The sequence below is a fragment of the Deltaproteobacteria bacterium genome, assembly GCA_029210625.1.
In the GTDB taxonomy this organism is placed as follows: Bacteria; Myxococcota; Myxococcia; order SLRQ01; family SLRQ01; genus JARGFU01.
This window is the reverse complement of the sequence record JARGFU010000012.1, coordinates 1-113,692: the sequence shown is the minus strand read 5'-3', so window position 1 is coordinate 113,692 and position 113,692 is coordinate 1. Positions and strand designations below refer to the sequence as shown.

98 protein-coding genes and 1 pseudogene (1 of these 99 cut by a window edge) are annotated in these 113,692 nt (G+C 71.2%); 60 read left to right on the top strand and 39 right to left on the bottom strand.

The window, feature by feature from the left end; genetic code table 11:
* The 4 genes in view from P1V51_13010 to P1V51_12995 are tightly spaced (at most 12 nt apart) and all read left to right on the top strand, a layout consistent with a single transcriptional unit that may run on beyond the window.
* Positions 1-445, top strand: the 3' portion of a protein-coding gene (locus P1V51_13010) for an LEA type 2 family protein (GenBank protein MDF1563961.1). Its footprint begins 404 nt before the window's first position; the window shows 445 of its 849 coding nt (coding positions 405-849); its start codon lies off the left edge, out of view; the stop codon is at positions 443-445.
* Positions 381-1,007, top strand: a complete 627-nt coding sequence (locus P1V51_13005; GenBank protein MDF1563960.1) for a hypothetical protein — start codon at positions 381-383, stop codon at positions 1,005-1,007. The genes P1V51_13010 and P1V51_13005 overlap by 65 nt, the downstream gene beginning before the upstream one ends.
* A 12-nt stretch (positions 1,008-1,019) precedes the next feature.
* On the top strand, positions 1,020-1,592 hold the full coding sequence (locus P1V51_13000; GenBank protein ID MDF1563959.1) for an EcsC family protein: 573 nt from the start codon (positions 1,020-1,022) through the stop codon (positions 1,590-1,592).
* A complete protein-coding gene (locus tag P1V51_12995; protein ID MDF1563958.1) occupies positions 1,589-3,061 on the top strand; it encodes a hypothetical protein in 1,473 nt (490 codons plus the stop codon). Before P1V51_13000 ends, P1V51_12995 begins: the two co-directional genes overlap by 4 nt.
* A gap of 4 nt (positions 3,062-3,065) precedes the next feature.
* On the opposite strand, the gene queC is transcribed toward P1V51_12995, so the two are convergent.
* Positions 3,066-3,758, bottom strand: coding sequence for a 7-cyano-7-deazaguanine synthase QueC (gene queC / locus P1V51_12990; protein MDF1563957.1), 693 nt, complete (start codon positions 3,756-3,758; stop codon positions 3,066-3,068).
* A 129-nt stretch (positions 3,759-3,887) separates the two neighbouring features.
* On the opposite strand from queC, the gene P1V51_12985 reads away from it, so the two are divergent.
* Positions 3,888-4,667: a PhnD/SsuA/transferrin family substrate-binding protein gene (locus P1V51_12985; GenBank protein MDF1563956.1), complete on the top strand. Its 780-nt coding sequence runs from the start codon at positions 3,888-3,890 to the stop codon at positions 4,665-4,667.
* On the opposite strand, the gene P1V51_12980 is transcribed toward P1V51_12985, so the two are convergent.
* The gene (locus P1V51_12980; protein ID MDF1563955.1) at positions 4,640-5,425 is read right to left on the bottom strand and encodes an alpha/beta fold hydrolase; all 786 of its coding nucleotides are present in this window, start codon (positions 5,423-5,425) and stop codon (positions 4,640-4,642) included. The genes P1V51_12985 and P1V51_12980 overlap by 28 nt on opposite strands.
* A 110-nt stretch (positions 5,426-5,535) precedes the next feature.
* Between P1V51_12980 and P1V51_12975 the strand changes: the two genes are divergently transcribed.
* Positions 5,536-5,817, top strand: a complete 282-nt coding sequence (locus P1V51_12975; GenBank protein ID MDF1563954.1) for a DUF1232 domain-containing protein — start codon at positions 5,536-5,538, stop codon at positions 5,815-5,817.
* On the opposite strand, the gene dapE is transcribed toward P1V51_12975, so the two are convergent.
* Genes dapE through P1V51_12945 form a run of 6 tightly spaced genes read right to left on the bottom strand, consistent with a single transcriptional unit; the run spans position 5,784 to position 12,993 of the window.
* Positions 5,784-6,854 (bottom strand): succinyl-diaminopimelate desuccinylase, encoded by a 1,071-nt coding sequence (dapE, locus tag P1V51_12970; protein ID MDF1563953.1) that lies wholly within the window; start codon positions 6,852-6,854, stop codon positions 5,784-5,786. The genes P1V51_12975 and dapE overlap by 34 nt on opposite strands.
* A 7-nt stretch (positions 6,855-6,861) precedes the next feature.
* Complete coding sequence (locus P1V51_12965; protein ID MDF1563952.1) at positions 6,862-7,479, bottom strand: phospholipid scramblase-related protein; 618 nt, start codon at positions 7,477-7,479, stop codon at positions 6,862-6,864.
* Positions 7,480-7,502: 23 nt separating this feature from the next.
* Positions 7,503-8,594: a hypothetical protein gene (locus P1V51_12960; protein MDF1563951.1), complete on the bottom strand. Its 1,092-nt coding sequence runs from the start codon at positions 8,592-8,594 to the stop codon at positions 7,503-7,505.
* Positions 8,594-9,442, bottom strand: coding sequence for a hypothetical protein (locus P1V51_12955; GenBank protein ID MDF1563950.1), 849 nt, complete (start codon positions 9,440-9,442; stop codon positions 8,594-8,596). The genes P1V51_12960 and P1V51_12955 overlap by 1 nt, the downstream gene beginning before the upstream one ends.
* Positions 9,439-10,392 carry an ABC transporter ATP-binding protein gene (locus tag P1V51_12950; GenBank protein MDF1563949.1) on the bottom strand — a complete coding sequence of 318 codons (954 nt, stop codon included), beginning with the start codon at positions 10,390-10,392 and terminating at the stop codon, positions 9,439-9,441. Before P1V51_12950 ends, P1V51_12955 begins: the two co-directional genes overlap by 4 nt.
* A gap of 3 nt (positions 10,393-10,395) precedes the next feature.
* A complete protein-coding gene (locus tag P1V51_12945) occupies positions 10,396-12,993 on the bottom strand; it encodes a response regulator (protein ID MDF1563948.1) in 2,598 nt (865 codons plus the stop codon).
* Positions 12,994-13,253: 260 nt separating this feature from the next.
* On the opposite strand from P1V51_12945, the gene P1V51_12940 reads away from it, so the two are divergent.
* The 4 genes from P1V51_12940 (at position 13,254) to P1V51_12925 (ending at position 18,328) form a co-directional block, all read left to right on the top strand.
* The gene (locus P1V51_12940) at positions 13,254-14,900 is read left to right on the top strand and encodes a phosphoenolpyruvate carboxykinase (ATP) (protein MDF1563947.1); all 1,647 of its coding nucleotides are present in this window, start codon (positions 13,254-13,256) and stop codon (positions 14,898-14,900) included.
* Between the two features lie 80 nt (positions 14,901-14,980).
* Positions 14,981-17,545: a pitrilysin family protein gene (locus P1V51_12935; protein ID MDF1563946.1), complete on the top strand. Its 2,565-nt coding sequence runs from the start codon at positions 14,981-14,983 to the stop codon at positions 17,543-17,545.
* Positions 17,542-17,922 carry a fluoride efflux transporter CrcB gene (gene crcB, locus P1V51_12930; protein MDF1563945.1) on the top strand — a complete coding sequence of 127 codons (381 nt, stop codon included), beginning with the start codon at positions 17,542-17,544 and terminating at the stop codon, positions 17,920-17,922. Before P1V51_12935 ends, crcB begins: the two co-directional genes overlap by 4 nt.
* A gap of 31 nt (positions 17,923-17,953) precedes the next feature.
* Positions 17,954-18,328, top strand: coding sequence for a DUF190 domain-containing protein (locus tag P1V51_12925; protein ID MDF1563944.1), 375 nt, complete (start codon positions 17,954-17,956; stop codon positions 18,326-18,328).
* On the opposite strand, the gene P1V51_12920 is transcribed toward P1V51_12925, so the two are convergent.
* Positions 18,300-19,160 carry a hypothetical protein gene (locus P1V51_12920; GenBank protein ID MDF1563943.1) on the bottom strand — a complete coding sequence of 287 codons (861 nt, stop codon included), beginning with the start codon at positions 19,158-19,160 and terminating at the stop codon, positions 18,300-18,302. The genes P1V51_12925 and P1V51_12920 overlap by 29 nt on opposite strands.
* 93 nt (positions 19,161-19,253) lie before the next feature.
* Between P1V51_12920 and P1V51_12915 the strand changes: the two genes are divergently transcribed.
* The 4 genes from P1V51_12915 (at position 19,254) to P1V51_12900 (ending at position 24,163) form a co-directional block, all read left to right on the top strand.
* Positions 19,254-20,294, top strand: coding sequence for a M20/M25/M40 family metallo-hydrolase (locus P1V51_12915; GenBank protein MDF1563942.1), 1,041 nt, complete (start codon positions 19,254-19,256; stop codon positions 20,292-20,294).
* A gap of 56 nt (positions 20,295-20,350) precedes the next feature.
* Positions 20,351-21,697, top strand: a complete 1,347-nt coding sequence (locus P1V51_12910; GenBank protein ID MDF1563941.1) for an SLC13 family permease — start codon at positions 20,351-20,353, stop codon at positions 21,695-21,697.
* A gap of 176 nt (positions 21,698-21,873) precedes the next feature.
* A complete protein-coding gene (locus P1V51_12905; protein ID MDF1563940.1) occupies positions 21,874-22,803 on the top strand; it encodes a hypothetical protein in 930 nt (309 codons plus the stop codon).
* Between the two features lie 13 nt (positions 22,804-22,816).
* Positions 22,817-24,163 carry a TonB family protein gene (locus P1V51_12900; protein MDF1563939.1) on the top strand — a complete coding sequence of 449 codons (1,347 nt, stop codon included), beginning with the start codon at positions 22,817-22,819 and terminating at the stop codon, positions 24,161-24,163.
* Here P1V51_12900 and P1V51_12895 read toward each other — a convergent pair.
* Genes P1V51_12895 through P1V51_12885 form a run of 3 tightly spaced genes read right to left on the bottom strand, consistent with a single transcriptional unit; the run spans position 24,115 to position 27,666 of the window.
* Entirely contained in the window at positions 24,115-25,851 is a 1,737-nt protein-coding gene (locus P1V51_12895) for a sulfatase (protein ID MDF1563938.1), read from the bottom strand. The genes P1V51_12900 and P1V51_12895 overlap by 49 nt on opposite strands.
* 12 nt (positions 25,852-25,863) lie before the next feature.
* On the bottom strand, positions 25,864-26,985 hold the full coding sequence (locus P1V51_12890; GenBank protein MDF1563937.1) for a glycosyltransferase family 4 protein: 1,122 nt from the start codon (positions 26,983-26,985) through the stop codon (positions 25,864-25,866).
* 9 nt (positions 26,986-26,994) lie between these two features.
* The gene (locus P1V51_12885; GenBank protein ID MDF1563936.1) at positions 26,995-27,666 is read right to left on the bottom strand and encodes an acetyltransferase; all 672 of its coding nucleotides are present in this window, start codon (positions 27,664-27,666) and stop codon (positions 26,995-26,997) included.
* Between the two features lie 59 nt (positions 27,667-27,725).
* Between P1V51_12885 and P1V51_12880 the strand changes: the two genes are divergently transcribed.
* The gene (locus P1V51_12880; GenBank protein ID MDF1563935.1) at positions 27,726-29,198 is read left to right on the top strand and encodes an O-antigen ligase; all 1,473 of its coding nucleotides are present in this window, start codon (positions 27,726-27,728) and stop codon (positions 29,196-29,198) included.
* Here P1V51_12880 and P1V51_12875 read toward each other — a convergent pair.
* The 6 genes from P1V51_12875 to P1V51_12850 all read right to left on the bottom strand — a co-directional run bounded on the left by P1V51_12875 (position 29,173) and on the right by P1V51_12850 (position 35,618).
* A complete protein-coding gene (locus P1V51_12875; GenBank protein MDF1563934.1) occupies positions 29,173-30,711 on the bottom strand; it encodes a hypothetical protein in 1,539 nt (512 codons plus the stop codon). The genes P1V51_12880 and P1V51_12875 overlap by 26 nt on opposite strands.
* Entirely contained in the window at positions 30,708-31,502 is a 795-nt protein-coding gene (locus P1V51_12870) for a sulfotransferase domain-containing protein (protein MDF1563933.1), read from the bottom strand. The genes P1V51_12875 and P1V51_12870 overlap by 4 nt, the downstream gene beginning before the upstream one ends.
* An 81-nt stretch (positions 31,503-31,583) precedes the next feature.
* A complete protein-coding gene (locus tag P1V51_12865) occupies positions 31,584-32,777 on the bottom strand; it encodes an aminotransferase class I/II-fold pyridoxal phosphate-dependent enzyme (protein ID MDF1563932.1) in 1,194 nt (397 codons plus the stop codon).
* Positions 32,774-33,667 (bottom strand): glucose-1-phosphate thymidylyltransferase RfbA, encoded by an 894-nt coding sequence (gene rfbA / locus P1V51_12860; GenBank protein ID MDF1563931.1) that lies wholly within the window; start codon positions 33,665-33,667, stop codon positions 32,774-32,776. The genes P1V51_12865 and rfbA overlap by 4 nt, the downstream gene beginning before the upstream one ends.
* A gap of 7 nt (positions 33,668-33,674) precedes the next feature.
* Positions 33,675-34,748, bottom strand: a complete 1,074-nt coding sequence (gene rfbB / locus P1V51_12855) for a dTDP-glucose 4,6-dehydratase (protein ID MDF1563930.1) — start codon at positions 34,746-34,748, stop codon at positions 33,675-33,677.
* A gap of 3 nt (positions 34,749-34,751) precedes the next feature.
* Positions 34,752-35,618: a sulfotransferase gene (locus P1V51_12850; GenBank protein ID MDF1563929.1), complete on the bottom strand. Its 867-nt coding sequence runs from the start codon at positions 35,616-35,618 to the stop codon at positions 34,752-34,754.
* A 165-nt stretch (positions 35,619-35,783) separates the two neighbouring features.
* On the opposite strand from P1V51_12850, the gene P1V51_12845 reads away from it, so the two are divergent.
* The 9 genes from P1V51_12845 (at position 35,784) to P1V51_12805 (ending at position 46,526) form a co-directional block, all read left to right on the top strand.
* Positions 35,784-36,515: an FkbM family methyltransferase gene (locus P1V51_12845; protein ID MDF1563928.1), complete on the top strand. Its 732-nt coding sequence runs from the start codon at positions 35,784-35,786 to the stop codon at positions 36,513-36,515.
* A 25-nt stretch (positions 36,516-36,540) separates the two neighbouring features.
* Positions 36,541-37,716 (top strand): glycosyltransferase family 4 protein, encoded by a 1,176-nt coding sequence (locus P1V51_12840; protein ID MDF1563927.1) that lies wholly within the window; start codon positions 36,541-36,543, stop codon positions 37,714-37,716.
* Positions 37,713-38,573: a sulfotransferase gene (locus P1V51_12835; GenBank protein ID MDF1563926.1), complete on the top strand. Its 861-nt coding sequence runs from the start codon at positions 37,713-37,715 to the stop codon at positions 38,571-38,573. Before P1V51_12840 ends, P1V51_12835 begins: the two co-directional genes overlap by 4 nt.
* Positions 38,574-38,579: 6 nt before the next feature.
* A complete protein-coding gene (locus P1V51_12830) occupies positions 38,580-39,191 on the top strand; it encodes a sugar transferase (protein ID MDF1563925.1) in 612 nt (203 codons plus the stop codon).
* Positions 39,188-40,345: a DegT/DnrJ/EryC1/StrS family aminotransferase gene (locus P1V51_12825; GenBank protein ID MDF1563924.1), complete on the top strand. Its 1,158-nt coding sequence runs from the start codon at positions 39,188-39,190 to the stop codon at positions 40,343-40,345. The genes P1V51_12830 and P1V51_12825 overlap by 4 nt, the downstream gene beginning before the upstream one ends.
* Before the next feature lie 10 nt (positions 40,346-40,355).
* Complete coding sequence (locus P1V51_12820; GenBank protein ID MDF1563923.1) at positions 40,356-42,260, top strand: nucleoside-diphosphate sugar epimerase/dehydratase; 1,905 nt, start codon at positions 40,356-40,358, stop codon at positions 42,258-42,260.
* Positions 42,261-42,403: 143 nt separating this feature from the next.
* Positions 42,404-44,536 carry a polysaccharide biosynthesis tyrosine autokinase gene (locus tag P1V51_12815; protein MDF1563922.1) on the top strand — a complete coding sequence of 711 codons (2,133 nt, stop codon included), beginning with the start codon at positions 42,404-42,406 and terminating at the stop codon, positions 44,534-44,536.
* Entirely contained in the window at positions 44,533-45,585 is a 1,053-nt protein-coding gene (gene gmd / locus P1V51_12810) for a GDP-mannose 4,6-dehydratase (protein ID MDF1563921.1), read from the top strand. The genes P1V51_12815 and gmd overlap by 4 nt, the downstream gene beginning before the upstream one ends.
* Entirely contained in the window at positions 45,582-46,526 is a 945-nt protein-coding gene (locus tag P1V51_12805; protein ID MDF1563920.1) for a GDP-L-fucose synthase, read from the top strand. The genes gmd and P1V51_12805 overlap by 4 nt, the downstream gene beginning before the upstream one ends.
* Here P1V51_12805 and P1V51_12800 read toward each other — a convergent pair.
* On the bottom strand, positions 46,481-47,539 hold the full coding sequence (locus P1V51_12800) for a nucleotidyltransferase family protein (protein ID MDF1563919.1): 1,059 nt from the start codon (positions 47,537-47,539) through the stop codon (positions 46,481-46,483). The two genes, P1V51_12805 and P1V51_12800, sit on opposite strands and share 46 nt — an antisense overlap.
* Before the next feature lie 25 nt (positions 47,540-47,564).
* Between P1V51_12800 and P1V51_12795 the strand changes: the two genes are divergently transcribed.
* Positions 47,565-48,890, top strand: a complete 1,326-nt coding sequence (locus P1V51_12795) for an alkaline phosphatase family protein (GenBank protein MDF1563918.1) — start codon at positions 47,565-47,567, stop codon at positions 48,888-48,890.
* A gap of 10 nt (positions 48,891-48,900) precedes the next feature.
* Positions 48,901-49,845, top strand: coding sequence for an SDR family oxidoreductase (locus tag P1V51_12790; protein ID MDF1563917.1), 945 nt, complete (start codon positions 48,901-48,903; stop codon positions 49,843-49,845).
* On the opposite strand, the gene P1V51_12785 is transcribed toward P1V51_12790, so the two are convergent.
* From P1V51_12785 to P1V51_12775, 3 genes are read right to left on the bottom strand one after another with little or no spacing between them, the layout of a single operon-like run.
* Positions 49,815-50,549 (bottom strand): glycosyltransferase family 2 protein, encoded by a 735-nt coding sequence (locus P1V51_12785; GenBank protein ID MDF1563916.1) that lies wholly within the window; start codon positions 50,547-50,549, stop codon positions 49,815-49,817. The two genes, P1V51_12790 and P1V51_12785, sit on opposite strands and share 31 nt — an antisense overlap.
* Complete coding sequence (locus P1V51_12780) at positions 50,546-50,842, bottom strand: hypothetical protein (protein MDF1563915.1); 297 nt, start codon at positions 50,840-50,842, stop codon at positions 50,546-50,548. Before P1V51_12780 ends, P1V51_12785 begins: the two co-directional genes overlap by 4 nt.
* A gap of 1 nt (position 50,843) precedes the next feature.
* Positions 50,844-52,151 (bottom strand): UDP-glucose/GDP-mannose dehydrogenase family protein, encoded by a 1,308-nt coding sequence (locus tag P1V51_12775; GenBank protein ID MDF1563914.1) that lies wholly within the window; start codon positions 52,149-52,151, stop codon positions 50,844-50,846.
* A 59-nt stretch (positions 52,152-52,210) separates the two neighbouring features.
* Between P1V51_12775 and P1V51_12770 the strand changes: the two genes are divergently transcribed.
* The 3 genes from P1V51_12770 to yhbY are packed head-to-tail and all read left to right on the top strand — an operon-like array spanning position 52,211 to position 57,008.
* Positions 52,211-54,820, top strand: coding sequence for an O-antigen ligase family protein (locus P1V51_12770; GenBank protein MDF1563913.1), 2,610 nt, complete (start codon positions 52,211-52,213; stop codon positions 54,818-54,820).
* A gap of 35 nt (positions 54,821-54,855) precedes the next feature.
* Positions 54,856-56,724, top strand: coding sequence for a J domain-containing protein (locus P1V51_12765; protein ID MDF1563912.1), 1,869 nt, complete (start codon positions 54,856-54,858; stop codon positions 56,722-56,724).
* Entirely contained in the window at positions 56,721-57,008 is a 288-nt protein-coding gene (yhbY, locus tag P1V51_12760) for a ribosome assembly RNA-binding protein YhbY (protein ID MDF1563911.1), read from the top strand. Before P1V51_12765 ends, yhbY begins: the two co-directional genes overlap by 4 nt.
* A gap of 3 nt (positions 57,009-57,011) precedes the next feature.
* Here yhbY and P1V51_12755 read toward each other — a convergent pair whose 3' ends face one another.
* Positions 57,012-57,377, bottom strand: a complete 366-nt coding sequence (locus P1V51_12755; GenBank protein MDF1563910.1) for a hypothetical protein — start codon at positions 57,375-57,377, stop codon at positions 57,012-57,014.
* 13 nt (positions 57,378-57,390) lie between these two features.
* Complete coding sequence (hflX, locus tag P1V51_12750) at positions 57,391-59,061, bottom strand: GTPase HflX (GenBank protein ID MDF1563909.1); 1,671 nt, start codon at positions 59,059-59,061, stop codon at positions 57,391-57,393.
* A gap of 116 nt (positions 59,062-59,177) precedes the next feature.
* Between hflX and proB the strand changes: the two genes are divergently transcribed.
* The 13 genes and pseudogenes from proB (at position 59,178) to P1V51_12685 (ending at position 74,375) form a co-directional block, all read left to right on the top strand.
* Entirely contained in the window at positions 59,178-60,320 is a 1,143-nt protein-coding gene (gene proB, locus P1V51_12745; protein MDF1563908.1) for a glutamate 5-kinase, read from the top strand.
* A gap of 12 nt (positions 60,321-60,332) precedes the next feature.
* Positions 60,333-61,619 carry a glutamate-5-semialdehyde dehydrogenase gene (locus P1V51_12740; GenBank protein ID MDF1563907.1) on the top strand — a complete coding sequence of 429 codons (1,287 nt, stop codon included), beginning with the start codon at positions 60,333-60,335 and terminating at the stop codon, positions 61,617-61,619.
* Between the two features lie 55 nt (positions 61,620-61,674).
* A complete protein-coding gene (rsfS, locus tag P1V51_12735; GenBank protein ID MDF1563906.1) occupies positions 61,675-62,079 on the top strand; it encodes a ribosome silencing factor in 405 nt (134 codons plus the stop codon).
* The gene (rlmH, locus tag P1V51_12730) at positions 62,076-62,531 is read left to right on the top strand and encodes a 23S rRNA (pseudouridine(1915)-N(3))-methyltransferase RlmH (GenBank protein ID MDF1563905.1); all 456 of its coding nucleotides are present in this window, start codon (positions 62,076-62,078) and stop codon (positions 62,529-62,531) included. The genes rsfS and rlmH overlap by 4 nt, the downstream gene beginning before the upstream one ends.
* Before the next feature lie 180 nt (positions 62,532-62,711).
* Positions 62,712-63,431 carry a phosphoribosyltransferase family protein gene (locus P1V51_12725; GenBank protein ID MDF1563904.1) on the top strand — a complete coding sequence of 240 codons (720 nt, stop codon included), beginning with the start codon at positions 62,712-62,714 and terminating at the stop codon, positions 63,429-63,431.
* Positions 63,432-63,541: 110 nt separating this feature from the next.
* The gene (locus tag P1V51_12720) at positions 63,542-64,828 is read left to right on the top strand and encodes a hypothetical protein (GenBank protein MDF1563903.1); all 1,287 of its coding nucleotides are present in this window, start codon (positions 63,542-63,544) and stop codon (positions 64,826-64,828) included.
* Between the two features lie 501 nt (positions 64,829-65,329).
* Positions 65,330-65,407, top strand: a pseudogene (locus P1V51_12715) (histone H1).
* A gap of 90 nt (positions 65,408-65,497) precedes the next feature.
* Positions 65,498-65,971 (top strand): hypothetical protein, encoded by a 474-nt coding sequence (locus tag P1V51_12710; GenBank protein MDF1563902.1) that lies wholly within the window; start codon positions 65,498-65,500, stop codon positions 65,969-65,971.
* 13 nt (positions 65,972-65,984) lie between these two features.
* Positions 65,985-67,451 (top strand): NFACT RNA binding domain-containing protein, encoded by a 1,467-nt coding sequence (locus tag P1V51_12705; GenBank protein MDF1563901.1) that lies wholly within the window; start codon positions 65,985-65,987, stop codon positions 67,449-67,451.
* 264 nt (positions 67,452-67,715) lie between these two features.
* Positions 67,716-69,056, top strand: coding sequence for a hypothetical protein (locus P1V51_12700; protein MDF1563900.1), 1,341 nt, complete (start codon positions 67,716-67,718; stop codon positions 69,054-69,056).
* 61 nt (positions 69,057-69,117) lie between these two features.
* The gene (locus P1V51_12695; GenBank protein MDF1563899.1) at positions 69,118-72,873 is read left to right on the top strand and encodes a zinc-dependent metalloprotease; all 3,756 of its coding nucleotides are present in this window, start codon (positions 69,118-69,120) and stop codon (positions 72,871-72,873) included.
* Positions 72,874-72,953: 80 nt separating this feature from the next.
* Complete coding sequence (locus P1V51_12690; protein MDF1563898.1) at positions 72,954-73,721, top strand: hypothetical protein; 768 nt, start codon at positions 72,954-72,956, stop codon at positions 73,719-73,721.
* Positions 73,722-73,727: 6 nt separating this feature from the next.
* A complete protein-coding gene (locus P1V51_12685; protein MDF1563897.1) occupies positions 73,728-74,375 on the top strand; it encodes a VTT domain-containing protein in 648 nt (215 codons plus the stop codon).
* 409 nt (positions 74,376-74,784) lie between these two features.
* Here P1V51_12685 and P1V51_12680 read toward each other — a convergent pair whose 3' ends face one another.
* On the bottom strand, positions 74,785-77,895 hold the full coding sequence (locus P1V51_12680) for an ABC transporter substrate-binding protein (protein ID MDF1563896.1): 3,111 nt from the start codon (positions 77,893-77,895) through the stop codon (positions 74,785-74,787).
* Between the two features lie 43 nt (positions 77,896-77,938).
* Here P1V51_12680 and P1V51_12675 point away from each other — a divergent pair, with 43 nt between their 5' ends.
* The gene (locus P1V51_12675) at positions 77,939-79,267 is read left to right on the top strand and encodes a transglutaminase domain-containing protein (GenBank protein MDF1563895.1); all 1,329 of its coding nucleotides are present in this window, start codon (positions 77,939-77,941) and stop codon (positions 79,265-79,267) included.
* Between the two features lie 4 nt (positions 79,268-79,271).
* Here the strand turns inward: P1V51_12675 and P1V51_12670 are convergent, their stop codons facing one another.
* The 3 genes from P1V51_12670 to P1V51_12660 are packed head-to-tail and all read right to left on the bottom strand — an operon-like array spanning position 79,272 to position 83,104.
* Complete coding sequence (locus P1V51_12670; GenBank protein MDF1563894.1) at positions 79,272-80,771, bottom strand: aldehyde dehydrogenase family protein; 1,500 nt, start codon at positions 80,769-80,771, stop codon at positions 79,272-79,274.
* Between the two features lie 4 nt (positions 80,772-80,775).
* Positions 80,776-82,215, bottom strand: coding sequence for a M20/M25/M40 family metallo-hydrolase (locus P1V51_12665; protein MDF1563893.1), 1,440 nt, complete (start codon positions 82,213-82,215; stop codon positions 80,776-80,778).
* A gap of 37 nt (positions 82,216-82,252) precedes the next feature.
* Positions 82,253-83,104: a PHP domain-containing protein gene (locus P1V51_12660; GenBank protein MDF1563892.1), complete on the bottom strand. Its 852-nt coding sequence runs from the start codon at positions 83,102-83,104 to the stop codon at positions 82,253-82,255.
* A gap of 234 nt (positions 83,105-83,338) precedes the next feature.
* Here P1V51_12660 and pcnB point away from each other — a divergent pair, with 234 nt between their 5' ends.
* The gene (gene pcnB, locus P1V51_12655) at positions 83,339-85,129 is read left to right on the top strand and encodes a polynucleotide adenylyltransferase PcnB (GenBank protein MDF1563891.1); all 1,791 of its coding nucleotides are present in this window, start codon (positions 83,339-83,341) and stop codon (positions 85,127-85,129) included.
* Positions 85,130-85,139: 10 nt separating this feature from the next.
* Positions 85,140-85,580: a GNAT family N-acetyltransferase gene (locus tag P1V51_12650; GenBank protein MDF1563890.1), complete on the top strand. Its 441-nt coding sequence runs from the start codon at positions 85,140-85,142 to the stop codon at positions 85,578-85,580.
* 66 nt (positions 85,581-85,646) lie between these two features.
* On the opposite strand, the gene arcC is transcribed toward P1V51_12650, so the two are convergent.
* Positions 85,647-86,618 (bottom strand): carbamate kinase, encoded by a 972-nt coding sequence (arcC, locus tag P1V51_12645; protein ID MDF1563889.1) that lies wholly within the window; start codon positions 86,616-86,618, stop codon positions 85,647-85,649.
* 94 nt (positions 86,619-86,712) lie between these two features.
* Between arcC and P1V51_12640 the strand changes: the two genes are divergently transcribed.
* The 3 genes from P1V51_12640 to P1V51_12630 are packed head-to-tail and all read left to right on the top strand — an operon-like array spanning position 86,713 to position 90,071.
* A complete protein-coding gene (locus P1V51_12640; protein ID MDF1563888.1) occupies positions 86,713-88,032 on the top strand; it encodes a cyclic 2,3-diphosphoglycerate synthase in 1,320 nt (439 codons plus the stop codon).
* A complete protein-coding gene (gene argF / locus P1V51_12635) occupies positions 88,032-88,940 on the top strand; it encodes an ornithine carbamoyltransferase (protein ID MDF1563887.1) in 909 nt (302 codons plus the stop codon). The genes P1V51_12640 and argF overlap by 1 nt, the downstream gene beginning before the upstream one ends.
* 12 nt (positions 88,941-88,952) lie before the next feature.
* Positions 88,953-90,071, top strand: coding sequence for a hypothetical protein (locus tag P1V51_12630; protein MDF1563886.1), 1,119 nt, complete (start codon positions 88,953-88,955; stop codon positions 90,069-90,071).
* Here P1V51_12630 and P1V51_12625 read toward each other — a convergent pair whose 3' ends face one another.
* The 8 genes from P1V51_12625 to P1V51_12590 all read right to left on the bottom strand — a co-directional run bounded on the left by P1V51_12625 (position 90,072) and on the right by P1V51_12590 (position 99,624).
* On the bottom strand, positions 90,072-90,755 hold the full coding sequence (locus tag P1V51_12625) for a hypothetical protein (GenBank protein MDF1563885.1): 684 nt from the start codon (positions 90,753-90,755) through the stop codon (positions 90,072-90,074). It lies immediately after the preceding gene.
* A 193-nt stretch (positions 90,756-90,948) separates the two neighbouring features.
* Positions 90,949-91,641 (bottom strand): hypothetical protein, encoded by a 693-nt coding sequence (locus P1V51_12620; GenBank protein MDF1563884.1) that lies wholly within the window; start codon positions 91,639-91,641, stop codon positions 90,949-90,951.
* 180 nt (positions 91,642-91,821) lie between these two features.
* Positions 91,822-92,862 carry a DUF933 domain-containing protein gene (locus P1V51_12615; GenBank protein ID MDF1563883.1) on the bottom strand — a complete coding sequence of 347 codons (1,041 nt, stop codon included), beginning with the start codon at positions 92,860-92,862 and terminating at the stop codon, positions 91,822-91,824.
* A gap of 14 nt (positions 92,863-92,876) precedes the next feature.
* Positions 92,877-93,710, bottom strand: coding sequence for a hypothetical protein (locus P1V51_12610; GenBank protein MDF1563882.1), 834 nt, complete (start codon positions 93,708-93,710; stop codon positions 92,877-92,879).
* Positions 93,707-94,558, bottom strand: a complete 852-nt coding sequence (locus P1V51_12605) for a hypothetical protein (protein ID MDF1563881.1) — start codon at positions 94,556-94,558, stop codon at positions 93,707-93,709. The genes P1V51_12610 and P1V51_12605 overlap by 4 nt, the downstream gene beginning before the upstream one ends.
* A 36-nt stretch (positions 94,559-94,594) precedes the next feature.
* Positions 94,595-95,548: an aldo/keto reductase gene (locus P1V51_12600; GenBank protein ID MDF1563880.1), complete on the bottom strand. Its 954-nt coding sequence runs from the start codon at positions 95,546-95,548 to the stop codon at positions 94,595-94,597.
* 3 nt (positions 95,549-95,551) lie between these two features.
* Positions 95,552-97,402, bottom strand: a complete 1,851-nt coding sequence (locus P1V51_12595) for a hypothetical protein (GenBank protein MDF1563879.1) — start codon at positions 97,400-97,402, stop codon at positions 95,552-95,554.
* Positions 97,403-97,422: 20 nt separating this feature from the next.
* Positions 97,423-99,624, bottom strand: a complete 2,202-nt coding sequence (locus tag P1V51_12590) for a lamin tail domain-containing protein (GenBank protein ID MDF1563878.1) — start codon at positions 99,622-99,624, stop codon at positions 97,423-97,425.
* Positions 99,625-99,964: 340 nt separating this feature from the next.
* On the opposite strand from P1V51_12590, the gene P1V51_12585 reads away from it, so the two are divergent.
* Positions 99,965-100,807 carry a hypothetical protein gene (locus tag P1V51_12585; protein MDF1563877.1) on the top strand — a complete coding sequence of 281 codons (843 nt, stop codon included), beginning with the start codon at positions 99,965-99,967 and terminating at the stop codon, positions 100,805-100,807.
* A 12-nt stretch (positions 100,808-100,819) separates the two neighbouring features.
* Positions 100,820-102,628, top strand: a complete 1,809-nt coding sequence (locus tag P1V51_12580) for a proprotein convertase P-domain-containing protein (GenBank protein MDF1563876.1) — start codon at positions 100,820-100,822, stop codon at positions 102,626-102,628.
* 70 nt (positions 102,629-102,698) lie between these two features.
* Here P1V51_12580 and P1V51_12575 read toward each other — a convergent pair whose 3' ends face one another.
* Positions 102,699-103,517, bottom strand: coding sequence for a hypothetical protein (locus P1V51_12575; GenBank protein ID MDF1563875.1), 819 nt, complete (start codon positions 103,515-103,517; stop codon positions 102,699-102,701).
* 11 nt (positions 103,518-103,528) lie between these two features.
* Entirely contained in the window at positions 103,529-104,671 is a 1,143-nt protein-coding gene (locus P1V51_12570) for an N-acetyltransferase (GenBank protein ID MDF1563874.1), read from the bottom strand.
* A 124-nt stretch (positions 104,672-104,795) separates the two neighbouring features.
* Between P1V51_12570 and P1V51_12565 the strand changes: the two genes are divergently transcribed.
* From P1V51_12565 to P1V51_12520, 10 genes are all read left to right on the top strand, one after another.
* Positions 104,796-105,725: a cation diffusion facilitator family transporter gene (locus P1V51_12565; protein MDF1563873.1), complete on the top strand. Its 930-nt coding sequence runs from the start codon at positions 104,796-104,798 to the stop codon at positions 105,723-105,725.
* A 15-nt stretch (positions 105,726-105,740) separates the two neighbouring features.
* A complete protein-coding gene (locus P1V51_12560) occupies positions 105,741-106,772 on the top strand; it encodes a beta-eliminating lyase-related protein (GenBank protein MDF1563872.1) in 1,032 nt (343 codons plus the stop codon).
* A 37-nt stretch (positions 106,773-106,809) separates the two neighbouring features.
* A complete protein-coding gene (locus P1V51_12555; protein ID MDF1563871.1) occupies positions 106,810-107,592 on the top strand; it encodes a hypothetical protein in 783 nt (260 codons plus the stop codon).
* 11 nt (positions 107,593-107,603) lie between these two features.
* Positions 107,604-107,807, top strand: coding sequence for a SlyX family protein (locus P1V51_12550; GenBank protein ID MDF1563870.1), 204 nt, complete (start codon positions 107,604-107,606; stop codon positions 107,805-107,807).
* Positions 107,808-107,972: 165 nt separating this feature from the next.
* The gene (locus P1V51_12545) at positions 107,973-108,512 is read left to right on the top strand and encodes a YfiR/HmsC family protein (protein MDF1563869.1); all 540 of its coding nucleotides are present in this window, start codon (positions 107,973-107,975) and stop codon (positions 108,510-108,512) included.
* 9 nt (positions 108,513-108,521) lie between these two features.
* Positions 108,522-110,615 (top strand): TonB-dependent receptor, encoded by a 2,094-nt coding sequence (locus P1V51_12540; protein MDF1563868.1) that lies wholly within the window; start codon positions 108,522-108,524, stop codon positions 110,613-110,615.
* 50 nt (positions 110,616-110,665) lie between these two features.
* Complete coding sequence (locus P1V51_12535) at positions 110,666-111,556, top strand: 1,4-dihydroxy-2-naphthoyl-CoA synthase (protein MDF1563867.1); 891 nt, start codon at positions 110,666-110,668, stop codon at positions 111,554-111,556.
* A gap of 41 nt (positions 111,557-111,597) precedes the next feature.
* Positions 111,598-111,858, top strand: coding sequence for a hypothetical protein (locus tag P1V51_12530; protein MDF1563866.1), 261 nt, complete (start codon positions 111,598-111,600; stop codon positions 111,856-111,858).
* A complete protein-coding gene (locus P1V51_12525; GenBank protein MDF1563865.1) occupies positions 111,852-112,196 on the top strand; it encodes a type II toxin-antitoxin system PemK/MazF family toxin in 345 nt (114 codons plus the stop codon). The genes P1V51_12530 and P1V51_12525 overlap by 7 nt, the downstream gene beginning before the upstream one ends.
* A 134-nt stretch (positions 112,197-112,330) precedes the next feature.
* Complete coding sequence (locus P1V51_12520) at positions 112,331-113,683, top strand: transposase (GenBank protein MDF1563864.1); 1,353 nt, start codon at positions 112,331-112,333, stop codon at positions 113,681-113,683.
* Positions 113,684-113,692 lie beyond the last annotated feature (9 nt).

Genomic DNA, 113,692 nt, shown 5'->3' with positions numbered 1-113,692 from the left:
GGGCGCCGACGGCCACTTCGGCTTCGGCACCCCCGCCGGCGTGATCAAGGTGCCCTTCCAGACCCAGGGGCAGCTGCCCGTGCCCCGCCTGCCGCGGGTGCAGATCGCCGGCGCCCGGGTCTCGAACCTGAGCCTCGCCGGGGCAACCCTCAACGTGGACCTCGACGTGGCCAACCAGAACGCCTTCCCGCTCCCCCTGGGGATGCTCGACTACCGCCTCCAGGCGGCTGGCCGGCAGGTGGCGGAGGGGCAGAGCCGGCCGCCCTCGGTGGCGGCCTCCCAGACCGGCCGGATCTCCCTGCCGGTGAGGGTGGACTTCGCGCGAGCGGGGCGCGCACTCTACGACGCGCTTCGCGCGGGGGAGGTGGATCTTGCGCTCGATGGAACTCTCGGCACCGGTCCGATCCAGATGCCCGTCCAGCTTCGCAGGCGCGTGCGCCTCTAGCGTCCTGGCCCTGCTCCTGCTCCTCCCCGCCGCGGCGGCGGCCGAGGAGAACCTGGCCCCCGATCTGGGGAACCTCTTCGGTCCGCCCAAGCTCGAGCTGGACAAGCCCGACACCGAGTCCCTGGGCGACATCGAGATGGAGGGCAAGGCCGCGCCGAAGACCCCCGGCATGGCGGCGCCCACCAAGGTCACCTACGCCGTCGAGAGCGCGGCCCTGGGCCGCGGCTTCAAGATCAAGAACAAGAAGACCGGCTGCGTCGCGAAGGCGGCGCTGAAGGGCTTCACCCTGGAGAAGATCCCCGGGCCCACCGGACCCTTCCAGACCTGCCTGCGCCTCTCCGCCAGCGACGGGGTGGTGGCGGCCATCGAGGCGAGGATCGTCGGCCCCGGTGGCATCGAGCTCGCCGACGCCTCGGGCGAGGTCTCCTTCGCCCGCAGCGGGAAGACCATGGACTTCGTCATCGACTGGACGGGCTTCGTCGCCCGCGCCCCCGGGGTCCACAAGCTGGAGGTGGTGCTCGCCTCCACCGCAAGGAAGACCGTCGAGTTCGAGGTGAAGTAGACTGGTCAGCTGGTGGCCGACTTCCCCCCCATCTCCGAGATCGCCCGGACCCGCCTCGATCGCCTGATCATCCAGGAGATCGAGATCGCGCGGCCGAAGACGAAGCGCCTGAAGAAGCGCTACCCCCTCCTGCCCGAGGCCGATCTGGCCCAGCAGCTGATCGACGAGAAGAAGGCCTACGCCGGCACCGGCGGGATGGTCAGCGGCTTCTTCGGGCTGCTCGCCCTGCCGGCGGACCTCCTCCTGGTCACCTTCCTGCAGCTTCGGCTGATCGTCGAGCTGGGGCAGCTCTTCCGGGTGAACCTGAAGTCCGAGCGCGGACAGAGCGAGCTCCTCGAGATCCTGGGCCGCGGCAACGGCGTCGGCCCGCTCTACCGCACCGGCCCCACGGTCTTCGCCCGCCTCGCCCTACGCATCCTCCAGAAGAAGGGCCTCAGCTCCGTCGGACGGGCCGTGCCCCTGGTCGCCGCCCCGGTCTCCGCCTGGCTGAACAACCGGGACATCCAGCGGGTGGGGGACGAGGCGCTGCGCCAGTGGGGGCGGCGGCGGCAGCTGGCCGAGAAGCGATGGGCGAGCGAGGAATGAGTCGCGCGCGCTGGCGGTGGCCCTCCCTCCTCGGGGGTCTCCTGCTCCTCCTCGGGGCGAGCTTCGGCGGCTGCACCTGCGGCACGCCCTGCGAGAACGGGACCTGCCCCGAGGGGCAGGCCTGCTCCCTGGCCTGGGACCAGTGCCTCGACGTCGATCGGGTCTTCGGCACCAACTGCTTCGACGCCGGCGACTGCCACCGCGGGATCTGCCTCACCGTGGGCTCCAACCTGGCGGTCTGCACCGGCACCTGCGAGGCGAGTGATCCTCCCTGCCCCGAGGACTGGGCCTGCATCCCGGTGGACGACGGCGCCGGCGGCGCGCTCCCGGTCTGCTCCCCCGCCGGGCCGGGGGCCATCGGCGAGCCCTGCACCACGGGCAACGACTGCCAGGGGGCCTTGTGTCTCCCGCTGGAGTCGGGCTCGGTCTGCTCGGCCACCTGCGAGGCCAGCGACCTGACGAGCTGCGGCGAGGGGAACGTGGGCTGCGTGACCTTCGCCGACGGCGCGGGCAACACCTACGACTTCTGCGTCGCCGGGGGCAGCGCCCCGCCGGGCACGCCCTGCTCGGGGGGGATCACCGACTGCGACCTCTCGCGCAGCGCGACCTGCCTCGAGGACAACAACGGCGCGACCTTCTGCTCGCCGGCCTGCCCCGGAGGAGACGAGGACTGCGGCGAGCTCCCCGGCGGCTGCTGTGTGGACCTCGGGAGCGAGGCCCCGGCGCCCTTCTGCCTGACCGCCCCCTACTGCGGCTGCGTGCCCAGCTGCCTGGGCGCCCAGTGCGGGGACGACGGCTGCGGCGGCAGCTGCGGCACCTGCGAGACCGGTGAGATCTGCAGCGGCGGCGTCTGCACCACCTGCACCCCCCAGTGCGACGGCCTCGAGTGCGGGGACGACGGCTGCGGCGGCGTCTGCGGCACCTGCTCGAGCGGCGAGCGCTGCGTGAGCGGGCTCTGCGAGGCGACCTGCACGCCCGACTGCACCGACCGCACCTGCGGGGACGACGGCTGCGGCGGGGTCTGCGGCACCTGCACCAGCCCGCAGCGCTGCCACGAAGGCGGCTGCGTGGAGCCGGCGCTCCTCCTGGTCGACCTGCTGGTCGAGAACCTCTCGGCCTCACCCGCGGCGATCTGGGGCCTGGGCGAGTACCAGGCCAGCCCCTCGCTGGGGCCGCCGGTCACCTACGGGCAGGGGCCTCAGCCCGGCACCACCCAGGTGCTGCTCTGCGGCAACACGGTGCTCTGCTCCGACGAGCCGATCCTCTCGGTGGAGACCGGCTACGGCCTGAAGCTCGGCTACGATCTCGGCGCCGGCCGGGTGCAGTGCAGCGCCGCCTTCACCCTCCACGCCGCTGGCGCGCCCACCGTGGTCGGCGGTGACTGCCTCGTGGCGGGTGGCGGCCCCTTCGCGACCCTGGAGGTCGGCGGAACGACCGGCACGCCCACCTTCACCTGGACCCTGCCCTGAGGCCTCAGGCGTAGCGCGTGGGATCCGGGAGGCCGGCCTCCTCGAAGCCCCGGCGCCGCAGGGTGCAGGCGTCGCAGCGGCCGCAGGCCCGCCCCTCGGCGTCGGCCTGGTAGCAGGTGACGGTCTCCTCGTAGGGGACGCCCAGATCGGTGCCGGTGCGGACGATCTGGGCCTTGGTCATCTTGAGGAGCGGGGCCTGCACCCGGAAGCGGGTGCCCTCGAGCCCGGCGCGGGTGGCGAGGTTGGCCAGATCCTCGAAGGCCCGGGCGAAGGCCGGGCGGCAGTCGGGGTAGCCCGAGTAGTCCACGGCGTTGATGCCGACGAAGAGATCCCGGGCGCCGATCACCTCGGCGTTGGCCAGGGCGATCCCGAGGAGGACGGTGTTGCGCGCCGGCACGTAGGTCGAGGGGATGACCCCCGCCTCCCGGGCCTCGGGGTCCTCGCCCTCGGGCACCGGGAGGGACGGATCGGTGAGGGCCGAGCCGCCGAAGGCCGAGAGGTCCACCCTCACCACCTTGTGATCCACCGCGCCGAGCCGCGCGGCCAGCCGGCGGGCGGCCTCGAGCTCGGTGCGATGCTGCTGGCCGTAGTCGACCGAGAGGGCGTGGCAGGTGTGCCCCGTGGCCCGGGCCATGGCCAGGACCGTCGCCGAATCGAGCCCCCCGGAGAGGAGGACCACCGCGAGTCGCGCATCCATGGAGAGGGAGTCTAACCCACCGGGCAGGTGGGGCCAGAAGGCGACGGCAGCGTGCAACCCGGACTTTCGGGTATTCTCCGGGAGACCACCGTGATCGTCGCCGGGGAGGATGCCTCGAGCAGGGAAGGGATGAAGGTGAAGCTCAAGCTGCTGATTCCACCGGCGTTGGGCCGGAATCGTGCGTCGGCGAGGGCGGAGCTGCTCGGCTCCGAGCTCGGACGCTGGCTGGACCGCGAGGTGACCGTCGAGATCGCCCGGGACTACGACGAGCTCGAGCGGCAGGTCCTGGGCGGCACGACGGATCTGGCCTGGGCGCCGCCCTCGCTCTGCGCCCGGCTCTCCGGGCAGCACCACGGCATCTTCAAGGCGGTGCGCAACGGCCGCTCGACCTACCGCTCGGCGATCCTCGCGCGGACCGGTGAGGCCCGGGACCTCGAGAGCCTGCGGGGCAAGCGGGCGATCTGGGTCGATCCCCTCTCCACCGGCGGCTACCTGCTGCCGGACGCCTACCTGCGCTCCTCGGGCATCGATCCCGAGAGCTTCTTCGCCGAGGAGAGCTTCGCCGGGAGCTACCAGGCCGCCCTGCTGGCGGTGGCGGACGGGAAGGCCGACGTGACGGCGGTTCACGTGCACACCGACCGCGGGGCCGACCTCCACGACTCGATCGCCCAGCACGCCGAGCGCGCGGTGCCGCGCCTCTCGGTGGTCGCGGTCACCGGCGAGGTCGGCGCGGACGGGCTGGTGGTCTGCTCCGGTCTGCCCCTGGCCGAGGCCACCGAGATCGTGAAGAAGATCGAGGCGATGCAGGACCTGCCCGGCGGGCCGCCGCTGATCGTCTCGATCTTCGACGCCGAGGCCCTCGAGCTGGCCAAGGCCGGCGCCTACCGGGCGCTGCTCACCCGCCGCTGAAGCCAGCGCGCGGTCGCCTCCGGGGCGTCGACGTGGAGGAAGTGACCGCTGGCCTCCAGGGTCTCGACCTCGATGCCCAGCGCCGCGAGGCGCTCGAGGTCGCCGCTCGAGACCAGGGGTGAGCGGCCGCCCCGGAGGAGGGCGATCCGCTCGGGGTGTCGCTCGACCACCGGCCACAGGTCGACCGTGCGGGTCGCGGCGTGCACCGCGGCGAGGTAGTCGCGGTCGATCCGCCAGCCCACCGCGCCGTCACCCTTGCGCTCGAGGTTCATCGAGAGCCAGGCGATCAGCTGCTCGTCGCCGGTGTGCGCCCGGAAGTACGCCTCGGCCTCGGCGCGGCTCGGGAAGCGGTCGGGCGCCGCCTGCAGGTCCGCCACCATGCGATCCGCGGCCGGGGCGTGGAGGCTTCCCGGGGTCATGTCGAGGATCGCCACCCGGGCCACGCGCTGCGGGGCGAGGTCGAGGGTGGCCAGCGCCACCCGCGCGCCGAAGGAGTGCCCCGCCAGGTCCACGGGCTCCGCCTGGCCCAGGTCCGCGAGGAAGCGCTCCATCTCCGCGGCCATCGCCGGGAAGCCCGCGCCGCGCGGGGAGGGCGCCGAGGCGCCGTGCCCGGGCAGGTCGGGGAGGTGGAGGAGCAGGTCGGGCTGCCGCTGCAGGAGCAGGCGGGCGAGGGAGGAGAGGTTGCGCCCGGCCCCCAGGAAGCCGTGGAGGAGCACCAACGGACGCGCGCCGCTGCCCTGTCGTCTGCTGGCCAGCATGTCCCCTGTATCGGGGCCGCTCCCCCGAAAGGTCAACGCCCCTGAAATGCCCCGGGGCTCCCGGGCGTAGGAGAGGGTGAACCCCCCGCGGTCCCAAGGAGGTCCACGCGATGCGTCTCGTCAAAGGTCTGATCCTGCTCCTCGGCGGTCTCCTCGGCGCGGTCTACCTGCTCAACCCCGGAGCCGGCGTCATCGAGCTGATCCCCGACGCCCTCCCGGTGGTGGGCAACCTCGACGAGGCGGCGGCCATCGGCCTCCTCATCAGCTGCGTGAAGGGCCTGCGGTCGCTGCGGCGCGAGCGGCGGGAGCGCTCCCTCCCGGAGGGCGCCGATCGGCGCCTCGAGCCGGGGGTGAGGCCTCAGGACTTCAGGAAGGCCGAGAGCACCTCGTAGGCCCGGGCCAGGGGGGCGATCTCGCAGTACTCGCCCACCTGGTGCGCCTGGTCGCTCCGGCCGGGCCCGAAGTTCACCGCGTCGATCCCGGCCTCGGTGAACCGGGCGACGTCGGTCCAGGCGATCTTGGGCGCGACCTGCAGGCCGCCCTCGCTCACCAGCCGCTCGAGCAGCGCGTTGTGATCGGGCACCGCGCCGGAGGGCGCGAGGTCGGTGAACTCGATCGCGGCCGAGGCGGGCACCAGCTCGCGCACCCGCTGCTGCGCCTCCTCGAGGGGCGTGCCCGGGACGAAGCGGTAGTTGAGGTTCAGCACGAAGGTGTCGGGCACCACGTTGCGGTAGCGGCCGCCCTGGGCGGTGGTGATCGTCGCCACCGACGTGAAGACGTGGCCGCCGACCTCGACCTCGATCGGCTTCATCTCGTGGAGCCGGGCCAGGAAGGCGCCGGCGGCGGTGATCGCGTTCTCGCCCTGCCAGGGGCGGGCGCTGTGGGCGGCCTTGCCAGAGAAGGTCAGGGTCGCGTGGATGGACCCCAGGCAGCCCACCTGCACCACCCCGTCGGTGGGCTCCATCACCAGGGCGAGCTCCAGCTTCGCCAGATCGGGGCGCTGCGCGAGGACCGTCTTCAGCCCGCTGTCCTCGTGGGGGCCCTCCTCCCTGTCGTAGAAGATCGCCATCACCTCCACGCCCGTGTCCTCCGGGCGCAGGTCCTCCAGCAGGCACTGGATGACCGCCAGGGCGCCCTTCATGTCGCTGGCGCCGAGGCCCACCACCCGGTCCTCCTCGAGCCGCGGCAGGGCCTCGTCCTCGTGGGGCGGCACGGTGTCGAGGTGGCCGACGAGGGCCACGGTGGGTCGCGTCTCCGAGACCTCTCCGACGACGACGCTGTTCCTGATGCGCTCGACGCGCCTTCGCATCCCCGGGCTCCGCGCCCAGGCCTCGACCAGCCGGGCGATCGCCTCCTCCTCCCCGTAGGGGGAGGCGGTCTGGCAGAGCGAGAGGGTGCGCTCGGCGAGGCGGCGGGCGAGGTCACTCATGGCCGGATCACTCGCGGTTCTCGAAGTAGAGGAAGTCGATGAGGAAGGTCGCGCCGAGGAGGACCAGGCGCAGGTCCTGATCCATCTGCGGGCCGAAGTGCACCATGAAGTTGTCGGAGTCGGTGAAGGCCTCCTTGAGGAGGCCGCTCCACTTCTTGGTGATCTTGCCGACCTCCTGCTCGCCGACCTTCAGCTGGAAGGTCCAGGGGTGGAAGAGGGGGCCGAAGATCTCCGCCACCTCGACGCCTCGCCGGTCGTAGACCGTGAAGCGGCGGTTGAACCAGGCCCAGCGCTGATCCACCTTGCCGAGCACGCTGCCGTCGGGGGCGACGATCTCGCACTCGGAGAAGAACCAGGTCCAGGGGCGGACGACCTTGAAGGCGGGCGCCCCCGCGGCGTCCCGCATCTCCATGGTGAAGGGGCGCTTGTTCTTGAGGAAGCCGCGGGTGAGGACCGCCAGGGCCCCCGAGCCGACCTCGCCGGCGTGATAGAGGGCCACCCCGTCGGGGGAGGTGATCTGGTAGCGGTTCCGGGTCTCCCAGCCGGAGAGGATCTCGCCCCACTCCTTCTTCTGCTGGACGACGAGGCTCTCGGACTGCTGCAGGCGCATCAGGCTCTCGGACATGGTCTCCTCCTCCTGCCTCCCTGTTACTCCATCTCGCCCTGCAGGGGATCCTCCGGCCGGGCGTCCGGGTCGGGGCGCACCCACTTGCAGGAGCCGAGGTGCTCGGCGAGGTAGCTCTCGGGGAGGGCGAGCTCGAGGGTGAAGCTCTCGCCCTTGGGGACCACCCGGGCGAAGTCGAGGAGGTCGGCGAGGGCCTCCTCCCCCTGCTCCTGCGCTGCGATCCGGCCGGCGGAGATGGCGCCGGCCAGGCTGCGGGCCAGCTCGTCGACCGACTCCCGGTCGCTGCCCTCGAGGTCGAGCACCATGGCCACGTCCTTCGAGGCGTCGAGGTGGAAGGAGACCTGCTTCGCGACCTCCCGGATCCGCCGCGAGATCTCGTCCTGATCCCTCTCCAGGAGCCGGGCGATGGCCTCGGCGCCGACGACGCCGTAGACGTCACCGTAGGTCTGGTGCTCGGCGATGGTGGGGGCGCCCGCCTCGGCGCGGCCCTCCAGGCGATCGATGGCCGCCTGCACCTCGGCGCGGTCGCGGCCGAGGACGACCAGCTGATCGTCCCAGACGCCGAGGACCTCCGAGCCCCGCTCGTAGATCTCGCCCTTCTCTCCCCAGTGGATGGGGCTGTCGCCCTTCATCAGCTTGTCCCAGTCCACGCTGGCGAAGTCGCCGGTGAGGTAGGCGGTCTCCCCCGAGAAGCCGAAGCGGTCGAGATCCTCGAGGGGGTCGATGCCGATCTCGTCCTTGAACTTCTCGATCTCGCCCCAGGCCTTGTCGCCCAGACACGAGAGGACCATCTCGCCGACCGGGGAGTGGCGCAGGGCGTTGAGCTCGCCCACCACCGCCATGCCGCCCTCGCCCCCGGGGAAGGCGGCGAGGAGGGGATCGCGGGGGCGCGGCGGGGGAGGCGGCTGCTGCTCGTCGGCCGGCGCCGGCGGGGTCCGCTCGGGCAGCACCTGGCGGCGCACCATGCGCTGCCGCTCCGCGTCGTCCAGCCCCCGGGGGAAGTCCATCTTCTCGGCGCGGTGGGCGCGAGGCATCTCCTCCACGTCCATCAGCCAGGCCGCGACCCCCAGGAGGATCGCCAGCAGGCCGAGCCAGATCAGCTGTCCACGCTTCATCAGTAGTCCTTTCCGCCGAAGCGCCAGGCCGCCAGCGCGAAGCCGGCCGCGGCGAAGACCAGGGCGCCCAGGCCCAACCGCAGGAGGGTCCCCTGCTCGACCGGGCCCTCCGCGGCGATGGCGCCGGCCAGGTTGGCCAGGCCGGCGATCCGGGGCAGGGGAGCGGTGAGCCAGGTGAAGAGCTGCCGGGAGAGGCCGGCCTCGAAGAGGCGGGCGATGTCCGCGCGGTAGGTGGCGATGATGCCCAGCACGAAGAGGAGGAAGCCGGCGCCGGCCGAGAGGGCAGCCGAGCGAACGAAGACCGCCGAGGCGAGCATCAGGGCGTAGACCGCCGCGAAGGCCAGGATGGCCAGGAGGGAGGCGAGGATCAGGTGGAGGCCCCAGACCCCGGCCTTCACGCCGAGGATCAGGGTGAGGCCCACCGAGCCGTAGAGGGCGCCGAAGCTCACCAGCAGGAGCACGCCCAGGTAGGTGCCGGCCAGCAGCTCGGTCCGCCGCAGGGGCAGCGAGAGGAGGTGCTCGATCCTCCCTGGCGCCAGCAGGCTGGGGGCGAAGTCGGCGCAGGCGATGATCCCGAAGATCATCCCGCCGTAGAAGACGACGTAGGCCGAGGCCTCGAAGAGGGGGCGGAGGAAGACCTCCACCGGCTGGTAGACGCCCCGCCCGATCGAGTCACCGAAGAAGCGGGAGGCGGCCAGGGCGCCATCGACCACGTCGAGGCGCAGGGCGAAGGCCACCGTCAGCAGGGCCGCGGTCACCGCCAGCGCCAGGGCCCAGACCCACTTGCGGGCGCGGGCCTCGCGCAGGAGATCGAGGGCGAGGGTGCCGATGACGCCCAGGCTCCTCATCCGCGCCGCCCCTCCTGGCCCACCGCCTCGGAGAGGATGCCCTCCAGGTCCTTGAGGTCCCGGCAGACCTCGAGGATCAGGGCCCCCCGGGCCCGGGCCGCGTCGAGGTGGGCGTTGAGGGTCGCGGCGTCCCCGGCCTCGACCAGGAAGCTCCCGGGCGCCCCGTCGGGGGCGAAGCCCTGCCCGGCGAGGCCCGCGAGGAGCTCGGGGGTCGTGGCGTCGCCGACCTCTCCGGTCGAGAAGCGTACCCGCCAGCGCGGCGCGCCGCCGGCCAGCTCCGAGAGGGGCCCCTCCCGCAGCAGGCGCCCCTCCGAGAGGATGCCGATCCGGTCGCAGACCCGCTCGGTCTCGGCCAGGAGGTGCGAGTTCAGGAAGAGGGTGGCGCCCCGCTGGCGCTCCTCCTCGAGGATGTGGCGCACCTCGATCCGGCCCAGGGGATCGATGCCGTCGGTGGGCTCGTCGAGGATCAGCAGCTCGGGGGCGCCGACCAGCGCCGCCGCCAGGGCGGTGCGCTGGCGCATCCCCTTGGAGAAGGTCTTCAGCTTGCGGCCCAGGGCGTCCTGCAGGCCGACCCGGGCGAGCTGGCGCTCGGCCTCCGCCGCAGGATCGCGCAGGCGCTTGAGGCGGCCCACGCTGGTGAGGAACTCGCGGGGGGTGAAGGCGGGGGGGAGGTGGAGGCGCTCGGGCAGGTAGCCGATCCGCTGCCGGATCTCCCGGTCGCTCGGCGGGCCCCCGAGGAGCTGGATCCGCCCGGCGGTGGCGTGCACCACGCCCAGCAGGATCTTGATGAGGGTGGTCTTGCCGGCGCCGTTCAGGCCGATCAGGCCGAAGGCGCTGCCCGCCGGGACCTCCAGGCTCACTCCGTCGAGGGCCCGGACGCCGCTCCGGCGGCCGAAGCCCCGGAAGACCTTGGTGAGGTCGGCGACCGCGATGGCGGGGGTGGGCGGCACGGCCTACCCCTCCAGCTGCTCGATCTTCGCCTTCGCGTTCTGGAGCGCCTTCTGCAGCTGCAGGACGCGCTTCTTCAGGGCGAGGGTCTCCTCACTGTTGCCCCCGTCGCCGGCGCCGGCGCCGGCCGCGTCCAGCTTCGCCTTCGCGGCCTTGGCGATCTTGGTGGCCTTCACCGCGTGCGCCTTGAGCTCGGCGATCTCGTTCTTGTGGGCAGCCTGCAGCTTCTCGAGCTCCTTGGCCATGCGGTCGAGGCGCTGCTCGCGCTCCATGACCGCCTTCTTGAGCCTGGCCATCTCCTGGGCGTCGCCCCCCCCCTTGGCCGCCGCCTTGAGCGCTTTGATCTCGTCGCGGAAGACCTGCATCTTGTCGATGGCCTCGCGCCGCGCCTTCCGCTCCTCCTCGAGGTCGGCCGAGAAGCGGCGCGCCTGATCCTGGGCGTCGGCGACGTCGTCCTTCAGGCCGCTGCTGGCGCCGCGGATCTCCTCGAGCTGCGCCCGGGCGGACTGCGTGGCCTGCTGGGCGGCCTCGACCTGGCGCTCGCGTGAGGCGAGCTCCTCGCGCAGGCGGGTGAGCTCCATCTCCCGGGCGTCGGCCTCGCCCTTCACCTCGGCGAGATCGGTCTCCTTGCTGGAGATGACGTTCTGGAGCTCGTCGCTCCTCGCCTCGAGGGAGGAGAGCTGCTCGCGCACCACCACCGTGTGCTCGCGCTCCTCGGCGAGGGACCGCTCGCGCTCCTGGAGATCGAGCTGGAGGGTCTGCAGCTGCTGCTCGAGATCGAGGATGCGGGCGTCGCGCTGCTCCACCTGCTCCGCCGCGGCGTGGCCGGAGGACTCGGCCTCCTGCTGGAGGCGGGCGAGCTCGGCGCGGAGCTGCTCGGCCTCTCCCTGAGTGGTCTGGAGGGCCTCCTGGACGGCGCCGAGCTGGGCCTCGGCCTCCTCGAGGTTCTGGGCCTGCTCCTGGGCGGCCTGCTGGGCGGAGGCTTGCTGGGCGGCGAGCTGGGCCTCCAGCTCGGCGAGCCTCGCCGCGAGCTCGTTCTTCTCCGCGGTGAGCTTGCCGCCGCCCTCGATCGCCTCGGCGAGCCGGGCCTCCAGGGTCTCGAGCTCGGCGAGGCGGCTCTCCAGCTCACTCTCCCGCTCGTCGAGCACACTCTCGATGGCGGCCTTCTCCCCCTCGAGGTCGGCCTGGATGGTGCCGAGGCGCTCCTCGGCCTGGCGGCGAGCCTCCTCGATGGCCTCCTCGCTGGCGGCCTTCTGCGCGTCGAGCGCCCCCTGGTGCTCCAGCGCGAGGGCGGCCTTCTGCTCCTCGAGCTCCTGCTTGAGGGCGGCGATCTCCGCGAGGTGGCTCTGCTCGAGCTGATCGAGCGCGGCGGCGCTGTCGATGCTCGCCTGCTCCAGGGCGGCCCGGTGGCTCTCCTCGAGGGCGGCCACCTTGGCCTCGGCGTCGGCGATGCGGGCGGCGGCCGACCTGGCGTCCTCCTCCCGCTCGCGCATCATCTCGTTGAGGACCTCGGAGATGTCCTGCTTGGCCTGCTCGGCGGCCTCCATCGCCTCGGCGTGGGCGCGACCCTTCTCGACGATCTCCTCCTCGAGCTCGGCGATGGAGGCGAGGTGCTGGTTCACCTCGTCCTGGAGGAGCGAGGCCTCGCCCCGCGCCTCCATGTACTGCTCCTCGATGGAGTCCCGGGAGACGTCTCCGTCGGAGAGCTGGGCGTCGCGCTCGGCGATGGCCTCGTCGCGCTCGCTCAGGTCCTGCTCGAGCAGGGCGATGTGATCCTGGTAGGCCTCGGCGTCGCCCCGCAGCTCGGCGAAGCGGCTGGTCAGCTCGGTCCAACCATCGCGGCCCTTCTGGATCGTCGCCTCGAGGAGCTTGATGCGCTCCCGGAAGAAGGCCAGCTTCTCGTCCGGGCTGGCCCCCGCGGGCATCCGGGCCTCGGCGGCCAGGCCCTCGAAGGGGTTGGGCAGGTCGTCGACCGTGGGGGAGGCCTTCCGCTTCATGGCGGGCGGTCCGCCGCCCCCCTTCGGCAGGGGAGGGGGCGCGCCGCCGCCGAGGGGCGGTGGAGCCGGGGAGGAGAGGGGCTCTCCCGCGGGCCGGAAGTCGAGGTCGAGATCGTCGGCGATGTCCTCGAGAGACATCACGGGCGCGCCCGCGGCCGGGCCCCCCACCGGGCCGGTCGGCGCGGGCTGGGGTGCGGCCGCCGCCGGCCGGGGCGGGGCCGCCGCCCGGGCCGCGCCTCCGCCCATCAGGGACTGGAGCTGCTGGACGAGGGTGCCCGGATCGAAGGGCTTGAGGAGGTAGGCGTCGGCGGCCGCCCGGTTCTGCTTGTGGGCCTCGATGGCCTCGGGCGTCGCCTCGGAGGAGGTGAGGATGAGGGGGATGCTCGCCAGCTCCGCGGCCCGGCGCAGGCGCGAGCAGACCGCGAAACCCGAGCCGTCGGGCAGCTCGGCGGCCAGCACGATGGCGTCGGGCGGCGCGCTCCTGGCCTGCTCGACGCCGGAGGCGCCGTCGGCCGCGGTGATTGTGCCGTACCCCGCCAGCTCGAGGGCGGCCGCGAGGTGCTGGGCAAAGACGGTATCGCTCTCGATGAGAAGTACGCTGGGCATCCCTGAAGTCCCCGCCGAAGGCTCCCCCTGCTCGAGACGCCGCGGCCCCTCATCGTACGTCGGCCCCGAGATGGCCTCAAGAAGCCTCCCCCGGGAGGGGGAAGGATGGGCCACGGAAGGCAGGGGAAAAGCACCCCGGAGGAGCGGACGCCCGGGGGGGGCGATGTTAGGTTTCGGGTTCTTTCAGGCTGGCCCCCAGCTGGATGGGGGCCGATCCAGCGGGAACGCTGCATTCTCTTCCCTCAGATAGGACGCCACTCATGACCCAGTTCAAGGACGCCCTCGAAGCCGTTCTCTCCAAGCACGCCAACGTCGCCATGAACCCCTCGCGGGCCGACCTCGTGAGGCACGCCATCGACAAGCGGGAGGCCCTCGTCACCGCGAACGGCGCGCTCGCGACCTGGACGCCCCCGGAGTCCACCGGCCGCAGCCCCAAGGACACCCTGGTGGTGCGCCGCCCCGAGACCGAGTCCACCGTCGATTGGGACGCCCCCAACAACATCGCCGTCGATGCCGAGACCTTCGAGATGCTCTGGGCGGACGCGATGGCCGTGCTGGCGAAGAAGGACAAGCTCTTCGTCACCGAGCGGGCGGTGGGCGCCGATCCGGCCTACGCCCTCCCCCTGAAGATGGTCACCGACCGGGCCACCCACTCCCTCTTCGGCCTCAACATGTTCCGGGAGCTCCCCGAGGGCATCGAGGAGAGCTGCTTCGCCGACGAGCCCTTCACCCTCGTCTCCCTGCCCTACGATCGGATCGACTCGAAGAAGTACGAGGGCCGGCTGCGCAAGCTCCCCAACGGGGAGACCAGCCACATGGTCATCATCCACGACTTCCAGAACCGCCTCGGGCTGGTCTACGGCTCGGCCTACTGCGGCAGCAACAAGAAGCTGATGTTCACCGTGATGAACTACCTGCTCCCCGAGCAGGGCATCCTGCCCCTCCACTGCTCGGCGAACGAGGGGGAGCGCGGGGACTCGGCGCTGCTCCTGGGCCTCTCCGGCACCGGCAAGACCACGCTCTCGGCCGATCCGCGGCGCTTCCTGCTGGGGGACGACGAGCACGGCTGGGGGGACGAGGGCATCGCCAACTTCGAGAACGGCTGCTACGCGAAGCTGATCAACCTCCGGAAGGACAAGGAGCCGGAGATCTGGCACGCCACCTTCCGGAACGCGCCCCCGGAGGAGCACGGCGCCCTCATCGAGAACTGCATGATGTGGCCCGACGGCACCTTCGACGTGGACGACGAGAGGCTCACGCCGAACTCCCGGGTCTCCTATCCGCTGACCTCCCTGGCGAACATCAAGACCCCGCCGGTCTCCGGTCACCCGAAGACCATCCTCTTCCTCACGGCCGACGCCAACGGCGTCCTGCCGCCGGTGGCGAAGCTCGACGAGGCCCAGGCCATGCTCTGGTTCCTCATGGGCTACACCTCCAAGCTCGCCGGCACCGAGACGGGCGTCACCGAGCCGGTCTCGACCTTCTCCCGCTTCTTCGGCGCGCCCTTCATGCCGCGCAACCCGAGCGACTACGCCGAGCTGCTCGGTCGGAAGCTGAAGGAGCACGACACCAAGGTCTTCCTGGTGAACACCGGCTGGAGCGGTGGCCCCTACGGCGTCGGGAGCCGGATGGACATCGACCTGACCCGGGCCCTCTGCCACGCCGCCAAGTGGGGTGAGCTCGAGAAGGTCGAGTACGAGATGGACCCGCTCTTCCACATCGCGGTCCCCAAGACCTGCCCGGGCGTGGACTCGAAGGTCCTCTCCCCGAGGAACACCTGGGAGGACGGCGCGGCCTACGACGCGCGGGCCAAGAAGCTCGCCGCCGAGTTCGCCGCGGCCTTCGACAAGAACTACGGCAACAAGGGCCTCGATCCGGCCATCGTGGCCGCTTGCCCGGGAAAGTAGCGCCGCAGGTCTTCGGACGTGGCGTCCGGGACGACAGTCCTATATTGCATGGCTCCCCACTATCGAACCTGTGAGGCGCCGTGCAATTCACGCTCGACAATGGACTGACCGTCCTTCTCCACCAGAACCGGGCCGCGCCCGTGGTGGCCTTCCAGGCCTGGGTCGCCGCGGGTAGCGCCGACGAGACCGACGCCGAGGCCGGCCTGGCCCACGTGCACGAGCACATGCTCTTCAAGGGCACGGCGCGGCGCGGGGTGGGAGAGATCGCCCAGGCCGTGGAGGCCGCCGGCGGCGACATCAACGCCTGGACCAGCTTCGACGAGACGGTCTACCACCTGGTGCTGGCGAGCCGGCACTTCGGGGTCGGCCTCGACATCCTCTCCGACGCCCTGCGCCACTCGGCCTTCGATCCGGAGGAGCTGGCCCGGGAGCGGGAGGTCATCCTCGAGGAGATGCGCCGGGCCTACGACATGCCCAGCCGCCGGGCCTCCCGGGAGACCTTCGGCCTCGCCTTCGAGCGGCACCCCTACCGGCGGCCGGTGATCGGCTTCGAGGAGACCGTCAGCAACTTCTCCCGCGACGACATCCTCGCCTTCTACCGGAAGCACTACCGCCCCGAGCAGGTGGCCCTGCTCCTGGTGGGCGACTTCGAGCTCGACGCGGCCCGCGGCGAGGTCGAGCGCTACTTCGGGGACTGGGCGGGCAGCGAGCGAGGGGAGCAGCCCGGCCGCCCCGCCGAGCCCCCGCAGAGCGGCCTGCGCAGCTCGGTGGTGCACGACAAGGTGCAGGAGGCCTACCTCGACCTGGCCTGGCACATCCCCGCGGCCGTCGAGGACGACGTGGCGGCCCTCGATCTGCTCTCGGTGATCCTCGGGCAGGGGGAGTCCTCCCGCCTGGTGAAGCGCCTGGTGCGCGACCTCCAGGTGGCCAACGACGCCGGCGCCTACGCCTACACCCCCCGGGATCCGGGCCTGCTCTTCGCCCGCGCCCAGGCGCCCTCCGAGCGGCCCCGGGAGGCGCTGGCCGAGATGCTGGCCTGCTGCTACGCCCTCCACGAGGCCCCGCCCTCGGACGCCGAGCTGGCCAAGGCCAAGCGCATCGTGCTCGCCGAGTCCGTCTACCAGCAGGAGACCGTGCAGGGGCAGGCCCGCCGGATGGGCTTCTTCCACACCGTCTGCGGTAGCACCGCCTTCGAGGCCCGCTACCACCAGCGCATCGCCGACGTCAGCCCGGCCGAGGTGCAGCGGGTGGCGCAGGCCTACCTGCGGCCCGAGGGGCTGACCTCGGTGGCCCTGGTCGACGAGGAGAGCGACTTCGACGCGGCGGCGCTGCAGGAGATCTGTCACGAGGCGGCCCGGAAGGCCCGCCCCGCCCCCCGGCCCCGCAAGCGCGGCGGCGAGATGGAGCGGATCGAGCTCGCCTCCGGCCTGACCCTGCTGGTGCAGGAGGATCCGGCCGTGCCCCTGGCGGCGGTCCGCGGCGTCTTCGTCGGCGGCCTTCGCTACGAGACCCCCGAGAACAACGGCATCGAGACCCTCATGGCCCGGACCCTCACCTCCGGGACCGCGGACCTCGACGCCGAGGCGATCGCCGAGCAGGTGGACAGCTGGGCGGCGACCCTCACCGGGGTCAGCGGCCGCAACTCCTTCGGCCTGGTGGGCGAATTCCTCCGCCCCGACCTCGAGGCCGGCCTCGCGCTCTACGCCCGGTGCCTGCAGGGGGCGACCTTCCCGCAGGAGGAGGTCGACAAGGAGCGCACGCTGCAGCTCGAGGAGATCCGCGCCCGGGAGGACAACCCGGCCGGGGTGGCCTTCGACCTCTTCCAGGAGACCCTCTACCAGGAGCACCCCTACCGGATGGACGTGCGGGGCAGCGCCGAGACTCTGGCGAAGCTCGACTCCGCCGCCCTGCGCGGGCGCCTCACCGAGCTCTATCCGACCTCCCGCCTCACCCTGGCGGTGGTGGGGGACGTGCAGCGCGACGAGATCGTCGAGCGCTGCGAGGCGCTCTTCCAGGGCGGGCAGGCCGCCGTGGCCCTGCCCACCGTGGCCGTCGAGCCCGAGCCCGAGGCGCCGCGGGTGGTCACCCGGGCCCTCGACAAGGCGCAGGCCCACGTGGTCATCGGCTACCCCGGGCTCAAGCTCGACGACGACGATCGCTTCGCCCTCGACGTGCTCAACTCGGTGCTCTCGGGGCAGGGCGGCCGCCTCTTCATGGAGCTGCGCGACAAGCGCTCGCTGGCCTACTCGGTGACCTCGATGGGCGTCGAGGGGATCGACCCGGGCTTCTTCGCGGTCTACATCGGCACCTCCCCGGACAAGGTCGAGGAGGCGGTGAGCGGGATCCGGGCCGAGCTCGAGAAGGTCTGCCAGCAGGCTCCCGAGGCCTCGGAGCTCGAGCGCGCCCGGCGCTACCTCGTCGGCTCCCACGACATCGGCCTGCAGCGGGCCTCGGCCCGGGCCGCCCTGGCGGCCTTCGACGAGGCCTACGGCCTGGGCTTCGACGCGCACCAGCGCTACGCCGCCGGCATCGAGGCCGTGGACGCCGACAAGGTGGTGGCCGTGGCCCGCCGCCTGATCGTCCCGGGTCGCGAGGTGCTCACCGTGGTGGGGCCCGAGGGCTGCGCCGCGCCTTTCCTCGGGTGAAGCTCCTGTGGATCAGCCTGGGCGGGGCCCTCGGGGCCGCCGCCCGCTACGGGCTCTCCGGCTGGCTCGCCGCCGGGCTGGGGCCGGCCTTCCCCTGGGGGACCCTCGCGGTGAACGCCCTGGGCTCCTTCGGCCTGGCCTTCCTGATGCATCTGGGGCTGACCACCGAGCTGCTCCCCCCGAACCTGCGCATCGCGGTGGGCACCGGCTTCTTCGGGGCCCTGACCACCTACTCGACCTTCAACTACGAGGCGACGCTCTATCTCCAGGAGCGGGCCTACGGCCTGGCGGCCCTCTACTTCGGCGGGATGGTCGTGACCTGCCTCCTCTGCGGCTTCGCCGGGCTCCTCCTCGCTCGCCAGATCTTCGGCTCCTGATCCCCTAGGTTGTCCTCGAAGGAGGACGGCCATGGTGCGGGCGCTCTCGGGCGAGGCGATGCTGGTGCGGATCTTCATCGGTGAGGACGATCGCTTCCGCGGTCAGCCTCTCTCCACCGCGCTGGTCGAGCGGCTGCGCCGGGAGGGCTTCGCCGGCGCGACGGTCTTCCACGGCGTCGCGGGCTTCGGGGCGCGCAGCGTGCTGCACACCACCAGCCTGCTGCGCCTCTCGGAGGACCTGCCGGTGGTGATCGAGATCGTCGAGGAGGAGGCGCGGGTGCCGGCGCTCGAGGCCATCCTCTCCGAGATGATGCGGGAGGGGCTGGTGACCCTGGAGCGGGTCCGGGTCATCCGCTACGCGCCCGAGGAGGCTGGCCTCAGGGAAGCTCGGCGAGGTCGACGATGACCCTGCCGCCGTCGACGAGGTCGACCGCGGCGAGGCAGGCCCGGGCCAGGGCGCTCCCCCTGCCCTGGTAGTCGTCGTAGACCGTCAGCACGACCGTGAGCGCGGGCTCGTGGGGCAGGCCCCGGATGTTGGCGTCGTAGAGGTCGTTGCCGGTGCCGGCCTGGTAGTCGAGGTAGCGGGAGTGGACGACGTTGAGGGTGGGGTCCTGCGCGTCGTGGGCGCCGCCCTCGATCAGGGCGCAGTCCACGCTCCGGCCGTCGGAGCTCTCCGCGCGGTAGAGGGTCATCACGCCCGAGCGCACCGCCAGGCGGGTGGCGGGGAGCAGGTCCCGGGCGCTGGCCCGCAGGGTGAGGTCGACGGTGGTGAGGGTGCGGGCCGCGCAGAGGCCCGAGAGGCAGTCCGCCTCCGCGTCCACCGGCCGGCACTCGGCGCAGGTGAAGCGCCACTCGAGGAGGCCGCAGTCCTCCGGCAGGGCGCAGCAGGCCGGCTGCTCGGCCTCGCAGGTGCTCACCGCCACGCAGGTGTCCTGGCGGCAGAGGCCTCCGGCGCAGGTCTCGGCCGGGAGCCAGCGGCCGAGGGTGTCGCAGGTCGCCAGGCGCGGCCCCTCGCAGCGCGTGGCCTCGGGGGTGCACTCCCCGCAGCCCGGGCAGCCGCCGTCCTCGCCGCCATCCACCCCGCCGTCCTCCCCGCCCCCGTCGAGGCCGCCGTCGGCCGGGGGGCCGCCGTCGCTGGTGGCGTCGGGCGAGCCGCCGTCACCCCCCGGGGCGGGGCCGGGGCAGGCGGTGATCAGGAGAGCCAGGGCGAGGAGCGCGAGCGAGCTGAGGCGAGGCATGGAGGGGTCAGCATAGCCCGAAGCGCCGCCCCGGCGACCTGCGGGCTCGCGGGCCCCGCGACAGGAGGGGCCGGGACATGCGAAGTTCGCGCCATGAGGAACGAGCCTGCTGCCCTCTCCGTCGTCCTGCTCTCGTCGCTCCTGCTGCTGACCGCCTGCCCGGGCGAGGACTCCGACGGCGCCGATGGAGGCGTCGACGGAGGGGCGCCGGTCTGCGGGACGGCGACGGCCGGTGAGCTCGTGCGCTGCGTGGAGGAGGCCCGCTACAGCGCCGACCTCGCCTTCATCGCCGAGGAGCGGGTGCCCGGCTCGACCCACTGGCAGGCGGTGCAGGATCGGATCGCCGGCCGGCTCGAGGAGCTGGGCTTCACCGTCGAGCTGCACGACTACGGCACGGGCATCAACGTGATCGGCACCCTGCCGGGGACCACCACCCCCACCGAGGAGGTGCTGGTCGGCGCGCACTACGATCACATCCCCGGCTGCCCGGGCGCCAACGACAACGCCACCGGCGTCGCCGGCGCCCTGGAGATCGCCCGGGTGCTCTCCCAGGCCGCCTTCGAGCGCACCCTGGTCGTGGCCTTCTGGGACGAGGAGGAGCGGGGGCTGCTGGGCTCGATCGAGTACGTCACCCGGGCCGACGCCAACGGCCAGGACATCGTCGCCAGCTTCAACTACGACATGATCGGCTTCAAGGACGACACGCCGGACAGCCAGACCATCCCCGACGGACTGGACCTGCTCTTCCCCGACGAGATCGGCCGCCTGGCCGATCGGGGCTACCGGGGCGACTTCATCGCCGCCATCCGCGACTTCCAGTCCGAGGCCGTCGCCTTCGACTTCTTCGACTTCGCCGACGCCCTCGGCCTCGAGTACGCCGACCTGCCCCTCTCGGACGCCCTGAAGAACTCGCCCATGGTCTCGGACCTGCGGCGCTCGGACCACGCGCCCTTCTGGATGGCCGAGTACCCGGCGATCTTCCTCTCCGACAGCGGCGAGTTCCGCTCGGACACCTACCACTGCCGGGGCTCCATCGACGACACCGCCACCCTCGACGACGCCTTCGCCGCGCAGGTCGTGGGGGCGACCCTCGGGGCGATGGCCGAGGCCCTGGTGATCGACCCGACGCCCTAGAGGCGGTTCGGATTGCGGCTTTCTCGGCCCGGGGTTCCAGGCTAGGGTCCCGCTCGATGCTCGCCGGCCTGACCCTCGACGCCTGGATCACCCTGGGCACGCTCGTCCCCGTGCTCCTGGGCCTGATGCGCAACGTCGCCGGCCCCGACATGCTCCTCGGCGGAGGGCTGCTCGTCATCCTCCTCACCGGGGTGCTGCCGACCGAGGAGGCCTTCGCCGGCTTCTCCAACCCCGGGGTGCTCACGGTGGCCGCCCTCTTCATCGTCGCGGCGGGCGTGAAGGAGACGGGCGCCATCGACTCCATCGCCGAGCGCCTGCTCGGGCGGCCGCAGAGCATGGTGATGGCCCGGCTGCGGCTGATCGCGCCGGTCGCCTTCCTCTCCGCCTTCACCGGCAACACGGCGGTGGTGGCGATGGGCATCCCGGTGGTCCAGGGCTGGGCCAAGCGCATGGGGGCCTCGGCCTCCCGCCTGCTGATGCCCCTCTCCTTCGCCGCCACCCTCGGCGGGATGTGCACCCTCATCGGGACCAGCACCAACCTGGTGGTGCTCGGCCTCTACCAGGAGGCCGTCCCCGGGGTGCAGGTCGGCATCTTCGAGGTGGGCAAGCTGGGGATCCCGGCCTCGATCGCCGGCCTGATCTACATGCTGGCGGTCAGCCGCTGGCTGCCGGCCGCCCGGGAGGGCATCCTGCCCACCGCGGCGAACGCCCGTGAGTACAGCGTGGTGATGCGGGTCGAGCCCGGCTCGACGGTGGCCGGCAAGAGCGTGGAGGAGGCCGGGCTGCGGCACCTGCCCCAGCTCTTCCTGGCGGAGGTGCAGCGCGAGGGCGTGACCCTGCCGGCGCCCGGCCCCCAGACCCAGCTGCGCGAGGGGGACCACCTGGTCTTCGTCGGCATCGTCGAGTCGGTGAAGGACCTCGCCCGCTTCCCCGGGCTGGCGCCCGCCGAGGACCAGGTCGCCCGCCTCTCGGCCGACCGCCCCGAGCGGGTGCTGGTCGAGGCGGTGATCTCGGGCTCCTCCCGGCTGGTGGGCCAGAGCGTGCGCGACGCGGGCTTCCGCACCCACTTCAACGCGGCGATCATCGCCGTCCACCGTCACGGCGCGCGGATCGACAAGAAGATCGGCGACATCGTCCTCGAGGCGGGCGACGCGCTGCTGATGGAGGCCCAGCCCACCTGGGAGCGCCTCCACCGCAACGACGGCAACTTCCTCCTCGTCGCCGAGGTCGAGGGCAGCCAGCGGCCCCGCCGGGAGCGCGCCGGCGTGGCGCTCTTCTTCCTGCTCCTGATGGTCTACTCGGCGGGAGGCTACCGCTTCTGGGACTTCGCCCGCTTCGGCGTGCCCCTGCAGCTGGTGGTGGCCACCGTGACCATCACCATGGCCTGGGCGTTCTTCCTCTAAGAAGTGTCGGGTATTCCCGTCACCCCCGGGAAGCCGTTTGCGCGGTCGCGCTGCCGATCCCAAGCTAGGGGCTGGTTGCGAGTTCGGTCTCCGTCTCGCTAGGCTTGCTCCTACGGGGGGCCGGTCCGTGAAGGCCCCCCTTGATCGATCCCGGATCGTCGAACGAGGTAGTCCCCATGCACCGTGCCGCCCTTGCCCTGCTCGCCCTCCTGCTCCTCCCCGCCGCCGTGAGCGCGGAGCCCCTCGAACGGGCCACCGCGCAGCTCGCCAGCGCGCAACGGGACGCCGGTGACCTGGAGGCCACCTGGACCTGGAAGCGGGACGGCAAGACCCTCGCCCCCAACTCGGCCGGGCTGGTGGCGCTCTCCCTGGTGCGCGCCTGGGAGCGCAGCGGCAGCGACGCGGCCCGGGAGGCCGCGTTGCGCTGGGGTGACGCCCGGGTCGCCGACCTGGCCGAATGGCGGCGGCTCTTCGACCCCGACGTGGAGGCCCTCGCCGAGCTCGGGCGGGTCTCGGGCAACCACGTCTACACCGACGCCGCGCGCCAGCTCTTCGAGCGGCGCTGGTCCGGCGCCACCGCCGAGGAGGTGGTGGGCCGGCTGGTGCACGTCCGCGAGCGGCAGCAGGCCCTCATCGGCTACGACCTCGCCCTGGTGATCCGGGCGGCCCGGGCCGTCGGGGAGAAGGACTTCGCCGGCGAGCTCGCCCGCCAGATCCTCGCCCGCCCCGTGGTCTGGGAGGCCGAGGCCGAGGGCCGCGGCTGGGCGACCACCTCCCGGGCCGCGCTCCTCGGCGCCCTCAACGGGCTGCCGGGCAAGGACCTCTCGCGGGCCCGCGGCCGCCTGGCCGCGGACCTCGTGAAGGCACAGGAGGCCGACGGCTCCTGGGCCCACCGCAACACCCAGGCCACCGCCTACGCCGTGGAGGCGCTCACCCCCCGCAAGGAGGCCCGCAGCGCCGTGAAGAAGGGCCGCGCCTGGCTGACCCGCACCCAGCTCACGGACGGCAGCTGGGCCGCCTACCACGACGGCCTCCCCGAGCCCTTCGTCGGCGACGTCGTCCACGAGGTCACCGCCGAGGTCGTCCTCGCGCTCGCCGCGAGATAGAACCCGTAGCGCCGTGAGCCGCACGATCCCCCAGCCCCGCGCGCGAGTGGCCCAGAGCCCCTGGCGGCTCTCCGCGGCCCAGGGGATCTCCTTGCTGGTCCACCTCGCGGTGATCCTGCCGCTGGGCCTCACGTGGAGTCCGCTGGAGGGGGAGGACGAGGAGGAGCTGCCCGTCGCCGTGGTCGCCCTGAGCCCGGAGGCCTGGGAGGAGAACCTCCGGACCGAGGCCGAGCGCCTCTCGGACCTCGACCGCCGGGTCGAGGAGGAGACCCGGGCCCGGCGCCGCTCCTCGAGGGAGGAGACCACGGTCGTCGCGGGGCAGGCTGAAGTGCGCGAGGCGCTGCGCCGGGGTACCTCGGAGCGGCCGGCCCGGAGGGCGCCCGAGGCTCACCAGGCGGCGCGGCTCGAGACGCTGGAGGCCGAGGCCGCCACCCGGGCCTCCGAGGCCGCGCCCACCCTGGCGCTCGCCGAGTCGGGTTCGACGGCGCGGGAGGATCTCGGCACCGTCTTGCCCACGGCCGAGGCCCAGGTGATCGAGCGGCCGGCCGAGCTGGCCGAGGCGCTCCAGCGCCAGCCCCACTATTCGCCGGTGGCGGCCCGCGCCCTGCCGGAGCTCGCACCGCTGGAGGAGACGGCCCCCGCGCCCCTGCCCAGGGAGCGGATCGAGGATCTGCCCACCTTCGACGCCCTGGCCGAGGCCAGCGGACAGATGCAGCTCGAGGAGACGCTGCCGCCGGTCTTCGTGATCGACGAGGTCCTTCCCGCCGGCGATCAGCCGCGGGTGGTCCTCCCCGAGAGCCTCCCCGAGCCGGGCCGGGCGGCCGCGCTGGCTCGCGCCGCGGCGCTGCCTCGAAGGGGCAACCCGGTCGCGGCCCGGCTGGCGACCTACTCCGGTGCCACCCCGAGCACCGGCGCGAGCGCGGGCAGCGAGGCGGCCACGGAGATGCAGCTCGGGGGTGGGGATCGGATCGACGCCGAGAAGGAGGGTGAGGAGGACGCCGCCTCGACCGATCGCAACCTCCTCTACGCCTACCTGCTCCGCGTCCGGGAGGCCGTCGAGCCGCTCTGGATGCCCATCCCGATCGTTCAGGCCGCGCTCGAGGGAAGAGCCGAGCTCTTCCGGAGCGACCACATCGAGCTGCGGGTGCACCTGCGCCTCGACGGGGAGGGTGCGGTGATGGCGGCCAGGCTGATCCGCCCCTCGGGCATCCCCGCGCTGGATCGTCACGCGCTCGAGGCGGTCGCCCGCGCCGCGCCCTTCATGCCGCCCCCCGAGCGCCTCCTCGACGAGGCCGGCACCATCGGCTTCACCTACGGGGCTCGCACCTTCCTCTCCCCCGGCGGCGCCGGGGGACCCTGAAGGTAGGGCGCCGCCACGAAGGGGGCGTCCTCGAGGGCGGCGCAGGCCGCGGCCCCCTTGCAGCTGCGTAGCGCCTGTAGCCGGGCCTCGAGCTCCTCGAGGAAGGCGGGGTTCACCTTCTTCGGTGGCTGGTAGGGCCGGTCGCGGGGCCGGCGAGCGGGCCGGCTCACGAGGCTCTCGACCTGGAAGGGATCTGCCTCGTTGTCGTAGAGCTCGATCTCGCCCTCGCACCAGCGCACGTAGGTGAAGCGCCGGGTCCTGAGGCCCAGGTGATCCCTGCGGGCGTCGGCGTGGTCTCGCCGTGACTTGTAGGTGTAGGGCGGATGGACGGCGCACTCACCGTTCGTGGAGTTGGGAAAGCCGGGAGGGACGGCCGTCTCCGTGCGCTCCAGGATCAGGGCCTGCCGGGAGGCGAGCGCCGAGCCCCGGCCGAGGAGGTCCCTCTCGAAGGAGCGCCCCTCCATGAAGGGGGCCGGCTCGAGGTCGGCCAGGTCCAGGAGGGTCCGGGCGATGTCGCCGTTGCTGGCCAGGCCCGGCAGGGAGGTGCCGGCCGCGATGCCCGGCCCTCGCGCGATGAAGGGGACCCGGATGTCCTCCTCGTAGGGCATCCGCTTGCCGGTGCGGAAGCGGTGGTTGCCCAGGTGGAAGCCGTTGTCGGAGTTGAAGATGAAGTAGGTGTTCGCCAGCTGGCCGCTGGCCTCCAGCTTGGCGATCAAGGTGGCGATGCCGTCGTCGATGGCCTTCATCGAGCACAGCCGCTTCGCGAACTCCTCGTCCGTGGCCAGGATCGTCGAGGCCTTCATCCGGGGGACCTGCTGCGGCGAGGCCTTGTCCCGCAGGTCGGGCTCGTCGAAGTTCGGCGTCCGCGGCGCCTTCCAGCCCTGCTTCAGGCAGTCGGCGTGGCGAGGGGCCACCGGCGAGGGGTGGTGGGGGGCGAGCACCGAGAGGTGGAGGAAGAAGGGCTTCTTCCGGGCCAGGGCGAGCTCCAGCGCCTCGACCGACTTCCTGAAGAGGACGTCCTCTACGAAGTTGGAGTGGCTCGGGGGGTTCTTCGGGAAGGTGCCGGGGGGGTCGTAGACGGTCTCACCGTCCTCGATCTTCGAGATGAAGCGCTGGTCGAAGCCCTCGGGGCTCATCCCGGCGGCCATCACCGACCAGTAGGACCAGCCGGGAGGGACGTAGGCGTTGTCGCGGACCCGCTCGCCGTTCGGGCCGTCGGGGAGCACGAAGGGGTACTGGTTGAGGTACTTGGTCCCGACGAAGGCCGTGAAGTAGCCGCCGTCCTGGAAGCGGGTGCCGAGGGTGTCCTTCTCCAGCCCCTGGAAGGCGAAGAAGGGGAAGCCGCCGTAGTAGCTGCGCCCCTGCCGCCCGCCCGCGTCGTTGATCCCGTTGTGGTAGATCTTCGTCTCGTGGTTCGGCAGCCCGGTGAGGATGGTCGCCCGGGAGGGACAGCACTCGGAGAGCTGGACGTAGAAGTCCTCGAGCTCGGCCCCCTGCTTGCGGACGAGCCGGTCGAGGTTCGGCATCACCTCGGGTCCCGCGATGGCCATGTCCTGGTCGTCGGTGAGCAGGAAGATGATGTTGGGGCGTGGGCTCCCCGGGGTCGGCTTCGTGTCGGCGCGCGCCGCCGGAGAGGGCAGGGTGGCTATCGCCAGGAGCAGGGAGAGGGGGCGGATGGAGTGTCGCAAGGTCGGTCCACGTCAATGGCGGAGTAGGTTTCGATACTGATCGACCATCCACTTCGAGTTGGTCTTCATGTCGTACTGGCTCGCGATGAGCTCGACGTTGTAGTCGCCCATTCGCTGCCGATGCCCCGGCAGATCGTCGAGGACGCGACCCACCTGCCGGGCGATCGTGGCACCGGAGACCTCGGGCAGGATGTAGCCGTTGACGCCGTCCCGGATCACCTCCTCGTAGGCCGGCAGGTCGGAGAGGACGGGAACCATCCGCGTGGCCATCGCCTCCAGGACCGAGGCGGCCAGGAGGTCACCCGTCCCCACGCAGACATAGACATCGGAGGCGTGCATCAAGGAGATGATCCGCTCGTAGGACTGAGGTCCGAGGAAGCGAACGGAGTCGGTGATCCCGAGCTCCAGGCAGCGGGACTGGAGGGACTCCAGCAGTCTGGCGCCCTCCTCCGTGGGGGGAGGGTACGCAAACCAGAGGACGCACTCGGGCCTCTGCTCGAGCAATCGAATGTAGCCGTCGAGGACATCCGTCACTCGCCAGAGGGGAGCGATGTGGCGGCTGTGGAGCAGGACCGGCGTGGTCGGCTCGACCCCCAGCTCGCGGCGGAGCGCATCGCGACGCGCCTCGGGCTCTTCGAAGATGGACTCCGTCGGGATGCCCCACGAGCGGGTGACGAGCTTGTGGGAGACGTCCATCCCCAGGTGTTGTCTGAAGTACCCATCGATGGCCGCGGTCGAGGCGTAGATCAGGTTCGCCCGCCGGGCCGCCAGCTGAGCGACGGTGCGCAGCGCCCGCGAGCCCGCGGCGTGGAAGTAGAGGTCGGGGCCATAGGCGGTCGTGACGACGGGCCGTCGCGTGGGGATGAGCGCAAAGAGGCCGTAGGCGCTCATGCCGTGGACGTCGACGACATCGGGATCGATGTCCCGCACGAGCTTCGCCACGGCAGGGAGCATCGAGGCGTAGCGCAGGTGCGGGGGGAGCCAGGCGGGGGGCTCGAGGGAGTGTACGGTGAAGCCCTCACTCTCACCGCCGTGGAGGGAGATGATGTGGACCTCGTGCCCGAGCTCGGTGAGGAAGCTCGAGCGGAGCCTGACGGGGGCGTAGTAGCCGCGCGCGATGTAGCAGATCTTCATGGTGGAGGGTCAGCGGAGCTTCGCTGGCACCCCGATGGCCGTCGCACCGGGGGGGACCTCCTTCACGACCACCGCGCCGGCGCCGATCGTGGCTCCCTCTCCGACCTTCACGTACTGGAGGATCTGGGCGCCCGTGCCGACGAGCACGCTCGGGCCGAGCTCGACACCGCCCGAGATGTTGACGTCCGGGTTCATCACGCAGCCTTCTCCGATGATCGCCTCGTGGCCGACCGTGCAGGAGAGGTTGATCATCGCGAAGTCGTGGACCTCGATGTTCACGGTCAGCACGTTGTTGGCGCAGACGATGACCCCCTCCCCGAGCTCGACCGAGGTCTTGTCGTAGATGACCGAGGGGTGGACCACCGAGGGAAAGCGCAGGTGGGGAAAGCGGGCTCGCAGCTCGGCCCCGAGCTTCCTTCTGAGCGCCGGGTTTCCGATGCCGAGGTAGATCTCGTCGACCTCGTTCTCCTCGAGCCAGTCGAAGTCACCGAGGAGTTCGTTCTTGCTGTCCCGCTCCGAGGCGGCGGCCATGTCGCTGAGCAGGTAGCCGAAGAACTCGAGGTCGGCGCGGCCCGCGTCGGCCTCATGCAGCAGCCACTTCAACTCTCGCGCGAATCCTCCCGCGCCCACGATGCATGCTCTCCGTGCCACTGGTGGCCTCCTGGATTGGACTGCCGACATCATACGGGATGCCGACCTCCCGTTCGATGTGAACGGGATGGTTGCGGTAGGATCTCCGGATGGCCACGGCTTCCAGGGTCTCCATCATCCGCGGGGAGAAGAGGAGGCGCCACCGGTCCTCCGGGGCGGTGGTCGCGCCTCTCTATGCGACCGCGGCCCTGATGGCGGCGCTCCACCTGGCCGCCTGGCAGAGCCCGGAGCTGCTCCAGTTGACCTTCTCGATGCTGCCCACGGCCCTGGTAGGGCTCTACATCCTCATCACCCGCGAGCGGGATCCGCTCTCTCCTCCCTTCGTCCTGCTGGCGCTCTGTTTCTTCGGTGTGAACCTCCGGACCTTCAGCCTCATCATGGATGAGTCGGCCCACATCGAGCACATGTTGTTGCCGGGGGTGGGGATCGACGCGCTGCCGACCGGCGTTGTGGCCATCTCGGTCGGGCTGCTGGCGTGGTTCGCCGGCTATTCGATCCCCCTGCGGAACCGCACGCTCTCGAGCTGGGGCTCGCGCAAGAGGCAGTGGTCCTGGTCTCGATTCAAGCTGGTGGTCGCGGCGCTCCTCCTGATCGGCCTGGTGAGCCTCTTCTTCTATGCGAGGGAGATGAACCTCGGAGAGGCGATCCTCTCTGGCCGGATCTCGATGAAGCGGCGGCTGGAAGTCGAGGGTTCGGAGTTCCAGGCCACCCATGGCTACCTGATCTGGGGCGCCAAGTTCTTCGACGTGGCCTACTTCCTGGCCCTGGGGCTCGCGTTCACGTTCCGGGAGAAGATCCGGCCGAAGGCCCTGCTCGTGATCTTGGCGCTCTTCGGACTCGCGACCATCGTCCCCTTCGTGGCGAGCGCGCGCACCGTCATCTTCAACATGCTCCTGCTGACGATGATGATGCGGCACTACCTCCGGCAGAGGGTCAGGAGCAGACAGGTCGCGGTCTTCGCCCTGCTCGCCCTGGCCCTGCTCGCGGTGCTCGCGAACCTGCGAGAGACCTCGAACGCCAGGGAGGAGCTGAGCGTGAGCGCCTCGGGCTACCTCGAGGACCTCCAGTACACGCTGAACCGTCCCTACTTCATGGGCGTGGCGAAGACGGCGCTCATCGTGGAGTCCGTCCCCGAGCGCATCGACTTCCTCTACGGGGAGTCGTTTCTGCTCTGGATCCTGGCCCCCATCCCGCGGGTGCTCTGGCCGGCGAAGCCCGGGGTGCGCATCGGGCGCTATGTCGCCACGGAGATCTACCGGCGGGAGAACCAGTCCGGGGTGCCGCCCGGGATCATCGCCGAGTTCTACTTGAACTTCGGGTGGTTCGGGATCGTGGCGGGCCTCTTGCTCCTGGGGATGCTGGTCCAGGCCTTCTACCGGGCGCTCGTTCTCGTTCCGGAGCCGACCCCTCATGGGGTCCTGCTCTACTCGATCGTGGCCCTGGCGCTCACGCTCACGGCCATGGCCTCCGACTTCACCGGGACCATCTCCAGCCTGGGGCAATACCTCGTACCGCTCGGACTGGCGCACTGGTTCGTCACGCGCCCGCGCCCCGTCTCCTGAGGAAGCGCCAGAGGGCGGCGCGCTCCGCCGCACTCAGGAAGATCCGGTAGGAGAGGCCCGCGTAGGTGAGGCCGGTCAACGACGCGACCGCGAGGAGGTGGAGCATGCTCCAGCGCTCGACCAGCAGCGTGGCGCCGTAGGGGATCGGCAGGCAGACCAGGGTGAGGGCCAGGGGGACGAAGAGGGGCTTCAAGAGGTGGCCGATGCTGCTGTCCAGTCCCCGCCCTCCGACGAGCGCCAGGGGGAAGGCGTGGAAGACCAGCATCGCCCAGGCGTAGCCCCAGCCGATGGCGGAGAAGGCGAGCTCCTCGGGCAGGACGACGATGAGCAGGACGGCGATGGCGGGGTTGGTGAGGGCGCCCAGCACCGAGTAGATGGCGTAGTTCCTGGCGAACCCCGCCCCGTAGAGGACCCGCTGCCAGCCGTCCCCCACCGCGCGCAGCGCCATGCCCACCGCCAGGATCCGGATGAGCAGCGAGGCGTCCCCGAGGAAGGCCTCGTCACCGCTCCCGAGCCCCAGCCAGGCGGTGAGGAGCTGGGGCGTCACCACCAGGACGAACATGGCCGCCGGAAAGACGACCACGCCGTGGAGACGGGAGCTGTGGGCGAGGAGGTCGCGGACCGCCTCGCGCCCGGAGAGCGACTGCACGCGCGCCGAGACGACGTCGAGGCCGTCGGTCATTCCGATGGCCAGCCGCCGGATGTAGCCGGTGAGCAGCACCGCGATGCCCAGCTCGTCGTTGTAGGCGAAGCCCACGCCGATGTTCATGATGAGGCCCGAGAACTTCATCTGGATGTTGGTCGCGATGAGGGCCGCCACGTTGTGGCGCACCTGGGAGAGCAGGTCCCGGATCTCCGCGAAGGCCGGCCGGTAGGCGGGCCAGCGGATGCGTGGATCGGCCCGGCCCAGCGCGATCACCGCGACGACCAGGAAGAGGGTGGCGAGGCCGCTGGAGAGGAAGCCGAACCAGATCACGGAGAGCTCCGGCTGGTCGGCCGGGACCAGGGTCACCGCGGCGATGGCGGCCACGAAGTAGGCGACCCGGAAGCTCAGGGTCCAGGCGTTGAAGGCCACCATCCGCTCGGCGACCAGGTACATGTTGAAGGGGGCCACCAGGAGCACCAGGCAGGCCGCCTCGACCCCCTTGGCCAGGACCAGCAGGCGCGCCGCGTCGAGGAAGGCCGGCGGGATGTCGATGCTGGTCAGGAAGAAGAGGAGCACGAGGAAGCCCGCGGCCAGCAGCAGCGCCGCGCCCAGGGAGATGCGCAGGGCGGCGGCGTAGACCCTCTCGAACTCCCCCTCGGTCTCGGAGTGGTGGGCCGCGGCGAGCTCCCGGTTCAGGCTGCCGCTCACCACCCCCTGGATCAGGCCGATGATGCCGGAGGCCGAGCCGATGAGGGCGATGAGGGCGTAGGCCTCGCTCCCCAGCCCGCGAAGCAGCAGCCGGGCGATGATCAGCCCCATCGCCACCGAGGCGAAGAGGCGCAGGTAGTTGGAGACGATGCGGATCAAGCGGGGCTCTCGAGCACCTCCGGGCAGCGCTCGACCCACGAGGCGTCCGGCTCGTAGCCGGCCCGGATCAGGCCCTCGCCGTGCAGGGCGTGGAATAGCTCGGCGGTGGCCCGGTCGAAGTGGTTGCGCCAGTCACCCGCGCGGCCCTGCCGCAGGAAGGAGGCGGTGTCCGTCTGGCCGGGCTTGCGCCCGCTCTGCTTCTCGAAGGTGAACTTGGCCACGGTGGAGGAGGCGCGCTCCAGGTCGGCCTCTTCTCCCAGGAGCGCCTCGCAGGAAGCGGCGAGGAGAGCAGCCGCGTCAGTCAGGAGATCCTCGTAGCGCATCACGACCATCGCCTCGCCCTCGAGGTCGAGGGAGCGCAGCACGTGCCCACCCCAGGGCACGGGTGCGGCCACGGGGCGGCGCGCCTGGGCCTGCAGGAAGCGGGGGAGGTTGGCCCGGTGATCCTCACGGTCGCGGAGCTCCGGGAAGAGGCGACGCTGGCGACGATCGAGGCCCCGGGGGGCGCCCTCGGGCAGGGCCCGCCAGTGGTGGAAGTACTCGGAGACCACCACGTCGCGGCCGTCCCGCATCAGGTAGAAGGACTTGCGAGCGGGGTGGGGTAGCTCGTGCCCGTGGACGACGGCCCGGAAGGCGATGGGCAGGAGGTAGAACTGGGGGAAGGGGAGCTGCAGGTAGTCCGCGACGAGCTGACAGGCCCAGGAGGTCCCGCTCTTCGGGTAGCCCGTCACGAAGATGAGGGGCGAGATCTTCGGCAGGTGGGTGCCCATCGCCACCGTGAGGTGGTGCATCACGGTTCGCAGGCCTGCGGTGCCGGGAGGCGGTCGGGGTCGAACTCTGGGGGGCATCGCCGTGCTCTCTCTTCGGGGAGGCTAGGGTTGGCGCAGGTGCACTTGCACCGCCTCGGCGCGGGCGCTGGCCTCGATGATACAGCGAGCGATGGAGCGTGCGTCCGTCGGCGTCACGGCGAGGCCGCTGGGCAGGAGCAGGCAGCGCTCGGAGAGCTGCTCGGTGACGGGCAGGGGAACGGGGCGCGTGGAGGGATCGTCCCGGTAGGGCGGAACCTGGTGGAGGCCGGGGACGAAGTAGCGGCGGGTACCCACGTTCTCCGCGGCCAGCACCTCGACCAGCTCGTCGGCCGTCAGCCCGAAGTCGGCCCCGTCCACCTCGACCACCACGTACTGGTGATTGTTCTCCTCTCCCGGATCGTAGGTCCGCAGCGCGATCCCCGGGACGGAGGCCAGCTCCTCCCGGTAGGCGTCGTGGTTCTCGCGGTTGCGGGCCACGATCTCGGGCAGGATCTCCAGCGAGGTCAGCCCCATCGCCGCCGAGGCCTCGCTCATCTTGGCGTTGGTGCCCGGGAAGCCCCAGCCCGCGGCACCCCGGCCGCCGAAGTTGCGCATGGCGCGGAGGCGATCGGCCAGGTCGTCGTCCTCGGTGGTGACGGCGCCGCCCTCGAAGGCGTTGAAGAACTTGGTGGCGTGGAAGGAGAAGACCTCGAGATCGCCGAAGCGACCGATCGTGCGCCCCTGGGCAGTGCAGGCGAAGGCGTGGGCGGCGTCGAAGATCAGCCGCAGTCCCCGCTCCTCGCAGAAGGACTCCAGGGCATCGACCGGCGCGGCCGCGCCCCAGAGGTGGACCGGGACCACGGCGCTCGTCCGCTCGCTCACGGCCTGCTCCAGGGAGTCCAGGTCGATCAGGTGGGTGGCGGGATCCACATCACAGAAGCGGACGTCCAGGCCGACCCAGGAGGCGGCGTGGGCGGTGGCGATGAAGGTGAAGGCGGGGACTACCACCTCGCCCTCGAGCTCGAGGGCCTTCAGGCCCAGCTCGAGCCCGATCGTCGCGTTGCAGACCGTGATGCAGTGCCGGACCGCGAGGCGCTCGGCGAGCTTCTCCTCCAGCTCCTGGACCAGGGGCCCGCCGTTGGTCAGCCAGCCTCGCTCGAGCGCCCCGGAGAGGCGCCGGAAGAGGGCCTCCCGGTCGCCGAGGTTCGGGCGCCCCATGACCCTGGGCTCGGCGAAGGCGGGTTCGCCCCCGAGGAGGGCGAGCTGGTCGATGCTCATCGGGGAGGGCCTCCGGTTCCGGGCTCCTCGGCCAGCAGGCCGGCCAGGTAGGCGCCATAGTCGTTGCCCTTCATCAGCTCGGCCTGCTCGCGCAGCTGAGCCTTCGAGATGAAGCCCTGCCGGAAGGCGATCTCCTCGGGGCAGGCGATCATCAGGCCCTGGCGGGCCTGCAGCACCTGGACGAACTGCGCCGACTCGAGGAGGGACTCGTGGGTGCCGGCGTCCAGCCAGGCGATGCCCCGGCCGAGGATCGAGACCTTCAGATCCCCTCGCTCGAGGTAGACGCGGTTCAGGTCGGTGATCTCGAGCTCGCCCCGGGCCGAGGGCTCCAGGCTCTCGGCGATGGAGACCACGTCGTCGTCGTAGAAGTAGAGGCCGGGCACGGCGAAGCGCGACTTCGGCTTCGCCGGCTTCTCCTCGAGGGCGGTGGCCCGGAGGTCCGCGTCGAAGGTCACCACCCCGTAGCGCTCGGGATCGTTGACGGCGTAGGCGAAGATGGTCGCCCCCTTCTCCTGCCGGGCGGCGGCCTGCACGGCCGTGCGCAGGCCGGTGCCGTAGAACATGTTGTCGCCCAGGATCAGGCAGACCGGCTCGCCGCCGATGAAGTCCCGGCCGATGAGGAAGGCCTCCGCGAGCCCCTTGGGTTCGGCCTGCTCGGCGTAGCTGATGTCGAGGCCCCACTGCTTCCCGTCGAGCAGGAGGCGCCGGAAGGCCGGCAGGTCCTGCGGGGTCGAGATGAGCAGGATCTCCCGGATGCCCGCCAGCATCAGCACCGAGAGGGGGTAGTAGATCATCGGCTTGTCGTAGACCGGCAGGAGCTGCTTGCTGACCGCGTGAGTCAGGGGGTAGAGGCGCGTGCCGTGGCCGCCAGCCAGGATGATGCCCTTCATCGTCTGCTCACTTCCTGTCCTGGTAGTTCTCGTCCATCCACTGCTGGAACTCGGGTGCGGTGTGGATGGCCCGCAGCCAGTCGGTGTGGTCGAGGTACCACTGCACGGTCTTCTCCAACCCCGTGTCGAGGGACTCCCGGGGCGCCCAGCCGAGCTCGGCCTCGATCTTCTCGATGTTCATGGCGTACCGGCGATCGTGCCCCGGCCGGTCCTTCACGAAGGTGATCAGCTGCTGGTGGGGCGCGTGCGGAGAGTCCGGCACCTTCTCGTCGAGGATCGCACAGATCCGGCGCACGAGATCGATGTTCGCGACCTCTGCCTTGCCGCCGACGTTGTAGGTGCTGCCGGGCGCGCCCTCCTCGACCACCCTCCAGATGGCCTCGCAGTGATCGGTGACGTGGAGCCAGTCCCGCACCTGGAGGCCGTCCCCGTAGATCGGTAGCGGCTTGCCCTGCAGGGAGTTCAGGATGATCACCGGGATCAGCTTCTCGGGGAACTGATAGGGACCGTAGTTGTTCGAGCAGTTGGTGAGGCTCGTGGGGAGGCCGTAGGTCTCGGTGTAGGCGCGGACCAGGTGGTCGCTGCCGGCCTTCGAGGCGGCGTAGGGGGAGTTCGGTGCGTAGGGGGTGGTCTCCTGGAAGGCGGGATCGTCCGGTCCCAGGGTTCCGTAGACCTCGTCGGTGGAGACGTGGTGGAAGCGCACGTTCTCCGGGAAGGTCCCTTCCGGTGCCCAGACGGCCCGGCAGGCCTCCAGGAGGGTGAAGGTGCCCACCAGGTTGGTCTCGATGAACTGCCCCGGCCCGAGGATCGAGCGGTCCACGTGGGACTCGGCCGCCAGGTGGATGACCGTGCGGATCTCGTGCTCCTCCAGGAGGCGGACCACCAGGTCTCGATCGTTGATCGACCCCTCGACGAAGAGGTGGCGGGCGGGATCCGGCAGGTCCGCGAGGTTCTCCAGGCTGCCGGCGTAGGTGAGCGCGTCCAGGTTCACCACCTTCAGCGCCTCGGGGAGCCCGAGGAGATGGTGGACCAGGTTGGAGCCGATGAAGCCGGCGCCGCCGGTGGTCAGGATCGTTCGCATGGTCTAGCTCTCGCTCCTCGCTTGCCGCCACCGCTCCCAGGGCGCGGCGCCCGCGCTCCCCATCAGGTGTCCGAGGGCCTCCATGTCCTCATGAAGCTCGTCCACGATCCAGTCGACGGTCTCCGGGCGCGGGGGAGGGGGCCGGGCGGGGGCCTTCGGGAGCAGCCGGAGCCGCAGCCGCTCCCGCACCTGCCAGGGCAGCAGGCGCCGCAGGCCCCGTCGATAGAGAGGGTGGCCCACGAGCCGGCGCCAGAGGGCGGTGGTCGGGCGCCGGTTGTCTCCCGGGTTGAAGGTCTTCCCGGCGTCGATGAGGTGACCACAGGGCTGGAGGCCCAGGAAGCGGCAGACCTCGTCGACCACCTCCCGCCGCCGGGCGGTGAAGTCCTCGAAGCGAAGGATGAGCAGGTGGTCCCGGCCGAAGGTCTCGATCCAGGGCTCGAGCTGATACGCGTAGCGGGAGATGTCGAGGTAGCGCGGCTGGCGGCGCACCTCCGCGTCGATGTCGGGGCTGGCCACGCCCCGGGCGACGTCGTGGTGGTGGTGGCTGATGATGCGCTCGACGGGGTCCCGCACCAGGTAGATCAGCTTCAGCTCCGGTCCGAGGAGCGCGTGAGCCCGCCCGGCCACGCCATCGATCTCCGGCCGCTTGGTGTAGGCGGTCGAGGCCTCACCGCAGAGCTGTCCGGCCGTGGCGCCGGAGAAGAGGGCCTCGTAGGCCCGCCTCCCCTCCCCGGAGAGGACGGCCTCGGAGGTCAGGCTGTTCGGCTCCTTGTCCTCGGGGAGGAAGACCGCCGGGCTGTAGCCCAGATCCCGGAAGAGCGAGGTCGTCGCGGACTTCATGGCGCCGATGATCAGGAAGCTGGGTAGCATGGAGAGGGGCCCCTCGTGGGGTCACCGATGTTCGTAGCCGATAGGCGTGCGGGAGTCGATGCGCCAGCGTGGGCCCCGGGGGCCGCCGGGGAACGACTTCCGTGCTTCCCGAAGCGGACATAGGATGGCCGGCGTGCGAGCGCGACCCGAGAGCGAGGACCCACGATGAGCCAGCGAATCTGGTTGCGCCACCTCTGGTCCCATGAGGCGCTGCCGCACCGGGTCTTCACCCGGGTGGTGAACGCCGGGCTGCGCCGGGTCCCCTTCGAGCTCAAGTACGGCGTGGGTCAGCGCCTGCGCCGGCGGCACCCCCCCTACTCCCTGCTCCGGGAGGGGAGCGTGGTGGTGCAGATCGGCGCCCCCGCCGACACCCTCCACTCGGGCCGCTCCCGGGCGATGCACTTCGCCCTGCTCGTGGGCTCCACCGGCCGCGTGGTGGTCATCGAGCCCGATCCCCGCAGCGCCCAGGAGCTCGAGCGGGTGGCCCGGGCGCAGGGGATCGAGAGCCTGCGGGTGAGCAACTGCGGGGCGTGGAAGGAGGCGACGAAGATCGTCCTCTTCGTCGATGATGCCCACCCGGCGACCAACTTCACCGAGGGCTCGAAGGACTACGACGAGGCCCGGATGCGGGACTACCGGCGAGTCGAGATGGACGTCGACACGGTCGACAACATCGTGGCGAGTCACGGGCTCCAGCGCATCGATGGGGTCAGCATCACGACCAACGGCGCCGAGCGGGAGATCCTCGAGGGGATGAAGGAGTCCATGCGGAGCCTGTCCTTCATCTCCCTGGCCCGGACCGGAGAGGGCTACGACGAGCTGATGGCCGAGTACGGCTTCGAGCGGATCGCCTTCGACGATCGGGGCTTCACCTACCGACCCGTACGGCCCGCCTGACCCGGCCCGCGAAGGGCCGAAGCCCATGCGCCTACGCTTCTTCAACACCTACGAGCCGGTCGCGCCGCTCTACCGAGACCTGCTCCCGGTGCTGGCGGATCGAGGGCACTCGGTGGAGGTCGTCATCGCCGGCCGGGCCTATCGCCCCGGGGAGGTGAGGGAGGACCGGGAGGGGCTGAGCTTCCGTACGGTCCCGACCCCCGCCCTCGGGCAGGGCCGCCTGGCCAAGGCGATGACCCACGCCGGCTACGTCCTCGGGGCGAGCACCCTCTCCGGCCTCGGCCGCGGCGTCGACCTCAACGTCTTCATGACCCAGCCACCGCTCTTCGGCGCCTGGGGTGGGGCGCTCGGCCTGACCCGAGGGCAGCCCTACGCCTGCATCGTGATGGACCTCTATCCGCACGTGGCCACCGAGGCCGGGGTGCTCCCCCGTCGGAGCGTCCTCACCCGCGGCCTCGAGGCCCTCGCGGGTCGGACGCTCCGGGGCGCTCGAGCGGTCATCGTCATCGGCCGCTGCATGGCCGACCGGATGGCCGCGATGGGCGTCGATCCCGGGCGGGTGCACGTCATTCACAACTGGTCCGACACCGAGGCGGTGAGGCCCGTCGCGGTGGGTGACAACGGGCTTCGGGCCTCCCTCGGGCTGCAGGACGAGTTCGTCGTCATGTACTCGGGCAACCTGGGCGTGGCGCACTCCTTCGAGGAGGTGCTCGGCGCCGCCGAGCGCATCGGGCCGGAGGCCGGGGTCTCCTTCGTCTTCGCCGGGGAGGGCGCCCGAAAGCGCGAGGTCGAGGCCGCCGCCCGGCGACTGCCCCACCTGCGGGTCATGGGCTACCAGCCGATCGAGCGCCTCTCGGAGAGCCTCTCGATGGGCGACGTCCACTACATCAGCCTGCGGCCCGGCTTCGAGGGCCTGGTCGTGCCGAGCAAGGCCTACGGGGTCTTCGCGGCCGGGCGGCCGGTCCTCTACCAGGGAGCGGCCTCGGGGGAGATAGCGCGCGTCGTCGAGGAGGAGGAGGTCGGGGTGGTGCTCGCGCCGGGTGACACCGAGGGGCTGGTCGAGGCCATCCTCGGCCAGCGGGACGACTCCGCGGGGCGCGCGGCGGCCGGGCAGCGTGCACGGGAGCTCGCGGTGGGGACCTACAGCCGGGAGGCCGCCCTCGAGCGCTACCTGGAGGTCCTGGTGGGGGGTGCGTCTTGAGGCGGCTGGAGAGGCCCATCATCATCCTGGGCGCGGCCCGCTCCGGCACCAAGATGGTCCGTGGCATCCTCGCCGCGCACCCGCGGGTCTCGATGGTGCCCTGGGACGTGAACTTCATCTGGAAGTTCGGCCACTACGGGATCCCCCACGACCAGCTGCGCCCGGACCAGGCGGACCCTCGCACCCGGGCCTTCATCCAGCGCGCCCTCGGGCGCTTCCTCGAGCCGGGCCACGACCGCCTGGTCGAGAAGACCGTAGGCAACACGCTGCGGCCCGAGTTCGTCCGGGCGGTCTTCCCGGACTGCCAGATCATCCACCTCGTGCGCGACGGGCGGGCGGTGGCCGAGTCGTCGCGGCGCATGTGGCAGGCGCCGATGGACCTGCGGGCGGTGACCGAGAAGCTGCGGGCCTTCCCCTTGCGGGCGGTCCCCACCTACGGGCTGCAGTACGTCCGGGCCTACGCGGAGCGGAAGCTCGGGCTGCGGGAGGGGGCCGTGGGGACCTGGGGGCCGCGCTGGGAGGGGATCGACGACGACGTCCGCCGGCTCCCCCTCCTGGAGGTCTGCGCCCGCCAGTGGGTGCGCTCCGTGGAGGAGGCCCGCGCGGGCCTGGCGCGGCTGCCCCCCGACTGCTTCACCGAGCTGCGCTACGAGGCCCTGATCGCCGATCCGGCCGGGGAGGCGGCGCGGCTCCTCGCCTTCCTCGACCTGCCGCCCTCGCTGGCCGTCGAGGCGCACCTCGAGCGCACGGTGACCTCCTCGAACCTGGAGAAGTGGCAGGAGCGGCTCGCGCCCGAGGAGGTGGAGGCGGTGCTGGGTCACGAAGGTTCGCTCCTCCGGGAATTGGGGTACATCTAGCCGCAGATGAACCAGCAGGAGGAGAAGGCCAAGCGGCTCCTGGACCTGGCCCTCGCGGGCGGCGGTCTGGCTGCGCTCTGGCCGCTGCTCCTCCTCCTCTCGGTGGCGGTGAAGCTGGACTCACCCGGGCCGGCCTTCTACGGTCACGAGCGCGTCGGGCGGGGCTGGTCGCGCTTCAAGGTGTGGAAGTTCCGGACCATGGTCACCGGCGCCGACCGGGCCGGCGCGGCGGTCACCGCCGGGGGGGATCCCCGGATCACGCGCCTGGGCCGCCTGCTGCGGAAGACCAAGCTCGACGAGCTGCCGCAGCTCTGGAACGTGCTCGTCGGGGAGATGAGCATGGTCGGGCCTCGCCCCGAGGCGCCCCGCTATGCCGAGGCCTACCGGGAGGCCTACGACGAGATCCTCTCCCTGCGGCCCGGCATCACGGACGAGGCGGCGATCACCTACCGCAACGAGGAGGAGGTGCTCGCTGCGGCCGAGGACCCCGAGGCGGCCTACCTCGAGGAGGTGCTGCCGAAGAAGATCGAGCTCTACCGCGAGTACCTGGAGGAGCACTCCCTCGCCGGTGACCTGGAGCTGATCCTGCGAACCCTGAGGGCGGTGGTGAACAAGTGAGCCAGCGGATCCCTTTCCATCTTCCGGACATCGGCGAGGAGGAGATCGCCGAGGTCGTCGACACCCTGCGCTCCGGGTGGATCACCACCGGGCCGAAGGCCCACGCCTTCGAGGCGGCCTTCGGCGAGGCGGTCGACGCGAAGCAGGCCGTGGCGGTGAACTCCTGCACCGCCGCCATGCACCTGGCCCTCGAGGCCATCGGGGTCGGCGAAGGGGACGAGGTCATCGTCCCGACCCTCACCTTCGCCGCCACGGCGGAGGTGGTGCGCTACCTGGGGGCGAAGCCCGTGCTGGTGGACGTCCTGGCGGGAGACCAGCAGATCGACCCCGAGGCGGTCGCGGCGGCGGTCACGGCGCGGACGAAGGCCATCATCCCGGTGCACTTCGCCGGGCAGGCGGCCGACCTCGATCCCATCCTGGCCACGGCCCGGGAGCACGGCCTCAAGGTCATCGAGGATGCGGCTCACGCCTACCCGGCGGCCTACAAGGGGCGGAAGATCGGCAGCATCGGCGACGTCACCTGCTTCTCCTTCTACGCCACCAAGACCCTCACGACCGGCGAGGGTGGCATGGCGACCTGCGCCGACGAGGCCCTGGCAGACCGGATGCGGGTGATGCGCCTCCACGGGATCTCCAAGGACGCCTGGAAGCGCTACCGGGCCGACGGCAACTGGTACTACGAGATCGTCGCGCCGGGCTTCAAGTACAACCTGGGGGACATCGCCGCGGCGCTGGGGCTCGTGCAGCTGAAGCGCGCGGACGAGCTCCTCGAGCGCCGCCAGCAGATCGCCGCCGCCTACCACACCGCCTTCGAGGCCGAGCCGGCCCTGGAGCTCCTCGCCACCCACGAGGATCGCCCCCACCCCTGGCACCTCTATGTGATCCGGCTCATGGACGGCGCCCTCTCGATCGGGCGTGATCAGTTCATCAAGGAGCTCGAGGCACGCGGCATCGGTGTGTCGGTGCACTTCATCCCCTTGCACCTGCACCCCTACTATCGAGAGACCTACGGTCTCGCACCCGAGGACCTCCCGGTGGCCCTCGACTGCTACCGGCGCTCCCTCTCGCTGCCGATCTACTCCCGGATGAGCGACGAGGACGTCGAGCGGGTCATCGAGGGTGTCCGGGACGTGATCGCGAAGCACCCGGCCTGAAGCTAGGACGATGAACAAGTTCGCCATGCGAGGAATGCAGGTCGCCGTGGACTTCGCGGTGCTCTCCCTCGCCTACTGGCTGGCCTTCTACTTCCGCTTCGAGTTCGAGCCGCGCTTCGAGATGGTGAAGCTGCTCTTCTTCACCTGGCCCTACGTGGTGCTCCTCCAGTACCTCGTGCTCGTCTCCTTCGGCGTGCCGCGCTTCGCCTGGCGCTACATCGGCATCCGGGAGGCGACGCGGATCCTCTGGGCCGTCACTCTCTCGGTGGGGATCCTCGTGGCCCTGCGCCTGGTCCTGGGGCCCTTCGCCGGCTACGCGAAGTTCGTCCGGATCCCCCTGGGGGTGCTGGCCATGGACTTCGTGATGGCCTTCCTGGGCGTCGTCGGTGCTCGGGTGATCCGCCGGATCTTCTCCGAGCGAGGTGAGCGCTCGCGGCGGCAGCGCAGCGATCGCCCGAGGGTGAGGACCCTCCTCATCGGGGCAGGCCGGGCCGGGGTGATGGTGATCCGGGAGATCGCCGCCCGGCCGGACCTGGGCATCGAGGCCGTGGCCTTCCTCGACGACGATCCGGTGAAGGTGGGCACCGTGGTCCACGGGGTCCCGGTCCTCGGTCCGACCTCGGACATCGCCGAGGTCGCCGCCGATCTGGAGGCGACCGAAGCTCTCATCGCCATCGCCAACGCCTCCGGTGAGGACATCCGGCGCCTGACCATGGTCTGCCGGGAGGCGGGGCTGGAGACCAAGATCATCCCCGGCATCTACGAGATCGTCGGCGGGAAGGTGAACCTCTCCCGGATCCGGGAGGTGGCCATCGAGGACCTCCTCGGCCGGGAGCCGGTCGATCTGGACCTCTCCTCGATCTCCGCCGTCATCGAGGGCCGGGTGGTGATGGTCACCGGGGCGGGCGGCAGCATCGGCTCCGAGCTCTGCCGGCAGGTCGCTCGCTTCGCGCCGTCCCGGCTGCTCCTCGTCGAGCAGGCCGAGAACGCGCTCTTCAACATCCACCGGGAGCTGATCGCCGAGAGCGCGGTGGAGGTCGTCCCGATCATCGCCGACGTCATCGACGCCGCCCGGATGAAGCGGGTCTTCGAGGAGCACTCCCCGGGGCTGGTCTTCCACGCCGCCGCTCACAAGCACGTGCCGATGATGGAGTGGAACCCCGGAGAGGCGGTGAAGAACAACCTCGGGGGGACCCGCTGCGTCGCCGACCTGGCCGACGCGTACGGGGTCGGCACCTTCGTGCTCGTCTCCACCGACAAGGCCGTGAACCCCACCTCGGTGATGGGGGCGACCAAGCGCGCGGCGGAGCTCTACGTCCAGTGCCTCGCCCGGCGCAGCTCGACCCACTTCGTGGCGGTGCGCTTCGGGAACGTCCTCGGGTCGGCGGGGAGCGTCATCCCGATCTTCAAGGAGCAGATCGCGGCCGGGGGGCCGGTCACGGTGACCCACCCCGAGATGATGCGCTACTTCATGACCATCCCCGAGGCCTGTCAGCTGATCCTCCAGGCCGGGGCGATGGGGGAGGGAGGAGAGATCTTCATCCTCGACATGGGCGAGCCGGTGAAGATCGTCGATGTGGCCCGTGACCTGATCACCCTCTCTGGCCTCACCCCGGGTGAGGACATCGAGATCGCCTTCACCGGGATGCGCCCGGGAGAGAAGCTCTTCGAGGAGCTCTCGGTGGACGAAGAGCAGGCGGAGAAGACCCGGCACCCGAAGATCTTCATCGGGCGGACCCGGGAGCGGACCTGGGACGACCTCGGCGCTCGCCTCGCCGAGCTGATCGCGGTGGCCATCGAGAAGGAGGGGGAGGGTGTCCGGGAGGGGCTCAAGCGCCTGATTCCGGAGTACGTGGTGCCTCCTTCGGAGGCGGAGGACGTGCCGAAGCCAGAGGCCGCGGCAGAGGCTACCTGAGGTGCGGGCGATTCCTTGCCGGGGGCCGGTGGGGGCCATAGCATGACCCGAGCCGTTCCCAGGAGTTCCCCTTGAGTGCCCCACCCAGCGAGGTTCACGTCGCACCCCCGGAGTTTGCTCCGGAGCCGCACTTCGATCCCCGGGTGTACCTCTCGGTCCTCCGGAAGCGCTTCTGGTGGATCCTGGCCGCCTTCGTGGTGGTCGTGGGGCTCACCGCCCTCTGGCTGGTGCGGCAACCGCGGATCTACCGGGCCTCGACCTCGATCGTGATCAACCCCCGGGCTCCCCAGGTGCTCGAGGGGGTGCGGGACGTGGTGGACATCGGTTCGACCAGCTACTGGTCGATGCAGTACTTCTACGGCACCCAGAACACGATCATCTCCAGCCGGGCGATCTTGAGTCAGGTCGTCGAGCGCCTCGGTCTGGACCAAGACGACGACTTCCTGGGGCTAACCTCCATCACGGACGAGGCGAAGCGGGCCGAGGCTCGGGCTGCCTCGGACGCGGTGGGCATCCTGCGCAGCGTGGTCACGGTCTCCCCCGAGAAGGAGACCTGGATGGTCTGGATCAACGTCGAGGACCGTGATCCCGAGCGGGCAGCGCGGATCTCGACGGCGGTCGCCGAGACCTACCGGGACGCGAACCTCCAGCGCAGGACGACGGGCACCGAGGACGCCCTCAGCTGGCTCGACGAGCAGATGGAGAAGATCAAGCCCCGGCTGGAAGAGAGCGAGAACGCGCTCTTCGAGTTCCGGAAGCAGAACGACATGCTCTCCTCCTCCCTCGAGGACCGGCAGAACATGGTCTCCAAGGAGCTGGCCGATCTCTCCGAGGCGGTCACCCAGCTGCGCACCCGCCGGATCGAGCTCGAGGCCCGGGCCCAGCGGATCGAGACGATCCGCAAGGAGGGCGGGGAGCTCGGGGCGCTGCCCGAGGTGGCGCGCTCCACCACCATGGAGCTGCTCAAGCGGGATCTCTTCGCGCTGCTCAAGGACAAGGCGGGGCTGGAGGAGCGCTACGGGGCCAAGCACCCCAAGCTCATCGAGGCCCAGCGATCCGTGGATTCCACCCGGCGGGAGCTCGATCTGGAGGTGCAGAAGCTCGTCGGGGCCACGCTCAACGAGTACCAGACCGTGCGCGATGCCGAGCAGAGGACGGCAAAGGAGCTGGCTCGCAAGAAGAGCGAGGCGTTCGCGCTCAACGAGAAGGAGATCGGCTACAACCGCCTGCTGCGCCAGAAGGAGAACCTCGAGCGCATCTACGGCATGATCGTGAACCGCTCCAAGGAGGCGGGGCTCTCCGGGGAGCAGACGACCAACAACGTGCAGGTCGTCGACCGGGCCACCGTGCCCTGGCGGCCGGTCAAGCCGCGGCTCACCTTCTCCCTCACGATCGCGGCGCTCTTCGGACTGCTGCTGGGGGTCGCCCTGGCCTTCCTCCTCGAGTTCCTCGACAACACGGTGAAGACCAAGGAGGACATCGAGGCCGACACGGGCCAGACCTTCCTGGGCATCATCCCCCTCATCGCCGAGCGGGCCGCGGCCGCGAAGGACGACGCCGTCGAGCTCTACCTCCTCGCCAACCCCCGCGGCCACGTGGCCGAGGCCTGCCGGGCCATCCGGACCAACCTCCTCTTCATGTCGCCCGAGCAGCCGCTGCGCCGCATCGTCGTCACCTCGGCCGGGCCGCGCGAGGGGAAGACCACGACGGTCGTCGACCTCGGGGTGGTGATGGCGCAGGGGGGGAGCACGGTCTGCCTGATCGACACGGACATGCGCCGGCCAAGGCTGCACCGGGTCTTCGGCATCGAGGCCAAGCAGGGGCTCTCCAACCTCATCCTGGGCGACGTCGAGCTCGACGACGTGCTGCAGAAGACCCAGGTCGAGGGCCTCGAGGTGCTGCCCTGCGGGCCCATCCCGCCCAACCCGGCGGAGCTGCTGCACACGGAGCGCTTCGCCAGGATCCTCGAGCAGCTCGGGGAGCGCTTCGATCGCGTCATCCTCGACACCCCGCCGCTGACCGCGGTGGCCGACGCCAAGGTGCTGGCGGTCGCCTCCGACGGTGTCATCGTCATCGCCAAGGCGCACGCCACGACCCGGGAGATGCTCGCCAGCACCACCGAGAGCCTCCTCGACGTGAACGCCCGCATCCTCGGCGTCGTGCTCAACCAGGTCGACGTCGAGCGGCGCGAGTACGGCGGCTACTACTACCGCTACTACCGCAACTACGGCGCCTACTACGGCGAGGACGCCGAGACCTCCACCGAGGCGAGCTGACCTTGAGCAAGCGCGCACTGATCACCGGGATCACCGGGCAGGACGGCTCCTATCTGGCCGAGCTCCTGCTGGCCAAGGGCTACGAGGTCCACGGGCTCATCCGCCGGGCGTCGACCTTCAACACCGAGCGGATCGACCACCTCTACCAGGACCCGCACGATCCGGACGTCCGCCTGGTGCTCCACTTCGGTGACCTCACCGACGGCACGAACCTCCGGCGGGTGATCGAGAAGTCGCAGCCCGAGGAGATCTACAACCTGGGCGCCCAGTCCCACGTGAAGGTCTCCTTCGATCAGCCCGAGTACACCGCGGACGTGGACGCCACCGGCACCCTGCGCCTGCTGGAGGCCGCCCGGGACTACCGCGACCACTCCGGGAAGGAGCTCCGCTTCTATCAGGCGGGCTCCTCCGAGATGTTCGGCGCCACGCCGCCCCCCCAGAGCGAGGCGACCCCCTTCCATCCCCGCAGCCCCTACGCGGTGAGCAAGGTCGCGGGCTTCTGGTACGGCGTGAACTACCGCGAGGCCTACGGCCTCTTCGTCGCCAACGGGATCCTCTTCAACCACGAGAGCCCCCGCCGCGGCGAGACCTTCGTCACCCGCAAGATCACCCGGGCGGCCACCCGCATCAGCCTGGGTCTGCAGGAGAAGCTCTACCTGGGCAACCTCGACGCGAAGCGCGACTGGGGCTTCGCCGGGGACTACGTCGAGGCCATGTGGCGGATGCTCCAGCACGACACGGCCGGCGACTTCGTGGTGGCGACGGGGCGCTCCTACAGCGTCCGGGAGTTTGCGGCCAAGGTCTTTGCGCGCCTTGGGCTCTCCTTCGACGACCACGTGGAGTTCGACGCGCGCTACCTGCGCCCCACGGAGGTCGACGCCCTCCAGGGCGACCCGCGGAAGGCCCGGGAGGCGCTGGGCTGGGAGCCGCAGGTCGATCTCGAGGGGCTCGTGGCGATGATGGTCGATCACGACCTCGAGCTCGCGCGGCAGGAGAAGACCCTCCGGGACGCCGGCCACATCGTCACGGCGAGGAGCGGCGCAGAGTGAGGCGCGACGCCCGGGTCTTCGTGGCCGGCCACCGGGGGCTGGTCGGCTCCGCCATCGTGCGGCGGCTGGAGGCGGCGGGCTTCGAGCGGCTCCTCCTGCGGGGCCGCGACGCGCTCGACCTCAGCGAGGCCGCCGCGGTGGAGCGCTTCTTCGCCGAGGAGCAGCCCGAGTACGTCTTCCTCGCTGCGGCGAAGGTCGGCGGGATCGTCGCCAACGCCACCTACCCGGCCGACTTCATCCGGGAGAACCTCCTCGTCCAGACCCACGTCATCGACGCGGCCTGGCGGCACGGCGCGAAGAAGCTCCTCTTCCTGGGCTCCTCCTGCATCTACCCCAAGCTCTCGCCGCAGCCGATCAAGGAGGAATACCTGCTCACCGGTCCGCTGGAGCCGACGAACTCGGCCTACGCGCTGGCCAAGATCGCCGGCATCGAGATGGTGCAGGCCTATCGCCGGCAGCACGGCCTCGCCGGGATCTGCCTGATGCCCACCAACCTCTACGGTCCCGGGGACAACTTCGACCTGGAGACCTCCCACGTCCTGCCGGCGCTGATCCGCAAGTTCCACGAGGCGAAGGAGCGGGGAGCCGAGGCCGTGACTCTCTGGGGTACGGGCAAGCCTCGGCGCGAGTTCCTCCACGTGGACGACCTGGCGGACGCCTGCCTCTTTGCGATGGAGCACTACGACGCCCCCGAGATCCTCAACGTCGGGGTCGGCCGGGACATCTCCATCGCGGAGCTCGCCGCGCTCGTCGCCGAGGTCGTCGGCTTCGGGGGGGCGCTGGAGTACGACACCTCGCGACCCGACGGGACACCCCGCAAGCTGCTGGACGTCTCGCGCCTGAGCGGGCTGGGGTGGGAGGCCCGGATCGGGCTGCGGGAGGGGGTCGCCTCGGCCTATGCGTGGTTCCGGGAGAACCACCCCGCCGGAGAGCCCGCGTAGCTCCCCAGCGCCCGCATGACGTCCAGGGGGCTGTCGTGGAGCGCGAGGCTGAAGCCAGCCCTCACCAGGTGACGGTGCTCGGGGTACTGCGCCGCCGGATCGCGGTTGAGCCAGGTCCGCAGGTAGCGGGCCTGCCAGCCGGGCGGCTCCAGGGTGCGCTCGACCTCGAGGGGGAGCGGGGAGGCGAAGAAGCTCCGGGTCCAGGTCAGCTGGGCCCAGGCGGCCGTTCGCAGGCCCAGGCGCCCGAGGGTCTCGAGGGTCTCCCCCCAGGCGGGGGCGAGGAGGCGCAGGGCGAGATCCAGGTCCACGGCCTTGAGGAGGCGGGCCGTCACGTGCTCGGTGATCGCCGGGTGGATCAGGGCCAGGAGGAGGAGGTCGGCGTCGCGCGGCACCCAGAGGGCCCCGCGCCGGACCCTCTTCGTGAGGACGCGGGCAGCCAGATCGAAGCGGAGCCGGCCCGGCCGTAAGAGATCCCAGTGCAGATCGATGGCGCCGGCGGGGCCGAGGACGTCACACTCGTGGCTGTCGCGCTCGGCCGCGCGGTGGATGGTGTAGCCCCGGGAAGCGAAGCCCCGGAGGACCTCGTCGCGACGGTCGCGCGGGACGAGCAGATCGAGATCGGTGGCCTGCCGGGTCGCCGGCTCGGGGTAGAGGCGGTGGGCCAGCGAGGGGCCCTTGAAGACGACGTGCGGGACGTCCGCAGCGTCGAGCCACTCGCCCACCTCCTGGAGCATCCGGGCCTGCTGCAGATGGTGGCCGCGGGCCAGGCGCAGGCTCTGCTCCAGCCTCTCCCGGAGGGCCGGAGGGAGCCCATCCCCGGGCTCGGCGAGCAGGTCCTTCGCCAGCAGCGGCTTCACCCCCTCCCGCCGCGCGAAGTCCAGCACGTGCTCGAGGCCGGCGGAGGAGGCGCGCTCGATCCACGCCTCGGCCGGCGCGCGGCGCTCCTCCTCGGGCTGCAGCCGCTCGGCCAGCAGGGTCCGCAGCGCGAAGGCGTTTCTCCCGGGGTCGCTCATCGCGATTCCAACCTATAACAGCAGGGTGGCGAGCGTCCCGTCCCCAGCGCGTCTCCTGATCGTCGGCCTGGACTGCCTGGCGCCGGGCCTGGTCTTCGAGCGCTGGCGCGAGCGCCTGCCCACCTTCGCGAGGCTGATGGAGGAGGGCTCCTTCGGCCCCCTGCGCAGCTGCGATCCACCGATCACCATCCCGGCCTGGTCCTGCATGTTCTCGGGCCGCGATCCCGGAGAGCTCGGCCTCTACGGCTTCGGGCACCGGCAGGGCTGGGGCCCCGGTGAGGTGGGCCTGCCCGACGCCGGCACCGTGCGGGCGCCCCGCCTCTGGGAGCTGGCCTCGCAGGCCGGGCGCGAGTCGATCGTGGTGGGCGTCCCCCAGACCTGGCCGCCGCCGGCGCCGGGGAGGCACCGGGGCCGGCTGGTCAGCGGGATCCTCTGCCCGGGGAGGGACGTGCCCTGCACCAGCCCTCCCGCGCTCGTGGACGAGCTGCCGGAGGACTACGCCTTCGATCTCGAGGGCTTCCGCGCCCGCGCTCCCGACGAGGTCGAGCGCGCCGTGCACGCGATGACCGACGCGCGCTTCGGGCTCTTCACCCGCTGGCTGCGGGAGCCGGCCTGGGCGCTGGCGGTGATCGTCGAGATCGGGGTGGACCGGATGCACCACGTCTTCTGGGGAGAGGGCGAGGCGCGGATCGAGCGCTACTACCGCCGGCTGGACGAGCACCTCGCCGCCTGCCTGGACGCGGCCGGCCCCCGGAGCGCGGTGATGGTGGTCAGCGATCACGGGGCCCAGCGCCTCGAGGGCGCCGTGCGGATCAACGAGTGGCTGCGCCGGGAGGGCCTGCTCTCCTTCGACGAGGCGGGGAGGCCCGACTGGCGCCGGAGCCGGGCGGTCGGCCAGGGCGGCTACTGCGGCCGGATCCTCCTCAATCTCCGGGGCCGGCAGCCCGGGGGCCTCGTCGCCCCCGAGGAGGCCGACGCCCTCCTGGAGCGGATCGAGGTGGGCCTGAAGGCGATCACCGGACCCTCCGGCGAGCCCGCCCGGACCCGCGTCCTCCGGCCGCGCGAGCTCTATCGGGCCCTCGAGGGGCACCCGCCGGATCTGCTGGTCTACTTCGACGACCTGCGCTGGCGGGCCCTGGGCACGCCGGGTGACTCGGTCTGGACGGCCGGGAACGACGCAGGCCCCGACGGGGCGAACCACCACCCGGACGGGGTCTACCTGGCCCGGCACCCCTCCCTCCCCGGCCGCGGTCGCCTGGAGGGGCTCGTGATCCAGGATGTCTTCGCGACCGCGATGGCGGCGCTGGGCCTCGACCCCCCCGGGGGGACCCTGGGCACCTCCCGGTGGTAGAAGGACAGCCATGCCTCGCACCGTCATCCTCGGAGCCGCCGGATTCATCGGATCCCACCTGGTCGATCGCTTCCTCGAGCGGGGCCACGAGGTCATCGGGGTCGACAACTTCATCACCGGCAGCCCGGACAACCTCGCCCACCACGAGGGCAACGAGCGCTTCACCTTCCTCGAGCACGACATCACGCGCTTCATCGAGATCGACGGACCGGTGGACTTCATCCTCAACTTCGCCTCGCCGGCCAGCCCCATCGACTACCTGGAGCTGCCCATCCAGACCCTGAAGGTCGGCGCCCTGGGGACCCACAACGCCCTGGGGCTCGCGGTCGCGAAGAAGGCGCGCTTCCTCCAGGCCTCCACCTCCGAGGTCTACGGCGATCCGCTGGAGCATCCGCAGAAGGAGAGCTACCTCGGCAACGTCGACACCATCGGACCGCGGGGGGTCTACGACGAGGGCAAGCGCTTCGGCGAGGCGCTGGTGATGGCCTACCACCGCACCCACGGCCTGGAGACGCGCATCGATCGCATCTTCAACACCTACGGCCCCCGCATGCGCCTGGGCGACGGCCGGGTGGTGCCGGCCTTCATCTCCCAGGTGCTCGCCGACAAGCCCCTGACCGTCTTCGGCGACGGCCGCCAGACCCGCTCCTTCTGCTACATCGAGGATCAGGTCGACGGCATCGAGCGCCTCCTCTACTCCAGCGAGGTGCTGCCGGTGAACATCGGCAACCCGGAGGAGCACTCCATGCTCTCCCTCGCCGAGACCCTCCAGTCGATCGCCAGCACCCGGCTGCCCCTGGTCTACAGCGAGCTGCCCACCGGCGATCCGAAGGTGCGCTGCCCGGACATCACCCGCGCGAAGCAGGTGCTCGGCTGGGAGCCGAAGGTGCCCCTCATCGAGGGGCTCTCCCGCACCCTGGACTACTACCGGGAGCGCAGCCGGTCGAACGCCTGAGTGAGCATCACCCGGTAGGCCTCGACGCCGTCCTTCCAGCCGATCTTCTTGCCCTCGTCCCAGCCCCGGCTCTCGTAGGCGATCCCGACCTCCATCGGGCGCACGCCGCGGCGGGCGAGCTGGGCGGTGACCTCCGGCTCGAAGCCGAAGCGATCCTCGCGCAGGTCGAGGGACTGGAGCAGCTCGGTGCGGAACGCCTTGTAGCAGGTCTCCATGTCGGAGAGGCGCAGCCCGGTGAGCAGGTTGCTCGACCAGGTGAGGAGCTGGTTGCCGAAGGTGTGCCAGTCCAGGAGGTCGCGCGGGCCGATGTCGGCGTAGCGGCTGCCGTAGACCACCTCCGCCCGGCCCTCGAGGATCGGGCCGACCACCTTCGGGTAGTCGTCCGGGTCGTACTCGAGGTCGGCGTCCTGGACGATGGTCACCTCGCCGCGGGCGTGGGCGAAGCCGGTTCGCAAGGCCTTGCCCTTGCCGCCGTTCTGCGGCTGCAGGAAGACCCGGAGGGTGGCGTGGGGGTGCTCCTCGCCGGACCAGCGCTCCTCGAGCTCCTTCAGGTGGTCCCGGGTGCCGTCGGTGGAGCCGTCGTCGACGACGATGATCTCCTTCTCGATGGGCACCGCGGCGACGCGCTCGAGGATCTCGTCGATGGTGGCCAGCTCGTTGTAGGCCGGCATGACCACGGAGAGCTTGGGGCGGTGCGCGCTCATGGCGTCCGGGCGAGGCCGCAGGCCTGGCGCCCCTCCTCGGTGTCCAGCCGGGTGCAGTCGCAGGTGTCGAGGAGCTCGGTGCAGGTGTCGGCCTGCGCCTTCAGCTCGTTCACCCGGGCGCTGTCGTAGGCCGACTTCATCTCGCGCTCGCAGGCCTCCTTCTCGATCTCCCCCGGCTCGCACTCGCAGATCTGCTCGGCCAGCTTCAGGCAGGGGTGAGTGCAGCCCGCGGCGGCGAGGCCGAGGGCCGTGAGGGCGAGGATCGAAAGGAGGAAGGAAAGACGTCGCATCATGTCAGCGCCCCACGCCGTGGTAGACGAAGCCCTGCTCGAGCAGCCGCTCGCGGTTGTAGATGTTCCGACCGTCGAAGACCACCGGGGTGGCCATCAGCGACCGGATGCGCTCGAAGTCGGGCCGGCGGAAGGCGTTCCACTCGGTCATGAGGAAGAGGGCCTCGGCGCCCTCGAGGCAGTCGTAGTTGCGCTCGTGGTAGGTCACGGCCTCGCCGAGATCGGCGAGCGCCCGCTTCGCGTTCACGGTGCCCGCCGGATCGAAGGCCTCGACCTTCGCGCCCGCCTCGACCAGCGCCCGGATCAGGTAGAGGGCCGGCGCCTCGCGGACGTCGTCGGTCTTGGGCTTGAAGGCCAGGCCCCAGACCGCGACCTTGCGGCCCTTCAGCTCCCCGAAGTGCTGCTTCGCCTTCCGGAGGAGGAGCAGCCGCATCCGGACGTTCACGTCCTCGGCGGCCTGCAGGATCGGCAGCTCGACGCCGTGGACCTTGGAGGTGTGGAGGAGGGCCTGCACGTCCTTGGGGAAGCAGCTGCCCCCGTAGCCCACCCCGGGGAAGAGGAAGGGGTAGCCGATGCGGGAGTCGGCGCCCACGGCCTTGCGGACCAGATCCACGTCGGCGCCGGTGGCCTCGCAGAGGAGGGCCACGCCGTTCATGAAGGAGATCCGGGTGGCCAGCATCGCGTTCGAGGCGTACTTGGTCAGCTCGGCGCTGCGGTGGTCCATGAAGAGGATCGGGTTCTCGGTGCGGACGAAGGGGGCGTAGAGGTCGCCCATCACCTGCCGGGTCCGCTCGGTCCGGTGGCCGATGACCACCCGATCCGGCCGCTGGAAGTCGTCGACCGCCGCGCCCTCCTTGAGGAACTCGGGGTTGCTGGCGACCTCGACCTTCGTGTCGGGGCCCCGCAGCTCGTGCACCAGCTCCCAGACCCGGTCGGCGCTGCCCACCGGCACCGTGCTCTTGAGCACCAGGATGGCGTCGTCCCGGCAGCGGCCGAGGATGTCGCGGACGGCCTCGAGCATGTGGGTGAGGTCGGCCGAGCCGTCCTCGTCCTGGGGGGTCTGCACGGCGACGAAGATCACCTCGGCGCCCCGCACGGCGTCCGGATCGGTGGAGAAGGTCAGGCGCTCGGCCTTCGCGTTGCGGCGGACCAGCTCCTCGAGGCCGGGCTCGTAGATGGGGATCTGACCCTGCTCGAGCAGGGCGATGCGGGCGGCATCGATGTCGATGCAGACCACGTCATGACCCGTCTCCGAGAGACAGGTGCCAGCGACGAGGCCCACGTATCCGGTTCCGACGACGGCGAGTTTCATGGCCGGTCAGCCCTATCATCGATCGACCCAAAAGCCAGCGCCCGGTAGGCTGGGCCGCGATGAGCGAGTCGACCTCGAGCCGCAGGGATCCCGCCGCCGAGACCGGGCGTCGTCAGCGCCGGTCGCGGGCGCGAGGACCCCGGGGTCCCTTCGCCCGCGTCTCCGAGGGCGCCGTCGTCCTGACCCTCTTCCTCGCCCCCCTCGCCCTCGGCTCGGTGCACCTCTGGGCGACGGCGCTGGAGCTGCTCGGGGTCGGGCTCGCGGCCGCTGGCCTGCTCCTCGCGCTGCGCGGGGGAGGGCGCCTCGTCCTGCCGCGCTGGGCGACCCTCGGGCTGGGCCTGCTCCTGGGGCTGGAGGCCCTGCAGCTCCTGCCGCTGCCGCCAGCCCTGCTGGAGCTGCTGGCGCCGCGCTCGGCCGAGCTCCTGGCCTACTCCCTGGGCGACCTCGGCGCCTGGCCCGCCTGGCGCCCGGTCTCCCTCGACCCGGCCGCGACGGCGCTGGAGGTCGCGCGCCACGCGACCTTCTTCCTCCTCTTCCTCGTGGTGACCCAGCTCGCGCGCTCGCGCCACGGCCGCCGGCGGATCGCGCTCTACCTGGGTGCGCTCGCCGCGCTGCTGGTGGTGCTGGCCTTCGGTCAGAAGCTCGCCCGCCTCGAGCTCATCTACGGTGTCTTCCCGGTGCCGCCCCGGGGCTTCCTCTTCGCGAGCTTCGTCAACCCCAACCACCTGGCGGCGCTGCTGGGGCTGCTGGCCCCCCTGTGCCTGGGGCTCGCCTTCGGCGCCCGCACCCGGCCCCTCGCCCTGCTCTGGGGTGCGGTCTTCGTGGGGGTCTCCATCACCTGCGTGCTGACCCTCTCGCGCGGCGGGATGGTGGGGTGGGCCGTGGGGCTGGCGGTCTTCGCCCTCCTGCAGGCCCGGCTCCGGGGGCGCGAGGCTCTCGTCGCGGAGGACCGGCGGCCGCTGCGGGCGCGGGGGTGGCCGCTGGGGCTCGCCCTCGTCGGGGTGGTCGCGGTGCTCTCGGGCGTCGCCTACCTCGCCCTCGAGCCGGTCCTCGCCGAGCTGCAGACCCTCGGCGGGGAGGAGGCGCTCTCGGGGGAGATGCGCCTGGCGATCTGGCGGGACGGCCGGGAGCTCATCCAGGGCCACTGGCTCACCGGGGTGGGGCGGGGCGCCTGGGCGCTGACCTTCCCCGTCTACCGGACCATCGCCCGGGTCGGCACCTTCTCCCACGCCGAGAGCCAGCCGGTGCAGGCCCTCGCCGAGCTCGGCCTGATCGGTGGGACGCTCTTCGTCCTCGTCTTCGCCTTCCTCCTGGTGCAGGGCGCCCGGGTGGTCGCCTCGCCCCGCGGCGCGGGCGTGGTGGCGGGCCTCGCGGCGCTGGGGGTCCACGAGCTCGCGGACTTCTCCACGGTCTTCGGCGGGGTGGCCATCCCGGCGACCCTGGCCCTGACCCTGGCCTGTCGCGGCCGCCAGCGGGGGGAGGGCGAGGAGGCGACGAAGCGGGAGCTCGGCCTCGGCCGGCTGCCGGCCCTCGCCCTCCTGGGCGGCGTCGCCCTCCTCGGGGCCGCGGGCCTGGGCCTGGCCTCCCGCGGGCTCGCCGACGCGGACCTCGCCGCGCTCCAGGAGGGGGAGCTCGAGACGCCGGTCTTCCTCGAGCGGGCCCGGGAGGCGCAGCGGCGCCACCCCACCGATCACATGGTCGCGCTCGTGGCCGCCCGCACCCTCGCCGAGCGAGGCGAGGAGGTCGCCGCGATGCGCTGGGTCAGCCGGGCAATGTACCTCTCGCCCACCGAGCCCCTCGCCCACCTCCTGGCGGCGATCCTCCTGACCCGGGCCGGCCAGCGGGAGCAGGCGCTGCTCGAGTACCGCCTCGCGGCGCGCTGGGGTCACCCGATCCCCTCGGTGCTCGCCAGCGCCGAGCGCAGCTTCCCGGCCCTCGAGGACCTGGCGCGGGCGCTGCCCGAGGAGGAGCGCGCCCGGACCGAGCTGGCGAACTACCTCGCCCGGCGCGAGCGGTGGGCCGATCTCCTGGAGATCGCGACCCGCTCCCTGGAGGTTTGGCCCGACTCGGCGGATCTGCTGGCGCTGGCGGCCACCGCGGCGCGGAGCGAGGGCGAAGCGGAGCGGGCCCTCGAGCTCGCCACCCGGCTCCAGGCCCTCGCGCCCCTCGATCCCCGCGGACCCCTCCTGCTGGCCCGGATCCATCGAGGCCAGAACGATCTGGCCGCCGCGGGCGCCGTGCTGCAGCAGGGCCTCGCCCGGCTCCCCGGCGACCCGACCCTCTCCCTCGAGCTGACCCGCCTGCTGCTGACCACCGGGGACCTCGAGGGCGCCGACGAGGCGCTCGCCCGGGCCTCCGGCCTGCGCGGACGCGGCCAGCGGGCGACCTACCACCTGCTCCGGGGCCAGCTCCTCGCCCGGCAGGGGGAGCCCGAGCGGGCGCTGGAGGCCTATCGCCTCGCCGCCCGGCAGAACGAGGAGAGCGCGGCGGCGCCGATCGCCATGGGCGATCTCCTGCGAGAGCTCGGGCGCCCGGCGGAGGCCGCGGAGGCCTACGAGCAGGCGCTGGAGCGGACCCGGGGGGCCCAGCGGCAGCGGATCCAGCGCCGGCTCGAGTCCCTCGACGCGCCGCGAGAGCCGCCGCCGCCCGCGGCCGGCGATGGCCGCTGATTCGGGTTGCGTGCTACCTTTTCGCCACGAGAGCCATGGACGAGGTCACCCCGCAGCAATACTGGATCCGCAACGACGAGGGTAAGCGCTGGGGGCCGCTGCAGGCCTCCACCCTGGAGCTCCTGATCCCGCAGAAGCTCTTCAAGGGGCAGCTCCAGGCCTCGGCGGACGGCGAGAACTTCGTCCAGATCGGCCGCTTCCCCGAGCTGCGCGAGGTCCTCGACACCGAGTGGTGGGGGGTCGATCCCGCCGACGTCGATCGGCTCCCGCCGCCCCCCGGGCTGACCATCCAGGTCACCGACGTCGAGCAGCAGGTCGCCGCGGCCGCGGTGGCTCTGGATCCCTCCTCCCTCGCGCCCTCCCCGGGGGCCGCCCTGGATCCCTCCGCCCTCGCGCCGGATCCCTCGCCGGGGGCCGTCTTCGATCCCTCCGCCCTCGCCCCGGACGCCCCACCCCCGGCGGCCTTCGACCCCTCGGTCCTCGCCCCCGAGCCGATCTCCGAGCTCGAGCTGCCCGATCAGGGCGACCTCTCGCAGACCTCGGCCCTGCGCCTCGCCTTCACCATCGCCGCGACGGAGCTCACGGCCCGGGTGGAGTTCGTCGGCCCCGGGGGCGTCTCGGTGGTCCACTACAAGAAGGGCAAGCCCGAGCACGTCGACAGCGAGCTCACCGCGCTGGGGGAGTGGCTGGTGGAGAAGGGGCACCTGGCCGAGGCCCAGAAGCAGCAGGCCGAGGCGGGGGCGTCGAACTTCGGGGGCAGCTTCACCGCCGCGCTCTTCGCCCAGGGCTTGATGGATCCCGGGACCGGCTTCCAGCACCTCGCGGCCTGGGCCAGTGAGGTCTACCTCGAGATCCTCCAGCTCTGTGAGGGGAGCTTTCTGGTCCAGCGCGACGTGCCGCCCCCGCCGGACGCCTTCCCGCTCGGCAGCAACCCCTACCAGTTCCTGGTGAAGGCCGCCCGGCTGATCACCGAGGCCGAGGTGCGTGAGCGCCTCGGTCCGAGGCTCGAGGCGCCGGCGATGAAGACCAACGTCGCCGGCTGCAAGGTGGAGGATCTTCGCCTCGGCCCCGCCGAGACCCGGCTCTATCCCCTCTTCGACGGAGTCCACTCTCCCGCCCAGCTCGCCCAGACCGAGGGTGACTCTGGCGGGACCCTCCTGCGCCTGGCCCTGCTCCTGGCCGAGTGCCGCTTCCTCTCCTTCGCGGGGGTGGTCGAGGTCCAGCCCGAGGCCGCCGCGCCGGCGCCGCCGCCCGAGCCGGCGAAGGACTGGAGCGAGCAGGAGGAGCGGGCCGCCAAGATGATGGCCCGGGTGGAGAAGGGCGATCACTTCACGGTCCTCGGCCTGAAGCAGAGCTGCACCGACGAGGAGGTGAAGGCCGCCTTCAACAAGCGGATCCGCATCTTCCACCCCGACCGGGTGCCCGACGCGCCCGAGGCGCTGCAGCAGGACTACCGCACGATCTTCGACCGCCTCACCGCCGCCTACAAGGCCCTCGACTCCGAGGCCAAGCGCAAGGAGTACCTCGGCGCGAAGGCCGAGGAGGAGAGCGCCCAGCAGGAGGCGGCGCAGTGGGATCCCTTCGAGGAGATGCTCTCGCAGAAGGACTACGCGAAGGCGCGGGACGCCCTCAACCAGCGGATCGGTCAGGACCCGGGGGACGCGGGGGCCTATGCCTACCTCGCCTGGGTGACGGTGGTGAGCGCTGAGAACCGGGAGGCGGTGAAGCCCAAGGCCCTGGAGCTCATCACCCGGGCGATGAAGTTCGGCCCGGAGTGCGGCGTGGCCTTCCTCAACGCGGCGCGGATCGCCAAGGCCTACGGTGACAAGGACTCGATGAAGCAGTATCTGGCCAGGGCCAAGGCCCTCGGGGCCAAGATCCCCTCCAAGAAGAAGAAGGCATGAACGGCAAGGCCAGAAGACATCTGCGTGGGTTGGGACACCACCTCGAGCCCGTGGTCCGGGTCGGGCAGGCCGGGGTCACCGAGGGCGTGATCCGGGCGGCCGAGGTTGCGCTCCTCGATCACGAGCTGATCAAGGTGCGGGTGCGCGAGGCGCCCGAGAACCAGAAGGTGGTCGGCGCGAAGCTGGCCGAGGCCTGCGACGCCGAGCTGGTGCAGGTCCTGGGCAAGACCTTCCTGCTCTATCGGGCGCACCCCGAGGAGCCGAAGATCAAGCTCCCCGACTGAGCTTCAGATCCCGCGCAGGCGGTAGTTCACCAGGTTCTGGATCGTCGCCGAGACGACCACGTCCTCTTCCTTCATCTCGGTGAGGATCTGCACCACCAGGGCGAGGTCGACATCGAGCCGCTCGGCGAGCTCGGCCGCGGTGATCCAGCCGATGTTCTGGCGCATCGCCCGGATCACCTCACCCTTGAGGCGGGCCTTCTCGGCCCCCTCGACCTTGGGCGTGCGCCAGGCCGAGATGACCGAGGCGCCCAGGAGGATGATCACCAGCACGCCCACCGCCGGGTAGATGATGTGGCGGTTGCGCTCCAGGAAGTCGAGATCGAAGCCGCCCTCCTGCACGAGGAGAGCGAAGGTGGCCAGCTGGACCATGGAGCAAGAGATACTACGGGAGATCCGCCAGCGCCAGGCGAGCGCGCTCCCCCTCGGCCTCCCGGAAGAGGATGCCGCCGGCGTGCTCGAGCAGCTCCCGCAGGCCCTCTCGCTTCAGCGCGCTGATGGCGATGCCCTCGTGGCGGCGGGCGATGGCCTCGGCCTTCTCGCGGGGCAGGCGGTCGGCCTTGTTGAAGACCAGCAGCCGCGCCTGCTGCCCGGCCTCAAGGTCGTCGAGGACCCGCTCCACGGCCTCGATCTTGGCGAGGTAGTCCTCGTCCGAGACGTCCACCACCTGCAGCAGGAGGTCGGCCTCGTCGATCTCCTCCAGGGTGGCCCGGAAGGCCGCCTCGAGCGCGCGGGGTAGATCCTGGACGAAGCCGACGGTGTCCACCATCACCACCTCCCGCTCCTGCGGGAAGCGCAGCCGCCGGCTGGCGGTGTCGAGGGTGGCGAAGAGCTTGTCCTCGACCAGCACGTCGGCCTTGGTGAGGGAGCGCAGCAGCGTGCTCTTGCCGGCGTTGGTGTAGCCGACGATGGCGACCGTGGGGACGTCCCGGCTCACCCGCCGCGAGCGGCGGGTCGCCCGGGAGGTGGCGATGGCCTCGAGCTGCTTCTCCAGCCGGGCGATGCGATCGCGCACGCGGCGGCGATCCACCTCGAGCTTGGTCTCGCCGGGGCCCCGCGCCCCGATGCCGCCGGTGAGGCGGGAGAGCGAGTCGTCCCGGGCGGCGAGGCGCGGCATGGTGTAGCGCAGCTGGGCCAGCTCGACCTGGATCTTGCCCTCGTTGCTCTGCGCGCGCTGGGCGAAGATGTCGAGGATCAGCTGGGTGCGATCGAGGATCTTCACCGAGGTCACGTCGGCCACCGCCCGGGCCTGGGAGGGCGCCAGGTCGCGGTCGAAGAGGATCACCTCGACCATCTGCTGCATGGCGCGCAGGTTCAGCTCCTCGAGCTTGCCGCGGCCGATGAGGGTCTTGGGATCCACCTTGCGCCGCATCTGCAGCAGGCTGTCGACGACCTCGACCCCCGCCGTGCGGGCCAGCTCGGCCAGCTCGTCGAGGCGCGCCTGGCCCACGTGCCGGGCCTCGGAGCAGACCCCCACCAGGATGGCGCGCTCCTGTCCCTCGACGGTGCGCAGGCGGCGGGCCGACGAGGCGAGCTGATCCTCCAGGTCCTGGATCTGGGTGCCGGCCGGCCAGTCCAGGCCCTCGTGGACCGAGCGCCGCTCCTCGATACGCCACAGGTCGCCGTCGGGGTTGTCGGGCAGGAGGTGGGCCCAGGCGAAGGCGCCCGGGAGTCCGTCGGGCCCGGCGTGGATCACCGCCACCAGATCCAGGCGCAGCAGCGCCAGGTCGGTGAGGTCGTCGCGGTCGGGCACCGAGGGCTTGAGGTGGGTGTGGACCAGGCGCAGGCCCCGCAGCCGCACCTGCCCCGCCCGGGCGCGGCCGATGTCCGGCAGCTCGATCTTCTGGGCGTCTCCGACGATCACCGACTCCACGGCGCCGCGGCGGTCGAGGAGCACGCCGACCTGGCGGCCGATCTCCCGGGAGAGCTCGCAGAGGTGCCGGGCCAGCTCGGGGCTGACGATCTCCTCGGGGGAGACCTTGCGGCGGTAGGTCGCCTCGAGGCGCTTCTGCTGGCTGGGCTTCAGGCCCCGGGTGTTTCCGTGGATGTCTTTGATGACCGGTTCCTCTTCTTCTCGAGAGCGCTCACCTATCGCGCCGGCGTGGGATTGGCGAGAGGGGGACCGCGGGAGAGTCTTGGTCCGCCGCGCGCCCTCGTGCCATGCTCCGCCGGGTGAGCACAGAGCGGAAGCGCATCATCGGTTCCCCCCGGCGGGTGGTGGTCAAGGTCGGCTCGGCGACCCTCTCGGACGGCGCGGGGCTGCACCGGCGCACCGTCGCCCGGCTGGCCGAGGAGATCGCTAGCCTCCACGCCGGGCGGCGCCGGGTGGTGCTGGTCTCCTCGGGGGCCATCGCGGTGGGGCTGACCCCCCTGGGCCTGCGCCGGCGTCCCCGGGACGTGGTGACCCTCCAGGCCGCGGCGGCGGCCGGCCAGGTGCGGCTGATGGAGCGCTGGGCCCGGGCCTTCGCCCGCCACGATCTGCAGGTCGCCCAGGTGCTGCTCACCCACGAGGACGTCGGGGACCGCAAGCGCTACCTCAACGCCCGGCACACCCTCGGCCGCCTGCTGAAGGCCGGGCTGGTCCCGGTCGTGAACGAGAACGACACCGTCGGCACCGAGGAGCTGCGGGTGGGGGACAACGACCAGCTCGCCGCCCTCTGCGTCGGCCTGGTGGGGGCGGACCTGCTGGTGCTGCTCTCGGACGTGGACGGCGTCCACGACGGGGACCCCCGCCACAGCCAGGACGCCGAGCGGATCTCCCTGCTCGAGCTGGACGATCCGCGCTTCGCCCAGCTGCGCCAGGGCTCGGGCGGGAAGGCCCACGCCACCGCCCTGGGCACCGGCGGGATGCGCACCAAGCTCCAGGCGGCGCGCATGGCCGCCGAGCTGGGCGTGCCCGCCGTCATCGCCGCCGGCCGCACCCCGGGGATCCTCGGGGGCATCCTCCAGGGGGAGGATCTCGGGACCCTGGTGCCGCCCCGGCCGAGCCGGCTCGCGGGCCGCAAGGGCTGGCTGGCTCACGCCACCCGGCCGCGGGGCCGCCTGGTGGTGGACGGCGGCGCGAAGCGCGCCATCACCACCGGGGGCAAGAGCCTCCTGCCCGCCGGCGTGACCTCGGTGGAGGGCAGCTTCGCCGAGGGCGACGTCGTCGAGCTCGCCGGCCCCGACGGCGAGGTCTTCGCCCAGGGGCTCGCCACCTACGGCGCCGAGGCCGTGCGCCAGATCCAGGGGCAGAAGACCTCCGAGATCGCCCGCCTCCTGGGCTACCAGACCCTGGAGGTGGTGGTGCACCGGGACGAGCTGGTGCTGCTGTGATAGACCGCCGCCATGGACATCTCTCCTGAGCTCGTCACCGAGGTCGAGCGGCAGGTCCTCGCGGCCCGCGCCGCGGCCCGGACCCTGCGCACCACCACCGGCGAGAAGCGGGCCGCGGCCCTCGACGCGATCGCCAAGGCCATCCTCGCCGCGAAGGACGAGATCCTCGCGGCGAACGAGGCGGACCTCGCGGCTGCCAAGCAGCGGGGGACCCGGGGGGCCCTCCTCGACCGCCTGCTCCTGGACGAGGCGCGCCTGAAGGCCATCGCCGACGGGGTGTGGGAGGTCGCGGGCCTGCCCGATCCCCTGGGCCGCTTCGAGGAGGAGACCGAGCGCCCCAACGGGCTGCGGGTCGCCCGGATGCGCATCCCCCTCGGGGTCATCGCGATGATCTACGAGGCCCGGCCCAACGTCACCGTCGACGCGGCGGCCCTCTGCATCCGCTCGGGCAACGCGGTTGTGCTGCGCGGCGGCAGTGAGGCCATCGAGTCGAACCGCGCCCTCGCCAAGGCGATCGGCGCCGGCCTCTACCAGGTCGGCCTGCCCCGCTCCGCGGTGACCCTCCTGGCGGAGACCGACCGGGACGCGATCCTCGCCCTCCTGCGCCTGACCGGGCTGGTCGATCTGGCCATCCCCCGCGGCGGCGAGGGCCTGATCCGCTTCGTGGTCGAGAACGCCCGGGTGCCGGTGATCCAGCACTTCAAGGGGGTCTGCCACGTCTATGTCGATGCCGCCGCCGATCTCGAGAAGGCGCGAGCCATCGTGCTGAACTCGAAGACCCAGCGCCCCGGGGTCTGCAACGCGGCGGAGACCCTCCTGGTCCACGAGGAGATCGCCGAGGCCTTCCTGCCGGGGATGGCCGACGCGCTGATGGAGGCCGGGGTCGAGCTGCGCTGCGACGACCGGGCCCTGGAGATCCTCGGCGGCCCCGACTCGCCGGACAAGGTGACCGTCGCGGAGAAGGAGGACTGGGACGCCGAGTTCCTCGATCTGGTCCTCGCCGTCCGCGTGGTCCCGGACCTCGACACCGCCCTCGATCACATCGACGCCCACGGCTCCTTCCACACCGAGGCCATCGTCACCGAGGACGAGGAGGCGCAGGGGCGCTGGCTCTCCGAGGTCGACGCCTCCTGCGTGATCGTCAACGCCTCCACCCGCTTCAACGACGGCGGAGAGCTCGGCCTCGGCGTCGAGATGGGCATCTCCACCACCAAGATGCACGCCTACGGCCCGATGGGTCTGCAGGAGCTGACGGCCCGGAAGTTCGTCGTGCTAGGCGAGGGACAGATTCGGGGCTAAAAGGGGGCCACGGGTGTCACCCAACGAGGCGCCCGAAGAGGAGAGAGCAAGAGGTATGGCAGCAGAGGCCGTCGAGAACCCGCAGGTCGCGAAGCCGGAGGTGGAGCAGTTCGCCCTGGTCCTGGCCCAGGAAGCCCTGGACAAGAAGGCCCTCGAGCCGGTGCTGCTCGATGCCACCGGCCTCTCGGCCTACGCCGACTACTTCCTCCTCCTCTCCGCCAGCAACGAGCGGCAGGTCTCGGCGCTCGCCGACTCCCTCGAGCGCAAGGCGAAGAAGGAGGGGCACCGTCCGCTGGGCACCGAGGGGGCCACCGGCTCCCGCTGGGTGCTGATCGATCTGGGCGAGGTGGTGGTGCACGTCTTCCACGAGGAGGCGCGCTACCACTACGACCTCGACGGGCTCTGGGCCGACGCCCGCCGGGTGAGCATCCCCGGCGCCCCGCCGCGCCCGGCCTTTTGAAGCTGCGCCTCATCTCGATCGGCAAGAGGTCCGCCGGTCCCTTCGAAGCGGCGACGGCGCTCTACGCGAAGCGCCTGAAGCACTACCTCTCCCTCGAGCTGGTGGAGCTGCCCGCCTCGCGGAAGCGGGAGCCCGGCGTGGCCATGCGGGAGGAGGGCGAGCGGATCCTCGCCGCCCTGGGCAAGGCCCGCCTGGTCGCCCTCGATGCCGAGGGTCAGAGCCATGACTCGGTCGCCTTCGCCCGCCGCCTCGAGGCCTGGCGGCGGGAGGGGAGGGACGTGATCCTGGTCATCGGCGGGGACGAGGGTCTCTCCCCCGAGGTGAAGGCCGCGGCCGACGAGCTGCTGGCCCTGGGGCCGATGACCTTGCCCCATCGCCTGGCGAAGGTCGTGCTGCTGGAGCAGTTGTATCGGGCGGCGACGATTTTGAAGGGGGAGCCTTACCACAAGTAGTTCGAGTGCCTCGGTGCCCACCGTGAACGTACACGTCCACGTCCACGTGCACGGTCTTTCCTGGGTATCGATGGTCGGAATCCGGACACCCGGGAGAATCCGTGTACGGGTACGTGTACGTGTACGTGCACGGGGTGGGCAGGGGAGTCCCCTGGCTCGACTCTTGCTCTCCCGGGACCCATGCTCCTCGAAACCACCCTCTCCCTCCTCTTCCCCCTCCACTGCCAGGCCTGCGACCGGCTCTTCGAGGACGACGGCAGTCCGGGTGGCCGGCTCCTCTGCCCCGACTGCCGGTCCTTCCTCGAGGCTCCCTCCCCACACGACTGCGTCGCCTGCGGCGCGCGGGTCGAGGGTGGGCGTGCCTGCCTGGCCTGCCGCCTCGAGCCGCCTCCCTGGACGAGCCTGCGGGCCGGCCTGCTCTACGGCGGACCCCTCCTGGAGGCCCTCCATGCCTGCAAGTTCCAGCCGCGGGCCGAGGCCATCCCCGGGTTGGTGCGGCTGCTGGGGGGGAGCCTCCGCCTCGCGTCACCGGAGGTCGACGCGGTGGTGGGCCTCCCGGGGCACCCGGCGCACTACCGGCAGCGGGGCTTCGATCTCGCCGCCTCGCTGGCCCTCGAGGCGGCCCTTTGCCTGGACCGGCCCCTCCTCTCCCGGGCCCTCGTCCGCCGGGGGCCGCCGACCCGGCAGGTGGGGGCGAGCATCGCCCGGCGCCGGGAGAACGTCCGGGGGGCCTTCGAGGCCGGCGGGGACCTGCGCTCCCGCGCCGGAGCGCGGCTGCTGCTGGTGGACGACGTCCTCACCACCGGCGCCACGGCCCGGGCGGCCACCCGCGCGCTCCTCGCGGCCGGTGCCGCCGAGGTCCACGTGGCCGTCCTCTGCCGGGCGGAGAGAGAGTTGTAAGCCGCGTTTTTCGACGGTATCTAGGGGCAGTCGCTATACTGGCTCGATAATCGGTTCGGGGAGGATGGGGCTTTCCGAGCGAAATCCCAAGCGAGATAGAGGTCGCCACCATGAAGTCTCTGAGTGTTTCGTTCCTGCGCCCGATTCTGGCCCTCTCGGCCCTGTTCCTGATGACGGCCTGCCCGCCGGGCGTGGGCAACCCCGACGCCGGGAACCCCGACAGCGGCGGCATCTGCTCCAGCGACTCCGATTGCACCGACCCGGCCTTCCCGGTCTGCGAGAGCGGCGTCTGCAGCCCCGGGGGTGGAGGCTGCACCGCCGACAACGAGTGTCCGAGCGGCAGCTGCAACATGCTCACCGGGGAGTGCGAGGCCTGCACCGACTGCTGCAGCAGCGACGCCGACTGCAGCGGCGGCTGGACCTGCGGCGCGACCGGGCACTGCGAGGCCCCCTCGAGCCCCTGCACCACCGTGAACGACTGCGCCGTGGACCAGATCTGCTCGGGCGGCAACTGCGCCACCTGGGACGTGAACGCGCCCTGCGCCACCAACGCCGACTGCCCCCGGGACCACCAGTGCAACAGCCTGGGTGACGCCCGCTGCGAGGGCTGCCTCAACGACGCCTTCTGCGCCGCTTCGACCCACGGCCCCAAGTGCGACATGCTCGACGACGGCGTCGGCCCGGGCGTCGGCTACTGCCACCCCGAGTGCGGCCTGGGCCTGCCCGACTGCGCCATCGGCTTCATCTGCGACACCGACCGGGGCGGCCTCTGCGTCACCGCCTGCACCACCAACGCCGACTGCCAGGGCGGCCTGGTCTGCCGGGGCGGCAAGTGCGAGGCCTGCACCACCAACGCCCAGTGCGAGGCCACCCAGATCTGCAACGCCGGCTCCTGCGTCGACAACCCGGGCTGCTCGGACGCCCAGTGCCAGGCCTCGCTCGGCTCGGCCTACTTCTGCGACCAGGCCACCACCTCTTGCCGCCTGGGCTGCACCGACTCCGGCTGCACCGGCAGCGTGAACGAGTGCAACCCCTGCCCGGCGGGCCAGACCTGCGACGCCATCAGCCACCAGTGCTCCGGCGGCGGCGGCTGCACCGCCTGCCCCAGCGACTGCTCCCTCACCGGGCAGATCTGCGACACCGTGAGCTGCACCTGCACCTCCACCGGCGGTGGTGGTGGGGTGGGCTCCACCTGCCTCGCCGATGCCGACTGCAACACCGGCCTGATGTGCTCCGGCGCGCTGCCGGACTTCGGCCTGCCGGGCACCTGCGCCGAGGGTTGCTCGATCGACACCTTCTGCATCTGCGCCAACCCGGCGAAGACCTGCGTGGTCCTCGGTGATCCGCTCCTCGACATGACCATGTGCCTCATGGGTCTGCCGGGGCAGTGCCAGTAGCGAGCTGACCCGATCACGGGCGATCGCATCGACGAGCGCCGCGCTTCACTTTCGAGGGAGCGCGGCGTTCTTCGTTCCGTCGTGGGCGTCGGCGGGCGCGAGCGCGGGGTCCGTCCGGGGGGCGGCCCGCCGGGGGCGATCACCACCTCGGCTGCCAAAAATGCGGGCGAAATGCGTGTGCTGAAGGTAGACGCAACTGGCAATCTCTTGCCCAACAATGGCACTAACTTTTACTTAATTAAGTAGAAAATGTGTTGACTCACTTGTAGGGCTTCTCCATACTCGATCACGTCTTCAACCACTGAACGGACTCTTAAGGAGGGTTCCATGGCTACGAAGAAGAAGGCCACGAAGAAGAAGGCCACCAAGAAGAAGGCCGCCAAGAAGGTCGCTAAGAAGGCCGCCAAGAAGCCTGCGAAGAAGGCCGCCAAGAAGAAGGTCGCCAAGAAGAAGGCCACCAAGAAGAAGGCCAAGAAGAAGAAGGCCAAGAAGAAGGTCGCCAAGAAGGCTGCCAAGAAGCCTGCGAAGAAGAAGGCCACCAAGAAGAAGGCCGCGAAGAAGACCGCCAAGAAGAAGTAGTTCGAGCTCGAGTCTTCGACTCCAGCACGGCCCGCCCTCCTACGGCGGGCCGTGTTGCGTTAAGGGGCCGAAGAGCGCGAGAAGGGGACGATGAACGAGGTCGAGACCCAGGGGGGGCTGCTTCGCCTCTCCGGCCAGGTGGCCGTGCCGCAGAACCCGCGGGCCGCCGCCGACCACGTCGTCCGGGGCTTCATCGGGGGCGCCGTCGGCGCGGGCCTCGAGATCACCCACCGCGACTCGCGCAGCATCGCCTTCCGCGCCGTGACCCTGGGCGCGCTCTGCACCGGGGTGACGGCGGGCTGGCTGCGGGTGGACGACACCGGCGCCGACGCCCGAGTGCTCTATCGCCTCTCGGTGGCGAGCAGCGCCCTCTTCGGGCTCGTGCCCGGGCTGGGCGCGGGCCTCCTCTCGACGCTGGTCCCCGTCGGCGAGGGCCCCGGCGGGCGGGTGCTCCTCGCGCTGGGCGTGGGGGCCGTCGTGGCGCTGGGCTGGGCGGGCTGGGTGCTGCGGCGCAACCGGAAGCGGATCGAGACCTTCCTCCACAACCTTCGCTACGCCTCCTGAAGCGAGGACGGCGATGTCCCTGCGCCCCGCGGAAGTCGCGCCCCTCCTCCACGAGCTGCAGCCCCTCGTCGAGCGGCGGGCCACGAAGGTCTGGACGCCGACCGGCACCTCGGTGGTCCTGCGCCTGAAGGGACCCGGGGCCCAGGACGATCTGCTGATCGAGGTGGCGCACCCCCGGGCTCGCCTCGGCGTGGTGCAGGAGCGGCCCCGGGGGGAGCCGTCATCCTTCCAGGCGCAGCTGCGCGCGGCCCTCGAGGGCTGCCGGCTGGTCTCCCTGGCGCAGCAGGTCGAGGGCGATCGCGTCGTCGCGCTCTCCTTCGGTCACCGGGAGGGGGGGGCGCACCTCATCGCCGAGCTCCTCGGCAGCCGGGGCAACCTCCTCCTCCTGGACGCCGACGGCCTGCTCCTGGCGGCGGCCCGCCCCGAGCGGCTCCCGCGGCGGGGGCTGGCGCTCGGGGAGGCCTACGCTCCGCCGCCGGCCCGGGAGGCGGGGGAGGGGGAGCCGGCGCGGTGGCGGGGGGGCGAGGGAGAGTTTCCGATCTCGGCCGCCCTCGAGGCTGCCTACGGTCCGCTCGATCGCGAGGCCCTCGTCGCCGACGCGCGGCGAGCCCTACGCAAGAGCCTCGGGCGGGCTCGCAAAAAGCAGGAGCGGATCGTCGAGCAGCTCGAGGCCGCCGTGGCCGCCGCCGCCGAGGCCCCGCGGATCCAGCAGCAGGGCGAGCTGCTCAAGAGCGCCCTCGGGAGGATGAAGCGCGGCCAGGTGGAGGTCGAGGTCGTCGACTACTACGACCCCGGGGCGCCGCGGATCCGGCTGCCCCTCGATCCGAAGCTCGGCCCGAAGGAGAACCTCGAGGCCTACTTCCGGCGGGCCCGGAAGCTGCAGCGCGGCGCCGAGGTGGCCGGGGAGCGGCTCGCGCGGGCCCACGACCGCGAGGCCGGGCTCGCCCTCCTCCTCGAGGAGGTCGAGGCCGCCGGCACGCCCGAGGCCCTGGAGGCGCTCTGGAGAGAGGCGCGGCCCTTCGGGGTCCGGCGCCCGGCGCCGCCGCCGGTGGGCGGGAGGAGCGCGGAGAAGGCGGCGCCGCGCCGCCCCCACCGCACCTTCCTCGCCAGCAACGGCGATCGGATCCTGGTCGGGCGCAGCGCCCGGGACAACCACGCCCTGACCTTCACGGTGGCCCGGGGCAACGACCTCTGGCTGCACGTGAGGGACTGGCCCGGCTCCCACGTGGTCATCCAGGCCTCGGGGGGTCGCAAGGACGCCGAGGTGGACCCCACCACCTTGCTGGAGGCGGGCCTCCTGGCGGCTCACTTCTCGGACGGCCGGGAGGCCGGGGCGGTGGAGATCACCTTCACCGAGCGCAAGCACCTGCGCCACCCCCCGGGGGCCGCCCCGGGCCTGGTCTCGGTGGCGAAGGGGCGCTCCCTGCGGGTGGTGCCGGATCCCGCCCGCCTGGAGGCCCTCTTCGGCCGGGAAGAGTAGGGGATATCCCGGAGCCCCCGCCGTTAGCATCCTGGCGCCGGGAGGGGAGGGCGACCGCCGGCTGGACGGCAGGGAACCCCCGGCCTCACGGTCGGGGGAGCCCCCCGATCTGCAAGTCCCCGGGATTCGTGGCCTTGTCAGCCCAGGGTCGAGGTGGCACAAGTGGCCCCCTTCTTGCCTGAAGAGGCCCGACGCCCTCGTCCGTCGCCAGTCGGCGAACACTCCGGGCCCCTCTTGCCGCCTTCACCAAAAGGGATACCGCTCATGCGAGACCTCCCGAGCCTGACGACCTCCATCGCCCTCCTGGCCGCCCTGGCCCTGGCCGCCCCGGCGTACGCCGAGGAGACCTCCGAGGCGACCCCCTCCGAGGAGGCCGCCACCGAGGAGGCCCCTGCGGCCGAGGAGGCCGCCACCGAGGAGGCCGCCACCGAGGAGGCCGCCACCGAGGAGGCCACCGAGGCTGAGGCTGAGGCTGAGGCTGAGGCCGAGGCCGAGGCCGAGGCCGAGGCCGAGCCGGCGGCGGTGGTCGAGGAGGCGGCCGCGGGCGAGGCGGTGGCCGTGGAGACGGTCGAGGCGGTCGCTGAGGCCGAGGTGGCCGAGGCGGCCCCCGAGGTCGAGGCGAAGCCCGAGGGCGACGCGAAGGCCGAGGGTCCGACCAAGCCCTGGTCGGTGAACGTGGGCGTCGGCACCTCGATGAGCATGATGCTCTTCCACCCGACCCGCTATGTGCGCAGCAGCCAGGCCACCTTCATCCCCTCGGTCTCGGTGGGTGGCAGCTACCAGCTGAAGGAGCAGGTGACGGCCTCGGGCAACTGGGGCTTCTCCTACGAGCTGACCACCCCGGGCAGCACCAGCAAGAGCGATTTCCTGCGGCGCTTCAACTACGGCGACCCCACCCTCGGTCTCGCCCACGGCTCCCTCTACAAGGACGAGAAGCTCACCGGGATCAACGTCTCGGGCTCGGCCTCGGTGGGCCTCGGCCTCTCCCGGATGTCGATCACCGCCACCCAGCTCTTCTCCCTGGGCGCCTCGGTCGCCGCCAGCCGCAGCTTCCTCGACGACAAGCTCTCGGCCAACCTCTCGGTGACCGGCGGCCTGCCCTTCAACCGCTACACCTCGCCGGTCATCCGGCAGCAGTGGCGGGACGGGGTCTGGGCCTGCCAGATCCGCGAGAGCGGCAACGAGGCGGTCAACGACTCCCAGTGCGCCACCGGCGACAACAACGGCATGGCCAACATCGGCCTGAACCTGGGCGTGAGCTACCAGTTCACCGACAAGCTCGGCGGCATGCTGAACTTCGGCCTCTCCCGGGGCTGGAGCTATCCCATCCCCGTCGACGAGTTCTCCTCCCAGATCGTCGACTCGAAGGGCAACCTGGTCGTCGACAGCACGATCACCCCCTCCGACGCCATGATGGGCGGCCTCGGCCTCACCTACCGCCTGCCGGGCATGTACATGCTCTCCGCCAACCTCATGACCGGCGGTCCCCTCTTCCGCTACCTGGGCCCGGACCTCGACGACGAGAACCGTGTGCTGCGCTTCCCCTTCTGGGACTCCAGCCTGCAGCGCACGGGCTTCAGCCTCCGCGTCGGCCGCTCGTTCTAGCCTTCGACTCTATTTTTTCGATTCGTCCTCTGATCGCACGACCCCCCAAAGGAGCAACGCGATGAAGTCTCTTTCCCGCATCATCTCTCTCGCCGTGCTGGCCAGCCTGACCGCGCTCGGCTGCGCCCAGAACGTGGGCGACATCAACCGGGTCCAGCCCAACTACGTGAAGAAGTCCGACTTCGAGGGCGAGTGGTACATCCGCCAGACCATCGCGGACGTGGGTCCCTCGGTCAGCTTCTCCTTCGTGGGCATGACCCTGAACACCGAGAAGGTGAAGTGGGAGATCACCGAGCACTACCTGATCGGCTACCGCTCCTACGAGCTCTTCCCCGGGATGAACCCGAAGGTCGATCACGAGGGGAAGACCATCGACGACACCGACATCCGCCGGGACGCCGAGGGTAACCCGATCCTCGACGACAGCTACTACATCGACAACGGCTACAAGGACGCGCCGATCGCGGCCTACCGCGTCCAGAGCCACTTCGACATCCAGCGCCAGTACAACCCGGCGACCGGTGAGCAGAGCAACGTCATCACCGAGAACATGAGCGACCGGCACTGGTACGACCGCGAGTACATGCGGGTCGACTTCTCCCAGAACCTGATGGAGTCGTCGAACGACAACGCCACCGACATGGGCACCTGGGAGTACGTGCAGGAGAGCGCGGGCGGCGAGTGGGCCTTCCGGATGGAGACCGCCGAGGGCGAGGCGGTCATCGTCGATCCCACCGACCCCGGCTTCTCGGATCGCACCCCGCCGGCCTACATCGACGTGGTCTCCCGCGGCTACATCGATCCGGCCACCTACTGGATCGACGAGGACTACGGCGTGCCGGCCTGCTGGCTCATCGGCGAGGCCTACGACTGCGCCTCCGGTGAGGCCATGGTCCGCACCTCGATCCTGAAGATCCCCGAGACCCGCACCTTCGATCCGGTCTTCTACGACGACAAGGACATGGTGAAGTTCGGCTACTTCCGCACCGAGCGTGAGACCTACGACCGCCGCCTCGGCCGCACCGACGAGGGCCAGATCCTCCTCGCCAACATCCACCACATCTGGGAGACCGACTTCAACGCCGACGGCAGCGTGATGCCGAAGAACCTGCGGACCCCCAAGCCCATCGTCTACGCCCTCTCGGCCAACTGGCCCAAGGAGCTCGTCGGCGCGGCCGAGTGGACCGCCCGCGGCTGGTCGAAGGCCCTGGCCCGCGCCGTGGCCGCCGCCCAGATGAAGCCGGTCGAGACCGTCCTCGCGCAGTTCCCCTACGAGGACGCCAACGGCAACTACCTCAACACCGGCCTCTTCCAGATCGACTACAACGAGGACGGCCACGCGAAGATCGGCGATCTGCGCCACAACTTCATGTACTGGGTCGACCAGCCCCAGCTCTCCTCGCCCCTGGGCTACGGCCCCTCCTCGGTCGATCCCGAGACCGGCGTGATCGTCGCCGGCCAGGCCTACATCTACGGCGCCCCGATCGACACCTACGCCCAGCGCGGCCTCGAGATCGTCGACGCCCTCAACGGCGAGCTCACCATCGACGAGCTGATCACCGGCGACGACATCCGCGACCAGATCATCGCCGGCCGCGACCGCACCGATCCCCGCGCCAAGGCCGAGCGCGCCGGCCTCGCGGACGTCCTCGAGAAGCCGATCCTGGACGGCGCGAAGAACCTCATGAAGCCGCAGCACCTCGCCAAGATCGAGGCGCTCAAGCAGTTCGGCCTCGAGACCCTCAAGGAGGACTCGATGCAGCGGCTGCGCCGGATCGAGGGCACCCCCTTCGAGTCCTACATGATCAACGACGAGATCCGCGCCGTGGTGGCCCAGAAGTTCAAGAACATGGACCTGGTCGAGAACGGCATGACCCCCGAGCTCCTCGCCGCAGCGAAGCCCTACACCCTCGACGCCGACAAGCTGCTGCGCGACCAGCAGATCCGTCAGGACTGGGCCGCCAAGAACAGCATCTGGCTCGCCGACTTCGAGGATCCCTCGATCTTCGGCCTCGCCCAGGACCTCGCTGGCAGCGGCATGGACCGTGAGCAGATGTACCAGTGGCTGCGCAACTCCATCCTGCGGGCGGTGACCGAGCACGAGGTCGGCCACACCATGGGCCTGCGCCACAACTTCAACGGCTCCTACGACGCGATCAACTTCTTCCCGGAGTACTGGGAGCTGCGCAAGGAGAACCTGAACACCAGCCTCTCCACCATCGGTGACCTCTTCGACATGAGCGAGCTCACCAGCAGCCAGATCGCCGGCAAGATGCGGGAGTTCCAGTACTCCTCGATCATGGACTACGGCCGCGCCTTCAACAGCGACATCCACGGCCTCGGGCCCTACGACGAGGCGGCCATCCTCTACGCCTACGGTGACTCGGTGGAGGTCTTCCGCGAGGTCGGCAGCGGCTTCCGGAACAACTTCATGGACACCATCTACGAGGAGCGCGGCTCGCTGGCCTACTCCCAGTTCCTGGACGACATCCACTACACCTGGGTCCCCGTCCTCATGGGCGACGGCAACATCGACACCGGCATCGAGCGGCTCTACGACCGGATCGTCATGCCGGCTGCGGCCGTGAAGGCCTCCCGCGAGGCGGGCGACACCAGCCGCCTCCTCGAGGTGCCCTACATGTTCTGCTCCGACGAGTGGGTCGGCGTCGACGCCTCCTGCCACCGGTGGGACGAGGGCTCCGACATGTGGGAGCAGTCCCGCAACGTGCAGCAGAGCTGGCGGAACTACTACTGGTTCAACAACTTCCGCCGGAACAAGCGCGCCTGGAGCCCCTACGACGTCTACGCGCGCTCCGCGGGCCGCTACTTCAACATGATGCCGAACTTCTACCAGACCTGGCTCTTCGACCAGTTCTACACCCAGGCCGACAACATCCAGGCCAACTACAAGGCCATGGGCGCCTTCGAGGGCTTCAACTTCCTGATGGAGGTCCTCTCGATGCCGGCCTACGGCTCCTACGACTACGACGCGGCCACCAACCAGTACCAGTACGCCTGGACCTACAGCCACCGCTCGGGTGAGGACCTCTACCTGGATCGCGGCAACGACGCCCGGCGTCCCTACACCCGCTACGATTACCAGCGCGGCTACTACTACTGGTACTACCCGCAGGAGGCGTCGCACTTCTGGGACTACTACGCGGCCCTGCTGGCCCTCTCCCAGAGCTCGGCCACGGTCCGCGGCGCCAACACCCAGTCGGACTTCAGCTCGTACCTGATCCCCTACTACCTGGTCTTCGACAACGAGCTGACCCGCGTCTACAACGGCATCATCGGGGAGGAGTACCGCTCCTTCGCCCCGCGCTTCACGGGCACCGGCGGCAACCAGGCGGTCGTGCAGCGGCCGGCCTTCGACTGGCTCGACATCTACCCCGAGGGCTCGAGCTTCATCGACCTCGACCCGGTGGTCGTGCCCGAGATCAACTTCACCAACCGCTTCTATGCCCTGCTCTTCGGCATGAGCTCCTTCACCTCCAGCTACAGCCTGAACTTCCCGGACGATCGCCACATCTTCCGGCTGGGCTCGGGTGAGACCCTGGAGGCCGGTCCGGGCTTCGACGTGATCACCTTCTCCGATCCCACCACCGGCGTGGTCTACGCCGCGCTGCAGGCCCAGAACGCCGAGGCGAACGCTGCCACCAAGATGATCCAGCGGGCGAACCAGCTCCTCGCCAGCTACCAGGCCTGCGGTGGCGACGCGGAGTGCGAGAGTGACTGGACCTGGCAGATCGCCAACGAGGTCGAGTGGATGAACATCGAGCGCGCGATGTACGACATCTTCGGCAGCACGCTCTAGAGGGATCTAGATCTCCACCCAAGGGAGCCTTCCGGGCAGTCGATTGCCCGGGGGGCTCTCTTTCTTTAAGGTGCCAGACGATGGGTCGACCGGAGCAGATGAGCCTCCTGCTGCCGCTGCGGCGGGAGGCGCGGCCGAAGGGGGAGCAGCTGCGCTTGCGCGCCCAGGCCCTCTCGAACGATCTGGCCAGCCGCCTCGCCCACCCGGTGAAGCTGGTGGTCACCGACAACCGCTCCTCGGTGCTCACCATCCGCGAGGACGACGACGCCTTCCACATCCGGGCCCACCACATCTTCCTCTCGGCCGGCGACGAGGTGCGCGAGGCCCTCGCGGCCTACGCCCTCGGCCGCAAGAAGCGCAGCGCCGGCAAGCGCCTGGACGCCTTCATCGACTCGAACCTGGAGAAGATCCGCTCGGATCCCGCGGCCTCTCCCCGGGCGCCGGCCGACCCCGAGGGCGAGCACCACGACCTCAAGGAGATCTTCGAGGAGCTGAACCGGGAGTACTTCGGTGGGAAGATCGCCGCCCGGATCGGCTGGAGCAGCTGGGGGCCGCGCAAGCACCGCCGCAGGCGCTCGATCAAGATGGGCACCTACCTGCACGACGCCCGCCTGATCCGGATCCACCCCGCCCTCGACGATCCCGAGGTGCCGAAATACTACCTGGCCTGGGTCGTATTCCATGAAATGCTGCACCAGCTCGTCCCCCCGGTGAGAAAGAACGGCCGCACCTACTACCACCCGCCGGCCTTCCGGAAGCTCGAGAAGACCTACCGAGAGGCCGCCCAGGCGAAGGCCTGGGAGGAGGCGAACTTCCGCCGCCTCCTGCTGCCCCGGTCCGAGGAGTAGCGCGTCGTGGGCGATCCGGTCACGGTGGCGGCCGAGATCCAGGCGGTGATGCAGGGCTTCGGCCCCTGGGCGCCGCTGCTCCTCGGCGGCGCCTCGCTCGTCGAGTACGTCCTCCCGCCCTTCCCCGGCGACACGGTCACCCTGGTCGGCGGGGTGATGGCCATGAGCGGCGGGGTCTCCTGGGGGGCGGTGGTGGTGGCCCTCTTCCTGGGCAACGTGGTGGGCATGCTGGTCGACTGGGAGGTGGGCCGCTGGCTCGCCCTCCACGCGGGCCAGCTCCCCGGTGAGGCGGAGCGCCCCTGGTGGCAGCCCCTCTCCCAGGAGCGCTTCTCTCGCTTCGAGGTGGCCTACCGCAAGTGGGGCGCCTGGCTGCTGGTCGGCAACCGCTTCCTCCCGGCCGCCCGCGCCTTCTTCTTCCTGGCGGCCGGCGCGGCGGGCATCCCCCGGCGGCAGACCCTCTTCTGGGGCCTGATCTCCGCCACCCTCTGGAACCTCGGCGTCCTCGCCGCCGGCGCCTACCTCGGCGGCAACCTAGAGGAGATCATGGCCTTCGCCGCCCGGGTCGGCACCGGCGGCTGGGTCGTCCTCGGCGCCGCCCTCGCCGCCTGGGCCCTCCTCCTCCTCGCCCGCCGCCTCCGCCAGCGCCGCGCCTGACGCGGTCGCCTCCCTCGCGGCGCTTGCGGGCCGCAGGGAAGGGCCCCCCCGGGGGACGCTCACCTCCCGCCGGGCCCGTGCCGACGCGACACACCGCCGCTAGGCCCGGCTCCGGCTCGCTCGGCAGCGACGCCGCCCGGACTCGTGCTGGCTCGCGCAACCGGGCGGCGTCGCCGACGCCCCCGGGAGGGCCCTTCCCTGCGACCCGCGCGCCGCTCTCGGGCCACCGCGCGCAGGCCGCGCTCTCGGGACGGCGCACCCGAGGCGAGGGCACGGGCGATGGAGGGCGGGCCTGCGGCGATGGCGCTCGAGGGTTCTTCGGGGGCGCTACCCTGGACGAACGGGTCAACCAGCTTCGAGAGAGAGCGCGGTCTGCGCGCGGGCTCTCGAGAGCGGCGCGCGGGCCGGCTCAGCTCTCGGAGAGCCAGACGTCGTCGAGGCGGATGGACGGCACGGTCGGGAGGACGGTGACGCCGTGGACGCCGTCGCGGATGAGGACGGCGTCGCGCCCGTAGACGAGGGGAACGAGGCAGGGGTCCTCGTAGAGCTCGCGCTCGGCGCGCTGGTAGAGCTGGTGGCGAAGGTCGGGATCGACGGTGGCCCGGGCCTCGTCGGTGAGGCGATCGACGGCGTCGTTGCCGTAGTCGACGAAGATCGGCTTCTGCCCCGAGGAGTGGACGAGGAAGTAGAAGAAGGAGTCCGCGTCGGGGTAGTCGGCGACCCAGCCCTGGCGCAGCAGATCGAAGTCGCCCTCGCCGACGCGCCGCCAGTAGAGGTCGGCGGGCATCGGCTCCTCGCGGATCTGAACACCGATTTCCTTCAGGGGGGCCAGCAGGGTGCGGGTCGCCTCGATCCAGCCGGCGTCGCGCAAGGTGGCGTAGGGCCAGGCCAGCTCGAGGCCGGTGACGCCCTCCTCCTCGAGGATCTTGCGGGCCTGCTCGAGATCGAGCCGGTGCGGAGGCAGGTCCGCGGCGTGGCCGGGGAGGCCGCGGGGGATGAGGCCGGTGGCCAGGCCCGGGCGGCCCGGGAGGCGCCGGGCGAAGCCCTCGATGTCGAGGGCCATCCGCAGCGCCCGGCGCACGGCCGGGCGATCGAGGGGCGCCCGCCCGCAGCCGAAGAAGATCATCTCGGTGGAGAGGATGGGGTGGGAGCGCAGCTCGAGGCCGTCGACCGTCTTCTTGTTGGCCAGCCGGTCGGCGGGGATCTCCAGCGCGATGTCGGCGAGGCCGTCGGCGACCGCGGCGCAGGCGGCCGCCGGGTTGGCGTGGCCCAGCTGCAGCTCGATCGTGTCCAGGGGGATCGAGTTGGCGCGCAGGCCCTCCTCGAAGCGGACCAGCTTCAGGCTGCGGCCCGGCACCGAGGAGTCGATCCGGAAGGGGCCCAACCCCTGGACCCCGGCCTCGGTGCGGCGGGAGACGTAGCAGTCGGGGCTGGAGATCAGCTGGAGGAGGAAGGCCCGGGGCTCCTTGAGTTCGATCACCAGCTCGTGATCGTCGACCACCCGGATGCCCTCGACGTCGCTGCTCTCTCCGGCGCGGTAGTGGCGAGCTCCGATGAGGTCGAGGAAGAGGTCGGTCACCGGCCCCTCGCGGCCGGGCTCGAGGTGGCGCAGGAGCGAGGCCTTCACCGCGGCGGCGTCGCAGGTCGTCCCGTCGTGGAAGCGCAGCCCGCCCTGGAGGTGGAAGCGGTAGACCCGCCCCTCCCGCTCGACCTGCCAGCTGCGGGCCAGCGCCGGCCGGATCTCGGCCTGGGGGCCGGGGCGCAGCAGCCCCGAGTGGACCAGAGAGGCGACGATGGCCTCGCGCACTCCGCGCAGGCACAGCGGGTCCAGGCCCTCGGTCTCGTGGAGGAGGTTGGGCTCGACCATCGCCACCCGCAGGACGCCGCCATGGCGGGCCGAGGGGAGGCGGAAGGTGTCGAGGTCGGCGGTGATGGTCCCGGCCACCTCCTGCAGGCGGCGCGCCGTGCGGGAGAGGTCGGAGGCGACGCCGATGAGCCCCTCGGCGTCCGAGCCCACGTCGGTGCTCGCCGTGCGCACCCGCTGGCTGGCGTCGCTGGAGAGGCGGTGGGCCTCGCGCACCGCGGCGATGCCCTCGCGCAGCCGGGCGACGACCTCGCTCACCAGGCGTCCGTTGGCGGCCTGCTCCTCCGCGGCCTGCTGGGTCTGCCGGGTGAGCAGGGTCATCTGCTCGGTCCGGTCGGCGAGCTGGTTGCCCACCTCGGCCTGGCGGACCGCCTCCACCGAGATGTTCTCCACCTGGGACGAGACCTGCCGCGAGGCCCGGGAGACCCGCTGGCCCTCCTCCTCGAGGAGGGAGGTCTCCTTCACCGTCTCGGCCACGGCCGTCGCAGTCGCGGAGACGGTGGTCCGGATCTCGTCGAGGGCCTGCGAGGCCCGCTCGCCGAGGGAGAGGCCCGCCGAGGCCTGCACTCGGCCCTCCTCCATCACCTTCACCGCGGTGGAGACCTGGCTGGTGACCTCGGTGACGAGGTTGCCGATCTCGCGGGTGCTGCGCCCGGTCCGCTCGGCGAGGTCCCGGATCTCCTCGGCCACGACCGCGAAGCCCCGGCCGTGCTCTCCGGCCTGGGCGGCGAGGATGGCCGCGTTGAGGGCGAGGAGGTTGGTCTGGTCGGCGATCTCCTCGATGATCTCGACGATCTTGCCGATGGCCTGGGAGCGGGCGCCGAGGATGTCGACGATGTTCGCCGCCCGCTGCACGGTGTCCTCGAGGACGAAGAGGCCCTGCACCGCGTCCGAGACCAGCTGGTGGCCCCGGTCCGCGCGCTCGCTGACCTCCATCGCCTGGCGGCCGGTGTCCTCGGCCAGCGCCCGCACCCGGGCGATGCCATCGGCGACGACCTGGACGTAGTCGTCGGTCTCGGTGACGAAGCCCGAGAGGTGGTGGCCGCTGTCCACGAAGCGGTCGATGGACTGGCCCATCTCCTCCATCACCTCGCGGGTGCGCTGGACGAAGTCGTAGAGGGAGTCGAGGGCGGTGCCCACGGCGTCGATGGAGAGGTCCATCCGCTCGAGGGCGGTGCCGGCCTCACCGGCCCGGGTCTCGATCTCCTGGACGGTCATCTCGGAGGTCGCCAGGGCGTCCCCGATGGCGCCCGCCGCCGTCAGGGTGCTCTCCACGGTCAGGGCCTGGTGCCGGGCGGCCTGGAGCAGGCGGGTGGTGCCCTCGAAGACCTCCTGGGCGGCCACGTTCACGGCGCCGGTGGTGCCCTGGAGGCGCCCCAGGGTGCCCCGGATGGCCCGGACGGCCTCGCCGATCTGGGGGTCGCTGGGCTCGTGGGAGAGGTCCCCCTCGGCCAGCTTCTCCAGATCCAGGCTGCTCGCCCGCTCCTGGAGGGAGGAGGCGATGCCCCAGGTGCCGGCGATACCGACGGCCAGGCCGGCGACGACGCCCAGGATGAAGCCCAGGGCCCCGCCGCCCACCAGAAGGGCGGTTCCCGCCCCCGCCGCCCCGGCGAGGACGGTGAGAAGCGTGGACAGGCGTTGGAAGCGCTGTACCATGGGCCAGATCGCCGGGGTGATCCGTCCCCCGGGTCTTCCACCCATGGCATACAACCGCCGGCCAGCGCTACTTCTTTGTACCCTCCTGCTCCTCCTGCCCGCCGCGAGCGAGGCGGGGGAGACGCGGCGCTATTCCGTCCGCCTCCAGGGCAGCGAGGTCGGACACGCCGTCCTCACCTACCGGCGGGACTCGGGTGGGACGACCACTTACACGCACCACAGCAAGCTGACCTCCTCCCGCGACGGGAAGACCAGCGAGCGGGTCCTCCACGAGGAGGTGCGGGTCAAGGACGGGGTGCTGCTCTCGGCCTGGGCCGTGCGGATCTCCGGCGGCCAGCGCCAGGCGGTGAGCGCCCGCTGGGACGCCCGCGCCGGCGCGATGGTGGTGCGCCGCGGTGACCGGGTCGAGCGGGTGCCGGTGGACTCGGCGGCCGGGGTCGAGGCGCTCTTCGAGGCCCCCCGGCGGCTCATCGAGAGCGGCTCGGTCGGCGCCCGCCGGCGGGTCTTCGACCTGCCCGACGGGAACCTGGGCTGGGTCATCCTGCGGCAGGCCCGCGACGAGCGCGGCTGGGCCGAGACCGAGGAGCTCGGGGTGCGGGTGCGCTCCCGCTGGGCCCCCGGCGCGGCCCTCCCCGACGCGCTGGATCTGGTGGACATCGGGCTGGTCTACGCCGCCGAGGGCATCGAGGCCGGCAACGACGTGGGCCGGATGGCCGACCTCACCGGCGGCTCGGTGGTGGTCGAGGGCACCCTGGTCCCCGGCGTCCGCCTGCGCCTGTCCCCGCCGGAGGACTGGCCGGGGCTCGCCTGCGCCGACCGGGAGGTCACCCTTCCCGCGGCCGGGCCCCTCTGCGGGGCCGGCACCGACGAGGCCCCCACCCGGAGGCTCCAGCCCTCCGCCGGTCCGCAGGTCCGCGGCCTGGTCGCCCGGGTGAAGGGGCAGAGCATCACCGAGCGGGCCGCCTCCCTGGCGCAGCTGATCGACGGTCAGCTCGACCCCGAGGTGGACGGCGCCGGCCTCTGGGAGGCCGAGCCCGAGACCGCGCTGGCCCGCGGGCGGGGCGACTGCAACGAGGCCGCCGCCGTCTTCCTGGCGTCGGCGCCCCTCCTCGGCCTCGACGCCCGCCGCCGCACCGGGCTCTTCCAGGACCCCGCCGAGCCCACCCGCCTCTGGCCCCACACCTGGGTCGAGGTGCGCACCGAGAAGGGCTGGATCCGGGTCGATCCCTCGCGGGGCCAGGCCCCGGCCGAGGGCGTCTACCTCGATCTGGGGGCCGGCGACTCCCTGGCCGGTCAGCTCCGCTCGGTGGCGCCCGCGCTGCGCGGCGCGCAGGTGAAGGTCGTCGGGGCCCCGCCTCCCGGGACCCGCTGATCCCCTAGTCGAGGCCGGGCGGCACGGGCGTGTCGTCCTGCTGCCGGTCGGCGGGGATCCGCACGCTGGGCCTCACCCACTCGGTGAGGAGGAAGAAGCCCTCGAGGAGGCTCCGTCGGCCCTGCGCGCCGCTGGGCATGGGCAGCGCGGCAACCCGCGCCGTGGTCGGGCCGTTCTGGATGAGGCGGCCCACCGAGAGGGCGTGCCGGGCGGCGTTCCAGAGCTTGGCGTCCGAGGTGTGTACGGAGGCGCAGAGGAGGGAGTCGAGGGAGCCCACCAGGGCGAAGGCCTCCTCCGTGCTGCGTACGCTGAAGATGGGCAGGTCCGGGCCGAGGACCGGGTACATCTGGTAGCGGGAGTCCTCGAGGATGGTGGGCACCTCGTGGATGGCCGGGCCCACGTACCAGCCCACCGGATCGGCCCCGACGATGCCGGTGGCGCGCACCACCCGGTTGCCCTCGTTCTCGCCGAGGCGCACGTGGCGCAGGAAGGCGCGGCGAAGGGCCTCGGAGGCCAGGGGCCCCACCACCGTCTCCGGATCGAGGGGGTCGCCCACCCGGAAGCGGGTGGCGCAGGCGTCGAGGGCGGGCACGAACTTGCTCACCAGCTTGCGGTGCACGACCACCCAGCGGGTGGAGGTCGCGCGCTGCCCCGCGGTGAGGTAGGCGCCGAGCGCCGCGTCGCGCGCGGCCCGCTCGAGGTCCGCGCCCGGCAGCACCAGGAGGGGGTTCTTGCCCGGCGTCCGCATCCGCAGGGTCTTCCAGGGCTGCTCCTGGACGAGGCGGGCGACCCGCCGCGCCATGCCCGCCGAGGAGGTGAGCCGGACTCCGTCCAGCCCCGGGTGGCCGGCGAGCGCCGCCCGGAGATCCGAGTCCCCCTGCACCAGCGCGAAGACCCCCCGGGGCAGATCGGCCTCGTCGAGGATGCGGGCGTAGAGCTGGCCCAGGCCGGGGGTGAGGGCGTGGGGGTGGACGATCGCGACGTTCCCCGCCGCGAGCACCGCCAGCACGCCGCGGTGCAGATCGAGGAGGGGAGAGGCGAAGTCGGGCAGGACCGCCACCAGCCCCAGCGGCACCGGCTCGAGATCCTCGGAGAGGGAGGTGAGCTGCTCCAGCTGCTGCCGGGCGGGGCCCTCGAGGAGGGTGAAGAGCTCGATGGCCCGCTTCACCTCGGCCTCTCCCTCCCAGAGGGGCAGGCCAGCCTCGCGGGCCAGGAGCAGGACCAGCTCCTCCCGGTGATTGCGCAGCTGGGCCTTGATCTTGCCCAGGATCTTGAGGCGCCCCGCCAGGGGGAGCTCGCCCCAGCCCTGCCGGGCCTTGCGGCCCGCCTCCACCGCCTCCTCGATGGCCTCGAGGCGGAAGGTGCCCCGCCAGATCTCGTCGGTGACGTCCCGGGGGGAGACCGAGAGGAGGTGGCCGTCCGCCTTCGAGGGGCTGACCTTCACGAAGCGGCCGCCGACGTAGTTGCCGAGGTAGGGGAGGGGGGTGAGGTCGGGTGTGCTCATGGCATCAGGTGCACAGCTCGCGGATCAGCGCCTCGTAGAAGTCGATGGCGGTGAGCAGCTGGGAGTGGAGGTTGTGCTCGTTGGGCTTGTGGACGTTGCCGACGGAGACGCCGGCGCCGAAGACCATCGCCTGGGCGCCCCGGCTGGCGAGGACCCCGGCCTCGGTGCTGGTGGCCTTGGTCCTCGGCGTGGGGTCGGTGCCCACCTGGCGGGCAGCCCGGATGGCCGCCTCGATCAGGGGGCCGTCCGGAGGCGCCGAGAGGGCCCGCGAGTCGCGGTCCACCTCGACGCTCCAGTCGAAGGCGCCGGCCCGGGCCACCGCCTCGATCTCGCGCTCGAAGGCGTGGGCGGCGGCCTCGGCGTCCTGGCCCGGGAGGATCCGGCAGTCGTAGAGGACGTCGAGGGAGGCCCGGCCCTCCTCGTCGGCCTCGAGCCGGATCCGGCCGAGGTTGTAGACCGAGTGGTAAGGATCGAAGCGCCGGTCCTCGGTCGGCTCGAGGCCGGCGACGAGGGCGCACCAGCGGGCGCGCAGCTCGGCCGCGGCGGCGAGCAGGGCGCTCCCGTCGGGGCCCACGCCGTCCAGTTCGAGGGTGCAGCGATCGGCGACCCGGTTGGCGACCTCGCCGCCTCGCACCGCCGCCACGCCACCGCCGAGGGCGGCGCGCACGGCCGCCGCGTCCAGCCCCCGGGCCCCCTGGCTTCGGGCGACGCCCTCGTCGGGGTGGGAGCCGGCCGGGCCGGGCCCCGGGTGGAGGGCGTCGAGGAGGCGCTCGATGGCCGAGTCGCCCAGGTGAGGGGTGCTCGAGTGGGCGCTCTGGCCCTCGAAGGTGCGCTCGCGCCGCGCGCCCGAGAGGGGCGGGGCGCCGGGATCGGTGAGCTGCACCCGGATGACCAGGTAGCCCTTGTGGGCGTGGATGATCGTCAGCTCGCTCGGCTCGCCGGCGGAGGCGAAGGCGTGGCGGATCGGCGGATCGGCCATGAAGTGCCGGGCGCCGACCAACCCCACCTCCTCGGCGAAGGAGAAGAGGAAGTGCACCGGGCGGGTGAGCTTCAGCTCGCGCACCCGATCGAGGGCCAGGAGCTTGCAGAGGGCGTCGAGCTTCACGTCCGCCGTGCCCAGCCCGTAGAGCCGGTCCCCGTCGCGGGTGAGGCGGTAGGGATCGTTCCCGGTCGCCGTCCAGGCCTCGAGCGCGCCGGGGTCCACGGTGTCCGAGTGGGTCAGGAGGAGCAGGCCACCGTCGGCGCCGGGGCTGCCCGGGTGGGCGCAGAGCAGGTTGTGGTGGGTGCGGCCGAGGTACTCGCCCGGCAGCATCGAGGTCGTGAGCCCGCAGCGCTCGGCCAGCGGCCGGACCACCGCCAGGGCGGCGTCGTTGCCCATCGCCGAGACGCTGGGCGCCGCGATCAGCTCTCGCGCAGCCTCGAGGAAGTCGAAGGGTGTGCTCACTCGTTCCTCCCGCAGGAGCACCATGGGACGAACCCCCTCATCCTGTCGAGGCCAGGCGCGCGGCCAGCGGGCGGTACTCCTCCAGGTCGAGGCCCTGGCTGCCCGGCGGTTGATCCCCCGGGTACCCGTGATGATCGCTGCCCCCGCTGACCAGGAGCGAGAGCTCGAGGGCCGCCTCCCGGAAGGCGCGGATCTTCTGGCTCTTGTGGGCCGGGTGGCGCAGCTCCAGCCCGACCACCCCCAGCCGCTTCAGCTGGCGGAGGCGCTCCACCCCGAAGGTCGACCCGGCGTAGCCCCCGGGGTGGGCGAGCAGGGGCAGCCCCCCGGCCGCGACCACGACCTCGATGGCCTCCTCGAGGGAGGGGCGCTCCCGGATCACCCGGGCCGGGGCGCCCTCGCCCAGGAAGCGGGCGAAGGCCTCGCCCACGCTGCGGGTGTGCCCGGCGCGGGTGAGGGCCCGCCCGAGGTGGGCCCGGCCGAGCGCGCGGGTGCCCTGGGCGTCCAGCCGCTCGACGAGGTCCTCGGGCAGCGGCACCCGGCAGGTCGCCAGGCGCTCCAGGGCCCTCAGGAAGGCCTTGCGGCGGGAGGCCTGCGCCCGCGTGAGGAGCTCGCGCAGCGCCGGGGCGTCCGGATCGATGCCCAGGCCCAGGAGGTGGACCTCCCGGGCGTCGAGGTCGCAGGAGAGCTCCACCCCCGGGACGAGCTCCAGCCCGTGGCGCGCGGCGGCGTCCCGGGCCGGGGCGATGCCCTCCACGGCGTCGTGGTCGGTGAGGGCGAGGGTCAGGACGCCTCGCCCGGCGGCGAGCTCCACCAGCTCGGCCGGCGTGCGCAGGCCGTCGCTGACCAGGGTGTGGGCGTGGAGATCCACCGGATAGGGTGCGCTGCTCATGATCCTCTTTCGGGGGCCCTCGGAGGCTGCTTGTAACCGGCGAGGGGCGGTGCTAGGTAGGCCCCACCTCGAATACCAGCCAATACGGGCTCTTACACCAGCCTAAGGTTCGAGGGCTGTTGCACCCGGCGTGGCCGTGAAGAGCACGCCCACCCGACCGCCCGAAGAAAGAGAAGGCGGTCGCCGGGTGCCGGGCATCCTGCCCCCACCGATTCCACGAGGTCCAGATCCACCGTGAGCGCCAAACGCCGCGAGACAACCGAGCCAGACTCCTCCCCGGAGGAGGTCGAGAACACCGAGAGCGAGGCCAGCGAGACGCCGGCCGCGGAGGCCGCCGCCGAGGAGGCCTCCGGGGACGAGGAGGCCGAGGAAGAGGCCCCCGCCACCGACGCGGAGCCCTCCGGAGAGGAGGCCGCCGAGGAGGCGGAGAGCCCCGAGGAGGCCGCCGCCGGGGAGCCCACCGAGCCCACCGAGGCCGAGGAGTCCGAGGACCCGGAGGACGACGAGTTCGACGAGCACGACACCGAGGACGACTCGGAGGAGGAGGACGAGGAGGAGGTCGACGACGAGTCGCTGCTGGCGCGCCGCTTCGACGCCCACCTCGACCCCGAGGAGCGCGCCGCGCTCGAGGCCGCGGGTGAGAGCCTCGACGTCGAGGAGGAGACCGGCGAGGAGGAGGCGGACGAGGAGGCCGAGGCCGCCGAGATCGATCGCGGCCGCCTGGACCCCGAGGCGGTGATGGTCACCCGCCGCCTGCGCCGCTTCGAGCACGAGGCCTACCTCGTCGGCGGCTGCGTCCGCGATCTCCTGGTGGGGCTCGAGCCCAAGGACTTCGACGTGGCGACCAGCGCCAAGCCCGAGGAGATCAAGGAGGTCTTCTCGAACTGCCGCCTCATCGGCCGGCGCTTCCGCCTCGCGCACATCTACTTCCGCGGCGGGAAGGTGATCGAGACCGCCACCTTCCGCACCAGCCCGCACGAGGAGGGGAAGGCCCCCGAGGAGGGGGACGACCTCTACATCGAGCAGGACAACGTCTGGGGGACGGCCGAGGAGGACGCCCGCCGCCGGGACTTCACCATCAACGGCCTCTTCTACGATCCGAAGGCCGGCAAGGTGATCGACCACGTCGGCGGCCTCGAGGATCTGCGCGCCGGCAAGGTGAGGACCATCGGCGAGCCCGGCATCCGGATGGCCGAGGATCCGGTGCGGATCCTGCGGGCGGTGCGCTTCGCGGCGAAGCTCGGCTTCCAGATCGAGGCGGCGACCTTCGCGGCGATGAAGGAGAGCGCCCCCGACATCACCAAGTGCTCCTCCCCCCGGGTCCTGGAGGAGGTCCTGCGCCTGCTGCGCAGCGGCGCCTCCCGGGCGGCCTTCTCCATCCTGGAGGAGATCGGCGCGCTGCCTCACCTCGTGCCTCCGGTCGCGGCCTTCCTCGAGAAGGCCGAGGAGGCGCAGCAGGTGCGCTTCTGGGCGCACCTGGACGCGATGGACGAGCGCATCCACGAGCTCGACGGCAGGCCCCTCGACGACTCGGTCCTGCTCGCCACCCTCATGGCGACCCTCTTCGAGGGCGAGGGCTGGCCGGGGCCGCGCTCCGACGAGCTCGACACGATGCTGGCCGAGCTGGTCCGTGACGCCCGCCTGCCCCGCAAGCGGGTGGAGCGGATCCGCCTGATCATCGGTGCCCAGCGCATCTTCGCCGGCCAGCGGCGCAAGCGCTTCTCGGTGGGCCGCTTCGTGCAGCAGGCCTACTTCGGCGACGCGGTGGAGCTCCTGGAGATCCGCTCCCGGGCCACCGGCGAGGGCCGGGCCGCGGTGCTCGCCTGGCGGGAGCGCATCCAGCAGGGCGGCGGTGGCGGCTCGAAGGACGGCAAGGACCGCGGACGGCGTCGTCGCCGGGGCGGTCGTCGTCGCCGTGGCGGCGGCGGTGGCGGTGGTGGAGGCGGCGGCGGCGGCGGCGGCGGCGGCGGCGGGCGAGGCCGGGGTGGCCGCGGCAAGGGCGGCGGCGGCGGAGGAAAGGGCTAGCGCGCCGGCCATGGAGGTCACCCTTCGGCCCATCGAGCCCGGGGAGCTCGCGGCGCTGCACAGACTCTGGGAGGAGGCCGGGCTGCCCCACGAGCCCGAGGGCCGGGACACCCTCGCGGAGCTGGAGCGGCAGCGGGCCCGTGACGCCGACCTCTGGCTCGGCGCCTACCTCGCCGACCGGCTGGTGGGCAGCGTCGTCGGCACCGACGACGGGCGCAAGGGCTGGATCAACCGCCTGGCGGTGCACCCCGAGTTGCGGCGGACGGGCCTGGCCCGCCGGCTGGTGGAGGCCTGCGAGGCGGCCTTCCGCGCTCGCGGCCGGATCATCGTCACGGCGCTCGTCGAGCACCAGAACGAGGCCTCCCTCGCCTTCTTCGAGGAGGCGGGCTACCAGCTGCGGCGCGACGTCCTCTACCTCAGGAAGGCGTGGGGCCCAGCGGGCACCTGTTGAGTCGCGGGGCTTCGTGGACGGACGTGCACGTACACGTACACGTTCACGTACACGCGGGTGCCCCGGCTAGATATGTCCGACGAAGTGGGTCCCGGCCTCACCGTCGAGCGCCGCGATCAGCTTGTCGGGGCTGGTGATGAGCCCCCGGCGCCCGCCGGCCTTCAGGAAGTTGTAGATGGCCTCGACCTTGGGGCCCATCGAGCCGGGCGGGAAGTGCCCCCGATCGATGTGCTCCTTGCACTCCCGCAGGGTGACGGCCCCGAGGGCCTCCTGCTCGGGGGTGTTGAAGCCGAGGTAGACCGCGTCCACGGCGGTGAGGATGATCAGCAGGTCGGCCCCGATGTTGGCGGCCAGCACGCTGGAGGTCAGGTCCTTGTCGATGACGGCCTCGACGCCCTCGTAGTCCCCGTCGTCGTTCTTCTTGATGGGGATGCCGCCGCCGCCGCCGGCGACCACGATGTGCCCCTGGAGGGCCGCGTCGCGGATCATGTCGCGCTGGATCACGCGCTTCGGCTTCGGGGAGGGGACCACCCGCCGCCAGCCGCGGCCCGAGTCCTCGACGATGTCCCAGCCGAACTCGGCCTTGCGGGCCTCGGCGTCCTCCTTCGACATGAAGGGGCCGATGGGCTTGGTGGGGTTCTGGAAGGCGGGATCGTTCTCGTCGACCAGCACCTGGGTCACCATGGTCACCACGTAGCGGCGGATGTCCCGGCGGCGCAGCTCGTTGAGCAGGGCCTGCTGGAGGATGTAGCCGAGGCCTCCCTCGGTCTCGGCGACCTTGGCGTCGAGGGGGAAGGGGGGGACCTCGTCCCGGGCGCGCTCGGCCTGGATCAGCAGGCTGCCGACCTGGGGGCCGTTCCCGTGGGTGATGATCAGGTGGTAGCCGCGCTCCACCAGGGACATCAGCTGGACGCAGATCTCCTTGGCGTTCTTCTCGTGATCGTGGATGGTGCCGCGCTCGCCGGGCTGGATGAAGGCGTGGCCGCCCATCGCCACGACGACCGTCTGGGCCCCTGATTCCGGTGACTTGTCTCGCATGGGGCGCACCTTAGCACTCCCTCGGCCCTGTGCTATACCGGGCGGCCGTGTCCCACCCGTCCGGGGGGGACCAACGAAGCCAAGGAGGCCAGGTATGACTCGACGCAGGGTTCTGATCATCGGCGCCGCGGGGCGCGACTTCCACAACTTCAACGTGGTCTTCCGCGAGGACGAGACCCACGAGGTCGTTGGCTTCACCGCTGCCCAGATCCCCAACATCGACGACCGCCGCTACCCCGCGGCGCTGGCCGGCAAGCTCTACCCCGAGGGCATCCCGATCTTCCCCGAGGACGACCTGGAGAAGGTCATCGCCGACCTGAAGGTCGACGAGTGCGTCTTCAGCTACTCCGACGTCTCCTACGACCACGTCGGCCACATCTCGGCCCGCTGCAACGCCGCCGGCGCCGACTTCCGGCTGCTGGGCACCCGGGACACGATGCTGAAGGCCAAGGTGCCGGTCATCGCCGTCTGCGCCGTGCGCACCGGCTGCGGCAAGAGCCAGACCTCCCGCTGGGTCGCCAAGGCCCTCCAGGACATGGGCAAGAAGGTCGTGGCGGTCCGCCACCCGATGCCCTACGGCGATCTCGCCAAGCAGGCCGTCCAGCGCTTCGCCAAGGTCGAGGACATGGACGAGCACGAGTGCACCTTCGAGGAGCGGGAGGAGTACGAGTCCCACATCAAGGAGGGGAACGTCATCTACGCCGGCGTCGACTACGGCGCGATCCTCGAGCAGGCCCAGGAGGAGTGTGACGTCCTGATCTGGGACGGCGGCAACAACGACTGGCCCTTCTACACCCCCGACCTCTGGATCACCGTCGCCGACCCCCTGCGGGCCGGCCACGAGACGAAGTACTTCCCCGGCGAGGTGAACTTCCGCGCCGCCCAGGTCATCTGCATCAACAAGGCCGAGCGGGCGACGGCCGAGGAGGTGAAGGCGGTGCAGGACGCGGCCGCGAAGCTGAACCCCTCGGCGACCGTCATCCGCTGCGCCTCCAAGGTGAGCGTGGCCGACCCCGACGCCGTGAAGGGCAAGAAGGTCCTCTGCATCGAGGACGGCCCGACCCTGACCCACGGCGGCATGACCTTCGGCGCCGCCCAGGTGGCCGCCGAGACCTTCGGCGCCGCCGAGGTCGTCGATCCGCGGCCCCACTTCAAGGGCAGCATCCAGACCACCTACGAGACCTACCCGCACATCGGAAAGCTCCTGCCCGCCATGGGCTACTTCGAGGAGCAGATCGCGGATCTGAAGGCCACCATCGACGCGGTCGAGTGCGACCTCATCCTGGTGGGCACGCCCTTCGACCTGGCCGCCAACGTCGAGCTCGGCAAGCCGGCGCAGCGCGTGAACTACGTGCTCGATCCCTTCGCCGACGATCCCTCCCTCCTCGACGAGCTGAAGAAGGTGGTGGCGTGATGGCAAAGCACTTCCTCGCCCTCTCGGACTACTCCTCCGAGGAGCTGGGCGGCCTGCTGGCGCTGGCTGCCAAGGTGAAGAAGAACCCCGGCGAGTACCGCAAGGCGCTCGAGGGTCAGACCCTGGGGATGATCTTCCAGAAGTCGTCGACCCGCACCCGGGTCTCCTTCGAGGTGGGCATGTTCCAGCTCGGGGGCCACGCCCTCTTCCTCTCGGGGAACGACCTGCAGCTGGGCCGGGGCGAGACCGTCCCGGACACCGCCCAGGTGCTCTCGCGCTACCTCGACGGGATCATGGCGCGGGTCTTCGCCCAGAAGGACGTCGATGACCTGGCCACCGGCACCATCCCGGTGATCAACGGCCTCTCCGACCTGCTCCACCCCTGCCAGGTGATGGCCGACCTCCAGACCATCCAGGAGCACAAGGGCCACCTCGAGGGCCTGGTGCTCACCTACGTCGGTGACGGCAACAACATGGCCCACTCCCTCATCAACGGCGGCGTCCGGATGGGGATGGAGGTGCGCATCGCCGCCCCCGAGGGCTACCAGCCGGTGCCCGAGATCGTGGAGGCCGCCTCCAAGCTGGGCAAGGTCGTCGTCGACACCGACGCGGCGAAGCTCTGCCAGGGCGCCGACGTGGTCTACACCGACGTCTGGGCCAGCATGGGCCAGGAGGCCGAGCACGAGGCGCGCCTGAAGCTCTTCCAGCCCTACCAGGTCAACGGCGAGCTCTTCGGCAAGGCCAAGGACGACGCCATCTTCATGCACTGCCTGCCGGCCCACCGCGGCGAGGAGGTCACCGACGAGGTGGTCGACCACGCCCGCTCCGTCGTCTTCGACGAGGCCGAGAACCGGCTGCACGCGCAGAAGGCGATCCTGCTGCACCTCATGGGCGGGGTGGCCATCTAGCGCGGGGGCTGGATGACGATCTCGACCCACCTCGCCGCTCCGGCCCTGCTCGTCGCGCTGTTCCTGGCGCCGGCCTGCGGTGCCGGGACGGCGAGCGGGCAGGACGGTGGCCTGCCCGACGGCGATGCCGGGGCGAGCGACGCCGGTCCGGACGACGGCGGCACGGACAGCGGTCCGGGCGACGGCGGTGACGGGGGGAGCGACTGCCCCCTCGGGGTGATCTGCGTCGACACGCTGCCCTTCCACGACGAGAACGACACCGGCCTCTCCACCGCCCGGGACCTCGACGGCTACGGCTGCGCGCCGGGGACCGACGAGTCGGGCCCCGAGCGGATCTACCGGGTCCGCCTCCCCACCGCCGGCTTCTTCTCGGCCGCCGTCCACGACGGCGCCGGGGTCGACGTGGATCTGCACCTCCTCGCCTCCCTCGACGCGGCCGACTGCCTCGACCGGGGCGACCTCTCGGTGGCGGCCGACCTCGAGGCGGGCTTCGTCTACGTCGTCGCCGACACCTACGTCTCGGGCGGGGTGGAGCACGCCGGCCCCTACGGCCTGGACCTCGGCCTCCTCGTGCCCAGCGAGGGCGACTGCGGCCTGGAGGTGGGGACCATGGCCCGGGTGAACGACGGGGGGAACACCCTGGCGATGCCGGCGACCGGGCCGATCGTGCGGGAGGCGCACCTGGTCACCGCCGAGGAGCCGGAGCCCTACCCGAGCGCGGCCCGGGAGTTCATCGAGCGCCACTACGCCCTCTCCCAGGAGACCACCGGCCTGGTCATGCACCGCCTGGAGTCCTGGGCGCCCCTGGAGGGGGGCAGCTTCTACGGCGCCGGGATCGGCAGCCCCACCCTGCTGCCGGTCCTCGAGGAGGGCTGGTACGTGAACATGTACTGGCAGGTGAGCGACCGGCCCGCCCGCGGCACCCGGATGATCCTGCGCCTGCCCGGCACCGATCGCGCGGTGGTGGTGGCCGCCGGGCACGAGACCGGCCCCGGCAACCTCGCCCACATCGGCGGGACGCCGGAGGAGACCCACTTCTACCTGGGCACCTCGCACCTGGACGTGCTCACCCTGGGCATCGCCGTGGATCAGAGCCTGCCCTTCGGCCCCCGGCGCTGCACCGGGCCCTGATCAGGGCGCCGGAAGCTGGGGCAGGACGATCCGGAACTCGCAGATGGGATCACCCGCGAGCAGGGTCCGGGTGACGCTCACCTCGACCGGCGCTTCCAGGATCTCCTCCCAGAGGAAGCGGTAGAAGCCGGCGCTGCAGAGGCAGTAGTCGGCCGGAAGCGTCTCCCGCGCCGCCTCGAGGGCGTCGCGGATCCGGGGGCAGTGGCAGTAGAGCCGGGCCCGCTCGTCCGGTTCGTCCGCCGCGAGATAGGCCTTCAGCTCCTTCGGGATCTTCACGGCCGTGATGGTGCGGCCCTCCAGCCGGCCGGCCATCCCCATGTCGTTCTCCTGGATGAAGGCGAGGTGCTCGTCGTCGAGCTGCTTGTACTCGCTGATCATCGTGAGAAAGAACGCCTGCAGCGCCTCGTGGGTGCGAGCGAGGTTCCCGCTCTCCCGGTAGAGCTCTCGCAGGAAGGCGAGCTCCTCCGGGGGGTAGCGGCAGGCGCAGCCGGTGAGCAGCTCCGCTCGCTTCGCGGGTGAGAGCGCGGCCTGCAGGAGCGCCTGCAATCGACCGTTCCACGCGACCCGCTCTTCCGGCGGAGCGTCGTCGGGACAGGGACCACTCGCCTCGAAGAGCTCCGGACGACCGAGCTTCACCAGCCCCGCACGGAGCTTCCCTTGCCAGGCGCGCTCGAAGTCACTCATCGGATGACCACCTCGGTCGCATCATAGCGAGAACCTGGAGCAGCCGAGCGCGAGCGCGTGGGAGAGCGGTCGGACAGCGAGAGACCCCCCGACGAAGCGGGGGGAAGCGGGAAGCGGGGTCAGACCCCGACAATTGACACTTGGTCGATATGTCATGTGTCGGGGTCTGACCCCGATCACCGATCACATCCGATCACAGATGGAGCTGTCGGAGGTGTTCCTCGATCTGCGGTACCGGAGCGGCCGGGTTGCGCATGCGCATGAGGTACTCGATGGCGGCGCCTCGCCCGCCGAGGGCCACCAGCGCCTCGGCCTTGCGGAGCTGCCACCAGGGGGGTCGCCGGGGATCGGGCGGCTGTTCCTCACCCGCGAACGCGAGGACCGAGTCGCAGGCCTCGAGGGCGCCGAGTTGCTCGCCCAGCCGCCGCTCGCAGTAGTACCGATACATGGCGAGCTGGAGGAAGTGGTCCATACCCATCTTGCCGTAGGGAGCGATCCGCTTTCGCCCCCATGGGCGCTTCCTGACGGAATCCAGGAGTTCCCGATGCGTGTCGCGGACGATAGCCAGAGCGGCTCGAGGGTTGCCCACCCGCCACACTCCTTCCACATGCGTCCGGAGCAGCTCCATCGGATCGGGCTTCGAGGGGAGGAGCGAATGCAGGACCTTGTAGGGGAACAGGACAACACAGGCCACGGCCACGAAGCCGGTCCAGAGGAGGATGATCAGCGGGACCATCCAGCGGGGCACCAGGCGAGAGGAGTCATCCACCACGCGAACGAAGTTCGAGAGGGCCTCCGCGAAGGACCAAGCTGTCCGAGATCTGCCCCTCGGCTGCGTTTCGCCACCTGCCATTTGGATGCCCGTGCGCTCCGACCAGACCACCATGACCAGTCGCTCTGACGTCCAAGAACGGGCGCGCCAGGGTGGGCGGTCGGGTGCGAGGGGCTTCGAGGGGGACCTCGGGCAGCAGCGACCCGGAGGGGACGCGCAGTCCCCTCCGGGAGCGGACCCTTGAACCGGGGGTTCGACCTGGGGGGTCCGGGGGGAGGGACCTCCCCCCGGAAATTACACGTTGAAACGGAAGTGCATGACGTCCCCGTCCTGGACGACGTACTCCTTGCCCTCCAGCCGCATCTTGCCGGCCTTCTTCAGGGCGGCCTCGGTGCCCGCCTCGAGCAGGTCCTCGAGGCGGTAGACCTCGGCGCGGATGAAGCCGCGCTCGATGTCCGAGTGGATCTTGCCGGCGGCGGCCCGGGCGATGGTGCCCCGGGCGATGGACCAGGCCCGGCACTCGTCCTCACCGGAGGTGAGGAAGGAGATGAGGTCGAGGAGCTGGTAGGCGGCCTTCACGAAGGCGATCTTGGCGGGGGCCTCGAGGCCCAGGCTCTCGAGGAACTCGGCCTGCTCCTCGGGGGTCTCCAGCTGCGCGATCTCGCTCTCGATGGCGGCGCAGAGGCCGAGGGAGACGGCGTTGCCCTCGGGGCCCTTCAGGGGCTTGAGGCTCGCGTACTCGGGATCCTCCCAGGTCTCCTCCGAGAGGTTGAAGACGCGGACCAGGGGGCTCCGGGAGAGGAGCTGCACGGCCGAGAGCTCGGCCTCCTCCTCCGCCGTCAGCTCGAGGTTGCGCAGGGGCTCGCCGCCCTCGAGGTGCTCCAGGCACTTCTTGCGGACGTCGAGGGGCAGCCCCTTCTTCTGCTCCTTGATCATCCGCTCGACGGCCCGCTCGAGGAGGGCCATGTCGATGAGGAGGATCTCGTCGTCGAAGGCCTGCACCTCCGCCTGCGGATCGATGGGCTCGCCGAGCATCGGGTTGTCGAAGGCGCGCACCACGTGGACCAGCACGTCGGCGTTGCGCATCTCCTGGATGACCTCGGGGGAGAAGGCGCCCTTGGCCGCCTTCCCGGTCTCGCTCACGTCGAGGAAGGTGATCTCGGCGAAGGTGGTCTTCTTGGGGTTGAAGATCTTCGCGAGCGCGTCGACGCGCTCGTCGGGGACCTTGATGTTCCCGTAGGTGACGCCGCCCTTGCTGCCCGGCGCTCCGGGGGCCAGGGCCTGGAAGACGGTGCTCTTCCCGCAGCCGGGGAAGCCGACGATGCCGACGCGCATGGTGATGATCCTCTCTAGTCGAGACTGGCGACGGGGACCCGCCGCTCGCCGCCGCTGCGGCGCGGCGGGCCGGTGAGGCAGAAGCGCTCGCCGTCCTCGATGCGCTGCTGCAGGGCCTGCATCGCGGCCACGTCCCCGGCGGTGATCTCCAGGGTGGGCTCGGGGACGTCGAGCGAGGCCTCCGGATCGCCCAGGGCGCACCGGATCTTCTGCTCGGTGATGTCGAAGCGGTAGGTGAGGGTCTCGGCCTCGGAGTGGGCCGGGGTGTAGGCGGTCACCAGCTCCAGGGGGCCGAAGCGGGTGTGGATGTGGAGGGCGTCCGAGTCCCACTGGGTCGCGCCGATCTGGGTGCGGCAGCGGAAGACCTGCAGGCCCAGGGCCTTGGTGATGCTGGCCAGGCCCTTCAGCCCCAGATCCGGGAAGGTGGGGTTCAGGCTGGCGAGGTTGTGGCCGAACCAGACCTCCGGGGGGCTCACCGGGATGGCGATGTACATCGAGAAGGGCACCAGGCCCGTCTCGTCGTCCCGCACGCCGAGCTGCTCGCGCACGCGCTCGGGCAGGGCCGAGGGCCGGGCGCCGAAGCCGAAGATGGCGCCCGGGATCTCGGCGGCGTCGTAGAAGACCCAGCGGGGCATGGGCATGCCCTCGGGGCCGAAGGTGAGCTTGTCGAGGGTCTGGAGGAGGAGCAGGAAGCGCTCGGACTCCATCCGCATCGGATCGACGAGGTTCGCCTCGGGGATCGTCACACCCAGGGGGGAGAGGTCGAAGTGTCCGCGGTGGCCGCGGTAGCAGACCAGGAAGGGCTCGAGGCGCTCGACCAGGCCGGGGTTGCGGGTCGCGAGGGTCATGCGGCACCTCCAGGGCCCGGGGCCATCGCCCGGATCGGCACCCGGGAGACGTCGCCCTCGCTCACCGCGCCCGAGAGCAGCTCGAAGCGCTCGCCGGCCTCGAGGCGGGTCTGCAGGGCGACGAGGGCCTCGCGATCGTCGCAGTCGATCCACTCGATGTCCTCGCCGCTCGGGCGGGGATGATCGTCCATCGCCAGGGCCGCCTCGATCCGGGCGGGCTCGACCGGAAAGCGGAAGGTGGTGGTGGAGGGATCCGAGTGGGCCGGGGTCCAGGCGGTGAGCAGCTCCAGGGGGCCGAAGCGGCTGTGGACCTTCAGCTTGCGCGAGCGCCACTGGGTGGCGCCGTAGGCGAGCTTCACCTGGAAGATGGAGAGGGCGGCGGCCTCGGTGAGGACGCCGAGGTTGGTCGGCGCGGCGCCGGGGGCGACCTCGTTGATCGTGCAGAGGGTGTAGGTGTGCCAGGCCCCCGCCTCGAGCATCGGGATCGCCACGTACATCGAGAGGGGCACCAGGCCCACGTAGTCGACCGGGACGTCCAGGCCGCGCCGCACCCAGTCGGGCAGCTCGGCCGCGGGCCGCCCGAAGCCGAAGATGCCCCCCGGGACCTCGGCGCAGTCGTAGAAGACCCAGCGGGGCATGGTCATGCCCACCGGCCCGAAGGTCAGCTCGTCGAGGCGCTGCAGGGCGTGGAGGAAGTCGCCGCTCGCGACCTTGTGGGGATCGTAGCGGTGCTCCTCGGCCACCTCGATCCCCAGGGGCGCTTCACCCGGATACGGGATGGCGCCAAGGGGCGAGCTGACGAAGTAGGGAGTGCAGGTCTCGAGGATGCGGGAGAAGCGCTCTTTCACGGCGAGCGGCAACCTCTCACATCCCGACGCGGGGGCTCAAGGCCGGTGACGCGGTGGCGGCCTCATCGCCTCGGCCATCCGGTCCAGGACCTCCCAGGGGACCCCGGGATCGGCCGCCAGGCGGGCCGCCTCGGCGTTCTGGCGCACCTGCTCGGGGCGCTTGGCGCCCACCAGGGCGGCGCTCACGGAGGGCCGGCGCAGCACCCAGGCGATCGCCAGGGCGGCGGCCGTGGCGTCGAAGTGCTCGGCGATCCTGGCCAGCCCCTCGGCGAGGCGGAGCGCGCGGCGGAAGGCCGGCCCCGAGAAGCGGTCGTCGTGGGCGCGCAGATCCGAGTCCGGGAAGGTGCTCTCCTCGTCGAACTTGGCCGTCAGCAGCCCCCGGCAGAGGGGCTCGTAGATCAGGACCCCCAGGGCCGGCGCGGGCTCGAGGCAGACCGCCTCCAGGCCCTGTTCGTACTCCCGGCGCAGGAGGGAGTAGGGCGTCTGGAGGGTCGCCACCGGGGCGAGCTGGCGGGCCCGGGCGAGGGTGGGGGCGTCGTAGTTCGAGAGGCCGAAGGCCGCGATCTTCCCCTCCCCCTGCAGCGCCACCAGGGTGGCGAGGCTCTCCTCGAGGGGGGTGCCGAACTCGCAGGGCCAGTGGATCTGGAGGAGATCGATGCGCTCGAGCTTCAGCCGGCGCAGGCTGGCCTCGCAGTCGGCGCGCAGGTGGGCCGGGGAGAGATCGGAGCGGGCGTGCTCTCCGGCCGCGGTGGGCAGGCGGACGCCGACCTTGGTGGCGATCGTCACCTGGTGACGGCGCTCCCCGAGGGCCCGGACGAGGAGCTCGTCGGCGTGGCCCTCACCGTAGAGGGGCGCCGTGTCGAAGCTCTCGATCCCCAGGTCGAGGGCGGCGTGGATCGCCGCGATCGAGTCCTCGTCGCGGACGTCCTCGCCCCAGTACTTTCCGCCCATGGCCCAGAGGCCCAGGGTGACCGGGGAGAAGGTGGCCATGCCCTACTTGGGGAGGATCGACTCGAGGTAGGCGCCGTCGGTCGAGCCCCAGACCGCCGGGCCCTGACCGTCGAGCTCGGCGCGCTCCTCGAAGCTGCGGGCCGAGCCGGCGTTCATGATCAGCCCCGGGGTGCTGCCGTCGTGGTGGAAGCCGGTGGGGACGGCGGCCATGCCCAGGGAGTGGCCGATCTCGTGAACCAGGGTGTTGCCGATGAGGTTGCCCAGCACCCGGAGGGCCTCGGAGATCTCGGTGTCGCGCTGACCGCCGGGGAACTCGCCCGCCATCACCTCCGCGCCGCCGAGCTCGGGGACGATGCCGTCGAAGATGCGATCGAAGCGATCGGTGGACATGGGGCTGGGGCTCGCGCTCTTCGGAGAGAAGGAGAGGAAGCTCTCCACGAAGACCCCGCCGAAGGCGTAGAAGCCCTGCTCCTGGCTCTCGGCGTTGCGGCCGCCGATGACGTCGTTGAGGCGGTTGTTGCCCTCGTCCTTGCCCTCGGTGTTGTCGAGGCCGAAGAGGCCGGCGCCGTTGGGATCGATCGCCGAGACCTCGATCACCGAGTAGTCGTGGAAGTCGGTGGGCCGCTCCTCGCGGAACTCGACGTTGTAGGGCTGGTAGTCGCGCTCGCAGACCTCGAGCACCCGGGCGCGGACCTGCTGCTCGACGTTGCGCAGGCCGAAGCGGGCGAGGCCGTCGCTGAAGCTGTCGAGGTACTTCAGGTAGACCACCTGCTTGGTGGCCACGATCTGGAAGGTGCCGAGCCAGGGCGGGCCGACGAGCTCGGCGCCGTCGTACTCGAGGCGGATGCGGGCCTCGCCGTCGAAGGTGCCGGGCACCGAGCCGAGGCCCTCGAGGTTGCCGCTGCTGCCCCGGGTGGGGCGGATGACGTAGGAGACCCGCCCGGGCTCCTCGTAGGTCGGGAAGAGCTCGAGGGCGTTGGCGCCGCTCAGGTTCTGGACCGTGCCGTCGCCGGTGGTGAAGGTCCCGTCGAAGACCAGCACGGTGCGCTGGCTCTTGCTGCTGTCATCGGGGAGGAAGCCCCGGCCGAGGAAGGAGATGATCTGCCCCCGGCTCGCCGCCGAGGGGCTGGCCGAGGCCACGGCCGGCTCGAGCACCGTCAGCAGGACCGGCAGGCTGCCGCCGGTGACGACGTCGCCCCGCAGGTGGTGGTTCTCGACGAGGAGCTCGCCCTCGAGGGTTCCGGCGGCCAGGCCCAGGGCCTCTGGCGTGTGGAGGTAGAAGGCCTCCACCCGCCCCTCGACGTCCACGGTGAGCTGGGCGTCGGAGAGGGGAATGGCGGCGCCGCCGTTGGGGGTGAAGGTGCCGTTGAAGAGGAAGCGGGTCTCTCCCTCCCCGGGGAGGAGGAAGCCGCGGCCGTCCACCCGGGCCCGCTCCATGAAGGCGAGGGCCTGGTCCTCGATCTGCAGGAGCGTGGGGGTGAGGGTGGGGAGGATCGAGAGGGAGACCGACTCGGTGTCCTCGAGGAGCTGACCCTTGCGCATCACCGAGAGGGTCACCCGGCCTCCGAAGGTGCCGTTGTCTCCGCCGAGCAGCGCGAAGAAGGTGTCGTCGGCCACCAGCACCTGCTCGGTGACCGACTCGTAGCGCAGGGGGAGGGTGCCATCGACCGAGCCCCCGCCGAAGGTGCCCTGGAAGTGAGCCTCCACGGTCTCGTCCGGCAGGAAGCCGCTGCCCACGAAGCGCAGGCGGGTCCCCGGCAGCACCGTCTCGGGCTCGACCCGGGCGAGGTTGATGGTGCCGACGCTCGGAGGATCCACCGGTGGCGGTCCGCAGGCCGCGAGGCCGAGGAGGGCGGCGAGGAGGGCGGTGGGGAGCGAGGGTACGGCACGCACGGCAGGGTTCTCCAGCTGGATCAGTTGCCCACCATCAGGAACTCGTAGGCGCCGTTCTGATCGGCGCTCCCCTGATAGGTGGCGATGGCGACGTAGTAGGTGCCGTCGGCGGGCACCACGTAGCCGTTGATCTCCGAGTAGAAGCTCGTGAGGTTGCCGCTGCCATCGGTGGTGTCGTCACCGAAGGCGAGCTCGATGCCGGTGGAGTCGAGGATCGAGATCGTGGTGTTGATCTCCGGCTGCCCGCTCACGGCCGAGGTCAGCAGATCGAGCCGGGTCCCCTGGGGCGCCCAGAAGATGAAGTAGTCCCAGGGATCGGGGCCGGGGCCGCCCGTGCCGCCCACATAGTGGAGGCTGCCGGTGAAGCCCACCGAGAAGGTGTCGAAGAGGCAACCGGCGTAGGCCAGGTCGTTGTTGGGCTCGGTGTCGGCGTCCTGGGCGCGGTCTCCGCAGTAGGCGCCGTTGCAGACGTTGCCGCTGACCGGGAAGTTGCCTCCGCAGCTCACGGTGCCCGGAGAGTAGGGGGTGGAGGAGCCGGTGGCCTGGGAGTGGCGCACGTAGATGATGCCGCCCACCTGGTTGTCGAGGGTGACCGACTCGTCCTGGCCCGCGCTGGCGCCGTAGCTCATGGCGTCGATGACCTGCCCGGCGGGGGTGCGCAGCTGCACCGAGTCGCCGGTGTTGTTCAGGCCGAGGGTGCCGGCGGTGCCGTTAGAGGACGCCGCGTAGGCGGTGGCGTTGCCGATGCCGGTGAAGTTGCCGGTGTTTCCTCCTCCGAAGAGGACGACGGCCTCGCCGGCGCCGAGGGTGGCGCCGAGGGGGAAGGTGAAGCGCACCTGGGTGCCGTCCGCGACGGTCACCCCGCCGATGTCGACGGTGCTCGAGGCGTAGGAGACGATCTCGATGAACTCGTCGCCGGTGGTCGAGGCGATGCCGTCCCCGTTCACGTCGGTGTCGGCCGGCGGATCCGCCAGCACCTCGTTGATGATGAGGTCGCCGGGCTGGGCGGCGGGGCTGCCGCTGGAGCCGCAGGTCCCGCTGACCGGCGTGCACTGGGAGATGGTGCCGCCCAGATCGGTGCAGGTGTAGCCGGTGGGGCAGGAGCCTCCGCCCGAGCAGTCCACCCCGCAGAAGGGCGTCCCGAGGGTGGTGACGCAGCGATCCTCGGCGGTGCCGCAGCCGGCGTCGCTGCTGCAGGACTCGCACAGGCCCCCGCCGCCCGCCAGCCGCACGTTCACCGTCAGCCGGCCGGTGCAGGTCTGCTGATCGCAGGCGTCGCCGGTGGTGTCGTCGTCGTCGGTGGCGCAGATCTCGTAGTTGAGGGTGTCGAACTCGCCCGGGCCCAGATCGGTCGCGCGGCGGGCGCTGGCGGTCCAGGCGGGGTCGGTGCCGGCGATCATGTCGAGGTTCACGAAGTCGGCCGCCGCCGGGCTGGCGCCGAAGGCGTAGGAGACGGTCACCTTCTGAACCTTCGACTCGGCGTCGGTCACGTTGGCGCTGATGGAGAAGTCGTTGGCGCCGTCGAGGGTGGCCGGGGTGGTGGAGGTGATGTTCGGCTTGTTGGTGGTGCAGGTCGTGCTGCCCCCGTTGCGGATCAGGATGGTGAAGACCTGGTCCGCGCTCTTGTCGGTGGCCGGGTTCCGGGCGGTGACCGAGAAGGTGTACTGGGGCTGCTGCCGCTGGGTGGCGTCCGGCTCCCAGAAGAAGACGGCCCGCTTGATCAGGGGGGTGAAGGTCGAGCCGGCCGGGTTGCCCTGGATGGTCCAGTCGATGGAGGTGGCGGCGTCGTCGCGCACCTCGATGGTCTTCTGGATCGACTTCTGGTCGGCCTCGAGGACCCAGGTGGTCTGGCCCACGAACTCCGGGCCGTCGGTGCCGCCACCGGAGGTCACGGTGATGACGATGGCCTCGGAGTCGATGGAGCGGCCGTCGGTGACGAAGAAGTCCACGTGGTGGTCGCCCACGTCGGCGGCGGTGGGCACCCAGCGGAAGCGGGCCTGGGCCTCACCGGAGGAGTCGAGGGTCGAGCCCGCCGGCAGGTTCTCCGCGCTGAAGGAGAGGCGGCTGGTGTCGGGGTCGCTGGCCGCGATGTCGATGGTGAGGGTCTCTCCGGCGGCGACGGTCTGGTTGCCGATGGCGAGCAGGGTGGGGGGCTTGCCGCCGCAGGCGACGGTGAGCACCAGGGTGGACAGCAGGACCAATCCGAACGAGCGCCGGAGCATGTTGCTCTTCCTCCGAGATCTACACGGTGTCGCCGGCCCCTCCGGCACGGCGATCGATTCGTCCGGAAGCATAACAGAGCCACCCGCCGCTCACAGGAAGCCACCGGCCTCCCGCGGTCCCGATCGTCCAGCGGGTGGTGGACTGTTCAGGATATGAACACTCCACTCCGCGGCGGCCCCGCGCAGCAGGCCAGCAGGCGACGGATCCTGCACCTGCGGGCTCCCGGGAAATGGCACGTAGCTTGCCAAGGGGGGCACCGACTGCTCAAATGATGCGATGCGCCGAAGGCCCCCTCGCCAGTGGGCCCGCGCACTCTTCGGGAGGATTGTGATGAGGTGGATGAGATGGGGAGCCTTCGGGCTCTCGGCCCTGCTGATCGCCGCTTGTAGCGGCAACGGGAACCAGAACGTCGGCTCGAAGGAGGACGCCTTCGAGGGCACCGACATCAAGGCCGACTGCTTCGACTGCGATCCGGCCGACCTGGCCTCGGCCTACGAGCAGGCCGAGCTCGGCCGCACCGGCTTCCTGCGGACCGGCCACACCTGGCAGGTCGCCTACCAGTTCCGCGCCGATCGTCGCCTCGAGCGCCGCGACGTGGGGCCGGACGAGGCGGTGAACGCGGGTGCGCTCGGTGACCTCTTCCTCCTCGACTACCGGGTCGGTGGCCTCGAGCGGCGGGTCATCGGCGACTACAAGCGCAGCGTCGCCCGGATCGAGATCCAGCAGGCCTCGGAGGCCGGCCCCTACGCGGGCCTGGTCGCCCCCGAGCGCCTCGACACCTTCACCTACCAGGTCGATCTGCTCATGGACGACCTCTTCCGCGGCGTCGCCAAGGTCTACTACGACCGCAACTTCCCCCACGGCCGCTACGTCGAGATGGGCGAGGGCAGCCGGGTCCGGGCCGCGATGGATCCCTTCCCGGTGGAGGTCCCCAACGTGACCGTCGAGGGCCGCGACACGCGCAGCCTGCCGGCCCTCTCGGCCGAGCTGACCGCCGTGGCCAACAAGGCCGCCGAGCTCGGGCGCCTGCCGGCCGACTGGCAGACCCGCAGCTATCGCTACTTCAAGTTCGACCTCGAGGGTGGGGTGGAGGAGGTCTACTGGGCCTCCGGTGACCTGTGGCCCTCGTTCGTCACCGGCGCCCGGGGCGATGCCCTGCTCGTCTGGCAGCTGGAGCCGTAGGAGGAGATGACCATGAAGACCACGAAGATTCTCCTCTCGACCCTGCTCCTCTCGGCCCTCGTCGCCCCCCGGGCGTCGCTGGCCAACGCCAACGACCGCTTCGGTGAGACCCGGGTGGACCGGCTGCACCCCGAGGCGACGATGGATGGCGGCGTGCTCCTCGACGGCGCGCAGGTCTCCAAGGTGCCGTGGGTGGGCTCCTGGTGGGCCTACAAGAACAACGGCATCGCGAACTGCTGGGACGTCTCCGGCGCCGACGACTGCTACGAGGACACCCGGGCGACCTCCCCGTCCGAGAAGCTGGACGAGTGGCTCGGGCGCACCGACAAGATCGATCGCGCCGACGTGAAGGCCTACCTGGGCCAGACCGCGGCCCTCGATCCCCTGACCAACGAGAAGCGGGACCTGATCACCAAGATCAACCGGTGGATGGCCTCGAATCCGGATGGGAACTGGCGGGAGCAGCCCGACGGCATCCGCTACCTGGAGGTGGTCGAGGAGATCAAGAACCTCCAGAACAGCCTGCCCGCCGTGAACGTCGACACCGCGACCGAGTGGGAGATCCTGAACCACGGTCAGGGCGTCCCTGGCGTCGGCGGCTGGTGGGGTCACTGCAACGCGTGGTCCGCCGCGGCGATCATGGACCCGGAGCCCCGCGTCGCGACGACCGTCGGTGGCATCGAGTTCACGCCGGCCGACGTGAAGGGCTACCTGGCCGAGGCCTGGATGGAGCAGCGCTCCTCCTTCCACGGCTCCCGCGCCAACGAGGACCCCTGGGACAAGAACAGCGACGGGAAGACCGACTGGGCGGACACCGAGGTGGCCTACAAGGACCTGACCCCGGCCTCCTTCCACATCTTCCTGGCCGACCAGATCGGGAACAAGGACAAGTCCTTCGTCATCGACCGCTACACCGGCGACCAGGTCTGGAACCAGCCCATGCGGGCCTACCAGACCCGGATGGAGCCCCTCTACGAGGGCGAGACCGCCATGAAGCGGCAGGTGAAGCAGACCTCCTACTCCTACAACGGCACCGGCTCCGAGAAGGACACCGGGGAGAAGGACGTCTATCCGGTCCTGGTCACCACGACCTTCCACTGGATCACCGACGGCCTGCCCCACAACGCCCTCAACGTCGCCGAGATCACCCACCGCGACGATCGCGGTGAGTTCGCCGACTCGTGGGCCATCCGGCGCAAGTACGACGACCAGGTCGAGATCCGGACGCTGACCTACGAGCTCTGGCTCTCCCGGCCCCTGGGCGACGAGAAGGCCCAGATCATCGGCGACGGTGAGTGGAAGCACGGCTCGATGATCGGCAACCAGAACCACCCCGACTTCGCCTGGCAGCCCCAGGGGCAGTCCCCCTCGCAGCGGGACTACGAGAACCCCTACGTGCCCTACGACCGGATCGTCTCCGAGATCCTGCCGAATATGTTCCACACCGTGGCGCCGACGCCGACCCCGGGTGGGCTCGTGAAGCAGTCCACCGAGGCCCAGGACATCCCGGACAACGACAGCACGGGCATCACCTCCGAGATCGAGGTCAGCGAGGACGTCGAGATCACCAGCCTGGTGGTCGTCCCGAACATCACCCACACCTACCGGGGCGATCTCGAGATCACCCTGCGCAAGGGCCGGCGCTGGAAGACCATCAAGCGCAAGGGTGAGGGCGGCTCGGCCGACGATCTCAAGGATCCCATCGACGTGCCCCACTACATCGGTGACACCACCGCGGGCACCTGGCGCCTCCAGGTCAAGGACCGGGCCGGCCAGGACGTGGGCAAGCTCGAGGGCTGGCAGCTGATCTTCAACCAGTAGCGCCAGGCACCCTCGCGTGGAGCCAGAGGCCCGCTACCGCCCACGGCGGGGCGGGCCTCTCCTTTGGTTCCTACTTCAGGACCTCGAGCCAGCGCTGCTGGTCGCAGCGCTCGACCACCTTCAGGAAGGCGCCGTAGCGGGCGTCCATCCACTCGGCCCGGGTCCGCAGCGCGAGGGCCTCGTCGATCCGGGGGCGCTGCGCCTCGAGCTCCTCGTAGCGGGCCTTCACCTCCTGCAGCTTCGGGCTCTGCTCGACCAGGGAGGCCGGGAGGCCGGCCTCGGCGAGGAGGGCGGCGAAGTCGAAGGGGGGCTGGGTGCGGACGGGCAGGGGGAGGTCGTCGCGGAAGCTGTAGGCGGTGGCCTCGATCCGCACGCTGCCGCCCCCGAGCTTCACGGAGCGCACGAAGAGCCGGCGGCCGAGGTGGCCCCTTTGCTCGAACCAGGCCTCGGCCTTGCCGAGGTCGGCCGGCTCGAGGACGAGGGTGAGGTGCTCCTCGCGCAGGAGGGCGGCCTCGGGCCAGGCGACCGGCTCGTCCGGGCCGACCCGGGCCGGTAGGGTGGGGACCGGCGCCGCCACCTTCTTCACCTCGAGCCTCGGGGTGAGCCCCATCTGGATGGCCTGGTCCTCGAGCCGCTGGCGCAGGGCCCCGGCGTCGGGCTTCTCCGGGATCTGGCGATCGATCTCCAGCCCCGCCCAGATCTTCGGGTACTTGTGATCGAGGTCGCCCTGATAGGCGCCGCGGTTGAGGATCAGCGCCTCGAAGCGGGCGGCGTCGATCTTGGAGCGGGCCCAGAGCTCCTGGATCCTACGCGCCTCCTCCGCCGAGGGCTTCTTCGGGCAGCCGGTGCCGAGGAGGGCGAGGAAGAGGAGGGCGAGGAGGGGGCGCATGAGCGTCGAGCCTAGCCGATCGCCCTCTGGTAGACCCGCATCGTCTTGTACTTCGTCGAGCCGAGCGCCTCGATCGGCCGGTTGATGAGGTCGTTGTCCTCGAGGGTCCAGCCCATCTCGCAGGCGGTGTAGCCGTGGGCCGAGCCCACGTCGTAGGTCCGCAGGATCAGCTGCTCGGTGATGCCCCGCCGGCGGTAGCCCGGGAGGATGCCGAGGGTGATGAGGCGGATCGTCCGGATCTTGTTCTTGTAATAGAGCAGCTTGCCCAGCCCGATGGGCAGCCCGAAGGTGGTGAGCTTGCCGTCGGGGAGGTGGCGCAGCACCTCGTTGATGTCGGGCAGGGCCAGGGAGAAGCCCACCGGCTTGCCCTCGACCTCGGCGAAGAGCAGCAGGTTGGTGTCGATGAGGAGCTTCATCTCCTTGGCGAGGTGCTCGAACTCCGGCTCGGTCATCTTCACGAAGCCCCAGTTGTCCTCCCAGGCCTCGTTGTAGATGTGCATGAGGTGCTGCACCTCGTTCTCGTAGTCCTTCAGGTTCGCGGAGCGGATGGTGACGCCGCCGCGCTTGGCCATCCGCTCGGCGAGCTTGCGCCAGCGCTCGGGGGGCTCCTGCTCCTTCGTGAGCCACCAGGCCCAGAGGTCCTTCACCTTCTCGAAGCCGGTCTCCTCGAAGAGGCGCTGATAGTAGGGAGGGTTGTGGGGCATCATCACCCGGGGCGGGGTGTCGAAGCCGTCGATCAGCAGGCCCCAGTTGTAGTTCGAGGAGTAGTCCAGCGGGCCGAGCACGGTGTCGCGGCCCTTCGCCTTGCCCCAGGCCGCGACGGCGTCGAAGAGGGCGCCGGCGACCCCCACGTCGTCGATGGCGTCGAACATCCCGGCGCCCACCTGGTTGGTCTCGTGGACCTCGTTGTAGCGGGGGTCGTCGCTGGCCATGATCCGGCCGACCACCTCGTCGCCCCGCCAGGCCAGGAAGAGCTCGGCGTCACCGTGGAGATAGAAGGGGTGCTTCTTGCGGTCGAGGAAGTCCTTGCGGTCCATCACCAGGGGCGGGACCCAGGCCGGATCGCCCTCGAGGACCTTCCAGGGGAACTTGATGAAGGCGCGGCGCTCGGCGCTCGTGCGGACCGGGCGGACTTCCAGGTTGTTGGCGGCCATCGGACCCTCCTCCACCCCCGGCGAGGGGTGTCCGGGCGTTCTGCGGCATCCTCCCGGAAGGGTCAAGGTCCCGGCGGCGCGGCGCCTTGCGGCCCCGGGGTCCATTGGCGACACTGCGCGGGTCATGCCCTCCGAGCCCGCCCCCCACGAGCACCCGAGCCCGCCGACCGACAAGCGGGGGCGGCTGGTCGCGGCCCTGGCCTCCCTGGTCGTGGGCGTCGCCCTGCTGATCACCAAGCTGGTGGCCTGGCGCCTCACCGGCTCTGCGGCGGTGCTCTCGGACGCCCTCGAGGGCATCGTGAACGTCGCGGCCGCGGGCTTCGCCCTCTACTCGGTCTACCTCTCGGACAAGCCCCCGGACCTCGATCACCCCTACGGCCACGGCAAGGTCGAGTTCCTCTCGGCGGGCTTCGAGGGCGGGCTGATCTTCCTCGCCGGGGGGCTGATCCTCCACGAGTCCATCGATCGGCTGATCGTCGGCGGCGAGCTGCAGCGCATCGGGCTGGGCCTGATCCTGATCACCGGCGCCGCGGTGGTGAACCTGCTCCTGGGCCTCTACCTGATCCGGGTGGGCAAGCGCACCGGCTCCCTCACCCTGGTGGCCGACGGGAAGCACCTGCTCACCGACGTCTGGACCTCGGGCGCCAGCGTGGTGGCCCTGGTGGCGGTCTGGCTCACCTCCTTCGGCTGGCTCGATCCGGTCATCGCCATCCTGGCGGCGCTGAACATCCTGCGGATCGGCGCCGGGCTCTTCCGGGAGGCGGTGAAGGGCATCATGGACACGGCGGATCCCGACGACCTGGCGAAGGTCTCGCGGCTCCTCCAGGCGGTCGACCACCCCCTCTTCCGCGGCTGGGCTCGCCTGCGGGCCCGCCACCAGGGCGCGCTCCACCACGTGGACTTCGTCCTCTACGTCCCCGACGACACCACCGTCGCCGAGGGGCACGGGCTCGCGGATCACGTCGAGGCGGTGATCGTGGACGGGCTCGGCCAGGCCGAGGTCATCTGTCACGTCGAGCCCGAGTCGCTGCGCATCATCGCCCGGCCACCCTGAAACCCGGAATCCACGATGTCCATCAACTTCCGGAGCGACAACGAGTCCCCGGCCGCCGAGGCGATCCTGGAGGCCCTGGTCGCGGCCAACACCGGGTCCGCCTGGGCCTATGGCGAGGACGACTGGACGGCGGCCCTCGAGGAGGCCTTCGGCGCCCTCTTCGAGTGCGAGACCACGGTGGTGCCCCTGGGCACCGGCACCGCGGCCAACAGCATCGCCCTGGCGGCCCTCTGTCCGCCCTGGGGCTCGGTCTACTGCCACCGCGAGGCGCACATCCACGGTGACGAGGGCGGCGCGCCCGAGTTCTACGGCCAGGGCCTGCGGATCGTCCCGGTCGAGGGGCCCGGGGGAAAGCTCCAGCCCGAGGCCCTGGAGGCGGCGCTGCGGGCCAACACCGGCCACGGGGTGCACAGCTATGCGCCGGCGGCCCTCAGCCTGACCCAGAGCACCGAGTGCGGGACCGTCTACCGTCCCGGGGAGCTGGCGGCCCTCACCGCCCTGGCCCGGGAGCGAGGGATGGGCACCCACCTCGACGGCGCGCGCTTCGCGAACGCCGTGGCCCACCTCGGCTGCGCGCCGGCCGACCTCACCTGGCGCGCGGGGATCGACCTGCTCTCCTTCGGCGCCAGCAAGAACGGCTGCCTGGCCGCCGAGGCCCTGGTGATCTTCGACCGGCCCGAGCTGCGCGAGCGGGTCGAGCGGCTGCGCAAGCGCGGCGGTCACCTCTTCTCGAAGATGCGCTACCCCTCGGCCCAGCTCCTGGCCTACCTCGAGGGGGGGCGCTGGCTGGAGCTCGCCGCCCGGGCGAACGGGCAGGCGAGCGCCTTCGCCCGGACCGTCTCGACGCACGGCGAGGCCCGGCTGGCCTACCCGGTCGAGGCCAACGAGGTCTTCGTGATCTGGAACCCGGCGGGCTTCGAGCGGCTCGAGGCCGCCGGGATGGAGTTCCACCGCTGGCCCGGCCGGGAGGACCTGGCGCGCTTCGTCTTCTCCCACGCCACCACCGACGCCGAGACCGGCGCCCTCTGCGCGGCGCTGGACGGCTGAGGCCGGCCCAGGCCCCGCAACCCCCCGAGAGATCCTCATGCGCACGCTCAGCTCGATCGTCTTCCTGTCCTCGCTCCTCCTCCTCGTCGCCTGTCCGGAGGGCGGCGGCGTGCCCGACGGCGGAGGCTCCGACGCGGGGGACATCCAGGACGGAGGGGGCGGGGCGGACGGCGGCGCCACCGACGCCGGGGATCGCGACGGCGGGAGCATCGACGGCGGCGGCACTGTCTCCTGCGCCGATCCCGACGCGGCCTTCTGCCTCTCCAACCTCGACTGCGGCGCCGGCGAGATCTGCGCCACCGACAGCACGGTGCCCGACGATCGCTGCTGCGCCCCCGGGACCCCCGGCAGCGGTCAGGTGAACGAGCCCTGCACCGAGCACGGCGAGTGCGCCTTCGGCCTCTGCATCCCGAGGGACGACGGCCAGGCCTTCTGCTCCGGCGAGTGCCTGGTCGACCTCGACTGCCCCTCCCGGATGTTCTGCAGCGACGTCTTCCACTGGTGCGTGCCGATGGACACCACCGTGCCGATCCAGAGCTGCGACGAGGTCTCCCTCGCCGTCTGCTTCTACAACGACAACTGCAGCGCCTCGACGCGATGCGAGGACGTGCGGGGCGATCCTGCCGACGAGCTGCTCTGCTGCACCGTGGGTGCCCGCGGGACGCTCGGCGTGGGCGAGGTCTGCGCCAGCCACGTGGACTGCGCCTTCGGCCGCTGCCTCGGCGGGCTCTGCAGCGAGCTCTGCGATCTCGACAACGATCCCTGCCCGCCGGCCACGATGATCTGCAACACGATCCGCGGGCTCTGCGAGCCGCTCTAGGAGTGATGACCATGGAAGAACGAATCACCGAGCTGGAGACCCTGGTCGGCTTCCAGGAGCAGACCCTCGAGCGCCTCTCCGCCGATCTCCTCGAGCAGGGAAGGGTCATCGTCGAGCTGGAGCGGCGCCTTCACGCCGTCGAGGAGAAGCTCGGCGCGATCCCGGTCAGCCCGGTGAAGGACGAGGCCGACGAGTCGCCACCCCCACACTACTAGGGGATCCCCCCCGGGCCGCCGGGCGCAGGCCGGACCGGGTGCGCGTCGTGCTTTCGAGATCCGGATCACGGGATCCGGAACGGGGCCGTTGGCCCCAATCAGCCGATGAGGCCCTGTTTTCGGCAGATCCAGCCCTGGCCCGGAAGTTGCTTATGTCTGGGCTCGATGAGAGTCCTCACCCCATCCCACCTGGCACGAGTCGCGGTCCTCGCGCTGCTCGGCCTGCTGCTCGCGCCCCGGCCGAGCCAGGCCGCCGAGGTTCCGCTCAACCTGCAGGCCGCGCTCTTCACCAAGATCTTCAAGCTGAACCAGAAGCTGGCCAGCAAGGGCGACGACCTCGAGCTCCTCATCGTCCACGCCCCCGGGCAGCTCTCGCAGGCCTACCAGGTGACCACCGCCTTCTCCCGGGCGGGGGTCCGCGCCCAGGCCGTCTCCACCACGAGCCTGCGCAGCAAGGTCTCCGGAGCGGACGTCGTCTACGTCATGAGCGGTGTCGACGCCGCGGAGGTGAGCGGACTCGTCGCCTCCAACGGTGTCCTCTCGATCGCGGGCAGCTCCGATCCGGTCGAGGGCGGGCAGGTCGCCGTCGGCGTGGAGCTGGGCCACGGCGGCCGCCCCAAGATCGTCTTGAACCTCCGCCGCGCCAGCAACGAGACCCACACCTTCTCCTCCCAGCTGCTGCGCCTGGCCCGTATCGTCCACTGATAGGGGAATATGATGACCCTCACTCGCCCCCGGGCCTGGATCCTCGCCCTCGCCATCTCGTCACTCGCCGCTCCCTCCGGGCTCCGGGCCCAGGAGGAGCCGCCCCCCGAGGAGGCCATCGATGAGTACATGGCGATGTCCCTCGAGAACCTCCTCGACCTCCAGGTGACGGTGGCGACCAAGCTCGCCAAGAGCGCCCGGGAGTCCCCCGGGGTGATCACGGTCATCACCCGGGAGGAGCTCCTCGACGCCGGCGCCCGCGATCTGATCGACGTGATGCAGCTGGTCCCCGGCTTCTCCCCGGGCACCGACGTGGAGGGGGTCGTGGGCCTCGGCTTCCGCGGCACCTGGGGCTTCGAGGGCAAGGTGCTCCTCCTGCTCGATGGTCTCGAGATGAACGAGCGGGCCTACGCCAACCTCTTCCTCGGCAACCACTACCCCATCGAGGCCATCGAGCGCATCGAGATCATCCGGGGTCCCGGATCCGTGGTGTACGGTGGCTTCGCCGAGCTCGGCGTCATCAACGTCGTGACCCGCTCCGCCGACGACTTCCGCGGGATCTCCCTGACCGGCCACTACGGCCTGATGGAGCGCAGCTTCGGCCGCCGCACCCTCTCCCTGACCGCCGCCGAGAAGTTCGGGGAGCTGGGCGTCAGCCTCTCCGCCTACCTGGGGCAGGGCACCCGCAGCAACGGCACCGTCGAGACCTTCTACGGTGAGAGCTACGAGATGGACCCGGTCAACTCGGCCCTCGATCCGGCGATGGTCAACCTCGGCCTCACCTACAAGGGCCTGAAGCTGCGCTACATCCTGGACGGCTACCGGACCACCAACCGGATCGGCTTCGGCGACGAGCTCGCCCCCGAGGCTCTGCACAACGACCTGACCGGCCACTACGCCGGGGTCAGCTACGATTGGCGCCTGCTCGAGGGCCGGATGGTGATCACGCCGCAGTTCCAGTTCAAGCGGGTCCGGCCCTGGTACCAGCCCGAGGAGCTCGATCTCGATGTCTATGCGAGCGCCGCCTACACCTTCATCGACCAGACCTACACCACCTGGTCCGGGGGGGTGACGGCTGCCTACGACCTGCGCGAGGGGCTCAACCTGATGCTCGGCGTCCAGGGGCTCTTCGACCAGGCCATCGCCAACTCGCCGGGCCCCGACGGGCTCAACCTCTTCGGCGATGGCGAGGAGGTCACCTACTTCTCGGTGGCTGGCTTCGGGCAGATCCTCTGGGACAACCCCTGGGTCAACGTCGCCGCGGGCGTCCGCTACGAGAACCACAGTGCCACGCGGGCCTCCCTGGTACCCCGCCTGGGCCTCAACAAGGTCGTCGGCCCCTGGCACATCAAGTTCCAGGCGGCCCAGTCCTTCCGCACCCCGGCGGTGCAGCAGTTCGAGCTCGGCGTGACCGAGCTGCCCACCCCGACCACGCCGGACGAGGAGATCGCCTGGGGCATCGACCCCGAGAAGGCGACCGTCTTCGAGCTCGAGACCGGCTACCGCATCACCCAGCAGCTCTACGCCGGCATCAACCTCTTCGACACCACCCTCCAGGATCCGATCGTCTACTACTACGACTTCGATCGAGACGAGGAGTTCTACGCCAACCAGGGCCAGACCGGCTCGCGCGGCGTGGAGGCCGAGCTGCGCTTCCAGCACCCCGTGGTCAAGGCTCACCTGACCTACTCGTTCTACGCCGAGGCCGGGAAGAACGAGGTCGCCTCCTACGCAGTCGACGGCGAGAAGGGCCCGCTGCTGGGCTTCCCGCAGCACAAGGTCACGCTGCTCGCCCGGGTCACCCCGATCGAGGGGCTGAACGTCTCGGCCTCGCTGATCTTCATGAGCGAGCGCTTCGCCTACACCTCGGTGGACGCCAGCGACGAGCTGGTCCTCGGCCGTGAGGACCCGACCCTGCTCCTGAACCTCTACGCGCGCTACGCCATCCCGGGGGTCGAGGGCCTCGAGGTCGGGGTGGGGGCCTACGACCTCCTCGGCAGCGGCTACCGCTACGTCCAGCCCTACGACGGCTACCACGCGCCCTATCCCGCGCCGACGCGGGAGTTCGTGGGCAAGATCGGCTACACCCTCCGCTTCGACTAGGTGCTGCCCGGTCTTGCGTGCCGGGCTCCCGCGGCGGATACCTTCCGCCCATGATTTCCGAGATCTTCGATTCGTCCGCCTGGCGCCCGGTGGAGGGCTTCGACTTCACCGACATCACCTACCACCGGGCCGTGAAGCAGGGCACGGTGCGCATCGCCTTCGACCGCCCCGAGGTGCGCAACGCCTTCCGCCCCCAGACGGTGGACGAGCTCTTCACGGCCCTCGAACACGCGCGGCAGTGGTCCGACGTGGGCACGGTGCTGCTCACGGGCAACGGCCCGAGCCCCAAGGACGGCGGCTGGGCCTTCTGCAGCGGCGGTGACCAGCGCATCCGCGGCAAGGACGGCTACAAGTACGCCGAGGGGGTCGAGATCGATCCGGCCCGCCTCGGGCGCCTCCACATCCTCGAGGTGCAGCGCCTGATCCGCTTCATGCCCAAGGTGGTCATCTGCGTGGTGCCGGGCTGGGCCGTGGGCGGCGGGCACTCCCTGCACGTCGTCTGCGATCTGACCCTGGCCAGCAAGGAGCACGCGGTCTTCAAGCAGACCGACGCCGACGTCGCCAGCTTCGACGCGGGCTACGGTAGCGCCTACCTGGCCCGGATGGTCGGGCAGAAGCGGGCCCGGGAGATCTTCTTCCTGGGCCGCGACTACAGCGCCGACGACGCGTTCCAGATGGGCATGGTCAACGCCAGCGTGCCCCACGCCGAGCTCGAGGCCACGGCGCTGCAGTGGGCCTCCGAGATCAACGCCAAGAGCCCTACCGCCCAGCGGATGCTGAAGTTCGCCTTCAACCTCGTCGACGACGGGCTCGTCGGCCAGCAGATCTTCGCAGGCGAGGCGACCCGGCTGGCCTACGGCAACGACGAGGCGCAGGAGGGGCGGGACGCCTTCCTCGAGAAGCGGCCCCAGGACTTCTCGAAGTTCCCCTGGCACTACTGAGCCGCCTTGAGGATGGTCATACCCGGGGTTATACTGGGGACATGAAGACCGCCGTGTCCATCCCGGATGAGGTCTTCGCCGACGCCGATCGTTTGGCGAAGCGCCTCTCGAAGTCCCGAAGCCAGCTCTACGCGGAGGCCCTGGCCGAGTACATCGCGCGGCGGCAGGCCGACTCGGTGACCGCCCAGCTCGATGAGGTCCTCGAGGAGCTCCCCTCCGGGGAGAGGCGCTACACCAACTCGAGGGCGTTTCTCCGTCGAGCGGCCCGCTCGGTGGTGCGGGAGGAGGAGGGCGAGTGGTGATCTCCCAGGGCGAGGTCTGGTGGGCCGACCTCGGTGAACCGCGCGGCTCGGAGCCGGCCTTCCGGCGGCCGGTGCTGGTGATCCAGGGAAACCCCTACAACGCCAGCCGGCTCTCCACCGTCGTCTGCGTGGCCCTCACCAGCAACCAGAAGTGGTCGGCTGCGCCGGGCAGCGTCGTTCTCTCCCGGCGGGACACAGGGCTCTCCCGCGACTCGGTCGCGAACACCACCCAGCTGATGACCCTCGACCGCGACGATCTCGAGGATCGCACCGGAAGGATTCCCCGCCGGAAGCTCGAGCTGGTCTTCGCCGGCATCGACGTGCTGTTGGACCGATAGAGAGAATCAGGAGAGGGCCTGATCTTGGACCCTAGGTCCAAGCGCCGGACCGTCTGACCGGCGCCGGTCAACCGAACCCCCCGAAAGGACGAGGTTCACCGAAGCGGCACGCGCCATGAAGCGCCCGCCGCCCCTTGCCCGGCGTTCTCTCCACCGCACCGGAGCGCCCCTACCGCCCCCGCGCCCCGGCCCTCGGCCTCCTCCACCGCGTGGTGCGCACTCACCTCGCGGCCTTCCGGGAGCGGCGCCCGGACCTGCCCTTCCACGTCCTCCAGGCCTTCGAGGACTTCCTCGAGTGCGGAATCCTCGCCAACGGCTTCACCCGCCTGCGCTGCGCCGACTGCGGCCACGACAAGCTCCTGCCCTTCTCGTGCAAGGGCCGGCTCTGCCCCAGCTGCAACGGCCGCCGGATGTACGAGACCGCCGCCCATCTCGTCGACCGGGTGCTGCCCCCTGCGCCCTACCGCCAGTGGGTCCTCTCTCTGCCCAGGCGGGTCCGCTACCTCCTGGTGACCCGCAAGGAGCTGGTCTCACCGGTCCACGACGTCTATCTGCGGACGCTCTACACCTGGCACCGCAAGCGGGCCCGGGCGCAGGGCGTGAAGGCCCCCCTCTGCGGCGCCGTCACCTGCATCCAGCGCTTCGGTGATGCCCTCAACTTGAATCTCCACTTCCACAGCTTCCTCCCCGATGGAGTCTTCTTCCGCGAGACCGACACCGGGCCTCTCGTCTTCCACAGCCTCTGGCCCCCCACGATCGAGGACCTCGATGTGCTGGTGTCGAAGCTCTGGCGGAAGATCGGCAAGAAGCTGCGGGACCTCGGCGCCTGGGAGCCGCAGCTCGAGGACGAGCTCGATCCTGAACGTCACGTCCTGGGACGAGCCATCGGCGAGCAGCTCGTGGTCTTCGCACCCGGCGACGAGCCTCCCGAGCGCAAGGGCCTCTCCGCCTTCCACCTCGGCTACAGCCTGCATGCCGGGGTGGCGGTCGAGTCGTACGACCGCGAGGGCCTCGAGCGCATCCTGCGCTACGGGCTGCGTCCGCCCTTCGCGGAGGGGCGCCTGGACGAGGGCCCGAAGGGCGAGCTCTACTACCGGCTGCGCAAGCCGCTGGCGGACGGCCGCACGCACCTCCTCCTCGATCCTCTGGAGCTGATGGGCCGCCTGGCCAACCTGGTCCCCCCGAAGGGCCAGAACCTGGTGCGCTACCACGGCGTCTTCGCCCCGAACTCGAAGCACCGGCCAGCCCTCGCCCTCCTGGCGGCGAAGGCCACGGCCGAGCTTCCCTACCGGGCCCCCTCGCCTCCCGGGTACCCGCCGCTCCCCTTGAAGGCGCTGCCCGAGGGTGGTGGGGCCCACTGGAAGGGGATCGAGACTAACGTCGAGGTCCGCCCCCGCCGGATCCCCTGGGCCGAGTTGCTGAAGCGCGTCTTCCAGGCGGACTGCGGATTTCGGTCGATCGTGAACACCCAGATCGGCCGAACGTGAACACCTAGA

Coding starts and splice junctions, on each gene's coding strand:
- P1V51_13005 (MDF1563960.1), top strand. CDS start 381: ATGGAACTCTCGGCACCGGTCCGATCCAGATGCCCGTCCAGCTTCGCA.
- P1V51_12995 (MDF1563958.1), top strand. CDS start 1,589: ATGAGTCGCGCGCGCTGGCGGTGGCCCTCCCTCCTCGGGGGTCTCCTG.
- queC (MDF1563957.1), bottom strand. CDS start 3,758: ATGGATGCGCGACTCGCGGTGGTCCTCCTCTCCGGGGGGCTCGATTCG.
- P1V51_12985 (MDF1563956.1), top strand. CDS start 3,888: ATGAAGGTGAAGCTCAAGCTGCTGATTCCACCGGCGTTGGGCCGGAAT.
- P1V51_12980 (MDF1563955.1), bottom strand. CDS start 5,425: ATGCTGGCCAGCAGACGACAGGGCAGCGGCGCGCGTCCGTTGGTGCTC.
- P1V51_12975 (MDF1563954.1), top strand. CDS start 5,536: ATGCGTCTCGTCAAAGGTCTGATCCTGCTCCTCGGCGGTCTCCTCGGC.
- dapE (MDF1563953.1), bottom strand. CDS start 6,854: ATGAGTGACCTCGCCCGCCGCCTCGCCGAGCGCACCCTCTCGCTCTGC.
- P1V51_12965 (MDF1563952.1), bottom strand. CDS start 7,479: ATGTCCGAGAGCCTGATGCGCCTGCAGCAGTCCGAGAGCCTCGTCGTC.
- P1V51_12960 (MDF1563951.1), bottom strand. CDS start 8,594: ATGAAGCGTGGACAGCTGATCTGGCTCGGCCTGCTGGCGATCCTCCTG.
- P1V51_12955 (MDF1563950.1), bottom strand. CDS start 9,442: ATGAGGAGCCTGGGCGTCATCGGCACCCTCGCCCTCGATCTCCTGCGC.
- P1V51_12945 (MDF1563948.1), bottom strand. CDS start 12,993: ATGCCCAGCGTACTTCTCATCGAGAGCGATACCGTCTTTGCCCAGCAC.
- P1V51_12940 (MDF1563947.1), top strand. CDS start 13,254: ATGACCCAGTTCAAGGACGCCCTCGAAGCCGTTCTCTCCAAGCACGCC.
- P1V51_12925 (MDF1563944.1), top strand. CDS start 17,954: ATGGTGCGGGCGCTCTCGGGCGAGGCGATGCTGGTGCGGATCTTCATC.
- P1V51_12920 (MDF1563943.1), bottom strand. CDS start 19,160: ATGCCTCGCCTCAGCTCGCTCGCGCTCCTCGCCCTGGCTCTCCTGATC.
- P1V51_12915 (MDF1563942.1), top strand. CDS start 19,254: ATGAGGAACGAGCCTGCTGCCCTCTCCGTCGTCCTGCTCTCGTCGCTC.
- P1V51_12910 (MDF1563941.1), top strand. CDS start 20,351: ATGCTCGCCGGCCTGACCCTCGACGCCTGGATCACCCTGGGCACGCTC.
- P1V51_12905 (MDF1563940.1), top strand. CDS start 21,874: ATGCACCGTGCCGCCCTTGCCCTGCTCGCCCTCCTGCTCCTCCCCGCC.
- P1V51_12890 (MDF1563937.1), bottom strand. CDS start 26,985: ATGAAGATCTGCTACATCGCGCGCGGCTACTACGCCCCCGTCAGGCTC.
- P1V51_12885 (MDF1563936.1), bottom strand. CDS start 27,666: ATGTCGGCAGTCCAATCCAGGAGGCCACCAGTGGCACGGAGAGCATGC.
- P1V51_12880 (MDF1563935.1), top strand. CDS start 27,726: ATGGCCACGGCTTCCAGGGTCTCCATCATCCGCGGGGAGAAGAGGAGG.
- P1V51_12870 (MDF1563933.1), bottom strand. CDS start 31,502: ATGCACCACCTCACGGTGGCGATGGGCACCCACCTGCCGAAGATCTCG.
- P1V51_12865 (MDF1563932.1), bottom strand. CDS start 32,777: ATGAGCATCGACCAGCTCGCCCTCCTCGGGGGCGAACCCGCCTTCGCC.
- rfbA (MDF1563931.1), bottom strand. CDS start 33,667: ATGAAGGGCATCATCCTGGCTGGCGGCCACGGCACGCGCCTCTACCCC.
- rfbB (MDF1563930.1), bottom strand. CDS start 34,748: ATGCGAACGATCCTGACCACCGGCGGCGCCGGCTTCATCGGCTCCAAC.
- P1V51_12850 (MDF1563929.1), bottom strand. CDS start 35,618: ATGCTACCCAGCTTCCTGATCATCGGCGCCATGAAGTCCGCGACGACC.
- P1V51_12845 (MDF1563928.1), top strand. CDS start 35,784: ATGAGCCAGCGAATCTGGTTGCGCCACCTCTGGTCCCATGAGGCGCTG.
- P1V51_12840 (MDF1563927.1), top strand. CDS start 36,541: ATGCGCCTACGCTTCTTCAACACCTACGAGCCGGTCGCGCCGCTCTAC.
- P1V51_12830 (MDF1563925.1), top strand. CDS start 38,580: ATGAACCAGCAGGAGGAGAAGGCCAAGCGGCTCCTGGACCTGGCCCTC.
- P1V51_12820 (MDF1563923.1), top strand. CDS start 40,356: ATGAACAAGTTCGCCATGCGAGGAATGCAGGTCGCCGTGGACTTCGCG.
- P1V51_12800 (MDF1563919.1), bottom strand. CDS start 47,539: ATGAGCGACCCCGGGAGAAACGCCTTCGCGCTGCGGACCCTGCTGGCC.
- P1V51_12790 (MDF1563917.1), top strand. CDS start 48,901: ATGCCTCGCACCGTCATCCTCGGAGCCGCCGGATTCATCGGATCCCAC.
- P1V51_12785 (MDF1563916.1), bottom strand. CDS start 50,549: ATGAGCGCGCACCGCCCCAAGCTCTCCGTGGTCATGCCGGCCTACAAC.
- P1V51_12780 (MDF1563915.1), bottom strand. CDS start 50,842: ATGATGCGACGTCTTTCCTTCCTCCTTTCGATCCTCGCCCTCACGGCC.
- P1V51_12775 (MDF1563914.1), bottom strand. CDS start 52,151: ATGAAACTCGCCGTCGTCGGAACCGGATACGTGGGCCTCGTCGCTGGC.
- P1V51_12770 (MDF1563913.1), top strand. CDS start 52,211: ATGAGCGAGTCGACCTCGAGCCGCAGGGATCCCGCCGCCGAGACCGGG.
- P1V51_12765 (MDF1563912.1), top strand. CDS start 54,856: ATGGACGAGGTCACCCCGCAGCAATACTGGATCCGCAACGACGAGGGT.
- yhbY (MDF1563911.1), top strand. CDS start 56,721: ATGAACGGCAAGGCCAGAAGACATCTGCGTGGGTTGGGACACCACCTC.
- P1V51_12755 (MDF1563910.1), bottom strand. CDS start 57,377: ATGGTCCAGCTGGCCACCTTCGCTCTCCTCGTGCAGGAGGGCGGCTTC.
- P1V51_12740 (MDF1563907.1), top strand. CDS start 60,333: ATGGACATCTCTCCTGAGCTCGTCACCGAGGTCGAGCGGCAGGTCCTC.
- rsfS (MDF1563906.1), top strand. CDS start 61,675: ATGGCAGCAGAGGCCGTCGAGAACCCGCAGGTCGCGAAGCCGGAGGTG.
- P1V51_12725 (MDF1563904.1), top strand. CDS start 62,712: ATGCTCCTCGAAACCACCCTCTCCCTCCTCTTCCCCCTCCACTGCCAG.
- P1V51_12720 (MDF1563903.1), top strand. CDS start 63,542: ATGAAGTCTCTGAGTGTTTCGTTCCTGCGCCCGATTCTGGCCCTCTCG.
- P1V51_12710 (MDF1563902.1), top strand. CDS start 65,498: ATGAACGAGGTCGAGACCCAGGGGGGGCTGCTTCGCCTCTCCGGCCAG.
- P1V51_12705 (MDF1563901.1), top strand. CDS start 65,985: ATGTCCCTGCGCCCCGCGGAAGTCGCGCCCCTCCTCCACGAGCTGCAG.
- P1V51_12700 (MDF1563900.1), top strand. CDS start 67,716: ATGCGAGACCTCCCGAGCCTGACGACCTCCATCGCCCTCCTGGCCGCC.
- P1V51_12695 (MDF1563899.1), top strand. CDS start 69,118: ATGAAGTCTCTTTCCCGCATCATCTCTCTCGCCGTGCTGGCCAGCCTG.
- P1V51_12690 (MDF1563898.1), top strand. CDS start 72,954: ATGGGTCGACCGGAGCAGATGAGCCTCCTGCTGCCGCTGCGGCGGGAG.
- P1V51_12680 (MDF1563896.1), bottom strand. CDS start 77,895: ATGGTACAGCGCTTCCAACGCCTGTCCACGCTTCTCACCGTCCTCGCC.
- P1V51_12675 (MDF1563895.1), top strand. CDS start 77,939: ATGGCATACAACCGCCGGCCAGCGCTACTTCTTTGTACCCTCCTGCTC.
- P1V51_12670 (MDF1563894.1), bottom strand. CDS start 80,771: ATGAGCACACCCGACCTCACCCCCCTCCCCTACCTCGGCAACTACGTC.
- P1V51_12660 (MDF1563892.1), bottom strand. CDS start 83,104: ATGAGCAGCGCACCCTATCCGGTGGATCTCCACGCCCACACCCTGGTC.
- P1V51_12650 (MDF1563890.1), top strand. CDS start 85,140: ATGGAGGTCACCCTTCGGCCCATCGAGCCCGGGGAGCTCGCGGCGCTG.
- arcC (MDF1563889.1), bottom strand. CDS start 86,618: ATGCGAGACAAGTCACCGGAATCAGGGGCCCAGACGGTCGTCGTGGCG.
- P1V51_12640 (MDF1563888.1), top strand. CDS start 86,713: ATGACTCGACGCAGGGTTCTGATCATCGGCGCCGCGGGGCGCGACTTC.
- argF (MDF1563887.1), top strand. CDS start 88,032: ATGGCAAAGCACTTCCTCGCCCTCTCGGACTACTCCTCCGAGGAGCTG.
- P1V51_12630 (MDF1563886.1), top strand. CDS start 88,953: ATGACGATCTCGACCCACCTCGCCGCTCCGGCCCTGCTCGTCGCGCTG.
- P1V51_12625 (MDF1563885.1), bottom strand. CDS start 90,755: ATGAGTGACTTCGAGCGCGCCTGGCAAGGGAAGCTCCGTGCGGGGCTG.
- P1V51_12620 (MDF1563884.1), bottom strand. CDS start 91,641: ATGGTGGTCTGGTCGGAGCGCACGGGCATCCAAATGGCAGGTGGCGAA.
- P1V51_12615 (MDF1563883.1), bottom strand. CDS start 92,862: ATGCGCGTCGGCATCGTCGGCTTCCCCGGCTGCGGGAAGAGCACCGTC.
- P1V51_12610 (MDF1563882.1), bottom strand. CDS start 93,710: ATGACCCTCGCGACCCGCAACCCCGGCCTGGTCGAGCGCCTCGAGCCC.
- P1V51_12600 (MDF1563880.1), bottom strand. CDS start 95,548: ATGGCCACCTTCTCCCCGGTCACCCTGGGCCTCTGGGCCATGGGCGGA.
- P1V51_12590 (MDF1563878.1), bottom strand. CDS start 99,624: ATGCTCCGGCGCTCGTTCGGATTGGTCCTGCTGTCCACCCTGGTGCTC.
- P1V51_12585 (MDF1563877.1), top strand. CDS start 99,965: ATGAGATGGGGAGCCTTCGGGCTCTCGGCCCTGCTGATCGCCGCTTGT.
- P1V51_12580 (MDF1563876.1), top strand. CDS start 100,820: ATGAAGACCACGAAGATTCTCCTCTCGACCCTGCTCCTCTCGGCCCTC.
- P1V51_12575 (MDF1563875.1), bottom strand. CDS start 103,517: ATGCGCCCCCTCCTCGCCCTCCTCTTCCTCGCCCTCCTCGGCACCGGC.
- P1V51_12570 (MDF1563874.1), bottom strand. CDS start 104,671: ATGGCCGCCAACAACCTGGAAGTCCGCCCGGTCCGCACGAGCGCCGAG.
- P1V51_12565 (MDF1563873.1), top strand. CDS start 104,796: ATGCCCTCCGAGCCCGCCCCCCACGAGCACCCGAGCCCGCCGACCGAC.
- P1V51_12560 (MDF1563872.1), top strand. CDS start 105,741: ATGTCCATCAACTTCCGGAGCGACAACGAGTCCCCGGCCGCCGAGGCG.
- P1V51_12555 (MDF1563871.1), top strand. CDS start 106,810: ATGCGCACGCTCAGCTCGATCGTCTTCCTGTCCTCGCTCCTCCTCCTC.
- P1V51_12550 (MDF1563870.1), top strand. CDS start 107,604: ATGGAAGAACGAATCACCGAGCTGGAGACCCTGGTCGGCTTCCAGGAG.
- P1V51_12545 (MDF1563869.1), top strand. CDS start 107,973: ATGAGAGTCCTCACCCCATCCCACCTGGCACGAGTCGCGGTCCTCGCG.
- P1V51_12540 (MDF1563868.1), top strand. CDS start 108,522: ATGATGACCCTCACTCGCCCCCGGGCCTGGATCCTCGCCCTCGCCATC.
- P1V51_12535 (MDF1563867.1), top strand. CDS start 110,666: ATGATTTCCGAGATCTTCGATTCGTCCGCCTGGCGCCCGGTGGAGGGC.
- P1V51_12530 (MDF1563866.1), top strand. CDS start 111,598: ATGAAGACCGCCGTGTCCATCCCGGATGAGGTCTTCGCCGACGCCGAT.